This window comes from Pseudomonas sp. NPDC090203 (assembly GCF_044746765.1).
In the GTDB taxonomy this organism is placed as follows: domain Bacteria; phylum Pseudomonadota; class Gammaproteobacteria; order Pseudomonadales; family Pseudomonadaceae; genus Aquipseudomonas; species Aquipseudomonas putida_AD.
In genome coordinates this window covers 346525-460251 of the sequence record NZ_JBIVCV010000001.1, presented here as the reverse complement: position 1 = coordinate 460251, position 113727 = coordinate 346525, and the positions used below count along the sequence as shown (strand labels likewise).

Here is a 113727-nt window from a genome sequence, read left to right as displayed (position 1 = left end):
CCACGGGGCGAGAAAGGCGTCAGTTATCAACAGACCTACGACACGCCTTATATCGGGCTGGTCGGCATCTACAACTACCGGGCCTGGACCCTCGAAGGGCGGTTCAAGTACAGCCAGTGGGTCAAGGCCCGGTCATTCGATACGCACCACATGCGCAGCCTGACCGTTGCCGGGAACAACGGCAACACCGGCCAGATGCAGAGCCTGGCGCTGGGTGCGTCTTATCAGGTCAGTCCGCAGCTTGCGGTGAAGGCGGGTGTCGATTATCAGGTGCATGCCGAGGCCAAGGGCAGTACGCGGTATACAGATCTGCCGAGCGGCCAGAGCTACCACTTCGGCGGCAAGTCAGGATCACAGGCGAGCAGGACGGTGTTGTCCAGCCTGGCGGTGGATTATCGGTTCTAAGCAGCGTTCTTGAAATCGCCCCCGCCGGCAAGCCGTGCTGCTACGGGGTTGTGGGTGTATCGAGAATCACCGTTCAACACGGATCCGTAGGAGCGCGCTTGCCCGCGATGGCGGTGGGTCAGGCACCTCTGAGGCGTCTGGTCCGGCGCATTCGCGGGCAAGCGCGCTCCTACAAAGACCGGTGCGGAGCATGTGCCGGCGGGCGCGATCTGGAGGGCACCACAGCCAATAAACGAAAAACCACCCGAAGGTGGTTTTTTCAACATCACTCGCCGCGATACACGCAACCGCTGGTGCAGGTCTCGTGAATACGAATGGCCGACAATTCAGGCAACAAAGGCTTGAGCTCGTTCCAGATCCACTTCACCAGCACTTCGCTGGTCGGGTTCTCCAGGCCTGGAATGTCGTTGAGGTAGTTGTGGTCAAGACGCTCGTACAACGGCTTGAAGATGGTCTTGATTTCCGAGAAGTCGCGGATCCAGCCAGTATGCGGATCCGGCTCGCCCTGCAGGTAGATCGCTACCCGGAAGGAGTGACCATGCAGTCGGCCGCACTTGTGGCCCTCAGGAACGTGAGGAAGGCGGTGGGCGGATTCGAACGTAAATTCTTTGAAGATTTCCACGGTAGTAAGAGCCTTGAAAAGTGGCGATCGCCAGGGCGATGGATGCAGCCGACGAGTTTACCAGCAAAGGTTTGTCCAGGGGCAGGCAAAACCTGACCGCCTGGTTAGATCAGTGCGTCCATTCGCTCCGAAAGCTTGCCGCTGTCCACCAGGTCGATGAATTCATCACCCAGCCTGCGACTCTGTTCCATCGCGGTGCGCCAGTAGCGCTGGCGCTCCGGGTCCTTGCCCACGAAGCGCTTGAAGTCGCTGCGGTCTGGCAGTTTGCCGAAGGGCAGGGTCGACAGATAATCGGCAGAGGGTGCCAGCAGCACCACATCCTGCAGGCGGTCCAGGTCCCCACGGCGCCACGGCAGGGTCTTGTCGAACCAGCCAGGGATGATTTTGTCGGTGAAATGCGGGTACAGCACGATGTCGCTGCCGCTGTAGGGCAGGTCCAGGTGATAGTCCAGCAGGCCGCCGTCGCGGAAGGTCCCGGGCCCCGCACCGGGAATGTCCATCACGCCCTGCATCACCATGGGAATCGAACCCGAGGCCAGCAACGCCTGGCGCAGATTGCCGACGTCCAGAGGCAGGCAGCGCGACGGGAAGTCCGTCAGGGCCGACAGCGGTGGCGCCAGGCGGGCATCGTGCATGATCAGGCGTTCGAAGTGCCGGGACAAACGCGCACGCCCCAGCAGGTTGTTGGCGATCACCGAGCCCAGGCCCAGCCCCAGGCCGCCGCGATGATCCAGCGCCAGCAGCCCGTGGCTCTTCACGATCATGATGTTGAGCCGGTAATAGGGGTTGCTCAACACACTGGCATCGCGGCCCTCAAGCAGGTCGTCGAGCATCTTCACGCAACTGCTGCTGACCTCAGCCATGGTCACGCCCTTGGCGAAGCTCTGCTCGTTGTAGAGCTTGCCCAGCCGCTCGATGCCTTGCACAGGGTCGGGCAGGCAGGCGCTGGCAAACCGCCAGGAACCGATGGACGCACCGATCAGCGAACGCTCGCGCGGGGCCCGTGGCAGCCATTCGCCGAACAGCGCCAGGTCCAGTCCCTGAATCCCCAGTGCCTTGGGGCCGCCTGCGGCGCCGGGAATGATGGCAACGTCCGCTGGCGCGAGGCCTCGGTCGCGAATCCGCGCCATGGCGCGTTTGCCGGCCTTGATCGTCAGTGCGCGGGATTTGATCTGAATCGCGCTCATGTGTACTCCGTGGTTGAGCAGGCGTTGATTATATCCACTGGTCAGTGCTCAAGGGCGAACCAGATCCCTGATCAGGGTGATGGCAGGTGGCCAGAAAATTCAGCTTCAATTAAGTTCGGATGTTTATCGTGAATTCCGTAAACACGCTGAACCCAAAACGGAGAAACACCATGAACACCTTTACTGCCTTTTTCACTGCTGCTGCCCTCGCTGTCACCGCCGGTTACGTTCAAGCCAAGGATCTTGGCCCGGATCAGGCGCTCAAGCTGCGCGATGCAGGTACTATTCAGTCTTTCGAGAAACTCAATGCTGCGGCGCTGGCCAAACACCCCAATGCCACCATTACCGACACCGAGCTGGAAGAGCACTATGGCAAGTACGTTTATCAGGTCGACCTGCGCGACGCCCAGGGTGTCGAATGGGATGTCGAAGTTGACGCTGTCAGCGGCCAGGTACTCAAGGATCATCAGGACAAGTGATGATCGCCAGTAAGCGTCCCGCCGAGTGCCTCGTTTATTGCGTGCTCGCAAGCTGCGTGGTCCTGGCTTCGGCCGTCTGCACGGCGCGGGACCTGAATCAGGACCAGGCGCTGGAGCTTCGGCGCAAGGGCGTGATCCTGCCGCTGGAGCAGTTCATCGAACAGGCACTGGGACGCTATCCCGGCTCCAGGTTGCTGGAGGCGGAGCTGGAAGAGAAACATGATCGGCTGGTCTACGAGATCGAGCTGTTGACGGTGGATCACGTGGTTCGCGAATTGAAATTCGATGCCCGTGACAGCCGCTTGCTGGAAGACAAGGAAGATGATTGATGCGTCTGCTATTGGTTGAAGACAACGTACCCCTGGCCGATGAGCTGGTCGGCACTCTGAACCGGCAGGGGTACGCGGTTGACTGGCTCGCCGACGGCCGCGACGCGATTCACCAGGGGGCCAGCGAGCCCTATGACCTGATCGTGCTGGACCTTGGTCTGCCCGGCGTCCCGGGGCTCGAGGTGCTGCAGAAGTGGCGCGCCGGGGGCCTGTCGACGCCGGTGCTGATCCTCACCGCCCGTGGTTCCTGGGCCGAGCGCATCGAAGGCCTCAAGGCCGGTGCCGATGATTACCTGACCAAACCCTTTCACCCCGAAGAACTGCAATTGCGTATTCAGGCGTTGCTACGCCGCGCCCGAGGCCTTGCCAACCAGCCGAAGCTGGAAGCCGCCGGGCTGCATCTGGACGAGGGCCGGCAGTGCGTCAGCCGTGATGGCGAAGAGATTCAGCTCACCGCCGCCGAGTTCCGCCTGCTGCGCTACTTCATGCTGCACCCTGAACAGATCCTCTCCAAGAGCCATTTGGCCGAGCACCTGTATGACGGCGGAAACGAACGCGACTCCAACGTCATCGAAGTCCACGTCAACCATCTGCGCCGCAAGCTTGGGCGCGCCGTCGTCGAAACCCGGCGCGGCCAGGGTTACCGGTTCGGCGGGGCAGGGGGGTGAGATCCATCCAGCGGCGCCTGAGCCTGGGCCTTGTCAGCGTGCTGCTCATCATCGGCCTGGTACTGGCTCAGATCAGCCTGTGGCTGTTTGAGGTCGGCCTGCAACGCTACCTCGAATCCGGCCTGCGCAATGACAGCGAACTGCTGCTGGTGGCTATCGTTCGAGGGCCCAACGGTCTGCAACTGGACGAGCATCGCCTGTCGCCGGGCTATCAACGGCCGTATTCGGGTCACTACTTTCGCATCGACTTCGACGGCGGCCACTGGCGTTCGCGCTCGCTGTGGGATCTTGAACTGCCACAGCCCGAGCAGCCTGGCCTGCACGCCGACCTGAAGCTTGAGAAGAGCAGGCAGTCGCTGCTGGTGCTGCACAGCGAGTACCGCAAGTTCGGCCAGAAGATTTCCATTACTGTCGCTCAGGATTACTCGCCGGTGAAGGCGAGTTTTGCGCTGGTTCAGCGAATCGGCCTGGCTCTGGGCCTGGCGGGACTGATCCTCATTCTGGTGCTCCAGCGAATGACCGTGCGCCGTGCTCTGCGCCCGCTGGATACGGCCCGCGAGCAGATTCAGCAACTGCAACAGGGCCAGCGATCACAGCTCGACGAACAGGTGCCCCTTGAACTTGAGCCGCTGGTGGCGCAGATCAACCACCTGCTGGCCCACACCGAGGACAGCCTCAAGCGCTCACGCAACGCGTTGGGCAATCTGGGGCATGCCCTCAAGACACCGCTGGCCGTACTGTTGAGTCTGGCCGAAGGTCAGAAGCTTGAAGCCCACCCGCAACTGCGCGCCACGCTGCGGGAGCAACTGACACAGATTCAGCAGCGGCTGGAACGCGAACTCAACCGCGCTCGTCTTTCGGGCGATGCCTTGCCGGGGGTGCGTTTCGAGGCTGATGTCGAGTTGCCGGGTTTGTTCTCGACCTTGCGCATGGTGCACGGCGAACACCTGGAGCTGAACAATCACGTCACGCCGGGGCTGGTCCTGCCCTGGGATCGGGAAGACATTCTCGAGATGCTGGGCAACCTGCTGGACAACGCCTGCAAGTGGGCCGACAGCAGCGTCTGCCTGTGCATCACTCAGGAGGAGAACGGCTTCTGTCTGCTGATCGACGATGACGGTCCGGGTATTCCCGTCGAGCGACGCGAGGATGTGCTGGGGCGCGGCAATCGCCTGGATGAACAGGTGACCGGGCATGGCCTGGGGCTCGGCATCGTCAAGGACATCGTCGAGTCCTGGGGCGGCCGGATCCAACTGCTGGAAAGCCCGCTGGGCGGCTTGCAGGTGCGCATCGATCTGCCCGAGCGCCAGGCCCTGTCTCAATCCCCAGTCTGAAGCGCTTCCGTGGGCTGTTTCGCGCGCCTTACACAGGGCACTCCTGTCGCGGCGGGCTGACTAATCATTAGGCCGCCGATTCAGCGCGGCTCAATGACATGGAAGAGACATGAACGAAACCGCGCTACAAAACAAGACCCTGATGTTGCTGCTGATACTGGTCAGCCTGGCGTTCATCTGGATTCTGCTGCCGTTCTACGGCGCTGTGTTCTGGGCCGTGGTGCTGGGCGTGATCTTCGCGCCGCTGCAACGCCGGCTGCTGATGCGCCTGGGCTGGAAGCGCAACGTCACCTCGCTGTGCACCCTGGGGGTGTGCCTGGTGATCGCCATCCTGCCGGTGATCGTCATCAGCACGCTGATGGTTCAGGAGGGCGCGGCGCTGTACAAGAATGTCGAAAGCGGCCAACTGGACATCCCTAAATACCTGGCTGAATTCAAGGCGTTGCTTCCAGCATCGATGCAGCACTGGCTCGATCGTCTGGGCATGGGCGACTTCAAGGGCCTGCAAGACAAGATTTCCAAGGCGGCGATGCAGGGCAGCCAGTACCTGGCGACCCAGGCGTTCAGCTTCGGCCAGGGTACTTTCGATTTCGTGGTGAGTTTCTTCATCATGCTGTACCTGCTGTTTTTCTTCCTGCGTGACGGCCAGGAGCTGACCCGCCGAATCCGCATTGCCATCCCCCTCGCCGAACCACAGAAACGCCGCCTGCAACTCAAGTTCACCCGCGTGGTGCGGGCGACGGTCAAGGGCAACGTGGTAGTCGCCATCACTCAAGGCGCGCTGGGCGGGCTGATCTTCTGGGTGCTGGACATCCCGAGTTCGCTGCTATGGGCGGTGCTCATGGCATTTCTTTCGCTGTTGCCAGCGGTGGGGGCGGGGATCGTCTGGGCGCCGGTGGCGGCGTACTTCCTGCTCAGCGGGATGTATTGGCAGGGGATTGTGCTGGGGCTGTTCGGCGTATTCGTGATCGGCTTGGTGGACAACGTGCTCAGGCCCATCCTGGTGGGCAAGGACACCCGCATGCCCGATTACCTGATCCTGATCTCGACCCTGGGCGGCATGGCGATCTTCGGCCTGAACGGCTTCGTGATCGGCCCGATGATCGCGGCGTTGTTCATGTCGACGTGGGGATTGTTTACCAGCGACAAGCAGAAGGTGAATTTGCCGGGGTAGTTGAGGTTCGTTGCAGGAGCGGGCTCGCCCGCGAATGCGCCGGATCATGTGCGCTGGGGTGCCAGACCGACCGCCTTCGCGGGCAAGCCCGCTCCCACAGATAGGCGTTGTGCGGAGCTGGTCGATACAACCACCCCCCGTAGCAGCACGGCTTGCCGGCGGGAGCGATCTTAAGGGCGCCCCCGCCGGCAAGCCGTGCTGCTACGGGGGAGGTTGATACCCCAGACAATAAAAAACCCTGCTCAAGAGCAGGGTTTTTTGTACTTCATCCGACCATTACAGCCCGGCGTGTTGCACCAGGGTCAGCATCGGTTGCGGGTAGACGCCCAGGAAGAACGCCAGCAGGGTGATCGCCAGCAGCATCACACCGCCTGCACGCTGTGCCCAGTTGAACGGGGCATCGTGGCGCTGGATCTTGGAGTCCTGCAGGTACAGGGTCACCATCACACGCAGGTAGTAGAACACGCCGATGGCGCTACCGATGACCAGCGAGCCGGTCAGCCACCACAGGTGAGCCTCGACGCCGGTGGCGATGATGTAGAACTTGCCGATGAAGCCGGTGGTCAGCGGGATACCGGCCAGGGACAGCATCATCACGGTCAGTACGGCGGTCAGGTACGGACGGCGCCAGAACAGACCACGGTATTCGAACATCGCGTCGGCGTCGCGGCCGCTGTACGGCGAGGACATCAGCGTGATCACGCCGAACGCGCCCAGGCTGGTCAGCACGTAGGTCACCAGGTAAACGCTGATGGCTTCGACTGCCAGGCCTTTGCTGGCGACCATCGCGATCATCAGGTAACCGAAGTGGGCAATGGACGAGTAACCCAGCAGACGCTTGAGGTTGGTCTGGGTCAGGGCCAGCAGGTTACCGATCAGGATCGATGCCACGGCGATCACCGACATGACATCGGTCAGCACGCCGCTGGTAGCCGCAGGCGAGATCTGGAACAGGCGGACCAGCACTCCGAACACCGCGACCTTGCTGGCGGTGGCCAGGAATGCCGCCACCGGGGCAGGGGCGCCTTCGTACACGTCCGGCGTCCACAGGTGGAACGGCACCAGCGACAGCTTGAAGCCCAGGCCGATCAGCATCATGCCCAGACCCAGGCTTGCCATGCTGCTCGGCATGCCGGTGGCCGCGATGGCCTTGCCGATCTCGCTGAAGCTCAGGCTGCCTGCATCGGCGTACAGCAGCGCCATGCCGAACAGCAGGAACGCGGAACCCGCGGCCGACAGCACCATGTACTTGATACCGGCTTCCAGCGAACGCTTGTTGAAGAAGGCGTACGCCACCAGGCCGTAGACCGGCACCGAGAGCAGTTCCAGACCGATGAACAGGCCCGCCAGATGTTGCGCGGATACCAGCACCAGGCCACCGGCGGCGGCCATCAGGATCAGCAGGTACAGCTCTTCGCGGTTGCCCGGGTAGCCGGCCTTGCCTTCACCCATGTAGGCGTGAGCCAGGGTGACGCAGGCCAGGGTCGAGACCAGGATGATGCCCATGTACAGGCAGGCGAAGCTGTCGATCTGCAGCAGTGGGGTGACCACCAGTGGCGCGACCTTGTAGGCCGGGTAGATCGACAGCAGAGCCAGGTTGAGTCCTGCCACGGTCAGCAGGAACGATTGCGAGTGGTTGCGACGCCACGCGATGCCCAGCATCACCACCACGACGGTGATGCTGGTAATCAGCAGCGGCGCAAGCGCAATAAAGTGTTGAATCGTCAGGTCCATAGCGCTCTTACCGGGCCGAAGCGAGTTGAGTGAAGGCAGTGCCGAGCCATTGCTGCACGCCATGCATGGTCGCCGAGGAAGTGTCCAGCACCGGCTGCGGGTAGACACCCAGCAGAACCAGCAACACGGCCAGGCCCAGCACCATGATCAATTCCCGTCCATCCATGCCTTTGAGGATCTCTTCGGTCTTTGCAGGGCCGAAGTAGGCACGGTGGATCATGATCAGCGAGTAGACCGAACCGAACACCAGGCCAGAGGTAGCGATGGCGGTGATCCACGGTGCGCTGACGAAGGTGCCGATCAGGATCAGGAACTCGCCGACGAAGTTGCCGGTGCCTGGCAGGCCCAGCGACGCAGCCGCGAAGAACAGGCTGATGGCCGGCAGGTAAGCGATCTTGTTCCACAGGCCGCCCATTTCGCGCATGTCACGGGTGTGCAGGCGCTCGTAAAGCTGGCCGCTGAGGATAAAGAGTGCAGCGGCCGACAGACCGTGGGCCAGCATCTGTACCACGACACCTTGCAGGGCCTGCTGGCTGCCGGAGTAGATACCGATCAGCACGAAGCCCATGTGCGAGACGCTGGAGAAGGCGATCAGGCGCTTGATGTCGGTCTGGGCGAAAGCCAGGAAGGCACCGTAGAAGATACCGATCAGGCCCAGCACCATGGCGATGGGCGCAAACTCCGCCGAAGCGTTGGGGAACAGCGGCAAGGCAAAGCGCAGCAGACCATAGGCAGCGGTCTTGAGCAGGATACCTGCCAGATCCACGGAACCTGCGGTCGGCGCCTGGGCGTGAGCGTCAGGCAGCCAGGAGTGCAGCGGCACGATCGGCAGCTTCACCGCGAAGGCGATGAAGAAGCCCAGCATCAGGATGTACTCGGTGCCAGGGGCCAGCTTGGTCTTCAGCAGATCGGCGTAGCCGAAGGTGATGACGCCAGTCTGGTTGAAGTGCACCAGCACCAGGCCCAGGATCGCCACCAACATGATCAGACCGCTGGCCTGAGTGAAGATGAAGAACTTGGTCGCGGCGTAGATACGAGTCTTCTTGCCATCTGCCGAGCTGTGACCCCAGAGCGCGATGAGGAAGAACATCGGCACCAGCATCATTTCCCAGAAGAAGAAGAACATGAACAGGTCGATGGCCAGGAACACGCCAACGACACCGCCCAGGATCCACATCAGGTTCAGGTGGAAGAAGCCGACGTTACGCTGGATCTCTTTCCACGAGCAGAGTACCGACAGCACACCCAAAAGGCCGGTCAGCAGGATCATCAGCAACGACAGGCCGTCGAGTGCCAGATGCACGCTGATGCCGAAGCGCTGGATCCACTGGGCCTTGAATTCCAGGGCCCAGGTCGGGTCCGCGCCGGGAGCCGGAGCGTAGCTATAAGTACCGATGCTCCACAGCCACAGGGCAAGGGCAGTCAGCAGGGACATCGTCGCCAGCGCAATCCAGCGCGGCAGGGTAGGGCCGAAGCGCTCACCTTGCCAGCACAGAAGGCCGCCGATGAAGGGGATCAGGATTAGCCAAGGCAGAATCATGACGGGCTCAATTCCTTTCGCAAAGTCGCAAGGTTCATGTCAGATCGACTCATCAGACCAGCACAATCGCGCCAAGCACCAGTACGGCACCTGCGGCGATAGAAGCGGCATACCAGCGCAGCTGACCATTTTCAGTACGGCTCATCAGGCCGTTACCGGCTTTTGCCAGACGCGGGATCAGACCGATCGTGTGGTCGAGCGGGTCGCCACGCAGGATGCGGCTGATAGCCAGGTAAGGTTTGACGAACAGCACGTCGTAAACCCAGTCGAAGCCCCATGCCGCGAACCACCAGGCGGACAGGACGCGACCCGGACCGCTGTTGGCGATGGCCGTCACCAGACGACGCTTGCCCAGGAACAGCAGGGCTGCCAGCAGGATACCGGCCAGGGCGATGGCGCCCGAGGCGATTTCCAGGCTGTGCTTGGCTTCGCCGCCTGCGTGACCGGCACTTTCCGGCAGCACGCCGGCCAGTGGCGGATGAATCCAGGCACCGATGAAGGTCGACAGCACGATCAGCACGCTCAGCGGCAGCCAGTGGGAAATCCCGTGGCCGGCGTGAGCTTCGGTCTTGGCTTCGCCGTGGAAGGCGATGAAGATCAGGCGGAAGGTGTACAGCGAAGTCATGAAGGCACCGACCAGACCTGCGTACAGCAGGTACTGATGGCCGCTGGCGAAGGCTTCCCAGAGGATCTCGTCCTTGGAGTAGAAGCCCGCGGTGACCAGAGGCAATGCCGCCAGGGCCGCGCCGCCGACGATGAAGCTGGTGTAGGCCAGTGGCAGTTTCTTCCACAGGCCGCCCATCTTGAAGATGTTCTGCTCGTGGTGGCAGGCAACGATCACCGCACCCGAAGCAAGGAACAGCAGGGCCTTGAAGAAGGCGTGGGTCATCAGGTGGAAGATCGCGCCTTCCCATGCACCCACACCCAACGCCAGGAACATGTAGCCGATCTGGCTCATGGTCGAGTAGGCGAGGATACGCTTGATGTCGGTCTGAACCAGGGCTGCGAAACCGGCCAGCACCAGGGTCACACCGCCGACGATGCCGACCAGGTGCAGGATGTCCGGCGCCAGGGCGAACAGGCCGTGGGTACGGGCGATCAGGTAGACGCCCGCGGTCACCATGGTTGCGGCGTGGATCAGTGCCGAAACCGGGGTAGGACCGGCCATCGCGTCCGCCAGCCAGGTCTGCAGCGGCAGTTGCGCGGATTTACCGACCGCACCGCCCAGCAGCATCAGGGTCGCCAGCACGATCCAGAAATCGCCAACCTTGAAGTGCTGTGGCGCACGTACCAGCAGTTCCTGAATGTTCAGCGTGCCCAGTTGCTGGAACAGGATGAACAGGCCGATGGCCATGAATACATCGCCGATGCGGGTCACGATGAAGGCTTTGAGTGCCGCGTTACCGTTGTTGCGGTTGCTGTAGTAGAAACCGATCAACAGGTACGAGCACAGGCCCACGCCTTCCCAACCGAAGTAGATGAACAGCAGGTTGTCGCCCAGGATCAGGAACAACATGCTGGCGATGAACAGGTTGGTGTACGCGAAGAAGCGCGAATAACCGTCTTCACCGCGCATGTACCAGGACGCGAACAGGTGGATCAGGAAGCCAACGCCGACCACGACGCCGAGCATGGTGATGGACAGGCCATCGACATACAGGGCGAAGTTGGGGTCGAAGCCGTCAACCGACATCCAGCGCCACAGCACCATGGTCAGGTGACCGCCTTCGGGCGGCGAGACGTTGAATTGCCAGATCACATAGGCAGCGACGATGGCCGACAGGCCAATGGAGCCGACGCCGACCAGGGCGGACAGGTTTTCCGACCACTTGCCGCGTGAAAACGACAGCAGCAGGAAGCCGATCAGGGGGAATACGAAAGTCAGAAAGAGTAGGTTCATCCGCGCATCTCGCTGGCAGCGTCGATATCGAGAGTGTGGAAGCGGCGATACAGTTGCAGCAGGATCGCAAGGCCAATACTGGCCTCGGCTGCGGCAAGGCTGATCACCAGGATGAACATGATCTGGCCGTCAGGCTGCGCCCAGCGGCTACCCGCCACGACGAAAGCCAGTGCGGCTGCGTTCATCATCACTTCCAGGCTCATCAACACGAACAGAATGTTGCGGCGTACCAACAGGCCCGCCAGGCCGAGGCAGAACAGGATCCCGGCAACCGCCAGGCCATGTTCCAGAGGAATAGCTGAGTTCATGTGATTACTCCTTCGCCTCGTTGCGGCCGACGTGGAACGCGGTCACGGCTGCAGCGAGCAGCAGCATCGACGCGAGTTCGACAACCAGCAGGTAAGGGCCGAACAGGCTGACGCCCACGGCCTTGGCGTCCACGGTGGTGTGGCCGATGCCGGCACCGGTGGAGTCGGCGAACAGCACATACAGCAGTTCGGCCAGCAGCAGGCCGCCCAGCAGGATCGGGCCGAGCCAGATACCGGGCTTGAGCCAGGCGCGTTCCTGCTGAACCGAGGCCGGGCCCAGGTTCAGCATCATCACCACGAACACGAACAGCACCATGATGGCGCCAGCGTAGGCGATCACTTCCAGGGCACCGGCGAACGGTGCGCCGAGGCTGAAGAAGGTCATGGCCACGGCGATCAGCGAAATGATCAGGTAGAGCAGGGCGTGCACCGGGTTCGTGTTGGTGATCACCCGGAAGGTGGACACAACAGCGATGCCGGATGCGAAATAGAAAGCGAATTCCATCTTTCTTCCTTAAGGCAGCAAGCTCTTGACGTTGATCGGCTCGGCTTCGTTCTGTGCAGCGCCTTTCGGCTTGCCAGCGATGGCCATACCCGCAACGCGGTAGAAGTTGTAGTCAGGGTTCTTGCCGGGACCGGAGATCAGCAGATCTTCCTTCTCGTACACCAGATCCTGACGCTTGAACTCGGCCATCTCGAAGTCCGGCGTGAGCTGGATCGCGGTGGTCGGGCAGGCTTCTTCACAGAGACCGCAGAAGATGCAACGCGAGAAGTTGATGCGGAAGAAGTCCGGGTACCAGCGACCATCTTCGGTCTCGGCTTTCTGCAGCGAGATACAGCCGACCGGGCAGGCCACGGCGCACAGGTTGCAGGCCACGCAGCGCTCTTCGCCGTCGGGGTCGCGCGTCAGCACGATACGACCGCGGTAGCGTGGCGGCAGGTAAACCGCTTCTTCCGGATATTGCAGGGTGTCACGCTTACGGAAGCCATGGCCGAAGACCATGATCAGGCTGCGTAGCTGGGTACCCGTACCCTTAACGATGTCGCCAATATATTTGAACATGGGTCAAATCCTCACTGAGCCGCCAGGACGACCGCAGCGGTCACCAGCAAATTGATCAGGGTCAGTGGCAGGCAGAACTTCCAGCTGAAATCCATCACCTGGTCATAACGCGGACGCGGGATAGAAGCGCGCAGCAGGATGAACAGCATGATGAAGAACGCGGTTTTCAGAACGAACCACATGAACGACAGTTGCGGCAGGATGTTGAACGGACCGTGCCAGCCACCGAAGAACAGCGTTACCAGCAGCGCCGAGATCAGGATGATGCCGATGTACTCACCGACGAAGAACATGCCCCATTTCATGCCGGCGTATTCAATGTGGTAACCGTCGGCCAGTTCCTGTTCCGCTTCCGGCTGGTCGAAGGGGTGACGGTGAGTCACGGCTACGCCTGCGATGAAGAAGGTACAGAAGCCGAAGAACTGCGGAATGATGAACCACAGATGGTCAGCCTGGTACTGAACGATGTCGCCCATGTTGAACGAACCGACCTGCACGATGATGCCCATCAGGGACAGGCCCAGGAACACTTCGTACGAGACGGTCTGTGCCGAGGCACGCAAGCTGCCCAGGAGGGCGTACTTGTTGTTCGACGACCAGCCGGCGAACAGCACCGCGTAGACCGACAGACCCGCCATGGCGAAGAAGAACAGCAGGCCGATGTTCAGGTCCGCGACCACCCAGGTCTGGGTGATCGGGATGATCGAGAACGCGATCAGCAGGGCGCTCATCGCAACGACGGGCGCCAGGGTGAAGATCATCCGGTCAACGAACGGCGGGTTCCAGTCTTCCTTGAAGAACATCTTCAGCATGTCCGCTGCGATCTGGAACATGCCGAACGGGCCGACGCGGTTAGGACCGTAACGGTCCTGCCACCAGCCCAGCAGACGACGTTCGACGAAGCTGAGCAAGGCGCCGCAGACCACCACGGCGAGCAGCACCACGATGGCCTTGAGGACCGCGATGATCGAGTCGATCACTTCAGGGGTAAACCACGTCATTGTGCTGCCTCCTGCAGACCCTCAACGGTTTTCCCGGCCAGCGCCGGAGGAATGCCGGCCAGACCCGATGGCAGTGCCACCAGACCTGCGCCCAGCTCTTCGTTGATGCGCAGCGGCAGACGCAGGGTCTGGCCGGCAACGTTGAGGCTGAGCATGGCACCGTCGTTGACGCCCAGGCGGTCCGCTTCGGACTTGGCCAGTGCGACGTAGGCTTCAGGGATACGCTCCTGCACCGGCGCGGCCTTGGAGGAGTTCTCCTCGCTGCCGAACAGGTGGAAGAACGGCACGACCTGCCAAGTGCCCTGGGCAGGGGAGAAGGCGCGAGGCACGCCAGCGAACCAGCTCAGCTTGTCGCCGCTGCTTTCGATCAGGCGTACGCCCGGATCGCCAGCACGCAGGTGACCACCGACTTCGTCCTGGAACTTGTTCCACGCTTGCGGGGAGTTCCAGCCCGGCGACCAGGCGAATGGCACCTGGGAGCGCGGTTCGGCGGAACCCGAGTAGCCTTCCATCGAGAACGAGAACGCCGAGTCCTGGTCCTGGGAGGTACGCGGCTCGTGCACGCTGATGTTGGCGCGCATGGCGGTCCGGCCGCTGTAACGCAGCGGTTCGCGAGCCAGTTTCAGGCCCTTGATGCGGAAGCTGGCCGAAGGCGCAGCACCGACGATGCCGGCCAGTTGCGCGTTGCTTGCGGCGCAGGCTTCGGTGACGTGGTCCAGTTGGGTCCAGTCCACCGGCTTGTTCAGCAGGGTCGCGCGCAGGGCATGCAGCCAGCGCCAGCCTTCGTGAACCAGAATGCTGCTGTCCAGGTAGGTTGGATCGTAGACCTGGAAGAAACGCTGGGCGCGGCCTTCCTGGCTGACCAGCGTACCGTCGCCTTCAGCGAAGCTGGCGGCTGGCAGGATCAGGTCGGCGCGGTCAGTGGTGGCGGTCTTCTGATGGTCGGCGACGATCACCACTTTGGCAGCGTTCAGCGCAGCCTCGACGGTGGCGGCATCGACACGGGTGAACAGATCGTTTTCCAGTACGACGATGGCGTCGGCCTGGCCCGAGATCACCTGTTGCAGCGCGGCATCCACCGAATCGCCACCGAACAGGGTCAGGCCCATGCTGTTGGCTTCCGGCACGATCAGGCTCAGGGAGCCGTTCTTGTCGCGCAGTTTCAGGGCCTTGGCGATGTTGGCAGCTGCTTCGATCAGCGCGTTGGAGCCCAGCGAGGCACCGGAGACGATCAGCGGACGCTTGGCGGCCAGCAGGGCATCGGCGATGCGCTGAGCCAGTTCCAGGGCTTCGCTGTCCAGACCGCTAACGGCAGGCGCGCTCGGGTCGATGGCGTGGGCCACGGCGAAACCGATGCGGGCGAGATCGTCGGGAGCGGCGTGCACGCACTCTTCGGCGACGTCGTCCAGGCGGGTATCAGCCAGGCTTGCGATGAACAGCGGGTTCATCTCGTGCTGACCGATGTTTTTCACGGCAGCGTCGAGCCATGGCTGGACTTTCATCGCAGCGGCCATGTCTTCGGCTTTGTTCTTCACCAGTTGGCGCAGGCCCAGGGCCATGCGCGCGGCCGTCTGTGTGACGTCTTCGCCGAGGATGAACACGGCGTCGTGCTCTTCGATCTCGCGCAGGGTCGGAATCGGCAGCGGGCTGTCTTTCAGGACCTGGGCCACCAGGCGCAGACGCTCAAGCTCACCGGCCTCGATACCCGAGTAGAAGTGCTGGGCGCCGACCAGTTCGCGCAGGGCGAAGTTGCTTTCCAGGCTTGCGCGTGGCGAGCCGATACCGACGATATTGCGACCGCGCAGCAGGTCGGCGGCCTTGTCCAGCGCTTCGTCCAGGCTCAGCTTGACGTTGCCGTTGGCCAGCAGTGGCTGGCGCGGACGGTCCTTGCGGTTGACGTAGCCATAGCCGAAACGGCCACGGTCGCACAGGAAGTACTGGTTGACCGAACCGTTGTAGCGGTTCTCGATACGGCGGATTTCGCCATAACGCTCGCCCGGGCTGATGTTGCAGCCGCTGGAGCAGCCGTGGCAGATGCTCGGCGAGAACTGCATGTCCCATTTGCGGTTGTAGCGCTCGGAGTGCGTCTTGTCGGTGAACACACCGGTCGGGCAGACCTCGGTGAGGTTGCCGGAGAATTCGCTTTCCAGGGTGCCGCTTTCAACGCGACCGAAGTACACGTTGTCGTGGGCGCCGAACACGCCAAGGTCGGTGCCGCCGGCGTAGTCCTTATAGAAACGCACGCAACGGTAGCAGGCGATGCAGCGGTTCATCTCGTGAGCGATGAACGGCCCCAGTTCCTGGTTCTGGTGGGTGCGTTTGGTGAAGCGATAACGGCGCTCGTTGTGGCCGGTCATCACCGTCATGTCTTGCAGGTGGCAGTGACCGCCTTCCTCGCAGACCGGGCAGTCGTGCGGGTGGTTGGTCATCAGCCATTCGACGACGCTGGCGCGAAACGCCTTGGATTCTTCGTCGTCGATGGAAATCCAGGTGTTGTCAGTGGCCGGGGTCATGCAGGACATGACGATACGACCACGGGTGTCGTTCTCGTCGGTGTACTGCTTGACCGCGCACTGGCGACAGGCGCCAACACTGCCAAGGGCTGGATGCCAGCAGAAATAAGGGATGTCGAGGCCCAGCGACAGACATGCCTGTAACAGGTTGTCTGCGCCATCGACTTCGAGCGCTTTGCCGTCTACGTGGATAGTAGCCATGGTTCAAAGGTCTTCGTTGGCCCGGTGTCAGCGGGCGTGGCTAATGGAATCTCGGTGCTGCCACGGTTCAAACAGCCAGTGAGGCGCAACCGGGGCAAAGGTCGACAGGCCTTGTGGGCTTATCGACCGGTCAGTCTTTTTATGCGCCGACGATGGTCGGCGCTTTACCTGGAACCAGACCTGACGCCGCACGCTGCGGTGCGATGCCTGCCTCGAATTCCGGGCGGAAGTATTTGATCGCGCTGCCCAGAGGTTCCACGGCGCCCGGTGCGTGGGCGCAGAAGGTCTTGCCTGGGCCGAGGAAGTTGACCAACCCCAGCAGCGTCTCGATGTCGCCCGGTTGACCCTGGCCGTTTTCGAGGGCGCGCAGCATCTTCACGCTCCACGGTAGACCGTCGCGGCAAGGTGTGCAGAAACCGCACGACTCCTGGGCGAAGAACTCTTCCATGTTGCGCAGCAGGGAGACCATGTTGACCTTGTCGTCCACGGCCATCGCAAGACCGGTACCCATACGGGTGCCGACCTTGGCCACGCCACCGGCGTAGAAGGCGCAGTCCAGGTGCTCAGGCAACAGGAAACCGGTACCGGCACCGCCTGGCTGCCAGCACTTGAGCTTGAAGCCGTCGCGCATCCCGCCTGCGTAGTCTTCGAACAGCTCGCGCGCTGGCAGGCCGAATGGCAGCTCCCAGATGCCCGGGTTCTTGACCTTGCCGGAGAAGCCCATCAGCTTGGTGCCGTGGTCTTCGCTGCCTTCGCGGGCCAGCGACTTGTACCAGTCGTTGCCGTTGTTGACGATCGCCGGGACGTTGCACAGGGTTTCGACGTTGTTCACGCACGTAGGCTTGCCCCACACGCCGACAGCGGCAGGGAAGGGCGGCTTGGAGCGCGGGTTGGCGCGGCGGCCTTCCAGGGAGTTGATCAGTGCGGTTTCTTCACCGCAGATGTAACGCCCGGCACCGGTGTGCACGAACAGCTCGAAGTCGAAACCGGTGCCCAGGATGTTCTTGCCCAGCAGGCCTGCGGCCTTGGCTTCTTCCACGGCGCGGTTCAGGTGCTTGGCGGCAGTTACGTACTCGCCACGCAGGAAGATGTAGCCGCGGTAGGCTTTCAGCGCGCGGGCACTGATGAGCATGCCTTCAACCAGCAGATGGGGCAGTTGCTCCATCAGCATGCGGTCTTTCCAGGTGTTGGGTTCCATCTCGTCCGCGTTGCACAGCAGGTAGCGGATGTTCAGGGATTCGTCTTTGGGCATCAGGCCCCATTTCACGCCGGTCGGGAAGCCCGCACCGCCGCGGCCCTTGAGGCCGGAATCCTTGACCGACTGCACGATTTCGTCAGGCGATTGCTGGGCAAACGCCTTGCGGGCTGCGGCGTAGCCGTCTTTGGCGACGTATTCGTCGAACCACACAGGCTCGCCGTCGTCACGCAGGCGCCAGGTCAGGGGATGGGTTTCCGGGGTGCGGGCAATCAGGTTGGCCGGGCCGAAGGAAGTGATTTTCATACGTAGTTCTCCAGCAACTGGGCTACGCCCGCCGGCTGCAGATTGCCGAAGGTGTCGTCGTCGATCATCACCGCCGGTGCCTTGTCGCAGTTGCCCAGGCAGCAGGCCGGCAGCAGGGTGAAGCGGCCATCGGCGGTGGTCTGGCCCAGGCCGATGCCCAGCTTGCTCTGGATTTCGCCGACGATGTCTTCGTGGCCGGCGATGAAGCAGACCATGCTGTTGCAGACGCGGATGATGTGGCGGCCTACGGGCTGACGGAAGATCTGGCTGTAGAACGTGGCCACACCTTCAACGTCGCTGGCCGGGATGCCCAGCACTTCGCCGATGGCGTAGATGGCGCCGTCCGGCACCCAGCCACGCTCCTTCTGGACGATCTTCAGGGCTTCGATGGACGCCGCGCGCGGGTCCTCGTAGTGATGCATTTCGTGCTCGATGGCCGAGCGCTCGGTTTCGCTCAGGGCGAAACGGTCTGTCTGGATGAGCGTGCTGTTCATGCTTAACGGTCCACGTCGGCCATAACGAAGTCGATACTACCCAGGTACGCGATCAAGTCCGCGACCATGCTGCCTTTGATCACCGAAGGGATCTGTTGCAGGTGCGGGTAGCTTGGGGTGCGAATCCGGGTACGGTAGCTCATGGTGCCGCCGTCGCTCGTCAGGTAATAACTGTTGATGCCCTTGGTCGCTTCGATCATCTGGAAGGATTCGTTGGCCGGCATGACCGGGCCCCACGAAACTTGCAGGAAGTGCGTGATCAAGGTTTCGATGTGCTGCAGGGTGCGCTCTTTGGGCGGCGGCGTGGTCAGCGGGTGATCCGCCTTGTACGGGCCTTCCGGCATGTTGCGCAGGCACTGCTCGATGATCTTGATGCTCTGACGCATCTCTTCGACGCGGACCATGCAGCGATCATAGGCATCGCCGTTGTGCGCCAGCGGCACTTCGAATTCGAAGTTCTCGTAGCCCGAGTACGGGCGAGCCTTGCGCAGGTCGAAATCGCAACCGGTGGAACGCAGGCCGGCACCGGTGACGCCCCACTCCAGGGCTTCCTTGGTGTTGTACGCGGCGACGCCGATGGTACGACCCTTCAGGATGCTGTTCTGCAGGGCAGCCTTGGTGTATTCGTCCAGGCGCTTGGGCAGCCATTCGACGAAGTCCTTGACCAGTTTGTCCCAGCCGCGTGGCAGGTCGTGGGCGACGCCGCCGATGCGGTACCAGGCCGGGTGCAGGCGGAAACCGGTGATCGCTTCGATCACGGTGTAGGCCTTCTGGCGGTCGGTGAAGGTGAAGAATACCGGGGTCATGGCGCCCACGTCCTGGATGTAGGTACCCAGGAACAGCAGGTGGCTGGTGATCCGGAAGAACTCGGCCATCATGATGCGGATGACGTCGACCTTCTCCGGCACCTTGATGCCGGCCAGTTTTTCGACCGAGAGCACGTAAGGCAGGTTGTTCATCACCCCGCCCAGGTAATCGATACGGTCGGTGTACGGAATGAAGCTGTGCCAGGACTGACGCTCGGCCATCTTCTCGGCGCCACGGTGGTGGTAGCCGATGTCAGGCACGCAGTCGACGATCTCTTCGCCGTCCAGTTGCAGCACGATACGGAACGCACCGTGGGCCGAAGGGTGGTTCGGACCCAGGTTGAGGAACATGTAGTCCTCGTTGGTGCCGGAACGCTTCATGCCCCAGTCTTCCGGACGGAAACGCGCGGCTTCCTCTTCCAGTTGCTGTTTGGCCAGCGTCAGGGTGTAGGGGTCGAACTCGGTGGCGCGGGCAGGGTAGTCCTTGCGCAGCGGGTGACCTTCCCAGGTCGGCGGCATCATGATGCGCGACAGGTGTGGGTGGCCCGGGAAGTCGATCCCGAACATGTCCCAGACTTCACGCTCGTACCAGTTGGCGTTGGGCCAGATGGTGGTGATGGAAGGCACGCTGAGGTCGCCCTCGGACAAGGCCACCTTGATCATCACGTCACTATTACGCTCTACCGACAGCAGGTGGTAGAACACGGTGAAGTCGGCGTCCGGCAAGCCACGGCGCTTGGTGCGCAGGCGTTCGTCCACGCCGTGCAGGTCGTACAGCATCGAGTACGGCTTGGGCACGTTGCGCAGGAACGTCAGGATTTCAAACAGTTTGGCACGGGCAACCCACAGCACTGGCATGCCAGTGACGGTGGATTGGGCGGTGAACGCGTCGGCGCCAAAACGGTTGTGCAGTTCAACGACGACATCTTGGTCGTCAGCCTTGTAAGGCGGGATGTACAGAGCGGTGTCTGCAGTCATAGGTCTCGATCGCTATCGGTCAACGTACAGAATGAACCCAGGTTCAGGCTTCTTTTTGTAAAAGAAAACTGGATCAGACTTCGTCGGGGCTGCGCAGGTTTGTGACCTGGATACGCTGTTCGCGGCGCTGCTCTTTCTGCGACGGCATCTCGGCGCGATACACGCCTTGATCACCCACGACCCAGGAAAGAGGACGACGCTCCTGGCCAATGGATTCCTGCAGCAGCATCAAGCCTTGCAGGAATGCCTCTGGACGGGGCGGGCAGCCGGGCACATAGACATCCACGGGCAGGAACTTGTCCACGCCCTGAACGACAGAATAGATGTCGTACATGCCACCGGAGTTGGCGCACGAACCCATGGAGATGACCCACTTGGGTTCAAGCATTTGCTCATAGAGACGCTGGATGATCGGAGCCATCTTGACGAAGCAGGTACCGGCAATGACCATGAAATCGGCCTGACGCGGCGATGCCCGGATAACTTCGGCGCCGAAGCGCGCGATGTCGTGGGGCGCCGTGAAGGCGGTGGTCATTTCCACGTAGCAGCAGGACAGACCGAAGTTGTACGGCCAAAGGGAGTTCTTACGACCCCAATTGACAGCACCGCTCAGTACGTCCTCGAGCTTGCCCATGAAGATGTTCTTGTGTACCTGATCCTCTAACGGATCGGCTACGGTTTCCCGCTCGCCGATGGGGTACTGCTCGTTAGGAGCATCAGGGTCGATCCTGGTGAGATTGTATTGCATTGCCAAAGCCTCATTGTTTTAGCTTCGCCTGCCGGTTACGACGTCCAACGGGAGCCCAATCGAGCGCCCCTACACGCCATAGGTAGACAAGACCTGCCAACAGAATTGCTATGAAAACGAGAGCTTCGGCGAAGCCGGTCCAGCCGCTTTCGCGGACGGACACAGACCAGGCGTACAGAAAGAGGGCTTCAATATCGAAAATCACGAACAGCATCGCGACCAGATAGAATTTTGCGGAGAGCCGCAGGCGGGCGCCGCCTGTAGGCAGCATGCCGGATTCGAACGGTTCGTTCTTGCTGCGGCCCCAGGCCTTGGAGCCGAGCAGGCTGGACAGGCCGAGCATGAAGGCGCAGAGGCCAATGACGCCCAAAAGGAAAATGGCGAAGCCCCAGTTGTGGGCAATCAGACCTGTCGATTCGGGCATGCTGGCAGTCCTTAACAGAGATCAAGGGTCTCTGAGCTTGAAAAGAAAGAGAAGCAGAAGCAGTGACGAAATGTCGCAGTGCAATCAATTTCTGGGATTTTATGTGCAAAAGAAGGGCAAGTAAATTTTCTACATCAAATTTATTCAGGGGATTAATGAGCCAGGTCACGGTTTTGGTGCGCGGGGCCCCGTGGCACGGGGATTACCGGTCATTTCGTTAATTATGTTTCCTTCAGCGAGTAACGAAAGTTTACTGGGTGAAATGATAATTAATATCATTTGAAACTTGAATCCGGCCTTGTCACCGCCGAGTGACAAAGTTCTGCGTAAAACAAGGATTTATTGCCAGGCGACACTAATTAACTTTCAGGCGACGATTGGGCGCGCCTATCGTAATAGTTGAGCTGTTTTGTAGGGTATTTATCGAGGGGTAAAACAAAAGCCGCCCGTAGGCGGCTTTTGCGTGGTGCGGGTGACTCAGTGGAACTGTTCTTCTTCGGTGGAGCCTTTCAGGGCGGTCACCGAGGACTGGCCACCCTGGATCACGGTGGTCATGTCGTCGAAGTAGCCAGTGCCCACTTCCTGCTGGTGCGCCACGAAGGTGTAGCCCTTGGCCGCGTCAGCGAACTCCTGCTCCTGCAGCTTCACGTAGGCAGTCATGTCGTTGCGGGCGTAGTCGTGCGCCAGGTTGAACATGCTGTGCCACATGTTGTGGATACCCGCCAGGGTGATGAACTGGTGCTTGTAGCCCATCGCCGACAGCTCGCGCTGGAATTTGGCGATGGTCGCGTCGTCCAGGTTCTTCTTCCAGTTGAAGGAAGGCGAGCAGTTGTACGACAGCAGTTGGTCCGGGTATTCCTTCTTGATCGCTTCGGCGAAGCGACGAGCTTCGTCCAGGTCCGGCTTGGCGGTTTCGCACCAGATCAGGTCGGCATATGGCGCGTAGGCCAGGCCGCGAGCGATGGCCTGGTCCAGGCCTGCGCGCACCTTGTAGAAGCCTTCTGGCGTGCGGGTGCCGGTCACGAACGGCTTGTCGTACGGGTCGCAGTCTGAGGTCAGCAGGTCTGCCGCGTTGGCGTCGGTGCGGGCCAGAATGATGGTCGGCACGCCAGCCACGTCGGCGGCCAGGCGGGCAGCGACGAGCTTCTGCACGGCTTCTTGGGTCGGCACCAGAACCTTGCCGCCCATGTGGCCGCATTTCTTCACCGAGGCCAGTTGGTCTTCGAAATGCACGCCGGCGGCGCCTGCCTCGATCATGCTTTTCATCAGTTCGTAGGCGTTCAGCACGCCACCGAAACCGGCTTCAGCGTCAGCCACGATGGGTGCGAAGTAGTCGATGTAGCCTTCGTCGCCCGGGTTCTTGCCGGCTTTCCACTGGATCTGGTCGGCGCGGCGGAACGAATTGTTGATGCGCTTGACCACGGTCGGAACCGAATCCACCGGATACAGCGACTGGTCAGGGTACATGGACTCGGCGGAGTTGTTGTCCGCAGCCACTTGCCAGCCGGACAGGTAGATCGCCTGGATCCCGGCCTTGACCTGTTGCACAGCCTGGCCGCCGGTCAGGGCGCCCATGCAGTTGACGAAGTCCTTGTCGGGACGGAAGGACGGCTTGGCGCCCTGAGTCACCAGGTTCCAGAGCTTTTCAGCGCCCAGTTTGGCAAACGTGTGTTCTGGCTGGATCGAGCCACGCAGGCGGACGACGTCAGCAGCAGAGTAGGTGCGGGTCACGCCTTTCCAGCGTGGATTCTCGGCCCAGTCTTTCTCGATAGCTGCAATTTGTTGTTCGCGTGTCAGTGCCATGGGGTAAACCTCGTCGCTTGGTCTTGTGAGTCTTGAGGTGAAGCTCTTTGCTCTGCCAGCGCCTCAAGGTTTCTTGAAGGCGCACGTATGGGTGCTCACAGAATCGGAAAGCATTGGTTCACAGCCTGGGTTGTTTATCGCGTTCACGGTGATGAAGCGATGACGCGGCCTTTTGGGCATAAAAGACGCGAATCTGCTCAATCTGGTTGAGTTTGAGCACGATCCTGAGGCTTTCTACAAAGCCTCCGATTTGTGGGAGCGAGGCCATCATGCCTCGACGATTTTCCTTCGTCAAACACTTTGTAGTGATAATTTTGCGTCACTACATCTTTTGTCTAATACGACTCATCAGTCAGTTTCGGGCTCGGAGGTGCTGGTACGGGCAAGTCAGCGGTAGCACTGGGCGGTCACGAGGGAAGGGAGGATATGTAGTGAGTTTTCGAGCACTACATAATTGGCGGGTTCGGTGCTTTTTGCGGCCACCTGGAGGCTGGTGTTGCCCACAAAATCGCCCCGCCGGCAAGCCGTGCTGCTACGGGGGTGAGTTTGTACTCAAATCTTGCGTCCGCCGCGGCATTGTAGGAGCGCGCTTGCCCGCGAAGGCGGTGTGTCAGACGAAGCCTTCGTCACAGACAGATCGCGTCGCGGGCAAGCGCGCTCCTACAGGGTGGGGTTTGAGCTCAAATCTTGCGTCCGCCGCGGCATTGTAGGAGCGCTTGCCCGCGAAGGCGGTGTGTCAGGCGCAGCTTCCGTCACAGACAGATCGCGTCGCGGGCAAGCGCGCTCCTACGGGGTGGGGTTTGTACTCAAATCTTGCGTCCACCGCGACATCGTAGGAGCGCGCTTGCCCGCGACGGTGGTTTGTCAGGCGCATTGGTTGCCAGGCACCGCAACCCTGTAGGAGCGCGCTTGCCCGCGACGGCGGTGTGTCAGGCGCAGCGGTTGCCAGGCACCGCAAGCTCACTCCTACAGGATTTGGTTCTGCCTGCGCTTACGGAGCTCAATCCAGACTATCGACCTTCACCCGCAAGGTCATGTCGTCACGGCCCTGGGTGGAGTAACGGCGGGTGACGCCGTGTTCGTCGGCGCGGGACTGGTCGCTGACGCCCGCCAGGGTGATCCACTCGCCCAAACGGCCGCTGACCTGTGTGTCGGTGCTCTGCACCTTGATCGCATCTGCCTGCTGCTGGCTCATGCGGTCGTTGTTGGTGCTGATGTTCAGGTGCACGATGTCGCCGGTCACGCTGGCGGTCACGTAGAACCCGCGAGTGACGTTGCGATACTGGGTGTTGGTCTGCGCATAGCCGTAGGAGTCGGTCTGCACATTGGTGATCGGAATGCTCTGGCCGACCTGGATCAGCGCCGGAGTCCCTTCGTTGGCCTGGACCTGCTGCATGCCACCGTCGCGGCTGGCGGTGCCGTAGTTGATGATGCGGGTCTGTCCGTCGGCACTGACGCGGCCGTTCTGCGAGCGCACGGTGCCGTTGACCGAGTAACCGGAATCGCTCTGGGTGCTGCTGTCACTGGTGTCCACGCTGATCAGCAGGCGTCTGGCCGCCACGTCCAGTTGCGACAGCAGGTCCTTGAGTTCGTTGATCTTCCCGGGCTCGGCATTGACGATCAGCTTGTTGCCATAGGCCTGAACCGTACCCTCGTTGCCGAGCACGGATTTCACCGTGGGCATCAGGTCATCGCTGGTGCGGTAGTTGAGGGGGATGACTTCGGTGGCGGCAACTGCCGACAAGCTGCAGGCCAACAGCACAGAAGCGAGCAGGGTACGTAACGACATCGTTGTGATCTCCGCGAGGGGGCGTATCAAGGCATTATGGTTTTTTAAGGTAACGGCTTGCCAGTTTGTCGGCCCAGACAAAGGCAAATTGAATCGCAGACAGCAGAACGCCCCGGCGTCCTCGTTTCAGCATAGCTTGTCAACATAGCCAGCTGAATGAGGAAGGCGGGGCGTTCGGCTTGCGTGGTGGCCGCTCGCTTAGCGCGAGGTGCGCACCATATCGACGTGAGGCAGGCCGGCTTCGAGGAACTCTTCGCTGACCACGGTAAAGCCGAAGCGCTCGTAGAACGCTGTGGCGTGCACCTGGGCGCTGAGTTTCTGTTCCTTGAGGTCGCGGTTTTCCGCTTCGCTGATCACGGTCTTGAGCAGCGCATCGCCGACGTTCAGGCCGCGCCAGTCCTTGAGCACCGACAATCTGCCGATCTCGCCGTCCGGCAGCAGCCGTGCGGTGCCAATCGGATAATCACCTTCGAGTGCCAGAAAATGCAGTGCGCCAGCGTCTTCGGCGTCCCATTCCAGTTCGGGCGGTACCGATTGCTCGGCAATGAACACGGCTTCGCGGATACGCCGGATATCGGCGTTCTCCTTCTGCCAGTCAGCTACCCGTACGCGGATCTTATTCATCGGCAAACCCCAGACTTCCTTGTTTGACCAGCTCACAGAGCAAATGACGGCCGTCTTCGTCGGCCAGCCACTTGCCCAGATTGTCCATATGCAGTGCGTCGGCGGCGCAGATCAGCTTCAACAGCTCGCGCAGGTTACCCGGCAGCAGGCGGCTCTGACCGCTGGCGAACAGCAGCAGATCGTCATCGACTTCCGACCAGGCCAGGCGTGCGCTCGGGTTGCGGATCAGGATCGCGCCCTGTTCCAGGCTGTCGAGCAGTTCGGCGTCGTCCAGTTCGGTGCCAGCGACCATTTCCGGGTAGCGCGGCTCGGTCATGAACTGGCCGAACCAGGTCAGCAGCAGGCGCTCGTCGCCCATGTGCTCGGCCAGCAGCGCCTTGAGGCGGTCCAGTGCGTCGCGCTGGATCTGGTGCGGGTCGCTGACCGGCTGGGCATCGGCGTCGGTGTAGCGCTCTTCGTCAGACATGAACTGGCTGAGGAAGTCGGTGAAGTGGGTCAGCACTTCGGCGGCGCTTGGTGCGCGGAAGCCGACCGAGTAGGTCAGGCAGTCGTCCACGGCGACGCCCCAGTGGGCCAGGCGTGGCGGCAGGTAAAGCATGTCGCCCGGTTCCAGGGTCCATTCGTCGCTGCCCTGGAAGTCGGCGAGGATGCGCAGGTCGGCGTGCTCGATCAGCGGGCTGTCGCTGTCGCACATCTGGCCGATTTTCCAGTGGCGCTTGCCGTGGCCTTGCAGCAGGAACACGTCGTAGTTGTCGAAGTGCGGACCGACGCTGCCGCCGGGGGCTGCGTAGCTGATCATCACGTCATCGATGCGCCAGCTTGGCAGGAAGCGGAATTGCTCCAGCAACTCGGCCACTTCCGGGACGAACTGGTCGACGGCCTGCACCAGCAGGGTCCACTCGGTTTCCGGCAGCTTGCTGAACTCGTCTTCCTCGAACGGGCCGCGACGCATTTCCCACGGGCGCACGCCGTTTTCGAGGATCAGGCGCGACTCGACTTCTTCTTCCAGCGCCAGGCCAGCCAGCTCGTCCTGGTCGATCGGGCTTTCGAAATCCGGGATGGCCTGACGGATCAGCAGGGGTTTCTTCTGCCAGTAGTCACGCAGGAATTCGCGCGCCGTGATGCCGCCAAGCAGCTGAACAGGAATATCAGGATTCATGTGTAACCTATTGAAAAAACGTGTTTTTCAGACTGGAATAAAAACGCCCGGCTCAGCCGGGCGCTCAGAGCATATGCCGTTCGATCAGATGCGCTTGGCCTGTGCCACAGCGTTGCCGATGTAGTTGGCCGGCGTGAGCTTTTTCAGCTCGGCGCGGGCTTCGGCAGGCATGTCCAGGCCATCGATGAAGGTCAGCAGCGCTTCAGGGCTGATGCCTTTGCCGCGGGTCAGCTCCTTGAGCTTCTCGTACGGGTTTTCGATGTCGTAGCGGCGCATGACGGTCTGGATCGGCTCGGCCAGGACTTCCCAGCAGGCGTCCAGGTCAGCAGCGATCTTCTGCTCGTTCAGCTCCAGCTTGCCGATACCCTTCAGGCTCGCTTCGTAGGCAATCACGCTGTGAGCGAAGCCCACACCCAGGTTGCGCAGTACGGTGGAGTCGGTCAGGTCGCGCTGCCAGCGGGAGATCGGCAGCTTGCTCGCCAGGTGCTGGAACAGCGCGTTGGCGATACCCAGGTTGCCTTCGGAGTTTTCGAAGTCGATCGGGTTGACCTTGTGCGGCATGGTCGAGGAGCCGATTTCGCCCGCGACGGTCTTCTGCTTGAAGTAACCCAGGGAAATGTAGCCCCAGATATCACGGTCGAAGTCGATCAGGATGGTGTTGTAGCGCGCGATGGCGTCGAACAGCTCGGCGATGTAGTCGTGCGGCTCGATCTGCGTGGTGTACGGGTTGAAGCCCAGGCCCAGCTCGTCTTCGATGAAGGCGCGGGCGTTGGCTTCCCAGTCGATGTCCGGGTAGGCCGACAGGTGCGCGTTGTAGTTGCCCACGGCGCCGTTGATCTTGCCCAGCAGCGGAACGGCGGCGACCTGAGCGATCTGGCGCTCCAGACGGTAGACGACGTTGGCCAGTTCCTTGCCCAGGGTGGTCGGCGAAGCCGGCTGGCCGTGGGTGCGCGACAGCATCGGCACGGCGGCGAAACGGATCGCCAGCTCACGGATGGATTCGGCGATCTGGCGCATCAGCGGCAGCAGCACGGTGTCACGGCCTTCGCGCAGCATCAGGGCGTGGGACAGGTTGTTGATGTCCTCGCTGGTGCAGGCAAAGTGGATGAATTCGCTGACCTTGGCCAGTTCCGGCAGCTTGGCCGCCTGCTCCTTGAGCAGGTATTCGATCGCCTTGACGTCGTGGTTGGTGGTGCGCTCGATTTCCTTCACACGCTCGGCGTGTTCCAGGGCGAAGTCATCGGCCAGCGCATTGAGGATGGCGTTGGCTTCGGCAGAGAACGCCGGGACTTCAGGAATTTGCGGGTGGGCCGACAGGCGCTGGAGCCAGCGAACTTCGACCAGGGCGCGGAAACGGATCAGGCCGTATTCGCTGAAAATAGGGCGCAGGGCCTGGGTTTTGCCGGCGTAGCGGCCGTCTACAGGGGAAACCGCAGTGAGCGAAGAAAGCTGCATGGGGTGCTCTCGGACAGTCGGGCTTTAACAAGGGGCGCGTATCATACATGAAAATCCGCATCAGCCGAGGCTGACTGATCGCCATGGTTCGCCCCGCGAGGGATAAATGCGCGGTTGCGCGGTGCTCTACGGTCAGCCGTGGAGCAACGGATACAGTTCTTTCAATAACTTGCGACGGCTGATGACCAATTGCCAGCGGTGACCGCCCACTTGTCGCCAAAGTCGTGCGCAGCGAATCCCGGCCAGCAGCAGGGCGCGGATTTTCGAGGCGTTGTTCGGCTGCTGCAGATTGCGCATGTCGCCGTGCACCTGGATGCGTTGGCGCAGGGTGCTCAGGGTGTCCTGATACAGCGCGCCACTGGCGGCGATCACGTTCTCGTGGACGATGCCGAAGTGCTCGACCTGGGATTTGATCTGCGGCAGGCGCTTGCCGATGGTTTCGAGCATGTCATCGCGCTTGGACAGTTGACGCTCCAGGCCCAGCATCGCCAGCGCGTAACGCAGTGGCTCGCGTTGCAGGGTGCTGGGGTCGCGCTCCAGAGCACTGGCCAGGGCGCGATAGCCCTCGCGCAGGTTCAGATCGTCGCCGCCGAACACGTCCAGGGTGTCCCTGGGGTCCATGTTCAGCAGGCTGCCGATCAGGCAACCCACCGCCGCCTCGCCGGCCTGGCCGGTCTTGGCGATGCGGTCCACCAGCACGGCGGCCTGAAACACACCGCCCAGGGCGGTCAGTTGCTCTTGGGTCGGGCTCATCAACGAGCGTCCTTGCTGTGCCAGGGTTCGGCGGTTTCGATGACGCCGCCGCCCAGGCAGATTTCACCGTCGTAGAACACCACCGACTGGCCCGGCGTCACAGCGCGTTGCGGCTCGTCGAAGATGGCGCGGTAGCCGGTTTCGGTGCGCTCCAGGGTGCAGGTCTGGTCGCCCTGGCGGTAGCGAACCTTGGCGGTCAGCTTGCGCGGGGTACTCAGGTCGATTGGGTTGACCCACCAGATTTCCGAGGCCAGCAGGGCGCGGGAGAACAGCCAAGGGTGCTCGTTGCCCTGGCCGACGATCAGCTCGTTGTTCGCCAGATCCTTCTCCAGCACGTACCACGGCTCGTCGCCGGCGTCTTTAAGGCCGCCGATCCCCAGGCCCTGACGCTGGCCGATGGTGTGGTACATCAGGCCCGCGTGGCGGCCGATGCTTTCGCCTTCGGTGGTCTTGATCTCGCCGGGCTGGGCAGGCAGGTACTGCTTGAGGAAATCGGTGAAGCGGCGCTCGCCGATAAAGCAGATCCCGGTGGAATCCTTCTTCTTGGCGGTCGCCAACTGGTATTTCTCGGCAATTTCGCGCACCTGCGGTTTTTCCAGCTCGCCGACCGGGAACAGGGTCTTGGCGATCTGCTCACCGGCTACGGCGTGCAGGAAGTAGCTCTGGTCCTTGTTCGGGTCCAGGCCCTTGAGCAGCTCGGTGCGGCCGTCGATGTCGCGGCGGCGCACGTAGTGGCCGGTGGCGATCAGGTCTGCGCCCAGCATGAAGGCGTAGTCCAGGAAGGCCTTGAACTTGATTTCGCGGTTGCACAGGATGTCCGGGTTCGGCGTGCGACCGGCCTTGTACTCTTCGAGGAAGTGCTCGAAGACGTTGTCCCAGTATTCGGCGGCGAAGTTCACCGTGTGCAGCTTGATACCGATCCTGTCGCACACGGCCTGGGCGTCCGCGAGGTCGTCCATGGCGGTGCAGTATTCCGTTCCGTCGTCTTCTTCCCAGTTCTTCATGAACAGGCCTTCCACCTGATACCCCTGCTCCATGAGCAGAAGGGCGGAGACCGAAGAATCCACGCCGCCGGACATGCCGACAATGACGCGTTTCTTTTCTGGATTGGAAAAGGCTGAATCAGACATAGGGTTTCGATGGGTAGTCTGGAAAAGGACGCGATTCTAGCAGGGTGTCGGCGCCAAGGCTAAAAGCTATTCAATCGCGTACCACATCCAGGCTGTGGATCGGGCCTGCGAGGTAGTCGTCCAGGCATTGCAGCACCAGCTCGCTGCGCCAGCGTTCGGGCTGGCTGGCCAGTTCCTCGCGAGTCAGCCACAGGGCGCCATCGATGTCGGTGTCCAGCTCGCGCTCGGGGTGATGCTGGCCGGGTCTGGCCGCGAAGCACACGCGCTGGTAGGTCACGCCGTTGCTGGGTGCTGTGTACAGATAGATGCCGACCACGCCGGTCAGTTCGACGTCCCAGGCGGTTTCCTCAAGCGTCTCGCGAATCGCAGCTTCGCGCAGGGTCTCGTTGGCTTCCAGATGGCCGGCGGGCTGGTTGAGCACGCGCTTGCCGTTCTTGGTTTCCTCGACGAAGAGGAAGCGGCCGTTGTCTTCGATGACGGTAGCGACGGTGATGTGGGGTTGCCAAGTCATGAGCAGATCTCCTGTCCGCGTGATTTTTCTGTAGCAGTCCGGCTTGCCGGCGTTAGCGATCTTGAATACGCCACCGCCGGCAAGCCGTGCTGCTACAGAAGCATCAAGGCGTCTAAATAGAAAACCCCGGCACGAGGCCGGGGTTTTCATGAGCGTTCGACGGGATAACCCCGCCGATCCGGCAAGCCTTACTTCAGCGAAGCGATCGCGTCGTTCAGGGTCTTGCTAGGACGCATGGCTTTGCTGGCCAGTTCCGGGGTGGCGAAGTAGTAACCGCCGATGTCCAGAGGCTTGCCCTGTACGCCGTTCAGTTCGGCGACGATGGTCGCTTCGCTGTCGGTCAGGGTCTTGGCCAGCTGGGTGAACTTGGCTTGCAGCTCTTTATCTTCGGTCTGGGCGGCCAGGGCCTGAGCCCAATAGGTCGCCAGGTAGAAGTGGCTGCCACGGTTGTCGATACCGCCAACCTTGCGCGATGGCGACTTGTTGTTGTCCAGGAACTGGCCGGTGGCCTTGTCCAGGGCAGTGGCAAGTACCAGAGCTTTAGGGTTGTTGTAGACGTTGCCCAGGTGCTCCAGAGAAGCGGCCAGTGCCAGGAATTCGCCCAGCGAGTCCCAGCGCAGGAAGTTCTCTTCGTTGAGCTGCTGAACGTGTTTCGGAGCCGAACCGCCAGCGCCGGTTTCGAACAGACCGCCGCCATTCATCAGCGGAACGATCGACAGCATCTTGGCGCTCGTGCCCAGTTCCATGATCGGGAACAGGTCGGTCAGGTAGTCACGCAGCACGTTACCGGTGACCGAGATGGTGTCCTTGCCAGCGCGGATGCGCTCCAGGGAAACCTTCATTGCGTCAACTGGCGACTTGATGGTGATGTCCAGGCCGGTGGTGTCGTGATCCTTCAGGTACTTCTCGACCTTCTTGATCATCACCGCGTCGTGGGCGCGTTTCGGGTCCAGCCAGAAGATGGCCGGGGTATTGCTCAGGCGCGAGCGGTTGACCGCCAGCTTGACCCAATCCTGGATCGGCGCGTCCTTGGTCTGGCACATGCGCCAGATGTCGCCGGCTTCGACGTTCTGTTCCATCAGGACCTGGCCTTTGTCGTCAGTCACGCGAACGACGCCGTCGGTTTCGATCTGGAAGGTCTTGTTGTGCGAGCCGTACTCTTCGGCTTTCTGCGCCATCAGGCCAACGTTCGGTACGCTGCCCATGGTGGTCGGATCGAAGGCGCCGTGCTTCTTGCAGTCTTCGATGACAGCCTGGTAGATGGTGGCGTAGCAGCGATCCGGGATCACGGCCTTGGTGTCCTGCAGGACGCCGTCGTTGTTCCACATCTTGCCCGAGTCACGGATCATCGCCGGCATCGAGGCGTCGACGATGACGTCGCTCGGCACGTGCAGGTTGGTGATGCCCTTGTCGGAGTTGACCATCGCCAGTGCAGGGCGGGTCGCGTAGACAGCTTTGACGTCCGCTTCGATCTGCGCCTGCTGGTCGGCTGGCAGATCCTTGATGCGGGCGTACAGGTCGCCGATGCCGTTGTGCAGGTTGAAGCCGATTTCCTTCAGGACTTCAGCGTGCTTGCTCAGCGCGGCCTGGTAATACTCGGCAACGAATTCGCCGAACATGATCGGGTCGGAGACCTTCATCATGGTGGCTTTCAGGTGCACGGAGAACAGGACGCCCAGTTTCTTGGCGTCTTCGATCTCTTTGGCCACGAAAGCGCGCAGGGCTTTCTTGCTCATGACCGCGCAATCGATCACTTCACCGGCCAGTACCGACGTCTTGTCTTTCAGCACGGTGGTGCTGCCGTCTTTGGCGATCAGTTCGATCTTGACCGAGCCTGCGGCTTCGATCAGCGAGGATTTTTCGCTGCCGTAGAAGTCGCCGCTGTCCATGTGGGCAACGTGGGACTTGGAGTCCGCTGCCCAGGCGCCCATCTTGTGCGGGTGCTTGCGAGCGTAGTTCTTGACCGAAAGCGGTGCGCGGCGATCAGAGTTGCCTTCACGCAGGACCGGGTTCACGGCGCTGCCTTTTACCTTGTCATAAGCGGCACGGGCGGCCTTGTCGGCCTCGGTGACGACTTCATCCGGGTAGTCCGGGACGTCGTAGCCCTTGGCTTGCAGCTCCTTGATCGCGGCCTTCAGTTGCGGAACCGAGGCGCTGATGTTCGGCAGCTTGATGATGTTGGCTTCCGGCGTGGTTGCCAGTTCGCCCAGCTCGGCCAGGTCATCGGAAACCTTCTTGGCGCCCAGTTGCTCGGGGAAGCCGGCCAGGATGCGGGCTGCCAGAGAAATGTCGCGGGTTTCGACGGTGATGTCGGCCGAGGAGGTGAATGCTTCGATGATCGGCAGGAGTGAGTAGGTGGCGAGGGCAGGAGCTTCGTCGGTGAAGGTGTAGATGATCTTCGAGCGGTTGGACATTTTTGGGAATACTCTCTTCTTTGCTGAGCGTACACAAAATTTCGAGATGCGCAGGGTAGGCACTTTCGCCCAGATATCAATGAGCCGAAAGTCGAGAATTTCGTCGCGTGATATGGGGTGCATCAGTCGAGCGTCAAGCGGTTGAACTCCGGTAAGAGTCCAGCCTGTCGAGGGCTGAAAGTCTCGTTTCAGATGGCTCGGCCCCCAATGACCCAATGGTCACCGGCGCGAAGTATATCACCGGTCCCGGCCATTACTACGATAGTAGTGTGAAGGCTGTGCGTTGATCGCACGCACCTTTGCGCGACAAATTGGCGAGGGCAAAACCTCTGAAAAGCTGGAACCCGCGAACTACGCGCCCTGCGGCAAGCTGTCGCAGGCTGGCGGGGGCAAAAAACGGCGGGTGGTCCAGCGGTCGATTTTCGACTAAAGGAGGAGCCTTGCAGGTGGGGGAGTGCGGCTGCCGGGCCAATCTAGTGTCTTTGTCGCCCGGCAGGTGCGAAAAAAAACCGGTCAATCCTGGGTGGGATGACCGGCCTTTTCAGGTCTCGCGCATGAACGGTCCGGCTCAGGCGTGATCTTTGCTGTGTTCGTGATGCGTGTTTTGTTGATGAGCGTGCTCTTTAGTGGCCGAAGGTTGCCCGCTGATCTTGACTGCGTGCATCCCCTTGGGGCCCTGGATGATTTCGAATTGAACCGGCTGACCTGCCTTGAGGGTCTTGTATCCGTCCATTTCGATCGCCGAGTAGTGCGCAAACAGGTCCTCGGACTTGCCGTCTTCAACGATGAAGCCATACCCCTTGGCGTTGTTAAACCACTTGACCTTACCGCTTAGCATAGTCACATCCCTCTGCAAAGGACTCCGATGGGAGTATCATCACCTCTCATCCGCCGGACCTAAAAAATTTTGGTTGACTGCGCGGACCCTTTTTACCCAATGTGGGTTCTATTGTTTGTAACACCGTTTAGCCGTTAGTCAAGGTCATGTGGCGGTCCAATCGATAGCGAGCATGATCAAGACCAATCTATTTAATTTCGTCCCCAGCGATCCTTCTTTACCATGCATGCAATCAGCGAGATTCGACTAACATTCAATCAGGATGATCCGCACTCCCACGAGGATGGCGCGGAAGGTGTCGCGGTACAGGAGGCCAAGCCGACCCTGCAGGTCCCACCGATGTACAAGGTGGTTTTGTTCAACGATGACTACACCCCGATGGATTTCGTTGTCGAAGTACTGGAGGTGTTTTTCAACCTGAATCGTGAGCTGGCGACCAAGGTCATGCTGGCCGTCCATACAGAGGGACGGGCAGTGTGCGGATTGTTTACCCGCGACATCGCCGAGACCAAGGCCATGCAGGTCAACCAATACGCCAGGGAAAGCCAGCATCCGCTACTCTGTGAGATCGAGAAGGACGGTTAACGCCGGACACTTGGGTAAGAGGTGAAGCTATGTTAAACCGTGAGCTCGAAGTCACCCTCAATTTGGCTTTCAAGGAGGCTCGCTCCAAACGTCATGAATTCATGACCGTGGAGCACCTGCTGCTAGCCCTATTGGACAATGAGGCTGCCGCCACTGTTCTGCGTGCCTGCGGCGCAAACCTCGACAAACTCAAACACGACCTTCAGGAGTTCATCGACTCCACCACGCCACTGATCCCTGTCCACGACGAAGATCGCGAGACCCAGCCAACCCTGGGCTTCCAGCGTGTGCTGCAGCGTGCCGTGTTCCATGTGCAGAGCTCCGGTAAGCGTGAAGTCACTGGCGCCAACGTGCTGGTGGCGATTTTCAGCGAGCAGGAAAGTCAGGCGGTGTTTCTGCTGAAACAGCAGAGCGTTGCCCGCATCGATGTCGTCAACTATATCGCCCACGGTATCTCCAAGGTGCCGGGGCATGGCGAACACTCTGAAGGTGAGCAAGATATGCAGGACGATGAGGGCGGCGAGTCTTCTTCTTCAGGCAATCCTCTGGATGCCTATGCCAGCAACCTGAATGAACTGGCCCGTCAGGGTCGCATCGATCCTCTGGTCGGCCGCGAGCTGGAAGTCGAGCGTGTCGCTCAGATTCTCGCCCGCCGTCGCAAGAACAACCCGTTGCTGGTCGGTGAGGCCGGTGTCGGTAAAACCGCCATCGCCGAAGGCCTGGCCAAGCGCATCGTCGACAGCCAGGTGCCTGATCTGCTGGCCAACAGCGTCGTCTACTCGCTGGATCTGGGCGCGCTGCTGGCCGGTACCAAATACCGTGGCGACTTCGAGAAGCGCTTCAAGGCGCTGCTGGGCGAACTGAAAAAACGCCCGCACGCCATCCTGTTCATCGACGAAATCCACACCATCATTGGTGCCGGTGCTGCGTCGGGCGGGGTGATGGATGCCTCCAACCTGCTCAAGCCGCTGTTGTCTTCGGGTGATATCCGCTGCATCGGTTCGACCACGTTCCAGGAATTCCGCGGCATCTTCGAGAAAGACCGTGCGCTGGCCCGTCGCTTCCAGAAAGTCGACGTGTCCGAGCCTTCGGTTGAAGACACCATCGGCATTCTGCGTGGCCTGAAGGGTCGTTTCGAACAGCACCACAACATCGAATACAGCGACGAGGCCCTGCGCGCAGCGGCCGAGCTGGCTTCGCGCTACATCAATGACCGTCACATGCCGGACAAGGCCATCGACGTCATCGACGAGGCGGGCGCCTACCAGCGTCTGCAGCCGGTGGAGTCGCGGGTCAAGCGCATCGACGTGCCTCAGGTCGAAGACATTGTCGCGAAAATCGCGCGAATTCCGCCTAAACACGTCAACAGCTCCGACAAGGAACTGTTGCGTAACCTCGAGCGTGACCTGAAGCTGACCGTGTTCGGTCAGGATGCGGCGATCGATTCGCTGTCCACGGCGATCAAACTGTCCCGTGCGGGCCTGAAATCACCTGACAAGCCTGTCGGTTCGTTCCTGTTCGCAGGCCCGACCGGTGTCGGCAAGACCGAGGCGGCGCGTCAGTTGGCCAAGGCTTTGGGTATCGAGCTTGTGCGTTTCGACATGTCCGAGTACATGGAGCGTCACACCGTTTCGCGTCTGATCGGTGCGCCTCCAGGTTATGTCGGGTTCGATCAGGGCGGTCTGTTGACCGAAGCCATCACCAAGCAGCCGCACTGCGTGCTGTTGCTCGATGAGATCGAAAAGGCTCACCCGGAAGTCTTCAACCTGCTGTTGCAGGTCATGGACCACGGGACCTTGACCGACAACAACGGTCGCAAAGCGGACTTCCGCAACGTGATCGTGATCATGACCACAAACGCAGGTGCTGAAACCGCGGCGCGTGCTTCGATCGGCTTCACCCATCAGGACCACTCGTCCGATGCGATGGAAGTCATCAAGAAGAGCTTCACGCCGGAATTCCGCAACCGCCTGGACACCATCATTCAGTTTGGTCGCCTCAGCCATGAGGTCATCAAGAGCGTGGTGGACAAGTTCCTTACCGAACTTCAGGCGCAACTGGAAGACAAGCGTGTGCTGCTTGAGGTGACTGACGCCGCACGCAGCTACCTGGCTGAAGGCGGTTACGATGCCGCGATGGGTGCACGTCCGATGGCGCGTCTGATCCAGGACAAGATCAAGCGTCCGCTGGCCGAGGAAATCCTCTTCGGCGAGTTGTCCGAGCATGGCGGTGTGGTACACATCGACTACAAGGACGGCGAGATCACGTTCGAGTACGAAACCACGGTGGAAATGGCCTGACGTTTCGTTGCAACACAGCAAAAAGGCGCCGGTTGGCGCCTTTTTGCATTTATGGCCCGCTACCTCGCAATGGCGTGAACGCCACTGTCATTGTAGGAGCGCGCTTGCCCGCGAAGGCGGTCTATCCGAAATGCACCATTATCTGACACACCACCATCCCGTAGCAGCATGGCTTGCCGGCGGGTGCGGTCTTGAGATCGCCGTCGCGGGCAAGCGCGCTCCTACAGGGGTGTGGGTTCAACTATGCACAAACAAAAACGCCCGGTCATAAGCCGGGCGTTTTTGTCAGGACCTGTTAACGGGCGCGGTAGGTGATGCGCCCTTTGCTCAGGTCGTACGGCGTCAGTTCAACGCGGACCTTGTCGCCGGTCAGAATACGAATGTAGTTCTTGCGCATCTTGCCGGAGATGTGCGCGGTAACGACGTGCCCATTTTCCAACTCCACACGGAACATGGTGTTGGGCAGGGTGTCGACGACAGTGCCTTCCATTTCGAAGCTGTCTTCTTTCGACATGCAGTAAAGCCCTCGGTATCCAATGAATGGCCCGGTGCAAACGGCAGCCAGGCAAAAGCGGGCTGCATTGTGCCCGAAAAGTGCGCTTCAAGCCAAGGGATTCAGTAAAGAGTGACCCATCTTTGATTGGTGAGCAGCTCTATGGGGCGATATTGCGTCTTGTAGTTCATCTTTTTGCAGTTCTTGATCCAGTAACCCAGGTACACCGCGTGCAGTTGCATACGGGCGGCCTCGGCGATCTGCCACAGAATCGCATAGCGCCCCAGGCTGCGACGTTCCTCCGATGGCTCGTAGAACGTATAGACAGCCGACAGCCCGTTGGGCAGCAGGTCGGTCACCGCGACAGCCAGCAGGCGGCCCTCTGCGCGAAACTCGTAAAAGCGCGAAAAAGGCAGGTCACGCACCAGAAAGGTCGAAAACTGATCGCGACTGGGCGGGAACATGTCGCCGTCGGCATGGCGCTGCTCGATGTAGCGCTGATAGAGGTCGAAATATTCTTCGCTGAAGTGCGGCTTGGTGCTGGTGACCTCGATGTCGGCGTTTTTCTTGAAGATACGCTTTTGCTGACGATCGGGCGTGAAGAGTCCTACCGGAATACGAGCAGGCACGCACGCACTGCAATTCTGGCAATGCGGACGGTAAAGATGGTCGCCACTGCGACGAAACCCCATGTCTGAAAGGTCGGCGTAGACCTGCACGTCCATCGGCTGGCTGGGATCGAGGAACAGCGTGGTGGCTTGTTCTTCGGGCAGGTAGCTGCAGGAGTGGGGTTGAGTGGCATAAAACTTAAGCCGCGCCAGCTCGGTCATGATCAACCCTCGAGAAAAGCTTTAGCTAAGAGTGTATGCCAGCGCGGTCAAACTCGCCTAGGTAACCAGTCGGCCGAATTGTGTTGATCGAGGTATTTGCTGAGGTAGTCGGCGAAGGTGTGACGGGAAATCTCCCGGGCGCCCAGGCTGTGGAGGTGGTTGGTCGGCATCTGACAGTCGATCATGACAAAGCCCCACGCCTTCAGGCGCTCGACCAGCGTGGCGAAGCCGACTTTGGAGGCGTTGTCGGCCCGGCTGAACATCGATTCTCCGAAAAACAGCCGACCCATGGCAAGGCCGTACAGGCCGCCCACCAGTTTGCCGTCCTCCCAGACCTCGACGCTGTGCGCATGGCCCCGGGCGTGCAGCTCTATATAGGCTGCCTGCATGGAGCTGCTGATCCAGGTGTCGTGGACATCCTCGCGCGGCCCTGCACAGCCGCGGATGACGGCAGGGAAATCCTGGTCGAAGGTCACCTTGTAATACTGTTGGCGCATCAGCTTGGCCAGGCTGCGCGATACGTGCAGCTCCTCGGGAAACAGCACCGTGCGCGGATCGGGCGACCACCAGAGAATCGGCTGGCCCGGCATGAAGAAGGGAAAGCAGCCGTGACGGTAGGCGCTGACCAGGCGTTCGGGTGACAGGTCGCCGCCGCCGGCGAGCAATCCATTGGGATCGCGCAGGGCCTTTTCCAGAGGGGGAAACTCGAGCGTGTCGCGATTTAACCAGGTCAGCATGGCGTCCAGACTATCCGAGAGGGGAGGGGAGAGGTAAACCCGTGGTGCAACTCCGGGGAGTAAACGCGGTCACAGGCGATTGACCGGGCTTGCTTGGCAAAGGCGTCACACCGGTTTGCCGTGATTGAGAGAAGCATGGCCATTGGACACTTGCGTGCTGTAATAAAAAACAGTCATAAACCTTTGTCAGCAAAGAAAATGCATGCTCAAATCGTCTGTCACAGGCCAAGCTTGAAGATCTGCAAGGTCCACGCCAGACTAGCGTGGCGTGCAAATCCGGACAATGCCCGATATTGTTTAACCACATTTCAAATCACCTGCCGTGCGCGCGATCACATTTGTCTTCGCATCGCCAGGGGCAGGAAACGGTCTGTACTATTTCGTCAATGCAGCGGCACATAGTCAACCACGAGATGTTCGCGCTGACGCGCAGGAATTGAAGCGTTTTGAAGAAATCCACCGCAGCACCCAGCCCCGTTCCGCTCTGGCGGCAGCACTTGCACTACCGGCTCAAGGAAGGTGCGCTGATCGCATTCGGCTTCCTGTGCCTGTACCTGATCATGGCCCTGTTGACCTACGACCAGGGCGATCCGGGCTGGAGCCACACCAGCAGCTCCGCCCAGGTGCAGAACGCCGCAGGCCGCGCAGGCGCGTTCTGTGCCGACATCCTGTTCATGGTGCTGGGCTATTTCGCCTATATCTTCCCGCTGCTGCTCGGGGTCAAGGCCTGGCAGGTGTTCCGCCAGCGTCATGAACCGTGGCAATGGAGCGGCTGGCTGTTCTCGTGGCGCATGATCGGGCTGGTGTTCCTGATCCTCGCGGGCGCGGCCCTTGCGCACATCCATTTCCATTCGGCCTCGGGCCTGCCGGGCTCGGCGGGCGGCGTGCTGGGCGAGGTCCTCGGGGATCTGGCCAAGCGTGCACTGAACGTGCAGGGCAGCACCTTGCTGTTCATCGCGCTGTTCCTGTTCGGCTTGACGGTGTTCACGGACCTGTCGTGGTTCAAGGTCATGGACACCACGGGCAAGATCACCCTGGACCTGTTCGAACTCTTCCAGGGCTCGATCAACCGCTGGTGGACCGAGCGCAACGAGCGCAAGCAGATGGTGGCCCAGTTGCGGGAAGTGGACATGCGCGTCGATGAAGTCGTGGCACCGGTGGTGCCGGACCGTCGCGAGCAGGTCAAGGCCAAGGAGCGCATCATCGAGCGCGAACAGGCCCTGGCCGAGCACATGACCGCCCGCGAGAAGCACGTGCCTGCGGTGATCGCCCCGGCGCCGGCCCGTCCGCCGGAGCCGAGCCAGCGCGTACAGAAAGAGAAACAGGTGCCGCTGTTCGTCGACAGCGCCGTCGAAGGCACGCTGCCACCGATCTCGATCCTCGATCCTGCCGAAAAGAAGCAGCTCAACTATTCGCCCGAATCGCTGGCGGCCGTTGGGCATCTGCTGGAGATCAAGCTCAAGGAATTCGGCGTCGAAGTCTCGGTGGATTCGATCCATCCGGGTCCGGTCATCACCCGTTACGAAATCCAGCCGGCGGCAGGCGTCAAGGTCAGCCGCATCGCCAACCTGGCCAAGGACCTGGCCCGTTCCCTGGCGGTGACCAGCGTGCGTGTGGTCGAGGTGATTCCCGGCAAGACCACCGTCGGTATCGAGATTCCCAACGAGGATCGCCAGATCGTGCGCTTCTCCGAGGTGCTCTCGACCCCGGAATACGACAACTTCAAGTCGCCGGTCACCCTGGCCCTGGGTCACGACATCGGCGGCAAGCCGATCATCACCGACCTTGCCAAGATGCCGCACCTGCTGGTGGCGGGTACCACCGGTTCCGGTAAGTCGGTGGGCGTGAACGCGATGATCCTGTCGATCCTGTTCAAGTCCGGCCCCGAAGACGCCAAGCTCATCATGATCGACCCGAAAATGCTCGAGTTGTCGATCTACGAAGGCATCCCGCACCTGCTGTGCCCGGTGGTGACCGACATGAAGGACGCCGCCAACGCCCTGCGCTGGTCGGTGGCCGAGATGGAGCGCCGCTACAAGCTGATGGCCAAGATGGGCGTGCGTAACCTGTCGGGCTTCAACCACAAGATCAAGGAAGCCGAAGACGCCGGTACGCCGATTTCGGACCCGCTGTACCACCGCGAAAGCATCCACGACGAAGCGCCGCTGTTGACCAAGCTGCCGACCATCGTGGTGGTGGTGGACGAATTCGCCGACATGATGATGATCGTCGGCAAGAAGGTCGAAGAGCTGATCGCCCGTATCGCGCAGAAGGCCCGTGCGGCAGGTATCCACCTGATCCTCGCGACCCAGCGTCCTTCGGTTGACGTCATTACCGGTCTGATCAAGGCCAACATCCCGACCCGCATGGCGTTCCAGGTGTCGAGCAAGATCGACTCGCGGACCATCATCGACCAGGGCGGCGCCGAGCAGTTGCTGGGCCACGGTGACATGCTCTACATGCCGCCAGGCACCAGCCTGCCGATCCGGGTTCACGGCGCGTTCGTCTCCGACGACGAAGTGCACCGTGTGGTCGAAGCCTGGAAACTGCGCGGCACCCCGCAATACAACGACGACATCCTCAATGGCGTCGAGGAGGCCGGCAGCGGTTTCGAAGGCGGTGGTGGCGGCGGTGACGGCGACGACAGCGAAACCGATGCGCTTTACGACGAAGCGGTCAATTTCGTCCTGGAAAGCCGTAGGGCGTCGATCTCCGCAGTGCAGCGCAAGCTCAAGATTGGCTACAACCGCGCAGCCCGCATGATCGAATCCATGGAGATGGCCGGTGTCGTCACCCCGATGAACACCAACGGCTCGCGGGAAGTGATTGCACCAGCCCCCATGCGTGACTGACACTGCGGTTGTCACAAGTGACTGAGTGGCGCCTTAGGGCGCCATTCAGCGTTAATTGAATTCAAAGAGGACTCCCATGCGTCTTATCCGCATGTTGTTGCTATCTGCACTGGCTGTTTCCGCAATTCCCGCACACGCCGACAGCAAGGACGTGGCGCGCCTGACCCAGTTGCTGGAAAACTCCAAGACCCTGAGCGGCCGGTTTTCCCAGATTTCCCTCGACGGCAGTGGCACCCAGATGCAACAGACCGAGGGCGACATGACCCTCCAGCGTCCGGGGCTGTTCTACTGGCACACCGACGCGCCACAGGAACAGACCATGGTGTCCGACGGCAAGAAGGTCACCCTGTGGGACCCGGACCTGGAACAGGCCACCATCAAGACCCTCGACCAGCGCCTGACCCAGACCCCGGCCCTGTTGCTGTCCGGCGATGTCTCGAAGATCAGCGAGAGCTTCGACATCTCGGCCAAGGAGGCCGGTGGTGTGATCGATTTCACCCTCAAGCCCAAGTCCAAGGACACCCTGTTCGACAACATGCGCCTGTCGTTCCGCAATGGCGTGATCAACGACATGCAGCTGATCGACAGCGTGGGCCAGCGCACCAACATCCTGTTCACCGGCATCAAGGCCAACGAGCCTGTTCCGGCGAGCAAATTCCAGTTCCAGATCCCGAAAGGCGCTGACGTCATTCAGGAATAAGAGGCTGCACCGTCGTATATGGACCTGTTCAGCAGTGAGCCGATAGCCCAGCCTCTGGCCGCCCGCCTGCGGGCCACCAACCTGGATGAGTATGTCGGTCAGCAGCACTTGCTCGCCCACGGCAAGCCCCTGCGCGAGGCGCTGGAGCAGGGCGCGCTGCACTCGATGATCTTCTGGGGCCCGCCGGGGGTGGGCAAGACCACCCTGGCGCGGCTGCTGGCCAAGGTTTCCGACGCGCACTTCGAAACCGTTTCGGCGGTGCTGGCCGGGGTCAAGGAAATTCGCCAAGCCGTCGAAGTGGCCAAGCAGCAGGCGGGTCAATACGGCCGTCGCACGATTCTGTTCGTCGACGAGGTGCACCGTTTCAACAAGTCGCAGCAGGATGCGTTTCTGCCGTACGTCGAAGACGGCACGCTGATCTTCATCGGCGCGACCACTGAAAACCCGTCGTTCGAACTCAACAACGCCTTGCTTTCCCGCGCCCGCGTCTATGTGCTCAAGAGCCTCGACGAAGCAGCGCTGCGGCAACTCGTCGACCGCGCCCTCACCGAAGAGCGCGGGCTGGGCAAGCGCCACCTGAGCCTGGGCGATGAAGCGTTCAAGACCCTGCTGGCCGCAGCCGACGGCGATGGCCGGCGGATGCTCAACCTGCTGGAAAACGCTTCTGATCTGGCCGAAGACGGCAGCGAAATCGAGCCCGAGCTCCTGCAGAGCCTGCTGGGCGACAGCCGCCGTCGCTTCGACAAGGGCGGTGAGGCGTTCTACGACCAGATTTCCGCGCTGCACAAATCCATTCGCGGCTCGAATCCTGATGCGGCGCTGTACTGGTTCGCCCGGATGATCGACGGCGGCTGTGATCCGTTGTACCTGGCGCGGCGTGTGGTGCGCATGGCCAGTGAAGACATCGGCAACGCCGACCCTCGGGCGCTGCCGCTGTGCATGTCCGCCTGGGACGTGCAGGAGCGCCTGGGCAGCCCCGAAGGTGAGCTGGCAGTGGCCCAGGCCATCGTCTACCTGGCCTGCGCGCCCAAGAGCAACGCGGTGTACATGGGCTTCAAGATGGCCATGCGCGAGGCCACCGAGCACGGCTCGCTGGAAGTGCCGCTGCACCTGCGCAACGCACCGACCAAACTGATGAAACAACTGGGCTATGGCGAGGAATACCGCTATGCCCACGACGAGCCGGACGCCTACGCGGCCGGGGAAGACTACTTCCCCGACGAGCTCGAACCCCGGCAGTATTACCAGCCCGTGCCCCGTGGCCTGGAGCTGAAAATCGGCGAAAAGCTCAAACATCTGGCGGCACTTGATCGCGCCAGCCCCCGTCAGCGGAGAAAATAGTGATTCAGACGATTCTTGCGGTGTCGATTGCTGGCATCGCTGGTACATTATTGCGTTTCGCGGCGGGTACCTGGGTATCGGCCAACTGGCCCCGGCATTTCTACACGGCGACGCTGGCCGTCAACCTGGTGGGCTGCCTGATCATCGGCCTGCTGTACGGATGGTTTCTGTTGCGTCCGGAGGTGCCGATTGAAATCCGCGCCGGCCTGATCGTCGGTTTTGTCGGAGGCCTGACGACATTTTCGTCCTTTTCCCTGGACACGCTGCGCCTGCTGGAAAGCGGGCAGGCGCCACTGGCCATAGGCTATGCGGCGATCAGCGTGTTCGGCGGGCTGCTGGCGACCTGGGCAGGTCTGTCGCTGACCCGCATTTAATAGACCCGAATTCATTAGACGAGAGAACGATATGCTCGATTCCAAACTGTTACGTACCCAGCTTCAGGACGTAGCGGATCGCCTGGCTTCCCGTGGCTTCACACTGGACGTGGCCCGCATCGAAGCGCTGGAAAACCAGCGCAAGACCGTGCAGACCCGCACTGAGCAGCTTCAGGCCGAGCGTAACGCCCGTTCCAAGTCCATCGGCCAGGCCAAGCAACGCGGCGAAGACATCGCGCCGCTGATGGCTGACATCGATCGCATGGCCGAAGAGCTGAGCACCGGCAAGAAAGAGCTGGACGGCATTCAGTCCGAACTCGACGCCATGCTGCTGAGCATGCCCAACCTGCCGCACGAGTCGGTGCCGGTCGGCGCTGACGAAGAAGAAAACGTCGAAGTGCGCAAATGGGGCACGCCTGCCTCGTTCGACTTCGAAGCCAAGGACCACGTCGCCCTGGGCGAGAAGTTCGGCTGGCTGGATTTCGAAACCGCCGCCAAGCTGTCCGGCGCCCGTTTCGCCCTGCTGCGCGGCCCGATTGCCCGTCTGCACCGCGCCCTGGCGCAGTTCATGATCACCCTGCACATCAACGAGCATGGCTACGAAGAGGCGTACACGCCTTATCTGGTTCAGGCGCCTGCGCTGCAGGGCACTGGCCAGTTGCCGAAGTTCGAAGAGGATCTGTTCAAGATCGCTCGCGAAGGCGAAGCCGATCTGTACCTGATCCCGACGGCCGAAGTGTCGCTGACCAACATCGTTTCCGGCGAAATCCTCGACGCCAAACAGCTGCCGCTCAAGTTCGTCGCCCACACCCCGTGCTTCCGTTCCGAAGCCGGTGCGTCGGGTCGTGACACCCGCGGCATGATCCGTCAGCACCAGTTCGACAAGGTCGAGATGGTGCAGATTGTCGAGCCGGAAAAATCCATGGAAGCCCTGGAGAGCCTGACCGGCAACGCCGAACGCGTCCTGCAACTGCTGGAACTGCCCTATCGCGTGCTGGCCCTGTGCACCGGCGACATGGGCTTCAGCGCCGTGAAGACCTACGACCTGGAAGTGTGGATTCCAAGCCAGGACAAATACCGCGAAATCTCGTCGTGCTCCAACTGCGGCGATTTCCAGGCCCGCCGCATGCAGGCGCGCTGGCGCAACCCGGAAACCGGCAAGCCCGAGCTGGTGCACACCCTCAACGGTTCCGGCCTGGCGGTGGGTCGTACCCTGGTGGCCGTGCTGGAAAACTACCAGCAGGCCGACGGTTCGATCCGCGTGCCAGAGGTGCTGAAACCGTGGATGGGCGGCATCGAGGTCATCGGCTAAATGGAATTTCTGCCACTGTTCCACAACCTGCGGGGCGCTCGCGTGCTGGTGGTGGGCGGCGGCGAGATTGCCTTGCGCAAATCTCGCCTGCTGGCCGATGCCGGTGCGGTCCTGCGGGTGGTTGCACCCCAGATCGGAACAGAGCTGCGCGAGCTGATCGACAGCAGCGGTGGCGAACAGATTCTGCGCGGCTACAGCGAGTCGGATCTGGACGGGTGCGTGCTGATCATTGCCGCGACCGATGACGAACCGCTCAATGCTCAGGTTTCCGCCGATGCCCGCCAACGCGGCGTGCCGGTCAACGTGGTGGACGCGCCGGCCCTGTGCAGCGTGATTTTCCCCGCTATCGTCGACCGTTCGCCGCTGGTGATCGCGGTGTCCAGTGGCGGCGATGCGCCGGTACTGGCACGCCTGATCCGGGCCAAGATGGAAAGCTGGATTCCGCCAACCTATGGCCATCTGGCCGGTCTGGCGGCCCGCTTTCGTCATCAGGTGAAGAACCTCTTCCCGAACGTCCAGCAACGCCGGGCATTTTGGGAGGACGTGTTTCAGGGCCCCATCGCCGATCGGCAACTGGCCGGGCAGGGCGCTGAAGCCGAGCGTCTGTTGCAGGCGAAGATCGACGGCGAGGCGCCCAGCGCATCCGGCGAGGTGTATCTGGTGGGCGCGGGGCCGGGTGATCCGGATCTGCTGACCTTCAAGGCGCTGCGTCTGATGCAGCAAGCCGACGTGGTGCTGTATGACCGCCTGGTGGCGCCGGCGATTCTAGAACTGTGTCGCCGCGATGCCGACCGCATTTACGTCGGCAAGCAGCGCGCCGATCATGCATTGCCCCAGGATCAGATCAACCAGCAACTGGTTGCCCTGGCCAAGCAAGGCAAGCGCGTGGTGCGGCTCAAAGGGGGCGATCCGTTCATCTTTGGCCGTGGTGGCGAGGAAATCGAAGAACTGGCGGCCAACGGTATTCCGTTTCAGGTCGTGCCGGGCATCACTGCCGCCAGTGGCTGCGCAGCCTACGCCGGGATTCCGCTGACCCATCGCGATTACGCGCAATCGGTGCGTTTCGTGACCGGGCACTTGAAGAACAACACCACTGACCTGCCGTGGAAGGACCTGGTGTCACCGGCGCAGACCCTGGTGTTCTACATGGGCCTGATCGGGCTGCCGATCATCTGCAGCGAACTGGTCAGGCATGGCCGGTCTGCCGATACTCCTGCCGCGCTGATCCAGCAAGGCACCACGACCAACCAGCGCGTCTTCACCGGCACCCTGGCGAACCTGCCGCAACTGGTGGCGGAGCATGAGGTTCATGCGCCGACACTGGTGATCGTCGGAGAAGTGGTGACGTTGCGGGACAAACTTGCGTGGTTCGAAGGGGCGCAGGCTAGCGTGTAGTTGATCCCGTAGCAGCACGGCTTGCCGGCGGGGGCGTCATTAAGGTCGCCCCCGCCGGCAAGCCGTGCTGCTACGGTGCCGTCACCGATCACACGTTCTGCAAAATGCCTTTCCCGCTCATCCGCGCACGGTCATGCGCACCGCTGAAATCCTGCTCCGGCCCCTTTGGCACCACACCCGTCGGGTTGATGGTGGCGTGGCTAGCGTAGTAATGATGCTTGATATGCGTGAAGTCGACCGTCTCGGCAACCCCCGGCAGCTGATACATCTCGCGCACCCAGTTGCTCAGGTTCGGGTGGTCGGCGATGCGGCGCAGGTTGCACTTGAAGTGGCCGTGGTACACCGCGTCGAAACGAATCAGTGTGGTGAACAGGCGCACATCAGCCTCGGTCAGGTATTCACCTGCCAGGTAGCGCTTCTCGCCCAGCAGTTGTTCCAAGGCGTCGAGTTCGGCGAAGACTTCGTCGAAAGCCTCCTCGTAAGCACCTTGTGACGTGGCGAAACCCGCACGGTAAACACCGTTGTTCACCGCCGGATAGATGCGGTCGTTCAGACGATCGATTTCAGGGCGCAGGGCTTCAGGGTAAAGATCCAGGGTGTTGCCGGTCAGGCCATTGAATGCCGAGTTGAACATCCGGATGATTTCCGAGGACTCGTTACTAACGACGCGCTGCAGCTTCTTGTCCCACAGCACGGGCACGGTCACGCGGCCGGTGTAATCGGCGGTGTCGGCCAGATAGCGCTCATACATGTAGGTGTGGCCGTCGAGCGCATCGCCGGTGGAGCCGGTGCTCTTGTCGAAGGTCCAGCCGTGTTCGCGCATCAGCCAACTGACCACGGACACATCGATCAGGTCTTCCAGGCCCTTGAGCTTGCGCACGATCAGCGTGCGATGGGCCCACGGACATGCCAGGGAAACGTAGAGGTGATAGCGGCCGGCCTCGGCCTTGAAGCCACCTTCGCCGGACGGGCCAGGGCGGCCGTCTGCGGTGACCCAGTTGCGGCGCTTGGCCTGTTCGCGTTGAAACGCCCCGTCTTTGCTGCTTTCGTACCACTGGTCCTGCCAGCGTCCTTCAACGAGAAGGCCCATGTCTGACTCCAAAAGTGTGTGCACTGTTGTGCGTTGGAGATCAGTCTAAAGAGAATCGTTCGAAGAAATAGCGCAAAGACTGGGGTGTAATAATCGACTAAATCGATCTGTTCCGGTTTGCCCAATACGCCTCGGCGCGCTCGAACGCTTCTGGCCGGGGCATTCCGAGGCCGCGCAAGGCCAGGGCGATGGTGGAAATCAGCGCCAGTTGCGGATAGCTGTCTTCGGCTTCGCCTTTCCAGATCGCGACCAGCTGCTGCGGATCGAGGGTCGCCGGTTTCACATGGCGCCGCTCCGACAACGCAGGCCATTCCTCATCCCAGGCCTGGCCATCCGTTGTGCCATAGAGGTGGCTGATGGTGTCCGGGTTGATCTCGACCTCCCCACCGTCGCCCTTGATAACGATGGCGTGATCCCCCAGCAGCGTGCTGGCATCGCGGTGCACTGCCTGGTAACCAGGGTGAAAGATGCTTTGCAGCCCGCAACGGGCACCTAGCGGGTTGAGGATGCGCGCCAGGGAGTGAATCGGCGAGCGCAGGCCCAGGGTATTGCGCAGATCGATCATGCGTTGCAGTTGCGGCGCCCAGTCACCCAGCGGGATGAAGGCCAGGTTGTGCTGCGCCAGCGCATCGTCCACCGCCTGCCAGCCCCGGCACAGCGGAATGCCCAGCAGTTCCAGCAGTTGTTCGCTGTAAAGGCGGCCTGCGGTGTGTGCGCCACCGCCGTGCATCAGCACCTTCACGCCGTTTTGCGACAGGCATTTGGCGGCAAGCAGGTACCACGGCAGATGACGCTTCTTGCCGGCGTAGGTGGGCCAGTCGATGTCCACCGCCAGTTGCGGCGCATTCAGGCGTTCGCGCACCGCTTCGGTAAAACCGGCCAGCTCCTCGGCGCTTTCTTCCTTGTGCCGCAGCAGCATCAGGAAGGCGCCAAGTTGCGCGTCCTCCACCTTGCCATCGATCACCATGCCCATGGCCTGGCGGGCTTCTTCGCGGGTCATGTTGCGCGCACCGCGCTTGCCCTTGCCCAGGATGCGCACGAATTCGGCGAACGGATGCTCGGCAGGGGTTTGCAGGACGAGGGGGGCGTAGTCGGTCATAGGCAATTGGTCGGCTTTGGCAGGCCCGCCAGCTTGGCGGCAAGTTTGGCGGGAGTGCCGTTGAACAGGCGATTGAGGTGCAGGCTGTTGCCTTTTTCAGCGCCCAGCTTCAGGGCAGTGTACTTGACCAGCGGCCGAGTGGCCGGGGACAACTGGTACTCGGCATAGAACGCCCGCAGCACCTCGAGCACTTCCCAGTGTTCGGGCGTCAGGGTGATGTCCACCTCGCGCGCCAGCGCTTCGGCGACCTCGGCAGACCAGTCGTCGAGGTGTTCGAGGTTGCCGTCCTTGTCCAGGGCGATGCTGCGCCCGTTGACGTTGAGTGCGTTCATAGCCAGGTGTTGACCTTGTCATAGTGCACCGACAGTTCGACGAAACCCGGGTAATCGACAGCCTTCACCCAGTCGGGCAGTTCGATGTGGCGCGCAGTGGCGTCTTCATCGAGCACGAACAGTTTCAGGTTGTCGGCCCGGGCGTCCAGCGCCTGGCGCGCAGCCGTGGAGGCGTTCAGCGCGTAGGTCGCGTCGCCGCACAACAGAATGGCATCTTCGCCGCCCAGCACGCGCAGGCAAGTGTTCAGGCGCGAGTCGGCAAAAGGGGAGTGAGATAACACGTGCAAGGTCGACATCAGATCGTGATCACCTGGTCATAACGGTCAATGAGCGCGGCGATTTCATCATCCTGCAGGACGTTCAGCGGCTCGACATTCAGTGCCTCAGGCGACATGCCGCGTTCGGCAAGGCTGGTGCCGCAGGCGAACAGGTCTTCGACACCGAACATTTCCAGTGCTTGCAGGTTGGCGGTCAGGTCTTTCTGTTGCAAGGCCTTGGCGTTCTGCGAGGGCAGCAATTGCAACACGCCGTCATCCAGGAACAGCATGCCCAGCGGCAGATCGAACGCGCCGCCTGCCAATGCAATATCCAGGGCTTCGCGAGCGCTGGGGCCGGACCACGGGGCTTGGCGGCTGATGATGAGCAAAGACTTGGCCATCTCAAGGCCCTCCAAAGCAGATCAGGCGATCGGCGGCCTGCACCCCGTCGTGCAACTGACCCAGCCCCGACAGCTCCCAAGGCGCCGCGATACTGGCCGCCGTTCGCGAGTAGCGCCGGGCTTCTTCTTCGTTCAGTACGCCACGGCGCAGGGCCGCTGCGATGCACACCACAGCGTCAAGTTGATTGCTCGTCACGAACTCACGCCACTGGGCTGGCACATCGAGTTCGTCCTGGGGCGCGACCACCGTAGAGGACGCGCTGTGCACGCCGTCCTGGTAGAAGAACAGCCGCACAATCTGGTGTCCTGCGGCCAATGCAGCCTGGGCGAACAGCAGGGCACGGCGCGAGGAGGGCGCGTGAGCGGGCGAATACAGGGCGATGGCGAACTTCATGAGCGGCTCTGTCAGCGGAGGTTGCGAGGAACAATGGCCGCCATGATAAAGAATTCACGAACCCGAGACAGCAAAAAGCCCGCCGAAGCGGGCTTTTTGTTCAAGCTGGCAGAGTGTCAGTCCTTGCTGCTGCCCATGATGCCGAAGATCTGCAACAGGCTGATGAACAGGTTGTAGATCGATACATACAGGCTGATGGTGGCCATGATGTAGTTGCGCTCACCGCCGTGGATGATGGCGCTGGTCTGGAACAGGATGCACACCGACGAGAACAGCACGAAACCTGCGCTGATCGCCAGTTGCAGACCGCTGATCTGGAAGAACATGCTCGCCAGCACCGCCGCCAGCAGCACGAAGAAGCCTGCGGTGATAAAGCCGCCCAGGAAGCTCATGTCCTTGCGGGTAATCAGCACGTAGGCCGACAGACCACCGAACACCAGCGCCGTCATGGCGAACGCCGAGGAAACGATTTCAGCGCCGCCCTGCATGCCCAGGTAGCGGTTGAGGATCGGGCCGAGGATGAAACCCATGAAGCCGGTCAGCGCAAACGCCGACACCAGGCCCCAGGCCGAATCGCGCAGCTTGTTGGTCAGGAAGAACAGACCGTAGAAGCCGATCAGCACCACGAAGACGTTCGGGTAGCGCACGTTCATCTGCTGTGCGACGAACGCCATGATGCCGCTGAAGGCGAGGGTCAGGGCCAGAAGGCCGTATGTGTTGCGCAGGACGCGGCTAACCTCTAGCTGCTCGACCTGCACGCGGTTGTTGACTGCGTAATCCTGTTCGCGCATGGCGCTACTCCTGATGGTTTGAAATCTCACGTTGCAAAGATCATAACAGAGCCGCAGGGGCACGCGAGCCAGAGAGTTTGACAGCTTGTTTCATTACGGTATTATGGCGCCCGCAACGCAATGGAGGTGTGGCCGAGTGGTTTAAGGCAGCAGTCTTGAAAACTGCCGACTGTAACAGGTCCCTGAGTTCGAATCTCTGCGCCTCCGCCATATCTTGTACCGCAAAGCCCCGTTTTTACGGGGCTTTGTCGTTTCTGGGGTTTGTGGTCCTGAGCGGTGCCAGACTACCTGAACAGCTCCGAATGAGTGCCAAGGTCAACAAAGACCACTTCGCGTTCGGTGGCTTGGTAGATGAGGAGAAAATCCCCACCGACATGACACTCCCGCGTTCCTTCCCATTCTCCTCGAAGTTCGTGATCCCGGTATGAAGGGGGCAGTGGCTGTCCCATCCAGATCATTGTCATCACTTCGCGCATCGCCTTCATGTCACTTCGACCGGCGCGATTGTGCCGTTCCCATGACTTCCCGAATTCTGCCGTGTAGTCGACACGTCGCGGCAACGCTGCCCGTTTAGGATCAGGGGATTCGTTTTGCGCCTGCTTCGGGGGCTTCTTTGCCATCCAGATCCTCTAACAATTCGTCCATTGATTCGAAGCGGCTGCGGATTTGTCTCGCCTGGGCCAGAGCCCGGGCGGTTTTTTCCGAGGGGGCGCGTACTTCGAAGGGCAATCCCTGGGTTTCTACGACCTGAAGCAAAAAAAGCCGCATCGCTTCACTGATCGTCAGTCCGCAAGCGCTCAGCACTGCGGTCACCTGGAGCTTGAGTTCTTCGTCGATGCGGCAACGCACGTCGGTGTTCTTGAGTAATGCGGCCATGGTCTCACCTGTATTCAGAATGTAGCTACATTGTGGCTACGTAATGAGGCCAATTATTCGCTTCTGGTGCAGGTACTGCAACACAGTCAAAAAATTTTTTGTGTGAAGGACTCATTCAGGACATTTCATGAGGTGGTGCCGCGTGCAGGAGGTCGAGTCGCCAGCGCCAGTGCCTCAAGATGCCCTGAACGTCTCCCCGCAGGGATCAGCCCGCCACATCCACCAGCACGATCTCGCTGCGTCGATGGGCAAGGAATCTGAGCACCGATTCGTTCTGTACGGCCGCTCCGTCCCCAGGACCCACGGTCACACCGTTGACTTCGATCTGCCCTGACGCCACCACCAGGTAGACCTTGCGCGCGATGTCCAGCGTGTATTCGGCGTGGCCGCCTCGATCCAGCGTTGCAGCGGCCAGGCGGGCTTCGGCGCGGATGCGCAGGGCGTCGTGGTCTTCATCGAAGCCGCTGGCCAGTGTTTCGAATTTGCCCCTGGAGGGTTGCTTGGGGAAAGGCCGCACGCCCCAGCTTGGCGGCAGGCCCTTGAGGTCCGGAAAGATCCAGATCTGGAAGATTTTCGTGTCTTCGCTTTCGAAGTTGTATTCGCTGTGCTGGATGCCGGTGCCGGCGCTCATGACCTGGACGTCGCCTGCGGCGGTGCGCCCGCTGTTGCCAAGGCTGTCCTGATGGGTAATCGCGCCCTGGCGGACATAGGTGATGATTTCCATCTCCTGGTGTGAGTGAGGGGCAAAGCCTGTTTGCGGAGCGATGGTGTCATCGTTCCAGACTCTCATCCGCCCCCAGTTCATGCGCTTGGGATCCTGATAGTCGGCGAATGAGAAATGGTGTCGCGTATCCAGCCATCCGTGGTTCCCGCCACCCAACTTTCTAAACGGACGTAGTTCAATCATGTTCCGGCCTCCGAGGGTATTCGAACGAGCTCAGGCTCATCGGTCCGCTAATGAACATCGGCCCGAACTCACCGGAAAAGCCAAATAATTCGAACGAAGTTATCTAATTAATTGATCAGAAGGATCATGACTTAGTAAATGCGCGGCATTGGCGTGACGTGGCGCAAAGTGCAGGGAGGTTTGCAAAGTACAAACACCAGGTTCGCGATATTGATAGAGGACAGGTTTAACGACGCTCCCTGCATCATCCCCTGTTACATGGGACCTTTGTCGCTATGGCTAATCAGGCCGGCTGCGGTTTACCCTCATTCTTTGAGAACAATAAGATAAATCCAGGACCCTCCCATGGATCGTTTACTCAGTGTCGAAGCCTTTGTGCGGGTTGCCGAGACCGGCAATTTCGCGAAGGCTGCATTGCAATTGGGCGTGACCCGCTCGGTTATTTCACATCGCATTCAGCAGTTGGAACAGTTCATCAATGCACCGCTGTTTCATCGCAGCACGCGACATGTGCGCCTGTCCGACGTCGGGGAGACCTATTACAAGGAATGCTCGGACATGGTCGCCAACTTCAACTCACTGACCGAGCACATGCGCGAGCTGCGCGCCAAGCCCACCGGAAAGTTGCGGATCCAGATGCTTCCAGGCTTTGCCATCGGGCACTTTGGCCGGATGATGGCCGAGTTCAACCGCCTGTACCCCGATATCGAGATCGATGTGGTGGTCAATGACCGGGTGGTCGATCCCATCGAGGAAGGCTTCGATGTCGCCTTCCAGATGTTTCCGCCGCTGAGTGAAACCCTGATCGAGCGCAAGCTGTTTTCCGTTCGCCGGTTGTTCTGCATGTCCCCGCAATATGCCGCCGAATTTGGTGTGCCTCGCCATCCCGACGATTTACTGAACCACAAGATCGCGATGTACGCAGGTTACCCCTCGCGCAACCGCTGGGTGTTCACTCACGAGGGCGAACAATTGAATCTCAGCCTGCCGGGGCATATGCGTTCCAACTCGGTCCACTTGTTGCGTGATTATGCCGAGACGGGCGTGTGCATTGTTTGCCTGCCGACGCTGGTGGCCAGCGATGACCTGCTGGCGGGGCGACTTATTCCCGTACTGCCCGAGTACCACCTGTCTTCGTTCAACTTCTCCGCCGTGTTCCCGGCCACTCAGCGACGGGCCCTGAAAGTGCGCACCCTCATTGAGTTTCTGGTCGAGCATTTTGCTGATGAACCCAGTTGGGATCGACCGTTGCTGGAGCGCGGCTGGATTGTTTGAACCAGGCTCGTCGGCGAACAGTGTTCGCGTTTCGCAAACACTGTTGTCGGCCCCTGCGTAATTGTTCCCGGTCAGTCATCGCCGTACCGTGGCTTCACCTCAATAACAACAAGTGCGGTGAACGCGATGAGTACTGCTGCAATCAAGACGGTCTTCGGCTCGCTGGAAAACTACACCAAAGGGTCGGTGGAAATTATCAGTGGTGAAGCCCGCCACTATGCATTTTCGAACATCTTCGAAGTGGCTGAAAAATCCCCTCCCTACCAGAAAGTCGTGGTGGGCCTGAACCTTGGCTATGTGATCGAAACCCTGCGCGCTGAAGGTCAGTCGCCCTGGTTCACCGCCGCTCATGACGAATTCGCCATCGTGATGGACGGTGAAGTGCGCGTCGACTTCCTCAAGCTGGATACGCCTCAGGTGGACGGCGAGGGCACTCGCCTGGCGGGTGAAGTGCCGGTCGGCAAGCCCATGGGATACGTGCTGCTCAAACGCGGCCATCAGTGCCTGCTGCCTGCCGGCACCGCGTACCGCTTTGAATCCAGCCGCCCGGGTGTGCTGTTGCAGCAGACCATCAAAGGTCCGCTGTCGGTCGAGAAATGGGCAGACATCTGCCTCAAGTGATTCGTTGATCGCCACTCATCCCTACCCAGAACAAGAGGAATTTTCCATGGCCATGCTGGAAACCGCCGTTGAGGCACCATCGTTCGCTGACGACGAAGTCAGCGCAAGCGCACCCCATCCGGTCACCGGGTATCGCTCCTACCGGCTCGGTGCTTTCGAACTGTCGCGCGATGAGTATTTCGCCCGCATCACCTGGCCCGCCAAGGGCGAAACCCGTTCGCACCTGATCCCGGCCGACATCTTTCTGCGTGCGCTGATGCGTGACGTGGCCTGGGGCTTTTTCTATGGTTGGGTCAACTTCGACAACGTCATCGGTACCCGCAACTACTACGGCAGGGTCGATCTGTACGCCGGTACCTTCAACGGCGTGTTGAAAGAGGCCGGGGTCAACTACACCGAGAACTTCGAAACTCCGCTGATCATGGCGACGTTCAAGGCCATGCTGCGCGACTGGGTGAACTGCACCTTCGACCCGTTCGCCGCGCCACAGGAAACCGGCACCGCCTTCGGGCGCAAGAACGGTGAAAACCTCGAAGCCATCGAGCGTTTCCGCATCGCCACCAAACGCATGCCTGGCATGCCGGATGATTCGCCGCTGCGCAACGATCTGGACATCAACCGTCACTTCGCCGATGTCAGTCAGGATGAGCCGCAGATTCACACGGCTGAAGGTTTCGAAGGCCAGTTGCATGCCTTCAGCCTGTTCAAGTACTTGTCGCGCTCCGACGTGACCTGGAACCCTTCCGTGACTTCGGTCTGCAAGGCCAGCCTGTTCTGCCCGACCACCGAAGAATTCATGCTGCCGGTGTTCCACGGTAACGATCGGGTCGAGTGGTTCCTGCAAATGTCCGATGACATCGTCTGGGACGTCGCCGACAAGGACGAGGGCAATCCGCGTGCGCGCATCACCATGCGTCCTGGTGACATCTGCGCCATGCCGGCCGATATCCGCCACCAGGGTTACTCGACCAAACGCTCGATGTTGATGGTCTGGGAAAACGCCACGCCCAACCTGCCAGAGCGCTACGAGAGCGGTGAACTCACGCCGTACCCGATCGAGTTCTAAGCCTTGTTGGGCCTGACCGGGTCAGGCCCGTTTCCAGTCAGTTGCAAGCGCCGTGCAGGTCATGCGGCGCGAGGAATGCACCATGCACAACCAGCTGTTTATCGATGGTCGATTCGTGGACGCCGTGGACGGCGGCACGATCGATGTGGTTTCACCGCACGATGGCTCGCTCATTACCAGGATCGCCGCGGCTGAGGCGGTGGACGTTGACCTGGCGGTGGATGCCGCCAAGCGGGCGTTTCCGGCCTGGGCGGCGATGGGGGCAGCGCAGCGTGGGCGGTTGTTGCTGAAACTTGCCGACAAGATCGAAGAGTGCGCCGAAGAGCTGGCGCAACTTGAATCCCTCGACACCGGTCACCCGATCCGCGACTCGCGCGGGCTCGATGTGCCACGCACGGCTGCCTGTTTCCGTTACTTCGGCGGCATGGCCGACAAGGTCGAAGGCTCGGTCATTCCTGTCGATCCAGGCTTTCTCAACTACGTGCAGCGAAAGCCCGTGGGCGTGGTCGGGCAGATCGTGCCGTGGAACTTTCCGCTGATGTTCACCAGCTGGAAGATGGGCCCGGCACTGGCTGCCGGCAATACCGTGGTGCTCAAGCCTTCTGAAATCACCCCGTTGTCGACCCTGCGCATCGCCGAGCTGATGAAAGAAGTCGGCTTTCCAGACGGCGTGGTCAACATCGTGCCCGGTTACGGCCACACTGCCGGTCAGCGTCTGGCCGAGCATCCGGATGTCGGCAAGATCGCCTTCACCGGGTCCACTGCGACCGGTCGCCGCGTTGTCGAGGCGTCCCAAGGCAACCTCAAGCGTGTTCAACTGGAACTGGGAGGCAAGGGCGCGAACATCGTGTTCGCCGACGCCAACCTCGACGCGGCGGTCAATGGCGCGGCCTGGGCCATCTTTCACAATCAGGGCCAGGCCTGTATCGCAGGTTCGCGTCTGATCCTGCACAAGGACATCGCTGACGCGTTCCTGGAGCGTTTCATCACCCTGGCGCGGTCGATTCGCCTGGGCGACCCGATGAACCCGGACACCGAAATGGGCCCGCTGACTTCGGCCCTGCACCGTGACCGCGTGCTGGCGTACGTGGACATCTGCCGCGAGCAGGGCGGCCGTGTTCTTACCGGTGGCAAGGCGCCTGCCGATCCTGCATTGGCGAGCGGGTTTTATGTCGAACCGACCGTGGTCGAGGCGGCGCCCGGGGACCGTGTCTCCCAGGAAGAAGTGTTCGGGCCGTTCGTGACGGTGCTGCGGTTTGAAACCGACGAAGAAGCGCTGGCGATTGCCAACTCGACGGAGTACGGCCTGGGCAGCGGTCTGTGGACGCAGAACCTTGCGCGGGCCCACAAGATGGCCGATTCGATCCACGCCGGGATGTGCTGGATCAACTGCTACAAGCGCGTCAGTCCAGGCAGCCCGTTCGGCGGTGTAGGGCGGTCGGGGTATGGCCGTGAGATGGGCTTCGAAGCGATGCATGACTACACCGAGGCGCGCTCGGTGTGGGTCAACGTCGACGCCACCATTCCCGCTCATTTCAAACGCTGAGGCCGGCCATGAATCCATTTGTCTACCAAAGCCTGCCGACGCGCGTAGTGTTCGGCTGGGGCAAGCTGTCTGAACTGGCGCAGGAAATCGACCGGCTGGGTGCGCGACGTGCGTTGATTCTGACCACGCCGGAGCAACAGGACCTGGGCGAGCAGGTTGCCGCGCTGTTGGGTTCGCGCTCGGCGGGTGTCTATCCGAACGCGGTGATGCATGTGCCGATCGAAGTCGCGCAGGCGGCCCGGATCGAGGCTGTCCGGCTGGGCGCCGACTGCTGCGTCGCCGTCGGTGGAGGCTCGACCATCGGCCTGGGCAAGGCGATCGCCATGGACTCGGGCCTGCCGATTCTGGCAGTGCCGACCACCTATGCCGGCTCGGAAATGACGCCCATCTACGGGCTCACTGAAGATCGCCTGAAACGGACCGGGCGTGACATCCGCGTGCTGCCGAAAACCGTCATCTACGACCCGCAACTGACTCTGTCGCTGCCGGCGCAGGTGTCTGCGTGCTCGGGGATGAATGCCATGGCCCATGCGGTCGAGGCGCTGTACGCCCAGGACGCCAATCCCATCATCGGCTTCATGGCCGAAGAGTCGATCCGGGCACTGGCCGCCTCGTTGCCACTGATCGTCCAGGACCCTGAGCATCCCGAGGCGCGAGGCCAGGCCCTCTACGGTGCCTGGCTTGCCGGCATCTGCCTGGGCTCGGTGGGCATGGCCTTGCACCACAAGCTTTGCCATACGCTGGGCGGCACCTTCAACCTGCCCCACGCTCAGGCCCATGCAATCGTGCTGCCGCACGCGGCGCACTACAATTGCGAGGCGGCGGCGCAGCCCCTGCAACGTGCCGCCCGCGCGCTAGGTGGTGACGAGGCTAAGGACGTTGGCCAGTTGCTGTTTGCGTTGAACGAAAAGCTGGGCATTCCTCTGTCGCTGGCAGAGCTGGGCATGCCCAAGGATGGCCCCGCCGAGGCCGCCCACATCGCCTGCGCCAGCCCGTACTACAACCCCAGACCGTTTGAACAGGCGCCCATCGAGGCGCTGCTGACGCGGGCCTGGAACGGCTGGTCACCCGCTTGAAAAACGACGCCGGAGCACTCAGTGCCCCGGCGTTTTGCTTTCCCCAATCCCATCGGAATAACAACAATGACCGATCATTACAAAGCCGTGGAAGCCTTGATCTCCGAACAGGCTGTCAGCAGTTTCGAGACCAGCCCCAACCCGCGTTTCAAACAGATCATGCAAAGCCTGGTGCGCCACTTGCACGACTTCGTCAGCGAGGTCGAGCTGACCGAACAGGAGTGGTTCGAGGGCATTCGTTTTCTGACCGAGACCGGACAGAAGTGCGATGGCAAGGTGCGTCAGGAATTCATCCTGCTGTCGGACACCCTGGGGGTGTCGATGCTGGTGGATGCGATCAATCATCGGCAGAGCACCAACGCCACCGAGACAACGGTGTTCGGCCCGTTCTTCATCGAGGGCATGCCCGATCGCAGTTATGGCGAGAACATGGCGTTGACCGACGGCGTACCGGCACTGGTGCATGGCCGGGTGCTCGATGTGCTGGGCCGGCCAGTGGTCGGGGCGGTGCTCGACGTCTGGCAAACCGCAGACAACGGCATGTACTCCGGGCAAGATCCGGATCAGCCGTTCGGCAACCTGCGCGGGCGCTACCGTAGCGACAACGACGGCTGCTTCGCCATTCAGACCACAGTGCCGGTGTGCTACCCGATTCCCACCGATGGCCCCGTGGGCGAGATGCTGGATGCGGCCAATCGTCATGCCTGGCGACCTGCCCATCTGCATTTCATGATTCAGGCGCCGGGCTATCGCAAGCTGGTCACGCACCTGTTCAACAGTGATGACCCATACCTGGATTCCGATGCCGTGTTCGGCGTCAAAGGGTCGTTGCAGGTGACCTATGAAGATCGCCCGGCCCACGACGAGGATGCAGCAGGGCTGGACATGGCCTATCCGTACAAGCGCGCGTACTACGATTTTGTCCTGGAGGCCGCCTGAGTCATGGGACAGTTTTTCGCCGTTTTCGCCACTGACCACGAAGGCTCCCAGGCGCTGCGCGAGAAGTTGCGGCCCACCCACCGGGCGCATTTGCGAGCGCCAGGGATGCATCACGTGGTGGTGCGTCTGGGTGGTCCGACACTGAACGATGCGGGCGCTGCAATGAATGGCACGCTGCTGGTGATCGAGGCCGCCAGCCTGCCTGAGGTCGAAGCCTTCCTGCAGGACGATCCGTATGTCCAGGCCGGGCTGTTCTCGCGGATTGAAATTCGCCCCTGGAACTGGAGCCTGGGCAACCCGGCTCTGCGGGATTCTGTATGAACACCATCACGCTATGTCAGCTTGAAGACATTGCCGATGGCGGCGCCCTGGGGCTGCCGGATCACACCCAGCTCCATCCCTCGGGGCTGGTTGCCGTACGCCAGGCGCAATCGGTGTGGGTGTACCTGAATCGATGCCCACACTTCTCGGTGCCCCTGAACTATCGGCCGCAAACCTTCTGTACCTACCGCGGCAAAGTCCTGATGTGCGCCCATCACAGTGCCATGTTTCGTTTTGACGACGGCATGTGTGTGGAGGGCCCTTGTCAGGGCGCGCGGCTGGATTCTGTGCAGGTTCGCGTCGAGGCGGGCAGCGTGGTGATGGACGTCCAGGACTGAGCGCATTGCGTAAAACAGAGGCCTGACCCGCAAGGTTCCGTTGGGACGCCTTGCCGGTCGGGCCTCTGTCTTTTCACGGTGTGAACATCAAGCCGAAGTGCCCTGTGGGGGGGGAGGGGACAACCACTTCCCGTGAGTGAGAACGTGGTTGTCTCTGTGTGATCGATGCCCCTCGGCCTGGCGGGCACACCGCAGTGAATCAGTTGACGTTTTGCTTCAGGCGCTTGGCGATGCCCGCGACGTGCTCGCCCTGGAAGCGCGCGATCTGCAGTTCATTCTCGCTAGGCTGACGAGAACCGTCGGGGCCTGCCAGCGTCGAGGAACCGTATGGGGTACCACCGGAGATTTCGCTCATGTTGACCAGTCCTTGCTCGGAGTACGGAACGCCGACGATGACCATCCCGTGGTGCAGCAGGGTGGTGTGGAAGCTGGTGATGGTGGTTTCCTGGCCGCCGTGCTGGGAGGCGGTGCTGGTGAACACGCTGCCCACTTTGCCGATCAGTCCGCCGGACATCCACAGGCCGCCGGTCTGGTCGAGGAAGTTACGCATTTGCGAGCACATGTTGCCGAAGCGGGTCGGGGTGCCGAAGATGATGGCGTCCGCTTCTGCCAGCTTTTCCGGCGTCGCGAAAGGGATGGAGGCGAAGGCGGCGCGGTAACCCTTGATGCCGCTCTTGACCAGGACTTCTTCCGGCATCAGTTCCGGAACCTGCAGCAGTGTGACCTCAACATCCCCGATCGAACGGGCGCCAGCGGCGATGGCTTCGGCCATCTTGTAGATGTGCCCGTACGAGCTGTAGAAAACGATCTGGATTTTAGTGGTCATGTGAATTTCCTGAAGACGTCATTGTTAGAAGAAACTGCAATCAGCGAGCCATTAAACTTACCGATTGCTCAATGCAGCATGAGCAGGGCAAGAGGACAAAACAACACTAAGCAGGTTGTCGATTCGCAAACGTGGTGATTGTAAACGGCGAACGATCGCCGCCAGACATCATGGGCAGAGTTCTGAGTGTTAATAACGCGCCAGGAATGAGCTAAGTGGCTGGTTTCATGAACTATTAAGTTGGGCATCTCATGCAGGATGAAGTCGATGTCCTCTCAAAACCCGATCAGTCTGTTCGCGTTTGCCAAACGTCGCTGTATTGCCTCTCCAATGTCGGGTGATTAGTCTGAAGTCACTCGCCTGATTAATAGCTTCAAACAAGAAGGATCAGGCGCCTTCCCAGCAAATGGGCCGTGATAGGAGACACACGATGGAAACAATAGAGGGCGTGGTAGTTGTCGGCGGAGGCCCGGTCGGGCTGCTCACCGCATTGAAACTTGGCAAGGCCGGTGTGCGGGTAGTTGTCCTGGAGTCCGAATCAGGCGTTTCACCCTCGCCACGGGCAGTTGCCTATATGCCACCCACCGCTGCTGCACTGGACCGTTTCGGTTTGCTCGACGACATTCGCAAACGCGCCGTGTGGTGCCCGGACTTCGCCTACCGTCACGGTAACGGCGAACTGATCGCGAAGATGGACTGGGCCGTTCTGGCGCAGGACACCGATTACCCTTACATGCTGTTGCTGGCGCAGAACCATGTGTCCAACGTGATCGTGGAGCATCTGCGCAAGCTGACCAACGTCGAAATCCGCTGGAATCACAAGGTCGAGGAGATCGAGCAGGACGACGACTACGTGACCATGGAAACCAGCGGTCCGGCCGGCAAGGCGCGTTTGCGGGCGAAGTGGGTAGCGGCCACCGACGGCGCACGCAGCACCGTGCGCGGGAAGATCGGGCTGACGTTCGACGGGATTACCTGGGGCGAACGCCTGGTTGCCACCAACGTGTTCTACGACTTCTCCCTGCACGGGTATTCCCGGGCCAACTTCGTGCACGACCCGGTGGACTGGGCCGTGGTCGTCCAGCTCGACAAGACCGGACTGTGGCGCGTTTGCTACGGCGAAGACCCGGACATCTCCGAAGCCGAAGTCCGCCGCCGCCTGCCGGAGCGCTTCAAGCGCCTGTTGCCCGGCGCGCCGACGCCGGATCAATACCGGGTCGACTACCTCAACCCGTACCGTGTCCACCAGCGCTGCGCGGCCGAGTTCCGTCGCGGTCGGGTGATCCTGGCCGGTGATGCCGCCCATGCCACCAACCCGATGGGCGGGCTGGGGCTGTCCGGCGGTGTGCTCGATGCCGAGCATCTGGCCGAAGCATTGATTGCGGTCATCAATGAAGGCGCTTCCAGCAAAGTGCTGGATGAGTATTCTGTTGACCGGCGCAAAGTGTTCCTCGAGTTCACCTCGCCCACCGCAACCGCCAACTTCACCTGGATGAAAGAAAGCGACCCTGCGCAACGGGCTCGTGATAACGCAATGTTCGATCACGCGGGCAAGGACCTTAAAGTCATGCGCGAAATCTTGCTCGACTTCGAAAGGCTCAATGGCCGACGGGTGATCAAGCCATTGCAACATACTGCAGAGCGTGAAGCCGTGAGTGCATGACGTTCGCCCTCTGAGTGTTGTAACTCGTAATAAGCAGCAGTAATCATCGAGCGCGCAGCATGGCTGTGCGGACAGCCCTGCGTGATTGTCTGTAGGCGCGCGCTTGCCCGCGACGGCGGTGTTTGAGGCATACCGTCAATGACTGAACTATCGCAGTCGCGGGCAAGCGCGCTCCTACATAAGCGGATGCTGTTGCGCTCGATTCAAGATCAGATGGTTAAAGAATACGGTAAGGATTTTCTATAAAACGACCGCAGTACTGTCTCGTCTGAAACTTTCAGGCAGTGAGAAAGTTTCCGAGTGTCCAAACAATAAAAATTATAAGTCAGGGTTACTCTATGAACGTGAAAGCGAACATCAGCGTTGTACCCGCAAGACCCTCGTTATGTTACATGCACGTTGCCGTGGCGGCTGCTGTGTTCGGCATTCAGAGCATCCCGTCAGCGCAGGCTTTCCAGATTGATACTGGCAGTACCGATTTCTCCGTGGCGTGGGACAACACGCTCAAATACAGCGCCGCCTGGCGCGTGGAGAATCAGGACCACGCTGTTCGGCCTTCCTACAACCCGAACCTCGATGACGGCGACAACAACTTCAATCGCGGATTGATTTCTGATCGCCTGGATCTTCTCTCCGAACTGGACATGAGTTATCGGCACACCTATGGCGTGCGGCTCAGCGGGGCGGCCTGGTACGACGACGTTTATAACCGGGGCAACGACAACCACAGCGACACGGTCAACAGCTCGTCCGTGCGCAACGATCAGTTCACCCATGACACCCGGGATCTGCAGGGCCGGGACGGAGAGCTGCTCGACGCCTTCGCCTATGGCAAGTTTGCTCTTGGCGACATGTCGTTGTCGCTCAGGGGAGGGCGCTACAGCCAGGTCTACGGTGAAAGCCTGTTCTTCGGCGGCAACGGCATCGCGGTTGCGCAGTCGCCGGTCGACATCATCAAGCTGCTGTCGGTGCCCAACTCCACGTTCAAGGAAATCATCCGACCGGTCAATCAGGTGGGCGGCACGCTGCTGGTCAACCAGAACCTGACGCTCGGCGCTTATTACCAGTACCGCTGGGAGCCTGCACGCCTGCCGGGGGCCGGCAGTTACTTCAGTTACGCCGACTTTGTCGATGAAGGCGGCGAGCAGTTCTTCATCGGACCCGGGCAGGCACTGCGGCGCGGCAAGGACATCGATGCCTCCGATTCCGGACAGTATGGTTTCGAGGTCAAGATGCAGTTCGGTGACTTCGAGTACGGCCTCTACGCCGCTCGTTACCATGACAGGTTTCCGCAGTTCTACCTGCGCCCCGAGCAAGGCGATTACGAGCTTGTCTACGGCGAGGGCATCAGAACCTTCGGTGCCAGCATCAGCACCCTGGTCGGCGAGACCAACGTCGCGGCCGAAGCGTCGGTGCGGCGCAACACGCCGCTGGCCGCCACCGGCAACGTGGTGCTGGATCTCAGCGGCCGAGGCGACGGCGATCACGACCCGTTGTATCCAGTGGGCAACACCTTCCACGCGCAAATCTCGGCGATCAGCGTCGCGCCCGGAAACTCGCTCTGGGACGGCGCAACGCTGCTCGGTGAGCTGGCCTACAACCGCATCACCAGCGTCGATAAAAACCGCGACCAACTGGACCCCAACGTCACCCGCAACGCGAGCTCGCTGCGAGTGCTGTTCACACCGGAATACTTCCAGGTTCTGCCCGGCGTCGATCTGAGCGTACCCATCGGTATCGGCTACGGCATCAACGGCAACACCGCAGTGCTGGGCACCGGCTTCTCGCCCGAAGGTGGCGGGGACGTGAGCCTGGGCTTGCAGTTCGATTACCGCAAAACCTGGCGCGGCGGCATCAGCTTTACCCACTACTACGGCAGCGCGGGCGGGATCGTCGATTCATCCAACGCCCTGTCAGGCGATCAGGTTTACGCCGACCGTGATTTCGTTTCCGTGTCGTTGCAGCGCACTTTCTAAACCCGAAAGGATAAGAACAATGAACAACAAGACATTCCTTGGTTTTTCACTCGTGGCGAGCCTGGTGACAGGCGCGCCGGTCTGGGCGGCGGTCGGTGCGCAGGAAGCGGCGAGTCTGGGGGCCGCGTTGACGCCTCTGGGTGGTGAAAAAGCCGGCAACGCCGACGGCAGTATCCCGGCCTGGGACGGCGGCACCCGACAAACCCCGGCGGCCGGGAATAGCTTCATTCCCGGTGACCTGTTTGCCACTGAAAAACCGGTGCTGAAGATCACCGCAGAAAACATGGCCAAGTACAGCGATAAGCTCTCCGAGGGTACGCGTGCGCTGCTGCAGAAGTACCCGCAAAGCTTTCGCCTGGATGTCTATCCAACCCACCGCACTGCCTCTGCGCCGGACTATGTGTACAAGAACACCGCGCTCAATGCGCAGAACTGCAAGCTGACCCAAAACGGCCAGTCGGTGGAGGGCTGCTTTGGCGGCATTCCCTTCCCTGTGCCCAAGAGTGGTCTGGAGGTGATCTGGAATTTCCTGCTGCGGGTTGAGCCTGAGGCTGTGGAGTACGGCTTCAAGAACGTGGTGCTGACCAGCGACGGCGGGCAGACCCTGGCGACGCGCAACGACAACGCCTGGCAGTACCCGTACTACTACCAAAAGGGTTCGGCGCAGAACTGGTCCAAGGAATATTTCCTGCAGCGTTTCAGCACCACGGCGCCGCCGTTCAAGGCCGGTGAAACGCTGGTGATTCGCGACAGCGTCGATCCGCAACAGTCACGCCAGGCCTGGCAGTATCTGGTCGGACAGCGGCGAGTACGGCGCGCACCCACCGTGGCCTACGACACCCCTGACTTCGTGGCCTCCGGCGCCAACTACTTCGACGAAGTGCAGGGCTTCTTCGGCATGCCTGATCGCTACGACTGGAAAATCGCCGGCAAGAAAGAAATCTACGTCCCCTACAACACCAATGGCCAGGTGACCGCAGCGGCTGACAAGGCGTTTGCGCCTCACCATTTGAACCCCGATACCCTGCGTTGGGAACTGCACCGGGTGTGGGTCGTGGAAGCGACGCTGGCCAGCGGCAAACGCCATGCGGTGCCCAAGCGCACGTTCTACTTCGATGAGGACACCTGGCTGCTGACTCTGCTCGACGGCTATGACGCCGAGGGCAAGCTGTGGCGCACTTCGCAAGTGTTGCCGTTCGTGGTGCCGTCGGTGCCGGTGGTCTTGGTCAAACCGGTCGCGGTGTTCAACCTGCAGGCGGGCACGGTCAGTAACGTGCAGGCATTCAACGGCGAAAACTTCCGGGTGGTGCCGCTCAAGCCTGAGTCCTACTTCACCGGTGACGCAGTGGCTGCCGAAGGCGTGCGCTGAATCACGAAGACCGCGGCCCGGTCAGCGGGCCGCTTGCCAACCGAGCGGTGGAATCAAGCGATGACCAGTCTCAAATTTCATAATGTGCGGACGACGCTCCGACACATCGGTTTGTCGTGCGTGCTCGCCGGCGCTGTGTGCGATCTCGCGTGCAGTGCCTCGACGGACCTCTTGGACACACCGGCAGCACCCGATCAACACGCCCAACAGTCGGTTCTACTGGCCATCACCCGCGCGGATCAGCGCCTGGTGGCCGTCGGCGAGCGGGGCATCGTCCTGCTGTCCGATGACATGGCCCGCACCTGGCGTCAGGCGCGCTCGGTGCCCAGCAGCGTTGCGCTGACGGCGGTGGACTTCGTCGATGCCCATGACGGCTGGGCCGTGGGGCATGGCGGGGTGATCCTGCACAGCGCCGATGGCGGCGAGACGTGGGAGCGCCAGCTGGACGGCAACCTGGCTGCCGGGCTGGAGCAGCAGGCGGCGCAGGATCAAATTGCGCAGGGCGCCGAAGGTGCGCAGCGACACCTGGACATCGCCCGGCGGTGGGTCGCCGATGGCGCCGACAAGCCGTTTCTGGATGTGCATTTCTCCGATGCTCAGCACGGCCTGGCAGTGGGCGCCTACGGGATGGCGATGCTCACCGAGGATGCCGGGGCGCATTGGCGTTCGGTGACCAGCGAGCTGGACAATCGCGCCGGCCTGCACCTTTACCGGATCGTTCAAGGCGACCAAGACGTGACCATCGTTGGAGAGCAGGGCACTGTCCTGCGCGCGAGTGGACTAGGGGCGCCCTTCAGGCAGGTCCCGATGCCCTACCACGGCACCTGGTTCGGCGCACTTGAGCTGGGCTCCGGCCAGGCACTGGTGTTCGGGCTCAAAGGCAACCTCTATCGCAGCGCCGACGCCCTTAAATGGACCGCGGTCGCCACCCGTGAAAGCAGCAGCCTCACGGCGGGCAGGGAACTGCAGGACGGCAGCCTTGTGCTCGCCAGTGAGGCGGGGCGGCTACTGCGCAGCCTCGATCATGGCGAGCATTTTGCGCCGCTGCCGAGCCGCGACCTCGATGGGTCCCCCATCACCGACCTGGTGCAAGCCACCGATGGAGTGCTGGTGGTGACTGGCCTGCGAGGCGTCAAGCGCCTGGATACCCTCGTCATGAACAAAGAGAATGAACTATGAATGCGCACCATGAGGTCGCCGCAGACGACGTTGACGTGATGGCTCAACGAGGGTCATGGGTCGAGCGTTTGCTGTTCGGTCATCGCGGGCTCTTCCTGCTGGCCTGCGTGCTTGCGACGTGCTGGTTCGGCTACAAGTCCATGGGCCTGGAGCTCAACGCGGCGTTCGAGAAGATGCTCCCCAGCGGCCATCCCTACATCGTCAACTACCTGCAGAACCGCTCGCAACTGGCTGGCGCGGGGAACACGCTGCGGGTGGTGGTGGAGGCCAGGGAGGGGTCGATTTTCGATCCCGGCTATCTGGACACCGTGAAGAAGCTGACCGATGAACTGTTCCTGCTCCCGGCAGTGGATCGGCCGTACATGAAGTCGATCTGGACCCCGGCCGTGCGCTGGACGGCGGTGACCGAGGATGGCCTGGACGGCGGACCGGTGATGCCCGATGACTACGACGGCTCGGCGCGCAGCCTGGCCCAGGTCAGGCAGAACATCGAGCGGTCCGGGGAGATCGGCCAGCTCATCGCCGACGACTTCAAGTCCAGCATCATCCTCGTCCCGCTTCAGGAACAGCGTGCCAGCGATGCGACGCCCATCGACTATCAGGCCCTGTCCCAGCGCCTGGAAGCGCTCAGAACCCAGTACACCTCGGCCCGGATCGACATTCACATCACCGGGTTCGCCAAACTGGTGGGGGACCTGATCGAGGGCATGCGTCAGGTCATGGTATTCTTTCTGGTCGCCGCAGCGATTTGCCTGGTCATCCTGATCGGCTACACACGCTGTATTCGCAGCGCACTGGTGGTACTCAGTTGTTCGCTGGTGGCGGTGGTCTGGTTGCTGGGCGCGCTCGCCAGCCTGGGTTTTGTCCTGGACCCTTATCTGGTACTGGTGCCGTTTCTGGTGTTCGCCGTGGGCTTGAGCCACGGCGCGCAGAAGATGAACGGCATCACCCAGGACATCGGGCGCGGGATCAGCCGCCAGTTGGCCGCCAGGCTGACGTTTCGCCGGTTGTTTCTGGTGGGGCTTTCGGCGCTGGTCTGTGACGTCGTGGGCTTCGCGGTACTGATGGTGATCGACATCCCGGTGATCCAGGACCTGGCGATCTGTGCCAGCATCGGCGTCACCATCCTGATTGTCACCAATCTGATGTTGCTTCCGGTGCTGTTGTCGTTCATCGGCGTCAGTGAGACAGCCGCACAGAGAGCGGCGGCGGTGGCTTCCACCGACCTTGCCGACCTCTACCTGAGCAAGCATGCGGTCTGGGCGTTCCTGGATCATTTCACGCACCGTCGCTGGGCCGCCGTCGCGTTGCTGGCCGGCATTGCCCTGGCGCTAGTCGGTCTCGGTTATGGCAGTCAATTGAAGATCGGCGATACCAGTCCCGGTGCGCCGGAGCTGCGTGCCGATTCTCGCTATAACCAGGACAACGCCTTTGTCGTCAGCCATTACTCGGCCAGCAGCGATGTCTACGTGGTGATGGTCAAGACCCCGCAATTCGCCTGCGCGCTTTATGACACGGTGCGCGCCGTCGATCGTCTGGAATTCGAGCTGTCGCAACTGCCTGGCGTCGAGGGCACCAAGTCCCTGGCAGGCCTGGCCAAGGGCGCCGCCAGTGCGATGAACGAAGGCAGCCTGCGCTGGTACGAAATCCCGCGTAACCAGGACATGCTCAACGCCATCATCACCCGTGCGCCGCGGGAGATGTTCAACCAGAACTGCGACCTGCTGAGTGTGTACGTTTATTTGCGCGACCACAGGGCCGATACGCTGACCGATGTGGTCAATGTCGTCGACTCGTTTGCCAGGCGCAACGACTCCACAAGCTACCGCTTCCTCAATGCCGCAGGAAACGCAGGGATCGAAGCCGCGACCAATATCGTGGTCAAGGAAGCCAATCGCAAGATGCTGTGGCTGGTCTACGCCGCCGTCATCCTCATCAGTCTGGTGACGTTCCGCTCATGGCGCGCGGTGCTCTGCGCGGTCCTGCCACTGATGCTGACGTCGGTGCTTTGCGAGGCGCTGATGGTCTGGCTGAACATCGGCGTCAAGGTGGCAACCTTGCCGGTGATCGCCTTGGGGGTGGGGATCGGGGTGGACTACGCGCTGTACATCATGACGGTGATGCTGCGGTATCTGCGTGAGGGCGCCAGCCTTTCCGAGGCCTATTACCGTGCCTTGATGTTCACCGGCAAGATAGTGGTGCTGACCGGCGCGACCTTGGGTATCGCGGTTGCCACCTGGTATTTCTCGCCCATCAAGTTTCAGGCGGACATGGGGGTGCTGCTGGCGTTCATGTTCATCTGGAACATGCTCGGCGCACTGATCCTGTTGCCGGCGCTGGCGTACTTCCTGTTCCCTTCAGCCAAGTCGCAGCCGTTGCCGGCAAGGGTATCGGCGACTGCAGCGCGGTAAAGGGAGACAACGCGCGGTGGAGGGACACTGCAGGTCGATCCTGCAGTGTCGTTGCCGGGGAGGTGAGAATGGATTCAGCAACTTGCCAGGGCAGGGGTGGTTTCGGTGTCGGGCGACAGTCCCAGGCGTCTGTCCCATTCGGGCTCCATGGAGAATGTCGAGGACAGCAGGTCCAGGAACAGTTTGACCTTGGCGGTCAGGCGATGAGACGTCGGATACACGGCGGAAAAGTAGGGCGTGTCCGTCTGGTAGTCCGGCAGCACGCGGACCAGGCGCCCCTGCAGCAGGTCTTCGCAGGCCACCATGGTCGGGAGGTAAGCAATGCCCATCCCGCGACGTGCAAACTCCTGAATCAGGTGCACGCTGTTGGAGCGCAACGCCGGTGTCAGGGTCACCTCGCTCTGTTGCTGCTGCTCTTGATTGTTCAGCGACCAGCGACGCCATGGGTAGTAGCGGTAACAGGCGAAGTCATGCAGGCAAAGATCATCAGGCGTCTCGATGGGAGGCTTGCCTTGCAGATAACCGGGCGTGGCGACGAAAACACCGCGCATCAGAAACAGCCGTCGCTCGATCAGCGAGTCCGAGGCCGGGGGGAAGATCTGCAGGACGATGTCATAGCCTTCCTGTACGGGGTCGACGACCTGGTCGTTGGCGAAGACATCCAGTTGCACGTTAGGGTGGCTTTTGCGGAATGTCTCGATGACTTTCGGCAGGTGCTCCAGGGCGAAACCGTTCAGCGCCGCCACGCGCAGCGTCCCGCTGACCGAGGCGCAGGTGTCTCGCGAGCGCTGCGAGAGCGCTTGCATGTGATCGATCAGTTCCTGGCAATCGGTGTAATAGGATGCACCGACTTCGGACAGTTTCACCGCCCGGCTGGAGCGATGAAAAAGCGAGACGCCCAGGTGCTCTTCCAACTGCTGGACCCGTGTGGTGATGACCGATTTTGCAACGCCGATCTGCCGGGCGGCGTTGGCAAAGTTTCCTGCTTCCGCAGCACGCACGAATGCTTCGATACTCAAATAAATGTCCATGCTGTGCCTCTATCTTTTTTGTTTTGAGGGCCGGCGGACCGGTATCGAACATGGATACCGGAGCGGTCCGTCTGCTGGCTTGACGAGCACTTTCCTTGAAACATGGCACGTCTTGCGCTTCAGCTTGAGCAGTCCCTGGCCACAAGACAACAGCGTCGTGGTTCGTGATTCGCAAACCCTGCGATTGCCAAATCAGCACCAGATTACGTGGGAAACCGATCACCCACAAATCGCGACCGGCGTGTTTGCGAACCGCAAACCCTGCCGTGTTGCCTCGTCAAATGCCGCTGGTTAGCCTTTGTCGATGCGTCTGGTGCTTGTGCTTGTGCGTCAGATACCTGTGTGCCGCTTGCTGATGGATAAAAACAATATGGAAAGTATAGAGGGGGTGGTGGTAGTTGGAGGTGGGGCCGTTGGCCTGCTGACCGCGTTGATACTGGGCAAGGCCGGCGCCCGGGTGGTCGTGCTTGAGTCCGCGCCCAACGTTTCATCTGCATCTTGGGCTGTGGCCTACACGCCCGCCAGTGTTGCGGTGCTGGAAAGGGCCGGATTGCTGGCCGACATCAGCAAGGCCGCCATACGCTCGGACGACCTGGCCTACCGCCACGCTGACGCCAGCCTGATCGCCACGATGCAATGGAATGTGCTGAGTGAGGACAGCGAACATCCGTACATGCTCCTGCTCGCGCAACATCATGTGTGTGCGGTGATTGTCGAGCACCTGCGCAGGCTGCCCAATGTCGAGATCCGCTGGAATCACCGGCTAAAGGGGCTGGAGCACGAAGGGTCCTGGGTCACGCTGACCCACTGCACTCCGGGAGGCGACAGTGAGCTTCGGGCGCGTTGGGTGGTGGGCGCCGACGGTGCGCAAAGTACCGTACGCAAACAGCTGGGCGTAAGTTTCGATGGTGTCACCTGGCCCGAGCAGATGGTCGCGGTAAACCTGTTCTACGACTTCGCCCTCAATGGTTATTCCAGGATCAACTTCGTACAGGATGCAGTCGATGCCGCAGCGGTGATCCAGCTCGACCGAAGCGGCCTGTGGCGCGTGTGCTACGAGGAAAGTCGTGGTTTGTCCGACGCCCAGATCTCAAGGCGCGCAACCGAACGCCTGGTGCGCATGCTGCCGGGCACACCGACACCGGATCAGTTTCGCATCGAACGCATCCAGCCCTACCGGGTTCAGCAGCGCTGCGCCGGAGCGTTTCAGCGGGGGCGGGTCATTCTTGCGGGCGATGCGGCCCATGTTGCCAACCCGATGGGCGGCTTGAGCCTGTCCGGTGGTGTCACCGATGCCGAGCACGTTGCCCTGTCGCTGATGGCCCGGCTGCACGATGCGGACCCGCAGGCTGATGCGGCGCTGGAGCAGGCGATGACGGTTCATCGCGAGGACCGGCTGGCGCTGACATCACCGGGCGCCACGCCCTACTTGAGCTGGCTCAGGGATTCCGACAAGAAGCGTCGGGCACGGGACATGCTGCTTTTTGAAGTTGCCGGCCAGGATCGAGCCGTCATGCGCAACTTTCTGCTGGATTTCGAACGGATCAATGGCCGTCGCCCCTGGACCCTGACGGCATGGCTCAGGGCCTTACCCGGCCTGACGAGAGGGGCGGCCCGTGCGGCCGTGCAATGGCTGTCACAGGTCACGATCCCGGCTGCGCCCCTGGCCCGCAACGGCAACAGGGCCGACATCGGCGCCCAGTATTTCGAATAGAGGCAGGCGGGTCGGTGCCTGCAAAAGGCGGGCACCGACCTGGAACCGGGTCAGCGCATCTTTATGATCATCTTGCCGTCCGGCCGTGGCCGCTTGCCGTCGAGAATCTCGTGTATCTGCGTGGCCTGATCAAGGTCGAACACCGGTCCCACGCGGGTCGTCAGCTTCCCGGCATTCACAAGCGTTGCAATCTCGGTCAGCGCGTCGGTCGTCACGTCCACCAGAAAGAAAAAGGCCGTTACGCCATGCCGGACCGCTGCGTCCTGATCGGGGTTGGAAACGGCCGACACGAGAAAGCCGCCGGGCTTGAGCACGCTGAATGATTTGTCCTGGGCGTCGCCTCCCACGAGATCCACCACCAGGTCGATATCCTTGACGGTGGTCTCGAACGGTTCGTTCTTGTAGTCGATGACCCGGTCGGCGCCCAGCCCCCGGACATAGTCCTGATCCTTTGCCGACGCGGTCGTGATGACCTGGGCGCCGGCATTTTTGGCGAACTGAATGGCGTACGCCCCGACACCCCCGGCCCCGCCATGGATCAGCACGGTCTGGCCCGGCTTCAGGTGACCCTTGTCAAATAACGCCTGCCAGGCCGTCACGGCAATAACAGGGACAGAGGCTGCCTGCACCGCCGTCAGGGCATCGGGTTTGATCGCGATCATGCTCGCCTGGGCAAGTGCATAGTGAGCGTAGGCGCCGGTAAAGTTGGAGTTGGTCACGCCAAAGACCGCATCGCCGACTTTCAGGGTTGCCACCTCAGGCCCGACCGCGACCACGACGCCCGCAAGGTCCGAGCCCAGCGTCAAAGGTAAAGGCTGGGGCAGGGCGCTGTTGCCTGACCGGATCCAGCCATCCCACGGCCCAACCCCCGCAGCCTCTACTTGAACCAGCACCTGGCCAGGGCCCGGAGACGGGGTTGGAACCGTTTCCACACAGATGCACTCAGGGCCACCGAATTGATGCACCCGGGCGGCGAGGGTGGTTGCAGGGACTTCCATAAAGGGCTGGCCGCTGGCTGTTGCGTTGGCCTCGTTCATGGCACACCTCTGTAATGGCTGGAAAGGTCACGGGACCCGAAGATGCTCAGTGTAGCTCGCCCATTGAAGAGTGAAGTTACCAACAGCCGCTAGTGAGTTCTGGACCTGTATTAAAGTTATTGTTCTGATCAGATAGTCCAATTGAAAAGTTATCAAGGAGACCAATTCACAACAGTGCTTCATTAAGCATTATTTGCCTTGATGAGGGCCTTGGAGCTAGTTACCCTCAAGTAACGCGATAAATGGCCGAAACACTATTTGGCTTGTATGACCATTAAATAATTTATTTCGTGCAACAAACCTCTGCACAGGTCCCGACGCATTCGCGTGTCGCGGTCCGTCGTGCATCCAATTTCGAGGCGCCCGGTTTGGCGCCCCATGCCAAGGAAGCCAGGATGATCGTCAATAACGCTTCAGACACCGCCATGTCGGCTTACGCCAATGCCTCCCTGCGCAAGACCTCTTCCAGTACCGATAACGCCAGCACTGCGGCCACTCAAGCCAATCAGAGCAATCAGGCGGATGACAGCACCGGCTGGGTGAGCCTCTCCAGCAAGTCAGTGGGCTACAGCCATTCCATCGCCAACTACACGCCATACTTTCCAGCGCGCTCGGGCATGACCGCCGACGCTCTGGTACTGGGTGTATCGCAGCCGGGCGCGGTTTCGAGTTCCAAAGGGCTGTCTTTCCCGGATGTCGCCTCGGATGCGCGTACACGCATGGACAGCAAGTACGCGTTGATGAAGAGCGGCGGCAAACCGTACGACGGCAGTGACACCGATCGCAATTCGTTGATGGGCGATCTCGATCGTCGCTCGCTGTATGCCGTGGCCACCAATCAGGGCGGCCAGTTCAGCGCCGAAGAACAGGCCGCCGCCAAAGGGTTGATGCGCCAACAGGAGCGCCTGGCCACCGGTTATTACAGTGGCCCGGCCGACCAGCAGAAGAACTTCACCGACCCCTATGCCAACGACCCGGTCGGGCGTGCCAAGGCGGCACTGGCGTTTCTGGAGAACATGAGCCCGGAAGAAAAAACCGCGCCGCAATGGCTGGTACAACACCAGACCCTCAGTGACGCCCTGGCGCAAACCGGCAGCGACACCGACACCTCGGAAACCAAAAAGGACAAGGGGCATTTTCACAATCTGTCCGAGATCCTCGCCGGGATTGACACTGATGGTTCCGAGGAGGATCAGCCTGGTGTGACGGTTGATTAAGATTCAAGCGCTCCCAGATGGATAAGGCTTGATGTGCAACGATGAAAGCGTGGTGAGTGGGGCAGATTGTGGCTGAACGAGCCCTATGAAATACAGGATATGGTTCTCCCCTAAAGGTCGGGGGTTGAGTGTAGCGTTTGCCCTGGGCTGCTGTGACCGTGAGGCCATCGGTTGGGTTGCCAGCCCGGCCGGGTACAGCGGTGACGACATCCGAGGCTTGATGTTGGGAGGTCCAGAGAGGCGTTTTGGTGATCAACGAACAAGCACGCCGGCGCACTCGTAAGCGATGACGGCTCGGCCTTTATCGCCAGCAGACGCGCCTGTTCGCCTGCCGGTTCGGCTTGCAGCGGGTAACCACACCGGTGTGCAGCCCCCAGAGTCCGGGGAGTTGGTCTGCAGTTTGGCAGGGCAAGTCCAAGCTACGTGTTGCCGACCAAGAGAGATCGAGCAGTTGCTTAATCGCTGTGAGCGGCGCCCGGAGGCCTTTAACTTGGGGCTATCGTAACCCGTGCTACCCCGCTTTGAGAGCAAGCGTAAAGTCAAATATGCGCTGGCATCCGTGGATAGGATAGCGTTTAGCTACCCCGCGTTGGTAAAATTATCCCGAGCTGCAATTTGGCTGTATATGGATACAGTATTGCGAATTTTACCGGCCAGGATGGCGAAATTAGCTCTGCACTGGTCGATCTTGTTTATCCAAGATTGGAGTAGCTGTGAACGCGAAGCTAGATTTTGACGCGACGAAGCTCTACGAAGCCCTGAAGTACCAAATCCACGTAGCGATTGACTACTGTCACACGCTGGATAAGGACGATGTTCTCTGGATCGAGGTATTCGGCGACGTCACCATCGAAGGCCGAGATCAGATCGAAGTAAAGGAATACAGCGATAGCCTGACCGACAGCCACGAGAACTTCTGGAATACCCTCAATAACTGGCTAAAGCCAGAATTCGACCATTCGCAGTATGCCAACCTTATTCTGCTGACCACCCAGGCTTACGGGGAGCGAACGGCCATCAAAGGTTGGCCTCAGTGGAGCGGTGATCAGCGCCTCGCTGCATTGGAAGACATCCTGAAGGACGCTGAGACTCGCTTCGAAAAAGCGAAATCAGGCAAAGAAACTACCCGTGAAGGCACCGAACAAGGTGAAGCCGGAGGAAAGACGTCCGGCCCCTCAAAAGCGTTGACACTGCAGCGCAAGGTGATGGCAAAAGAGATGCGCCGGTCGTTGATCGATGCGCTTCCCAAAGTCAAGATCATTACCGAACAGCCAGACTTGGCCGGCTTGATTGCCAGGTACAAAAAAGCCTATCTGAAAAGCATACATGAGCATCGCACGGACGACTTCCTGAATGACCTCTTCGGGTTCATGACGAGTGCAGTCAAAGTTACTGATGGCTGGCGATTCACCACGGCGGAGTTCAACAGAAAATTCACTGAGCTGACTGCTCGCTACATGATCGGCTCGGTGCGGTTTCCCCGAGTCAACACTGACTTGATAGAGCGAGAAGCGGCGAAACTTGATGTACGTGAGCGTCTCTATGCTCAAAAGCTGGATGAGATCGGAGGGGAAGAGGATGTAATTCTTGAAGCGACTGCCGATCTGCTGCATGCCCAAGAATACATTGTCGAACTCATAAAGGACTGCACCCTCTCCCAGGAAGACGTGGACGGTTACAGCAAGAATCACATGCGCACCCACAGCGCCCACAGATCTGAACTCATGAGCGACTGCGACCAAAGCTCGCACCGCACCAAGCTTCAGCAAGCATCCTTGAAGTTTTATCATTCCCGGTGTCGTTTGGACGTTGTGAGATTTCGCAACTTCGAAGACACGCCCGTTGAGTTTCGCAACGGGATCTATCACATGCTCGCAGACGCAGCGCATGCCAACCCAGCGAAGGAGTTTTACTGGAGGCTCTGGAAATGAGCGTAAAACCTATCGAGCATCTTTTCACGCTCCAGCGCTCTCCGATCGCACTGGCGCCGGTCATCCACAATTTCTTTGCCCATTCCAAGTCTCGGGAACGCGACTTGCTGTTGAGCTATCTGGTTCTGCCCATGGTGCTGTACCCGGCCATGCAGGAGTACCTGCTAACCGTGAGGAAGACCAGCAACCTACGCACGCTATGCAAAGAACAGAAACGGCTGGTCGGGCTCACCTACAACACTCAGCAATTCAAATCGCTGACAAATGCCGCTCTGCTTGTGCTTCAGGCAGAACAGAGCATCGAGCTCACCGACGATCTGACGGTGAAATCTATCAAGGACGTTAAGGCTGGCAATGCCAACCCCAAACAGCTCGAAGCCGCCCGCCGGCTGTCCATGGTCTGCGCAGAAGCGGACGTGGTTTCCATCTACAGGACGTTAGGATTCAAGTCTCTATGAAATGCTTTCTGCGGTACATCGGCGTAGTCGACACTCAAAACAAAATTCACAAGGTGCGACTGGAGCCTGGACTCAACGTCATCACGGGCAAATCGTCCACTGGCAAAAGCGCGATCCTGGAAATCTTCGACTACTGCCTCGGTAGCACGGAGGACACCATTCCAGTGGGGACGATCACCCAACGTGCCGAGACATTCTTCATCGCTCTGCAATTCCCAAGCTATTTCGTCGTGGCCGCCCGTAAGAAAAAATCCGATCGCTGCTTTTTGCTTGAAGTGCAAGGCTCAGACCCTGACCGGCTGCTTGAGCTCATAGAGCAACCCAAAGCGTTCTTCGATCCCAAGCACTACATGCCACTGGCAGACTTCAAGAAAAGCCTCGGACGGTACTTTGCGATCACCCTGGAGAATGTCGACGAAGACCCCTACCTGAAAGCCGCCGGCCGTAACAAGTCTGCCACCCCGTCAGTACGCAGCTTTTCTTCTTTTATGCTCCAGCATCAGAACCTGGTGGCCAACAAGCACGCGATTTTCTACCGTTTCGACGAGAAGGAAAAACGTGACCAGGCAATCAACCACTTTAAGATCCTGATGGGACTTGTGGATGAGGCCTATTTCGACCTGTACCGGGATCATGAGGTTGCCAAGTACGAGCTCAAGAAAGTCCAAGCGCAGATTCCCAAGCAAGAACAGCGCAAAGAGAAAGCAATCACTCGTTACAACCGTCACCTGGTCGAGTTCAAGGCCTTGGCAGGTCTTCCATTGACCGACGCAACGGCGGAATACATCTACAGCAATCCGGTGCCCATGCTAAAGGCAATCTCAGAGCAGGCCGTCAAAATCGACGTGCTTTCCGATGAGGTCGAGAAGCGCCGAGCTGAGCTCCAGAGTCAACGAATCGCTCAGCTCATCGAGAAGCGCAAGCTGCAAGGGCAGATGAGATTGATCGGTGAGTCTCTGACCTCCGCTACTCAATTCAGCTTGAGCATGACGGCCGATACCTTGCCCGACTCCATTGAGTTATCGGAAGCACACTGCCCCTTGTGCGAGGCCGCCACCAGCACGCCTGCCATGGAGGCCAACAAGCTAATAGACGCGATTGACTGGCTGAATGATGAGCTCAAGCTGTCCGCCTATGCGCGTGAAAGCTTCGCCGCAGAACGCCGGAACATTCAAGAAGATCTCGACAAGGTAAACGCAGAGCTGCGTCGCATCCAAGCCGATATCCAGCCACTCGACGAAGAAATTGCCAAGCTCAAGACGTCCAAGTCGATCGATGAGCAGGCAATCAAGGCCAAACTACGACTTGAGATCGCCATTCAAGAGCAGTTGGACAAACCTGAATCAGAGCTGCTCATCCAAGAGAAAACCCTGCGCGCAGAAGTCGATCGTCTTGCCGCGCTCTTGGCGAAATACGACATCAAAGACAGGCTCAAAGCGCTGAGTACCGAAATCGACGCCAAGATGTGTGAAATTGGCAACCAGTTCGATTTCGAAGATACCTACAAGCCTTCGAAGCTGCGCTTTGACATCGAAACCTTCGACCTTTGGTACCAGCAGACCCCGAACACCCGGGTCTACCTGCGCTCGATGGGCAGTGGGGCGAACTGGCTGTACTCGCACCTTGCCTTGTTCATGTCGCTGCATTACCAGTTTGCCGCGCTTTCAAACAAAGGATGCAAGATCCCCCCAATCCTGTTCCTTGATCAGCCTACCCAAGTGTACTTCCCTGCGTCACTGGATGATGCGGAAGACTTTGATGCAAAGGAGCTTGCGAAACAGGCTAAACGTGAAAATGCGGTCGACGCCGACATGAGTGCCGTGACGAACATGTTCACTCAACTGGCGAAGTTCTGCGATGAGACCGGCAAGACAACCAAGGTAACCCCGCAAATCATCGTCTCTGATCACGCAGACCGACTCACCTTGGGCGAAGGCTATAAATTCCCGGACTATGTACGGGCGACCTGGAGGACACGAGGCTTCATCGCTGACGAGTAATAGCTACAAAAAGATGGACGGCGCATGCGTGTTTCCGCCATTGACCGTGGTGTTGCTGGCGCGTTTGCAGATCACTGCTGAAGCGATCCTCCCCTTTTTCAGAGTCTGTTCTGCGTACTGGAAGGCACAAGTGCTCATCTATAATCAGCGAAGTCAGCTAACAGCTCGCAGGATTGCTCCACAGAAAAGGTTGCTAACCGGCCCAGCAAAATCACGCTCGAATTGCTTTGGAAGATCTGTCATAGGAAACCGGGACGTCATGTCTTGGGAAGGATTGATGAAAAAGGAATTGATCTATGCAACGGAACGATGCTGAGAATCTCTTGAAAGTCGCCATCGGCAACCAGGCTGCGGTATTCAGAGACGGCCAATGGGAGGCGATTGACGCCTTGGTCAATCACCGCCAACAGCTGCTGGTCGTTCAGCGTACCGGCTGGGGCAAGAGCTCCGTTTACTTCATCAGTACTCGAATACTGCGCGATCGCGGGCAAGGCCCGACGATCATCATTTCTCCTCTGCTGGCCTTGATGCGTAATCAGATCGAGGCAGCTCGCCGAATCGGTGTGAACGCCGTCACCATCAATTCCACCAATACCCAGCAATGGGAACAGGCCCGCCAGGACGTGCTGGCCAACCGCGTGGACTGCTTGCTGATCTCTCCGGAGCGATTGGCAAACGACAATTTCATGGAAGACATTCTTCGGCCCATCGCAGATCGTATCGGCTTGATGGTCATCGACGAGGCACACTGTATTTCCGACTGGGGACATGATTTTCGGCCAGATTACCGACGCATAGTCAACATTCTGCGTTTCCTGCCTCCCAACACACCACTTTTGGGTACTACTGCGACGGCAAACACTCGGGTAGTGAATGATATCCGCGCCCAGTTTGGTGACATCCACATCGTTCGAGGCCCACTGACACGCGAAAGCCTGTCGTTGCAAAACCTGACCATGCCGGATCAAGCCAGCCGTCTGGCCTGGCTCGCCCAGACCATCCCAACCTTACCGGGGACGGGCATCGTTTATACCCTCACCCAGCGCGATAGTGAGCAAGTCGCGCGCTGGCTTTGTGCTAATGGGATCAATGCTGCTTCATATCACAGCGACGTAACCAACCCCGGCTTTGCTAATAGCGATGGATATCGCCAATACCTGGAAGACCAACTGCTTGCCAACGATCTCAAGGTACTGGTGGCTACCACTGCGCTGGGTATGGGCTATGACAAACCTGATCTGGGCTTCGTCATTCACTACCAAGCGCCGAGCTCAATAGTCGCGTACTACCAACAGGTTGGCCGAGCAGGACGCGCTATCGATCACTCCCTAGGCTTGCTGATGTCAGGAGAGGAAGACGAACAAATTCATGAGTTTTTCAGGCACGCAGCTTTTCCGCCGCCTAGCCAAGTTAATCATTTACTCCGTGTCTTAGCGCAGTCCAATGGACTGACCATTCGAGAGCTGGAGGAGCACAGCAATCTTTCCCACGGACAGATAGAAAAAATCCTCAAGCTTCTGAGCGTCGAGAGCCCGGCGCCGCTCATCAAGCACGAAAGCAAGTGGCTGCGGACTCCAGTTCACTATGAGTTGGATGAGAACCGAATCAGCAGGCTGACTGAGCTGCGGGAGAATGAGTGGCAACAGGTTCAGGCATATTTGAATGAACCTGGCTGTCTGATGGCGTTCCTACGACACGCGTTGGATGACCCGGAAGATGACGCTTGCGGGAAGTGCGAGCGCTGCCTGGGCAGGGAGCTGGTATCAAGTCAGGTAGACAGTCGGCTGCTGCATCGAGCGGCAACCTTCATTCACCAGGCCGAGTTTCCCATCAAGCCAAAAAAACAGATCGCCAAGGGAGGCTTTGAGCACTACGGCTTCCCGACCAACCTACCTGCCAACCTTCAAGCAACGGAAGGTCGAGTACTATCACAATGGCGTGATGGAGGGTGGGGAGATTTGGCGGCTGAAGGCAAGGAGCAAGGTCACTTTGACGATGAACTGGTTGCAGCCATGGCTGAGATGATCCAGGCTCGCTGGCAGCCCAATCCCACGCCTATTTGGTTGTGCTGCGTGCCGTCGTTGGGGCATCCAATGTTGGTACCTGACTTTGCTAGTCGCTTGGCGAACACTCTGGGAATTCCCTTCGTCAACTGTGTGACCAAGGTGAGAGAAAACGAGCCACAAAAGTGGCAGAACAATCGATTCCACCAGTGCCGTAATCTGGATGGCGTGTTCGCGGTAAATGCGGACATTCCCGCTGGCCCGGTGCTGCTGGTTGATGACATGATCGACTCAGGCTGGACGATGACCGTCATTGCTGCACTACTCAAGCAAGCGGGCAGCGACCTCGTCTATCCGCTGGCAATCTCATCTACGGCAAGCAACGCATGATAAATACCAATACTCAGTCGATCCTCCTATTGACGTCTTACTTCTCAAAATCTGTCGGTGGCGCCAAACCGCTCTCCCCAACGGAATGGGGACGATTCGCTCAATGGCTCAACGCTCATGGGAAGACGCCTGCAGAGTTGGTGACAGCTGAGCCACACGTGGTGCTTGAGGGGTGGCAGGATGACAAAATATCACTGAGCCGCATTGAGCAGTTGCTTGAGCGCGGCCATGCGCTGGCGTTGGCGCTGGAGAAGTGGAACCGGGCTGGGTTGTGGGTGCTAACTCGATCTGACGCCGACTATCCGAAAGCGCTTAAGCACCATCTACGCAATACCGCGCCGCCAGTACTCTTCGGCTGTGGAAATCCGCGACTGCTCAATCAACGCGGTATCAGCGTCGTCGGAGCACGCAAGGCGGATGACGCCGACCTTGCTTATGCCTCCTCTCTTGGTGAGCGGATAGCGATGGCCGGAATGACCGTCGTCTCAGGTGGCGCGCGGGGCGTCGATGAGGCGGCGATGCAGGGCGGATTGAAACAGGAAGGAACCGTCATCGGCATTATGGCCGATAGTCTGTTATCGGCAGCGCTATCTAGCAAATGGCGCGATGGGCTGATGAACAACAACCTAGTGCTGGTTTCACCATTTTTTCCCGAGGCAGGATTCAATGCTGGAAACGCAATGGCCCGGAACAAATACATCTACTGTATGAGTCAGGCCGCAGTGGTGGTCCGCTCCGAAACCAAAGGCGGAACTTGGAATGGTGCTATCGAAAACCTGAAAAAAGCTTGGGTACCCTTGTGGGTCAAGCAGGACGCAAATCCGGAATCTGGAAATTCCGCGTTGGTGTCGCAAGGCGCGCAATGGCTGGATTCTGCGGTGGCCCATGTCGATGTCCACGGGCTGAATGCTCAAGCCAAGTCCGAGCCTGAGCCAGACCTGGTATCCGGGTCAGTACCTGCCAACGATAGTGTTTTGAGCGTGAAGGAAGAGCCCGTCAAATCGGCGCCCGTTGAAGGCGACACGCTGCATTATCCTCCCGCCAGAGAGGGGCTGGCTAATGAAGGTTCGAGTTTGGGTACAACTCAGGCTACCGACATGGGTGAGCTGAGTTTTTACCAATTCTTTCTGCGAAAAATGGCATGCCTGGCTAGGCCAGTAGCCGCTGACGAGCTGAGCGAGCGCTGGGGCATTTCCAAGAAACAGATCGGCGAATGGCTCAAACAATCACTCGATGAGGGTCGAATTCAAAAGCTGACTAACCCGGTGCGGTTCCAGTGGCTGGAACGGGGAGAATCTGAAGCCATCATCATAGCTAGCTCGGACCAAGTGACCGATGGACAGATGGGATTCAAGCTGGATTGATCGGTCACTACACGCGCCATTCATACAGCAATCCCAAGTGCCTATAAGCGCTCGGCGACCAATATTTTAAAGCACTGTGAGGGGGCAGCGTCCTGCCTTTCATAGGGCTCGCTCAGAGTGTTTACAACCATTAACTCGATGGTTTTGCCAGTATCGAATGCGGGATTGTCCAACGCCCCATACGTCCTGTTCACATCCGTACCACCCCCGATACAACAATTCGTCACGACACATGCGCCAAACTCTCGAAAAAACGCCCTGAACGTTTACAATTGCGCCTCCCTCTTGCACCTCAGATATCCAGGCAGTACATGGCACTCGATCCCACCACGATGCTTACCCTTTCGATTGCCCTGGCCGCGGCGGCGTCGTTGTATCTGGCGATCGAGTGGAGCAATGTGCGCGAGCCTTCGCTGGTGTTCTGGAGCGCGGGGTTTGCCACCATCAGCATCGGCTGCATCCTGGCGCTGTTGCGCAACAGCGGCATCGTGGTCATCGGGGTCTGGTTCGCCAATGGTTTGCTGATCATGGCGCACTGGCTGTTCCTGGTGGGAGTGGCGCGGTTTACCGCGGCGCGGCTGTCGAGGGGGTGGTTGCTGATCATTCCGATCTGGCTGGCGATGCTTTTCCTGCCCGCCGAACCCTGGTGGTCGAAGGTGATGCTGGGGATCCAGTCGTCGATCATCACCGTGCTGACGCTGCGGGCCAGCTTCCTGCTGCGGCCGCACGGCAAGACCATCAGCGTCGGGGCGGGGCAGTTGCGGTATGTGCTGCTGATTCACGGTCTGTTCTATCTGTGCAAGGTCATCACGGCGGTGATTCCCGGTACCTTGATCGATCTGGCATCCCTGCGCGGGGAGATCATTCAGATTTCCCTGGTCGAGGGGGCGATGGCGATCATGTTGATCGCGCTGTCGATGACCGGTTCAGAGCGCTATCGTCGGGAAAAACGCATCGAACGTCTGGCCGCGCGTGATCCGTTGACGGCCTTGTACAACCGTCGCGCCCTTGAAGTCAGGGCGCCGCGCCTGCTCGAAGATGTGTCGCCCTCGCGGCCGGGCGCGTTGCTGTTGATCGATATCGATAACTTCAAGTCCGTGAACGATCTGTACGGGCACACGGCGGGGGATCGGTTGCTGATTACGTTGAGCGAGATGATCCGCTCGATTCTGCCTGACGGTTCGCTGGCGGCGCGTCTGGGCGGGGACGAGTTCGTGCTGCTGCTGAGCAATGCATCGAGCGAGCACATCCATGAACTGGGCAGCACCTTGCGCGAGCGCTTCCAGGTGGCCGCAGCCCAAGGGTTTTCTACCCCTGAAGCGGTGACGCTGAGCATCGGCGCCAGCCTGTTCGACCAGCCGCCCGCCAGCCTTGGGGCGTTGATCGAGCAGGGCGATGCAGCGCTGTATGAATCCAAGCGCGGCGGGCGCGACAGTATCCGCCTGGTCGATCGCACGCTGGCCACTGACGAACCCGTGCAAGCGCCCTGAACCGCGGTTCTTCAACCGTTCATCAGCCAGTTTTCGCGCCGCAGCCCGAGCCTGGACTTGTGGTCTGAACATTGCTGTAACTGTGGTGCAGGGGCCGCGACAACCGAAAGTTGACGCCATCCTGCGCTCATCCCCCGCAGCTATGTTCGGCATGCCACGACGCGCGTGCCATGGAGCCCACCTTGAGTACCCTCTCGGAAATTGCAGCAAACCTGTTGAAGCGTGAACGTATGGCCGAGGGTTCCAACGCAGTCACGACTGCGCAGCAGGCGGTGGGCCTTGAGCAATTGATGGCGCTGTCCCGTGAAAAAGACGTGCACAAGTGGCAGGAAGCGCTGAGTCAGTTGATCGCCGATAACCCTGGCAAACGTCGCGTCACCGTCCTGCGCGTGATCGATGGCGGCCTTTCATCCTGAATGTTGTCCGTTAGCCGCTATTCATCGGCTTTCTGGCGTTAGCCGGTCGTGTGCCAGGCGTGTATCGTTGCGATCATGTTCCTGGCACCTCCGGAAAAAATAAGATGACTCGTCCTCGTTTCTTGCCCGATAACTTCACCCTGACCCTGGTCACGGTGGTCATCATCGCCAGTTTTCTGCCAGCCAGTGGCCAGGTGGCCGTAGGCTTCAGTTGGCTGACCAACATCGCCATCGCCCTGCTGTTTTTCATGCACGGTGCCAAGCTGTCCCGTGAGTCGATCATTGCCGGTGCAGGCCACTGGCGCCTGCACCTGTTGGTGTTTGGCCTGACCTTCGTGATCTTTCCGCTGGTGGGCCTGGCGCTCAAGCCTGTGCTTTCACCGCTGATCGGCAAAGACCTGTACATGGGCATCCTGTACCTGTGCGCTTTGCCTGCGACGGTGCAGTCGGCCATTGCCTTCACGTCCCTGGCTCGCGGCAATATTCCGGCGGCCATCTGCAGTGCGGCGGCGTCGAGCCTGTTCGGGATTTTCCTGACGCCGCTGCTGGTGACCTTGCTGCTGAATGTGCACGGCGATGGCGGCTCGACCGTGGATGCCATCGTCAAGATCAGCATTCAGTTGCTGCTGCCTTTCATTGCCGGGCAGATTGCGCGCCGCTGGATTGGCGCATGGGTCGGCCGCAACAAGAACTGGCTGAAGTTCGTCGATCAGGGCTCGATCCTGCTGGTGGTGTACGGGGCGTTCAGCGAGGCGGTGAACGAGGGCATCTGGCACAAGATTCCAGCGTGGGATCTGGCGGGCCTGGTAGTAGTTTGCTGCGTGTTGCTGGGTGTGATCCTGGTGATCTCCAATGTCCTGGGCAAGATCTTCGGGTTCAACATCGAAGACCGCATCACCATTCTGTTCTGCGGCTCGAAGAAGAGCCTGGCGACCGGCGTGCCGATGGCCCAGGTGTTGTTCGCGGGCAGCACCATCGGCGTGCTGATCCTGCCGCTGATGTTATTCCACCAGATTCAACTGATGGTCTGCGCGACCCTGGCCCAGCGTTACGCCAAGCGCCAGGAGTCGGTGCCGGAGTTGATGGCCCAGGTCGATCCATAATTGCCACAACGTATAAAAAAGCCCCGATCATTCGGGGCTTTTTCATTCATGGCTTGTCACTCTTCAGCTAGTTGTTCTTCATATTCCTTCACATAACTGCCGGCAAGTTTTTCCTTCTGTGTGTCATCCAGCAACTTGCCCGCCATCTGGAAGAACTTCTGTTCTTCTTCTTTCAAGTGATGATGCACCTTCTCTGACAGCTTCTTGGCAGTGACCAGCCAAGCCGGGCTGGACATGTCGGTTTCGTCCAGCTCTTCCATCAGTTCGTCCATCTCGTGGTGTTCGGAGATGGCATGGCGACTTAGGTCTACGCCGTTATCGAACTTCATCAGCGGCATATAGAAAAAGCGCTCTTCGGCAGTTTCATGTGCCTGCAACTCGGCTTTCAACTGCTTGTAGGCCTCGACGCGGGCCTCGCTTTCGCCGTGGGTTTGGATCAGGGCATCGGCGTATCCGCGCTGGCGGTCGTGGCTTTCTCTCAGGGCTTCGAAGATGTTCACGGTGAGGTCCCTCAATTGACATGTGAGCTACTAGGGCTAGACCGTTCCCTGTGAACAGACGTTCCATCGGTGTGCGCGGCATAAGCTTAGATCTATACGTTTCTTTCATAATTTCTGACTGTTTTTATAATAAAAACGACTTTAATCATCTGCCTTCATGCCGTTTCGTCATTTCAAGGATCCCCATGCCCCTTCGCAGACTTTTCGTTGCCGCAGCGCTGATGCTGGCCACGGTCACCGCCCACGCCGAGCAGGTCATCAGCATTGGCTACCAGCGCTCTTCCACCCTCTGGCTGTTGCTCAAGAATGACGGGCAGATCGAGCAGCGGCTCAAACCCCTGGGTTTTACCGTGCAATGGCATGAGTTCAGCAGCGGACTGTTGAGTGCGATGAACGCCGGCAGCGTCGATCTGCATGCCGATGTGGCGGATGCCTTCGCGCTGTTCACCCAGGCTGCGGGTACGCCATTGACTTACTACGCGCGGGAAAACCCGTCGCCCAGTGCCCAGGCGATCATCGTTCAGGACGGCTCGCCGATTCGCAGCGTTGCCGATCTGAAAGGCAAGCGCGTGGCGGTATCCAAAGGTTCGGGCAGCAACTTTCTGTTGATCTCGGCGCTGAAGAAAGCCGGGCTGACCCTGGCCGACATTCAGCCGGTATACCTGGAAGCACCGGATGGCGTCGCCGCATTCTCCAGCGGCAACGTCGATGCGTGGGCGATCTGGGACCCGTTCCTGGCCACCCAGCAACGCGAGCATCACGTCCGCGTACTGGCCGACGGCACCGATGGCGTTGCCAACTACAACCGTTTCTACGTCGCCAACACCAGCTTCGCCAAGGCCCACCCCGAAGTGTTGCAGGTGGTGTTCGATACCCTTCACGACGCCGGCCAGTGGGTCAAGGGACACCCGCAGGAGGCGGCGAAGAACCTGGCGCCGTTGTGGGGCAACATCCCGCCCGAAACCGTGGAGCTGGCCAACAGCCGCCGCAGCTATGACATCGTTCCGGTGAAGGTCGATCAACTGGCAGAACAGCAACGCATTGCCGATTTCTATTACGAGTCGAAGCTGATTCCCAAGCCGCTGAAGATTTCCGACATCGCAGTCTGGGTTCCCCAGGGCAAATAACGCAGGAGTGCACGCATGAGTCGTCAAATTCACCTGTCTGCCTTCCTGCTCAGCGGCCCGGTTATCCACAGCCATGCCGCCTGGCGTCACCCTGAAACCCTGGGCAACTACCTCGACCCTGAGTATTACGCGCGCACGGCGCGGGTGGTGGAGGAGGGGTTGTTCGATTTTCTGTTCTTTGCCGACCGCCTGGCCGTGGGCGACCAGATGGGCGGCTCGCGGGAGGTAGCGCTACGTTACGGCGCCCAGGACGCGACGCGGCTCGATCCGCTGCCGATCCTCTCGTATCTGGTGGGGCAGACCCGCAAGCTGGGCCTTGGCGCCACGCGATCCACGACCTATTACGAGCCTGCGCACATCGCCCGGGAATTCGCCACCCTCGACCATCTGTCCAAGGGGCGGGCGGCGTGGAACATCGTCACCTCGATGAACGACAGCGAAGGCCGGCTGTTCGGCAAGGACAAGCACCTGGAGCACGATCTGCGCTACGACCGCGCCGATGAATTCGTCGAGGTCGCGCTCAAGCTCTGGAAAAGCTGGGCGCCGGACGCGCTGAAGCTGGATCGGGAAAACGGCGTGCTGGCCGATCCGTCGAAGATTACTTCGGTGGAGCACGTGGGCGAGTGGTTCAAGGTGCATGGCCCGCTCAACATCCCGCGCCCACCTCAAGGCAGGCCGGTGCTGATCCAGGCCGGCTCGTCCGGGCGTGGGCGGCGGTTCGGTGCGCGCTGGGCCGAGGCGATCTTCACCATTCATCCGCACCTCAAGGCCATGCAGGCGTTTCGTGAGGATGTGCGCGGCCAGGTGGTCCAGCAAGGGCGCCACGCCGACAGTTGCAAGGTGCTGACAGCGGTGATGCCGTTCATCGGCGGCAGCGAGGCCGAAGCGCGGGCCAAGCGCGACCGGCACAATGCGCTGGCGCGTCCGGAATTGGGGCTGGTGACGCTGGCGTCGCAGTTGAATGTCGACCTGTCGCCGTTTTCCCTGTCATCGACCCTGGCTGAGATTGCCCGCGCACCGTCAATTCATCCTGCTGCGGCCGAGAAATTGCTGATGCAGGGCGCCGACACCACACTCGAAGAGCTGGGCCGGATCTTCGCCAGCAGCGTGCGGGTGCCGCAATTGGTCGGCACCGGCGCGCAGATTGCCGATCAACTGGCTGAGCTATTCACTCAGGGCGGTTGTGATGGCTTCGTGATTTCTCCGGCGTATCTGCCGGGGTCGTTCAGCGAGTTTGCCGAAAGCGTGATCCCGCATTTGCAGCGCAAGGGGCTGTTCCGCACGGCGTATGAAGGATCGACGCTGCGTGAGCACCTGGGGTTGGCGGAGCTTGCGGAGTAGCAACCCCATCGATCCCGTAGGAGCGCGCTTGCCCGCGACGGCGATAGATCAATCACTGATGTGTGGCTGACACACCGCCATCGCGGGCAAGCGCGCTCCTACAGGGTTTTCAGCGTTCTCCTGGTCGTGGAATCTGCATGTTGTACAGCAATCCGACAGCATCCCCTGATCGATTAGCGGCTGACATCCAGGTCATGCTGGGTATGATGGGCCCGACGTTTTTATGAAAGGGCCTGTTCCCAATGATGAAGTTTTTCGCCGCGCTGCTCTGTGTCTTCACCGGGCTGGCCCATGCCGAACCCGCACTGCTCACCGACCTCGCCTTGCCTTACCTCGCTGCGGCGCCCGCAGACTCCAAAGACAAACCGCTGATTATCTTCCTGCACGGTTACGGCAGCGACGAGCGTGATCTGTTCGGCATCAAGGACGATCTGCCCAGGGACAGCACCTACCTCTCGGTGCGTGCGCCAATGGAAGTCGATGGCGGAGGTTACAAATGGTTCTCCCAGGACACCGACCAGGCCGACTACGAAGGCGTGACCAGTGACGTGGACAAGAGCACCGACCTGCTGCGTACCTTCATCGAGCAAGCCACGGAGAAATACGCGACCCAGCCTGACAAGGTGATCCTGATCGGCTTCAGCCAAGGCGCCATGATGAGTTACCAGATCGGCCTTGAGCACCCTGAACTGGTGCGGGGAATTGCGCCGTTGAGCGGCAAGATTCTCTCGGCGCTCAATGGCCGGCTCAAACCCGAGGAGCGCTTGAAGCCGCTGAAGGTGTTCATCGGCCATGGCGAGGCGGACAACCGCGTGGCCTACACCGGCGCGACCGAAGCCCGCACGGTGCTGGAGAATCTGCTGATCAGCCCGGAGTTCCATTCCTACCCCGGAGCGGGGCATACCATCACCTCGGCGGAAGTGACCGATCTCAGTCGCTGGGTGCAAGCTCAGCTTTCTCGCGGCTAACGCTTCTGCGGGGTGGGGTCACAAACCCTGGCTGGCGCGAATCAACTCGTACGCCCGCCGCGCCAGCGGGTTCACGGTGTTGGGCCTGATCCACAGGTGATAGGTCACGTCCGGCAAACGTGGCAACCCGTCCGCTTCGCCCAGTACGCGCATGTCCGGCCCGAGCATTTCCATGCTCCGCGCCGTCACCCCCAGGCCTGCGCGGGTCGCAGCCTTGATACCGATCAGGTTTGACGCAAGATAGGCCTGGCGCCAGGGGATGCTGGCCCGCTCCAGCGCCTCGATGGCGTAGCGCCTGTAGATACTGGGCTCGTCCACCAGAATCAACGGAATCGGCTCGCCCGGTACGTGCAGGTACTGCGCCGAACAGATCCACCACACCGGCGAGGTGCGCAGCGCGAAGCCCTCAAGGCCCGGGTCTTCACGGGTTGAAATCACCATGTCGACCTTGCCCCGGTGCAAGTCCTCCATCAGGAACGGACTGCGCCCCACATCGATTTCCAACCGAAGTTTCGGCGCCGAACGGGCGATGTGGCTGAGGATCGGCGGCAGGATGGTGTCCGCGATGTCGTGGGGCGAGCCGATGCGCAGCACACCGCTCATGCTGCTTTCCCGAAGCGAATTGAGCGCGTCATCGTTGAGCGAGAGCAGTTGGCGTGCGTGACGCAATAGCTGGCGTCCCGGTTCGGTCAGCTGCTTCTGCCGGCCCTGCTTCTGAAACAGGCTGACACCGATTTGCTGCTCCAGTCGTTGCATCTGCTGGGTCACCGAAGACTGCGTACGCGACAGCCGCGCGCCGGCCTCGGCGAAGCTGTGATGGTCGACGACAGCGACGAAGGTGCGCAGCAGTTCGAGGTCGAGGGTGGTGGACATGGGGGCGTACTCAGTCAGGGCCAGACACAATCCCTGTAGGAGCGCGCTTGCCCGCGACGGCGGTGTGTCAGTCAGCAGATATTTACCTGACACACCGCCGTCGCGGGCAAGCGCGCTCCTACAGAGTTACATCAGTCGGGAAGCGTAATACATTACGATTTTTTATGATTTATGGAAGGCTTTTTGTAAATCCTCCCATATGGGCCAGTAAATACAGGCTTATTCCATTTGCATCAAAAACGCATCACCAGAAAGTTATAACCATATTTGATATTTGAATTTCCGTCCGCAGCGTTCCCTCCCTAGGATGCGGGTCATCAAGTGACGATGACCATCGAGGGAAAATCCATGCCATACACGCGCTCGCCCATTACCCGTTTGCTGCCCTTGTTCGTCGGTACGCTCGCTGCGCTGGGCGCAAGTTTTGCCGTTCAGGCCGATGCCACGCTGGACAAGATCGAGCAGCGTCATCGTCTGGTCGTGGGGGTGTTGCTGTCGGGCGGGCCGTTCGGTTCCATCGACCCGGGCAACCAGAAACCCAAGGGCTTGAACGTCGATATGGCCGAAGACCTTGGCCGTCAATTGGGCGCCGAGGTGGAACTGGTTCCGGTGCTGCCTGCCAACCGCGTGCAGTTCCTGCAACAGGGCAAGGTCGATCTGTTGATCGCCAACATGGAATGGACCGCCGAGCGCGGCCAGCAACTGGGGTTCGTGCCGACGCCGTTCTACCGCGTCGGCGGCACGGCTGCGGTGCTCAAGGACAGCAAGATCACCCGCTGGGAAGACCTCAAGGGTCAGCCGGTGTGCACCTCCCAGGGCAGCAGCTACGTCAAGCCGCTGACTGAATTCGGCGCGGAATTGAAAGCCTTCAAGAGCTCGTCCGAATCGCTGTTGGCGCTGCGTGGCAACAACTGTGTGGCCGCCGTTCACGACGCGACGCTGATCAATCCGCTGGTGGCCGACAGCCCCGAGTGGCAGAACTATCGCGCCATCACCCCCGAGCTGAACCCGGCACCGTCGGTGATCTGGACCCGCCCCGGCGAAACCGACACCCAGGCGAAACTCGACACCATCGTCAAAGGCTGGCACCGCACCGGTTGGCTGATCGAGGCTGAGAAACGCCATCACATCACCCCGGCGTCCCCTGCGCTGGTGGAGTTGCATGACAAGTTCCAGGCCAGCGGTGCATGAGTCACTGGCTTGAAGTGTTCGTGCAGTGGGCGGCCAGGCTCGGTCTGAACTACAGCTTCGTGCTGGACGCCTATGCCCGGGGCTCGCTGCTCCAGGGCGCGCTGACGACGGTGTGGCTGTGCCTGTTCACCCTCGTCGGCAGCCTGCTGGCCGGTGTCGCCCTTGCCGCCATGCTGACCAGCGGCAAGCCCTGGCTGGCACGGCCTGCGCGGGTGTTCGTCGAGGTCACGCGCAACACCCCGACGCTGGTGCAGCTGTATTGCGCGTTCCTGGTCCTGAACATGTTGCTGACCCAGGCCGTGGGCACGGCCAACCCCCTGACACCGTTCGCCTGGGTGGTGATCGTCATCTCGCTGCACAAGGGCGCGTTTCACGCAGAAGCCTTGCGCGCCGGGATCGAAGCAGTGCCGGCGGTCACCCTTGAAGCGGCCAGTTCCCTGGCCTTCAGCAGCCGCCAGTTGCTGTGGAATGTGCAGATGCCCCTGGCGGTGCGTTTTGCCTTGCCCTCGTTGATCAACAACCTGATCGATCTGGTGAAGATGACGGCCGTGGCCTCGGCAATTGCCGTGGGCGACATCACCTACGCCTCGATCATGATCTGGACCCAGAGCGACAACGTGCTGGAACTGATGATTCTGCTGCTGGGGTTTTTCGGCCTGCTCAGCTTTGTCGTCAACTGCGTGGGCAGGTTTCTCGAAGCCCGATTGAGGATGCCCGGTTATGGTCATTGAAACAGTCGGCGCGCTGTGGGAGTGGTCCCCGGCCCTGGCCACAGGTTTCTGGCAGAACATTCTGATCAGCCTGCTGGCGATCGCCCTCGGCTCGCTGCTAGGTTTGCTGATCGGTGCGCTGGCGGTGTCGCCGCTGTGGATCACCCGCTTGCCGGCGCGAATCTGGGTCCAGGTGTTTCGCAACGCACCCTGGCTTGTGCTGATTTATTTCACGACCTACGTGTTCCCGTTCGAGCTTCACATCGGCGGCCACTGGGTGGCCTTCCCGGACTGGGTGAAAGTCACCATCGGTCTGGCCTTGCCGGCCAGTGCCAACGTTGCGGAAATCTTCCGTGGGGCCATCGGATCGATTCCCGGCACTCAGTGGGAAGCGTCTCGCTCCCTGGCTTTCACCCGGGGGCAGATCTTTCGCTCGATCATCCTGCCGCAGTGCTTCAAACGCATGCTGCCGCCATGGATGAACCTGTACGCGGTCATCACCATGGGCACGGCGCTGGCCTCGTTGGTGGGGGTGCACGACCTGATCGACACCGCGCAGATCGCCAGCAATACCGTCAACCGCACCGGCTTTACCGTGATGATCTATTTCAGCGTGCTGGCGTTGTTCTTCGTCTATTGCTACCCGATTTCGCGACTCACTCAACACCTGGAGCGACGTTATGCCTTCTCTTGAAACGCGCACCGAGCAGCCCCTTGTCAGCCTGCGCGACGTGCATCTGTCGTTCGGCAGCAATCCGGTGCTCAACGGCATCGACCTTGAGGTTCAGCGGGGCCAGGCGGTGTCGATCATCGGCCCGTCGGGCTCGGGCAAGTCGACGATCCTGCGTTGCATCACCGGCCTTTTGCAGCCCCAGCGCGGCACGATTCGGGTCGGCGACACGCAAGTGCACACGCTCAACGCCGAAGCCCAGCGTATCGAGTTGCGCAAGCGCGTGGGGTTCGTGTTTCAGCAGTACAACCTGTTTCCACATCTGTCTGTACTGGAAAACCTGGTGATCGCTCCGCGCAAGGTGTTGGGGCGCAGCTCTAAGGATGCGGAACAGGAAGCGCGGGCCTTGCTCGCCAAGGTGCGCATGGAGCACAAGGCCGATGCGTATCCGGGGCAGCTGTCCGGCGGGCAGCAGCAACGGGTGGCGATTGCCCGTGCCTTGGCGATGCGCCCGGAACTGATCCTGTTCGATGAAGTGACCTCGGCCCTGGATCCGGAAACCGTGGGCGAGGTGCTGGCGGTGATCCGCGAGCTGACCGAGGAGGGCATGACCTGTGTGCTGGTCACCCACGAGATGCGCTTCGCCGAGGACATCAGCGACGTGGTGTATTTCACTGAGAACGGCCTGATCGTCGAGCACGGCAGCGCCGAACAGATTTTTCAGCGCCCGACCAGCGAGCGCACCCAGGGGTTTTTGCGTCACGCGCTGGGGGACGCCGGGCGTCGTCCGGTGGCGAGTGGCGACCCGTATCTGTTGAGCAATATCGGGCGGTATAGCCTGTCGGTTTGAGCACCACACTCTGTAGGAGCGCGCTTGCCCGCGATCGCGATCTGTCTGTCACATATCGGGTCGCTGACACATCGCCGTCGCGGGCAAGCGCGCTCCTACAGAGGTGGTTTGTATTTGAATCTAATAAAAGGAGCACCTGATGAGCATTGAAACCCGCAGCCCCGTGATCGAGGCATTCCTGCAACAGATTCGCCTGATTCACCAGCGCGGCGTCGATCGTGAAGCGCTGCAGCAAATCGTCAGCCTGCTGGAAGGTCTGGCCGAGCGGCACGATCTGTTCAATTTCGACACCTTTCCCGCACCGGTGCCGGGGGAGGGTGACACGGCGTTTCGTTATCGCCTGAATGACGACGGCGACACCCCGACGCTGTACATGAATTCGCTGCTGCCGGGCAAAAGCACCCTGCCGCACAACCATGAAACCTGGGCGGTGATCGTTGCCGTCCAGGGGCAAGAGATCAACTACGTATGGGCCCGCACCGACGATGGCAGCGACCCGGCCTTCGCCCGTCTGGAACTGGAAAAAGAAGTGGTGGTGCAACCGGGCACCTCGATCAGCTTCCTGGGCGAAGACCTGCACGGCATCAAGGTCGATGGCGACACGCCGACCCTGCATTTCCACCTCTACGGTCGCCCGCTGGAGTCTCTGAACGGGCGTTACGGGGTCAATACCGAAGGCAAGGTCCTGAATTACAACGCCTCGCAAATGGCCCCGTCGATCAAGGCCTACGCTTGATATGAACCAGGCCGTGCTCTCGTAGCAGCACGGCTTGCCGGCGGGGGCGGTGTACCTGTGACGAATTCATCGTCTGACACACCGCTCCCGCCGGCAAGCCGCGCTGCTACGGGAGAGCGTACCGTCTGATTAGCACTGAGAATGCCATGACCCAGAAAGTCACCCCGCACCACCTGCAAGCCTGGCTGTTCGACGGGCAGGAGATCGCCCTGTTCGATGTCCGCGAGCACGGCCAGTATGGCGAAGCGCACCTGTTCCACGGCGTGAACCTGCCCTATAGCCGCCTTGAGCTGGAAGTGCGTCGGTTGGCCCCCAACCCTGCCGTGCGACTGGTGATTTACGATGAAACCGGCAGCGACGTTTCCATCCGTGCCGCGCAGCGATTGCAGGCGCTGGGCTATACCCAGGTGCATGTACTGGAGGGCGGCGCCCAAGGTTGGCAGGCGGCAGGGCTGCAATTGTTCGCCGGGGTGCACGTGCCGTCCAAGGCGTTCGGTGAGCGGGTCGAAGAAGCGAGCCACACGCCCCACATCAGCGCCACCGAGCTGGCGGCATGGCAGGCCAGCGGCCAGCCGCTGGTGCTGCTCGATGGTCGGCCCTTCGATGAATACCGCAAGATGACCATCCCCGGTTCCATCTGCTGCCCCAACGGCGAGCTGGGGTATCGCCTGACCGAACTGGTGCCGGATGAAACCACCCCGATCGTGGTCAATTGCGCGGGCCGGACTCGCAGCATCATCGGCGCCCAGACCCTCATCGATCTGGGGGTGAAGAACCCGGTGTACGCGCTGGAGAACGGCACGCAAGGTTGGTACCTGGCCGACCTTGCCCTGGAGCACGGCAGCACCCGACGCTACCCGGCTGTTCCGGCCAGCGCCTCGCTGACTGTGCAACAGGAGTCAGCGCAGCGTCTGGCCCGGCGCGCTGGCGTGCAGACGGTGAATGCCGAGCAAGTGAAGGCCTGGGCGCAGGACGCGGCCCGCAGCCTGTTCCTCTGCGATGTGCGCACCCCAGAAGAATTCGCCGAAGGCAGCTTGCCCGGCGCGCAACACACCCCGGGCGGGCAACTGGTTCAATCCACCGACCTGTACGTTGGCGTACGCGGGGCACGGCTGGTGCTGGTCGATAGCGACGGCGTGCGCGCACCCATCGTCGCCAGTTGGCTGCGGCAGTTGGGGCATCAGGCTTACGTACTGGAAGGTGGCCTGCAGAGTGGCTTGGCACTGCCGGTCAGCATCGCTGACGTGGCCCCGGCGCTGACGCAAATCGATGCCGCCGAACTGGCTGATCATCTCGCTGACAGCGCCGTTGTGCTGCGGGATTTGCGCGCCAGCATGGCTTATCGCAAGGGGCACATCGCCGGCTCGCGCTGGTCTATCCGCTCGCGTCTGGCCGATGATTTTCAGGATGAAACCCGCCCGCTGGTGCTGGTGGCCGATGATCCACAGGTGGCGGCCATCGCCGCGCTGGATTTGAGCCAGGCGCAGCGCCAGTCAGCCCGCTGGCTGAGCTTCGAAGCCTGGCAGGCTGCGGGTTTTCCAGTGAGCGCGAGCCCTCAGGACCCGCCGAACGAGCAGTGCATCGATTTTCTGTTTTTCACTCACGACCGCCATTCCGGCAACAAGGATGCCGCCCGCCAGTACCTGGCCTGGGAGATCGGCTTGCTGGGGCAGATGACCCAACAGGAGATCGACAGCCTCAAGCCCTTGGCAGCGAGTGCCGGGGAAAACAGGGTGCGTACCCGGCTGGTCCATGCCGCAAGGGGCGAGAAGGGCAGCGGCGTGCGCGGCGTCAATCCGCCGGTTTCGCGCATGAGCACGGTGTTGTTCGATTCCCTGAGAGACATGCGCGAGGCCCGCAAACGCCGCGACACCGAGCGCGTCCTGACCTACGGCGCCCGTGGCAATCCCACGGCCTTCGAACTGGAAGACCTGGTCACCGAGCTTGAGGGCGGCTATCGCACGCGCCTGTTCAGTACCGGGCTTGGGGCGGTGGCGCAGGTGTTCCTGAGCTACCTGCGTCCGGGCGATCACATCCTGATCACCGATGCGGTGTACTCGCCGGTGCGTCAGGTCGCCGAAGAATTCCTCAAGCCGTTCGGCATCCAGTACAGCTACTTCAATGCCGATGGCAGTGGCTTGCAGGAACGGCTGCAGGCCAACACCCGGATGGTCTACGCCGAGGTGCCGGGCTCGCTGCTGTTCGAGCTGGCCGACCTGCCGAAAATCGCCGCGCTGTGCAAGTCGCGCAACATTCTGCTGGCGGTGGACAACACCTACGGCTCGGGCTATCAGTACCGGCCGCTGACACTGGGTGCGGACATTTCCATCATGGCCCTGACCAAGTATCTGGCAGGGCACAGCGATGTGATGATGGGCAGCGTGTGCACCACCGAGGCAGTATGGCAACCGCTTGCGGTCATGACCGACACCTTCGGCAGCACGGTCAGCCCGGACGATGCCTACCTGGTATTGCGCGGCGCCCGCACCCTGGCCGCGCGGCTGGACGTGCACCAGCGCCAGTCCCTGCAGATCGCTCGCTGGCTGCAACAGCATCCCAAGGTCAGGCGCGTGTTCCACCCGGCGTTGCCCGATCATCCTCATCACGCCTTGTGGCAGCGGGACTTCAACGGCAGCAACGGCCTGCTCACCTTCGAACTGGCCGACAGCAATCCGGCGCACCTCGAACACTTCATCGACGCCCTGCAGCTGTTTGGCCTGGGCGCTTCATGGGGCGGCTTCGAAAGCCTGATCATCGTCGCCAGCGTGGGCGACCGCGATAGCCCCGCCGACAGACAGCTCAACCCGCTGCTCAGGCTGCATGTGGGGCTGGAGGATGTGAGCGCGTTGATCGAGGACCTTGAGCGAGGCTTCGCGGCAATCCAGTGACCGCCCCCGCGGGCAAGCCCGGCTGCTACGGGAATGCGTGCAACACAACACCCGTAGCAGCACGGCTTGCCGGCGGGAGGCTCAGGCGTGGACCTCTGTTCAGAACCCCGCCTTGCCCACCGAAGCCCCACCGTCGACGAACAACGTCTGTCCGGTGATGAATCCGCTCTGCTCGGACAGCAGGAACGCGATTGCCGAGGCGATTTCGTCTGGCTGTCCGAAGCGGCCCATGGGCACTCCCGCCAGATAGCGTTTTTCACCTTCGCTGCCCACCGGGTTGTTCTGGCGAAACAGTTCGGTTTCGGTCGGGCCGGGGGCGATGGCATTGACCGTAATGCCGGTCTGCGCCAGTTCCAGCGCCCAGGAGCGGGTGAAGCTGATGAGCGCGGCCTTGGCGGCGGCGTAGGCGGTGCGCTGGGTAATGCCCAGCACGGTGAGGCTGGAGATGTTGACGATGCGGCCCCAGCCCTGTTCGCGCATGGTGGGTAGCAGGGCCTGGGTCGCCAGCAGGGCAGAGTGCAGGTTGACGCTCATCACCGCGTCAAAGTCCTCGAGTTCGATCTGCCCCAGGGGCTGCGGGCGCACCAGCCCGACGTTGTTCACCAGGCCGTCGAAGCGGTAATGCTGGGCCAGTTCCGCCAGGCCGCAGCGGGTCTGGGCCTTGTCGGCCAGGTCCAGCGCGATGAGCACGCCGGGGAAGGTCGGGTCATCGGCGTTGCGGGCGATGCCCACCACCTGGTGGCCGGCTGCTGCCAAGTGTTCGGACAAGGCGCGGCCAATGCCTTTGGTGGCGCCGGTGATCAGGAAGGTACGTTGGGACATCTGAAGTCTCCATCAAAAGATAAGGTGCCTGTAGGAGCGCGCTTGCCCGCGACGGCGGTGTGTCATCAAAGAATTTCTCCCTGACACACCGCCGTCGCGGGCAAGCGCGCTCCTACGGGGTTCAGTCAGCGCGTGCCGAGTTTTTCAGGAACACCAGCAGCGCCAGCAGGGGAAACGCGCTTCCGGCGATGACGATCCAGGTCCAGCCGCCGTGGTCGTACAGGGCGCTGGCAATCACCGAGCCTGCGGCGCCGCCGATGAAAATGCTGGTCATGTACAGCGCATTCAGGCGGCTGCGGCTCTTGGCGTCCAGGGCGTAGACCGAGCGCTGACCGAGGACCATGTTCATCTGCACGCAGAAATCCAGAACGATGCCAGTCACCGCCATGCCGATCACTGCGTAGGACGGCTGCACCAGGCTTGGCAGAAAACTCAGGGCGGCGAACAACATCGCAAAACGGCTGGCGACCCGGGTATGCCCGGCATCGGCCAGGCGACCGGCGATGGGCGCGGCGATGGCACCGATGGCGCCGACCAGCGCGAAGATCGCGATCTGGCTTTGGGAAAGGCCGTGATTGCGCGCAAGCTCCAGCGGGACGGCGGTCCAGAACAGGCTGAACGTGGCGAACATGCACGCCTGGTAAAACGCCCGCTGGCGCAGCACCGGCTGCTTGCTCAGCAGCGTCCACAGGGATTTGAGCAGTTGCCCGTAGCTGGCGCTGTGGGCGGGCTGGTGCTTGGGAATGGTGGTGGCCAGTACCACGCTGATCAGCAGCATCAAGACGGCGGCAACGCCAAACACCGCGCGCCAGCCGAAATGGTCGGCAATCAGGCTGGACGCAGGTCGGGCCAACAGGATACCCAGCAACAGGCCGCCCATGATGCTGCCCACCACGCGACCGCGTGATTCTTCAGGGGCCAGGTGAGCGGCCAGTGGAATCAGGATCTGCACCGCCACCGAACTGAACCCCACCAGCAGCGAGGCCAGCAGGAATACGTTGGGCGTCTGGGCAAAGGCCGCGCTGGCCAGGCTGGCAATCGCAACCACGGTGGTCACGATCATCAACCGGCGGTTTTCCAGCAGATCCCCCAGCGGCACCAGGAAGAACAGCCCCAAGGCATAGCCGATCTGCGTCAAAGACACGATGAAGCTCGCCAGCGTGCTCGACAGGCCGATGTCCGGAGCAATCAGCCCGATGATGGGTTGGGCGTAGTAGATGTTGGCAACGATGGCGCCGCAGCAAAAGGCGAACAGCATCGCCAGGCCTTTGGTCATCGTCGCTCGGTGAGTGAGGTCAGTCATGGCTGTCATGGGATTCTCGAAGGGCATTCAAGGAAGGTGCCGTTGCGCAGGCCAGGGGCTCTGCATCGGTGCCTTTAAAGGAAGTGAGAGAAGGCTAACGCTTTTTCGTTGCGTTAAGAAGGTCGGGACTGGGGATATGTTTCATGCCTTGGAGGAATACCCCAACGGCCTGCCGCTGCACCCGTCGCGCGCTCAGAACTTTTGCCCGTCAGCCCCGGTCACTGCTGGATACACCTCAAGGAAATAAAACCATGGCTCGGGCAATCTGGAAGGGCGCGATCAGTTTCGGGCTGGTGCATATTCCTGTGGCGCTGGTGTCGGCGACGTCGCAGCAGGGGGTCGATTTCGACTGGCTCGACAAACGCAGCATGGACCCGGTGGGCTACAAGCGCATCAACAAGGTCACCGGCAAGGAGATGACCAAGGACAACATCGTCAAGGGCGTGCAGTACGAGAAGGGCCGCTACGTGGTCATCAGCGAAGAGGAGATTCGCGCTGCGCACCCGGCGTCTACCCAGACTATCGATATCTTCGGTTTTGTCGACAGCACGCAGATTCCGCTGCAAAACATCGACACGCCGTACTTCCTTACACCCGACAAGCGCGGCGAGAAGGTCTACGCTCTCTTACGGCAGACACTGGAAGACACCGCCAAGGTGGCGCTGGCCCATGTGGTGATTCGCACGCGCCAGCATCTGGCGGCGGTGATGCCGCTGGAATCGGCGATCATTCTGGTGTTGCTGCGCTGGCCCGCTGAAGTCCACGGGCTGGACAGCCTGGATCTGCCCAAGTCCGCCACGGACGTCAAGCTCAACAAGAGCGAACTGGACATGGCCAAGCGTCTGGTCAAGGACATGTCCACCGACTGGACGCCGGACGCCGAAGAGTACCGTGACACGTTCCAGGACCAGATCATGACGCTGGTCGAGACCAAGGCCCGGGAAGGCAAAATCGAGAGTGTGGAAACCGACGCCGGCCAGGCCGAGCGCAAATCTGCTGATGTCATCGATCTCACCGAATTGCTCAAACGCAGTCTGGGCAGCCGTGGCGGTTCCGCCAAGGCCCCGGGAAAGACCAAATCTGCCAGCAAGAGCAAAACCGCTGCCGCTGATGCTGCTGTTGATGGTGATGCACCACCGGCCAAACGGCGCGCCCCTGCAAGGAAGAAAACGACCAAGGCGTCCTGATGTTGTGGACGGCAACGCGCGGCGCCTGAGGCTAAGAGAAGAGTGCAGAGGTTTTAACCGATCATGGCCAAACCCGTGAGTGAGTACACCCGCAAGCGCAATTTTGACATCACCTCCGAACCTCCTGAAACCGCAGGCCGGGCCCGTGGCGGCAAGGCCCGCGCATTGAGTTTCGTGATTCACAAGCACGATGCGCGCAACCTGCATTACGACTTTCGCCTGGAGCTGGACGGCACGCTCAAGAGCTGGGCCGTGCCCAAGGGCCCGAGCCTGGACCCGAAAAACAAGCGCCTGGCGGTGCATGTCGAGGACCACCCACTGGGCTACGGCACTTTCGAAGGCAACATTCCCGAAGGCCAATATGGCGCCGGTGATGTAATCGTGTGGGATCGCGGCATCTGGCAGCCCCATGGCGATCCGCGCAAGACCTACAAGGAAGGCAAGCTCAAGTTCACCCTGGTCGGCGAGAAACTCACCGGGGACTGGGCGCTGGTGCGCACGCATCTGCAGGGCAGCGGGGACAAGGAACAGTGGCTGCTGATCAAGGAGAAGGATGATGCGGTGCGCTCGGCTGACGAGTACGACATCGTCGTCGACAAGCCTGAAAGCGTGGTCAGTGGCGCGACGGTGGGCGAGGGCCGCCCGGTCGCAAAAAGCCGCAAATCCAAGACCGCTGCTTCAGCTCCTGTTACCAAAAAGACCAGCAAGGCCAGCAAGACCTCGTCGATTCCCGACAAACTCAGCCCGCAACTGGCGACGCTGATGGATGCCCCGCCCGACGGTGAGTGGTTGTACGAAATCAAGTTCGATGGCTATCGGATCATGACCCGCATTCGTGATGGCGAAGTGCGGCTGTTTACCCGCAACGGCCACGACTGGACCGAGCGTCTGCCCTTGCAGGCCAAGGCGTTGAGCGAACTGGAAGCGCCGGACAGCTGGCTGGATGGCGAAGTGGTGGTGCTCAACGAGGACGGGCTGCCGGATTTTCAGGCGCTGCAAAACGCCTTCGAGATCGAGCGCACCAAAGACATCGTTTATTACCTGTTCGACGCGCCGTTTCTCAACGGCCAGGACATGCGCGAAAAGCCGGTGGAAGACCGCCGCGCGGCCCTGAAGAAGCTGCTCAACAAGCACAAGAATCGGCTGCTGCGTTTCTCCGATGCGTTCTCCGCCAACCATCGCGACATCATCGAAAGCGCCTGCTCGCTGTCCCTCGAAGGGGTAATCGGCAAGCGCGCGGGCAGCGTCTATCAGTCTCGCCGCAGCCCTGACTGGATCAAGCTCAAGTGCAAGCTGCGCCAGGAGTTCGTCATCGTCGGCTTCACCAAGCCCCAGGGCACCCGAAGTGGCTTTGGCGCGCTGTTGCTGGCCGTCAACGAAGAGGGCGCAGGGCTGGTCTACGCCGGCCGGGTGGGAACCGGGTTCAGCCAGAAGACGCTCGGCGAGTTGTTCGACAAGATGAAACCGCTGGAGCGCGACGCATCGCCCCTTGGCAAGAAGCTCACCAGCGCCCAGGCCCGTGGCGTGCACTGGATCGAGCCGACGCTGGTGGGCGAGGTGGAATTCGGCGAGTGGACCCGCGAAGGCATCATCCGCCACTCGTCATTCGTTGCGCTGCGCAGCGACAAGCCGGCCAGTGCGGTCGTCCACGAATTCCCGAAAACACCGAAGGACATCAAGGCGCCATTCAAACCCAAGGCCTCCAAGAAAGGGTCGTCGCAGTCCGAGGCCGCTGCCCCGAAACCTGCCAAACGCCAGGCCCGCAATGAGGAAAGGATCGAGGTGGCAGGGGTGGTCATCAGCCATCCCGAGCGGGTGATCGATAAGCAGAGCGGGTTGCACAAGGTTGATCTGGCGCATTTCTACGAGTCGATCAGCGACTGGATTCTGCCCCATCTGGATCACCGAGCGGTGGCGCTGTTGCGCTGTCCGGAAGGCGTGGAGGGCGAGCAGTTTTTCCAGAAACATTCCGAGCGCCTGGCGATTCCCAACATCAAGCAACTGGACGCCAAGCTGGACCCCGGGCACGCCCGGCTGATGGAGATCGACAGCGTGCAGGCGCTGGTGGGCGCTGCGCAAATGGGCACCATCGAGTTGCACACTTGGGGCTCGACCTACGACAAGATCGAACAGCCGGACCATTTCGTCCTCGATCTAGACCCGGACCCCGCGTTGCCCTGGCGCAGCATGATCGAGGCCACGCAGATGACCCTCGCCGTGCTCGATGAACTGGGGCTGGACGCCTTTCTCAAGACCAGCGGCGGCAAAGGCATGCACATTATTGTGCCGCTGGCGCGCAAGGCCGATTGGGATACCGTGAAAGCCTTCGCCAAGGCCCTGGCGCAGTTCATGGAGAAACAGTTGCCGGAGAGATTCACCGCAACCTCAGGGCCGAAGAACCGGGTTGGCAAGATCTTCATCGACTACCTGCGCAACGCACGGGGTGCCAGCACGGTGGCGGCTTATTCGGCGCGGGCGAGGCCGGGGTTGCCGGTGTCGGTGCCGATCACCCGGGATGAACTGGCCGGCCTCAAGTCGTCGGGGCAGTGGACCATCGCCAACCTGCAGAAACGCCTGCGCAAACTCAAGGCCGACCCCTGGGCCGGCTACAAGAACACCCAGCGCATCACCCTACCCATGTGGAAGCGGTTGGGTGCCAAGCCGCCGGCCTAGACGCCAGCGTCGAGGCTGCGGCGCAGTTGGCCGGGTGCCATGCCGTAGGTGTCCTTGAACACCTTGCTGAACGCCGCCTGAGATTGATAACCGACCTGGGCGGCGATGTCGCTCAGGCCGCTCTGTGAACGACTCAACAGCCCGTACGCCAGTTGCATGCGCACTTGGGTCAACAGCGCCCATGGGGAGCGCCCCGCCAGTTTGCTGAAGGCGCGCATGAAGGTGGCGCGGGACATGCTGGCAAGCTCGGCCAGTGCTTCGACGGTCCAGTCGTGGGCCGGGTCCTGCAGCATCGCTTGCCACGCCCGGCCCAGACGGCGGTCACTCAACAGCGCCAGGCTGCCTTCGCTCTGTGGTGATTGTTCAAGATGGGCGCGCAACACCAGGGTGAACAGCGCCGAGGTCAGGGCGTTGACCATGAACTGGCCGCCAGCGCGATTGGCTTCTGCTTCACTGCGCAACAGCGCCACCAGGGCGCGCAGCGGATCCCCCTCGTTCAAGGCCTGGCTGGGAATCAGCAGATGATCGGGCAGCGCGGAGAACAGCAGGGCGCCGGGTTGATACAGGAAGCGTCCGCAAAGCAGGTCCAGTTCGGCACCCTCGCCGAAGCGCTTGATGGGCAGCAATCCGCCATTACTGATCACCGGGAGGCCGCTGGCGACGCGCTCGCCGGGGCTTGTCACCACGTGCTCGAACCCACCGGACAGCACCACGATATCGCCTGCGGCCAGCTTCAACTGGCGACCGCCCGGCAGTTCGATCCGGCACTGGCCGTCCAGCACCACGTGGTAGGGCGCGACCCCCTCGACCTCGGGGGCATGGTCCAGCGCCCAGTCGCCTTGAAACTGGCAACGCAGGTCAAGGCTTCCGCGTACCTGGGCTAGAGTGATGAGCGTGTCGATGGCGTTCATATGCGACTTTCGGACAAAGAAATGAGCCAAACGAGCAAGTTACCCGAATGCCATTGGCGGACACTATCTGTGTTCCCGGCGCAGTCTAGTCGCCGCTCTCAGGAGATACCACCATGTTCAGCAATTGGTCCGACCTCGTTTCAACCATCAAGCAATCCTTTGGTTCGCTGTCCAAATCCAACCCGAAAATGGTCAAGGCCTACATGGCCCTTGGCGATGCGGCTGCGGAAAACAACGTGCTCGACGCCAAGACCCGCGAGCTGATTTCCATCGCCGTGGCGATCACCACTCGCTGCGACGGCTGTATCGGCGCGCACTCGGAAGCGGCCATCGCCGCCGGCGCCACCCGCGAAGAAGTCGCCGCCGCACTGGCCACCGCCATCTCGCTAAACGCGGGTGCGGCCTATATCTACTCGATGCACGCGCTGGAAGCGTATGACGCATTGAAGAAATAACGCCTTCGCCGTCTACTCACGACCGCCCCCGCCGGCAAGCCGTGCTGCTACGGGTCAAGCGTTGAGCACAAACCCTGTGCACAACACCAACCCCGTAGCAGCCGGGCTTGCCCGCGGGGGCGATCTCAAGAACGTCATCGCCCTCAAACCGTGCAACTACGCCAAACCTCAGTGCGCCGGCAACTCCGGCACCGGCCCTTGCGCCGCAAAATCCACCGCCGTGCTGATCGCTTTCCAGCGTTCGGCGGTTTCGGCGCGATCGGCTTCCACCGGCCCCAGGTAATGCAGAGCATCGCTGCCCAGCAACAGACGCAAAGGCGGTTGAGCATGTTGCGCCACCTTGAGCACCACCTGCGCTACCCGGTCGGGGTCACTGTTTTCGTTGCCGGCGATTCTGCGCAGCACGTCAAACATCATGCCGACACTCGCCCCATAGGCTGGCATCACCGGAGTGTCATGACCCCGCGCGCGTACGGCCCAGTTGGTGCGCATGCCGCCTGGCTCCAGGGTGGTCACGTGCAGGCCCAGTGGTTTGACTTCCGTGGCGAGCACGTCCGAAAACCCACCCACGGCCCATTTAGCCGACTGGTAGGCTGTCATGCCCGGGGTCGCCAGACGCCCGCCCACCGACGAAATCTGAATGATGCGTCCCGAGCCCTGCTCACGCATCACCGGCACCGCGGCGCGGCACAGGTTGACCACGCCAAAGAAGTTGGTCTCGAATTCCATGCGAAACGCGCCGTCTTCGGTTTGCTCGAAGGGCAGCATGTGCCCGAAACCGGCATTGTTGACCAGTACATCCAGGCGCCCGAACGTATCCACTGCAGCCTGTACAGCGGCCTTCGCAGCAGCAGAGTCGGTAACGTCCAGCTCGAAGGGCAGGACCTGCGACCCATAGCGTTCAACCAGATCGTCGAGGCGCTCGATATTGCGTGCCGCGGCAAGCAACCGGTCCCCCGATGCCAGGACCGCTTGCGCAATGTTGCGACCCAGACCACTGGCACTTCCGGTAATCAACCAGACTTTGGACATGATGTTTCTCCTGTCATTAAGTGTATGTGAGTAAGTAATCACTCATTTATTAGGTAAAAAAATCAGTCCCTTGCGATTGCATTCCAGTAAGCCTCAAAGCCCGCTTCGCAATAGCGCTCGGCGAGTTCAGGTTCGTTGCTCATGAAATCCATGGTGGTGTCGGCCAGTGAGCGCATGATCGCTGCGGCGAAAGCAGGGGGCTGGTCGCGCAAGGTACTGCAGGCCGAGCCTTCGTTCAGCAGGGCGCTGATGTCGTTGAAGGCCTCGCTGCCAGCGACGCGGGTGGCGTCGGTAATCCGATCGGACATCATCAGCAGTGCCATGGACTTGCGCTTCTCAGGATTTGCCGCGCCCCAGCCGACATAGGTGTGCCAGGCATGGTGCAGGCGCGACCTGACGTCTTTGTCCCGCGGGTAACCGGGGAGCATCGCGTCTCGCAGTTGGGCCTTGAGTTCCAGGTAGACCTGGTTGAGCAGGTCATCCTTGGTTTCAAAATAATTGAACAGCGTCCCCTCGGCCACGCCCGCGCCCTTGGCGATCCTGGACGTCGGCGCGCCCAGCCCCTGCTCGGCGAACACTCGCAGAGCAGAGTCGATAAGGGCGTTGCGCTTGTCTTCGCTCTTGGGGCGGGCCATGGGGGAATCGCGTAATTAGTGAGTGGTTGCTCATTTATACGCCGTATCGATAGCCACAAGCAAGTGCGGCGTTGATAAACGCTGCTGCATCACCCCATCGACGTAAATCGCCCTCCCGTCTGCGCAGGATAAAACTCCCCTTTGAGCCCCAGCGCCTGCAAGCGCTGGCGCACGTCGTTTTCGATGTCGATGACCTGGTCCGGGTCGTCGATGTCGTCGACCACCAGCCACACCCCGGACAGGTTCTGGTCATGAGTGCCTTCGCTCATCATGTCGTGGGTAAAGGCCTGGTCGGAACGCCACAGGCACAGTTCGTCTTCGTTATGGCCACTTTCAGCCAGCGCTTGCGCCGAAGTCAGCCAGACTTCCTTGTATGGCCGCAGGTCCGCTTCGGCGAGTTCTTGCAGGGTGATCACGGTTTTCATTTCGTTGCCTCCATGGTCAGTGCTTAAGTTGTGACGCACGGGGAATGCGCGGTGTTCCCGGCAACTTGCCCGGGCGGACGAAATGGTCGTTGAACCGACCACGCGCAGTGGCGGTCGATCAATCAACAGTCGCTCAGGAGAATCGCCATGGCTTGTCCCAGACGCTTGCGTGTCGATGCCTCGCTGACATGACCAGCTTTTCGCCTCTCAAGAGCCTTCAGGTCCAGTCCCATGAGCGGGCAGCCCTGTTGTTGGGTTTCGTCTTTCATTTCTGTGTGCTGGCCAGCTATTACCTGGTGCGGCCGCTGCGTGATGCGCTGGGCCTGGAGGGCGGGGCCGACAAGTTGCAATGGCTGTTCACCGCAACCTTCGTAGTGATGCTCGTTGCCGTGCCGCTGTATGGCGCGCTGGTTGCCAGATTGCCAGCGATCCGCTTCGTGCCGCTGGTGTACCGGCTGGTGGCGCTGTCGATGCTGGCCTTCGGCGTGTTGATTGCGCGCCACGATGCGCCGGTGCTGGTCGGGCGGGTGTTTTTCGTGTGGATCAGCGTCTACAACCTGTTCATCGTCACGGTGTTCTGGAGTGTGCTGGTCGATCGATTTTCCAATGAGCAGGGGCGCAGGCTGTTCGGTTTCATCGCGGCCGGTGGCACCCTGGGCACGTTCATCGGGCCTTTGCTGGCCGCGACCATGGCCACCCGATTGGGGCCGGTGGCGCTGACGATTGCCGCCGCTGTGTTGCTGGAAGTTGCCGTGCGCTGTTATCGCGCCTTGTTGAGCCGGACCCGGCCACGCAACCTGACTGAATCCGAGATCGGCGCCTATCAGCGCTTTGGCGAGGAGGGCCGCAGCATGGGCGGCGGTGTACTGGCCGGGGTGACGCTGATTCTGAAGTCCCGCTATCTGCAGGGCATGGTCCTGTTCATGCTGCTGCACACCAGCGCCGCGACGCTGCTGTATTTCGAGCAGGGCCGCATCGTTGCCGAGAGTTTCTCCAGCGTGGCCACCCGCACTCAGTTTTTCGCCTATGTGGACCTGACCGTTTCCGCCCTGACCCTGATCTTCCAGCTCCTGCTGACTGCGCCGCTGATCCGGTTGATCGGCGTCAGTGGCGCCCTGGCTGCCATGCCGATGGCGACGCTGATCGCCTTTGCCGCCATGGCGCTGGCGCCGGTGCCTGCCAGTGTGGCGCTGGCCCAGGGGCTGCGCCGGGCGGTGGAATTCGCCATCGTGCGGCCGGGGCGCGAGGTGCTGTGGACGGTGGTCAGTCGCGAAGAGAAATACAAATCCAAGAACGTTATCGAAACCCTGGTCTATCGTGGTGGCGATGCGGCCAGTGGCTGGTTGTCGGTGGGGTTGACCTCCCTGGGAGCCGGGTTTGGCCTGCTGGCGCTGCTCATCGTGCCGTTTGCCGGGCTCTGGAGCTGGTTGGCGGCGTGGATGGCCGAACGCCAGGAAGACCGGAAACGCGACGCCGAAAGGAGCCATCCATGAAGGACGCTACGCTGTTGACCCGTAGACGCTTTGTCACCCTGGCCGCCGGGGTGTCGGCGGCGCTGGTATTCGATTCTGCAGCGGCAGGCGTCACGCCCGATTCACAAGGAGATTCGAAGATGCTGACCCGCAATATTCCTTCCAGTGGCGAGGCCTTGCCGATGATCGGCGTGGGCACCTATCGCGGCTTCGATGTCACCCCTGGCAGCGACGAATACAAACTGCTGCCCCAGGTGCTCAGCGAACTGTTTCATGCGGGCGGCACGGTCATCGACAGCTCGCCCATGTACGGTCGCGCCGAGCAGACCACCGGTGAGCTGCTGTCGATTCATCAGCCGCGTTCGCCTGCGTTTCTGGCCACAAAGGTCTGGACCCGTGGCCGCGAGGCCGGCATCGCGCAGATGGAGGACTCGTTCAGACTATTGCAGACCGACCGCATCGACCTGATGCAGATCCACAACCTGCTGGACTGGCAAATCCACCTGCCGACGCTGCGCCAATGGAAGGAGCAGGGGCGCATTCGTTACATCGGCATCACCCATTACACCTCGTCTGCCTATGACGAAGTGGAGGCGGTGCTCAAGGCCGAGCCTGTGGATTTCCTGCAGATCAACTACGCGCTGGATGATCGCGCCGTGGAGTCTCGATTGCTGCCCCTGTGTCGCGAGCGCGGGGTGGCGGTGATCTGCAACCGTCCATTCGGCGGCGGTGGCTTGCTTGGCCGCCTGCGTGACAAACCGTTGCCGGGCTGGGCCGGGGAGGTCCAGGCCAGAAGCTGGGCGCAACTGGCGCTCAAGTTCCTGATCTCCCACCCGGCCGTGACCTGCGCCATTCCGGGAACGGGAAATCCGAAATACATGAAGGAAAATGCAGGGGCGGCGACAGGGCCGTTGTTGACCGATGCGCAGCGGCATCAGTTGATTGCGTTGGTGGCTCAATGAGGTCGTGCCCTGTAGGAGCGCGCTTGCTCTGGGCCGCATCCGGACGATGGAGTCGTGCCAGACGACGTGGTGTGTCAGACACACCGCCGTCGCGGGCAAGCGCGCTCCTACAGGTTTTTCAACGGTTCACCAGTTTCGCCGGTAACGCCACCACCAACAGGCTGCTGAGCACCAGGCAACCGGCGAAGAACCACAGCGCGCCCGCGCTGCTGCCCGTCACGTCAATCGCGATACCCATCATCGAGTTGCTCACCAACCCCGCGATGTTGGCCAGCGAACAGGCCAGGGCAAAGCCGGTGGCGGCGGCGCGGCCCTTGAGGAAGGTGGCGGGCAGGCTGAAGAACACCGGCACCGCGCCGATGATCGCCGCCGAGGCCACGGCGAACAGCGCTACAGTCGCCACCACGTTATGGGTGAAGAAGGGGCTTGCGGCCATGGCCACGGCACCGATCCAGAACGGCACGATGATGTGCCAACGGCGTTCGCGACGACGGTCCGAGCTGGCGCCGATCATCAACATGCCGATCAGCGCGGCGACACTGGGCAAGGCGGTCAGCACGCCGATGTGGAAGGTGTCGGTGACGCCGGCATTCTTGATGAAGGTCGGCATCCAGAAGCCCATGGCGTAGGCGCTGAGCAGAATCGAAAAGTCGATGCCGCCGAGCATCCACACTTTCAGGTTGAAGAACCCGTCGCGGAAGCTGTGCTTGCTGTCCTTGCCCTCGGCATCGTCCAGCCGCAGCTCGCCTTCGAGCAGGGTCTGTTCACTGGCGTTCAGCCACTTGGCTTCCTTGGGGTTGTTCGGCAGGGCCCAGAATGTCAGCACGCCCAGCATCACGCTTGGAATGCCTTCGATCAGGAACAGCCACTGCCAGCCGCGCAGCCCGGCGGCCTGGTCGAAATGCCCCATGATCCAGCCCGACAGCGGCCCGCCAATCACGCTGGACAGCGGCAGGCCGATCATGAACAGCGCGATGATGCGCCCGCGGCGGTAGGTCGGGAACCAGGTGGTCAGGTAGAACAGCACGCCCGGCAGGAAACCGGCTTCGGCCGCACCCAGAAAGAAGCGCAGGACATAGAACTGCATCGGCGTGGTGACGAACAGGGTGCAGACCGACAGCGCGCCCCAGGTAATCATGATCCGGGCGATCCAGATCTTCGCGCCGACCTTCTCCAGCACCAGGTTGCTGGGCACTTCAAACAGGATGTAACCAACGAAAAACAGCCCGGCGCCCAGGCCGAACGCGGTTTCGCTGAAGTGCAGCTGGTCGAGCATCTGCAGCTTGGCGAAGCCGATGTTGATGCGGTCCAGGTAGGCAGCCAGGTAGCAGAAACACAGGAACGGAATAAGCTTCCAGGTGATCTTGTGGTACAGCGCTTTGATCGGGTCCGCGGCGTCTGACGCGGCGGTTTCTACATTCGCAGAGGGCATGGGTGTCTCCTGGCGGTTCTTCGGCCGTTGAGTGCCGACGCGGCGGATAGTGCCTGCGTTTTCGGCGATCTCAAACGGCCTGTCGTGGTTTTTGTTTGCCGCACATCCAGTACTTTGGCAAGCACCGGATGGCGGCTTCCAAAGGCAGTGTCAGAAGACTGGGCGTTGTCGGGCGTCCAGTTGTGTGCGCATTCATCCTGCGCGACCAGTGCTCTGTGGCCTGGTTCTAAAAAGCGACGCGACGGTGTTCATGTTTCGAATTGCTTTATCGCCTCCTGCTTGCTCACCACGTCGCCGTACTTGCTGTCGATGTCGAACAGGTTGGCTTCGTGGGGATCGGGGTGGCGGTCGCCGACGCATTCGCGCACTACGATGGTCCGAAAGCCATGCTGCACGGCATCCACGGCGGTGGCGCGAACGCAGCCGCTGGTGGAGCATCCGGCCAGCACCACGGTGTCGATGCCCTGAGCGTGCAGCATCGATGCCAACGAGGTGCCGAAGAACGAGCTGGCGTATTGTTTGCTGATGACCACTTCTTCAGGCAGCGGCAACACTTCCTCACAGAACGCTGCCAGCGGATTGCCCTCGACCATGTCCTTCATGACCGGCGCCTTTTTCACCCACATGCCGCCGTCGGCGAAATGCCCGGCGTGGTAGCGGATGTTGGTGTGCACCACCGGGATGCCCCGCGCGCGGGCCGAGGCCAGCAGTGCGACGCTTTCGGCCACTGCACTGACCACCCCGGGTGCGAACAGCGGCGCACCTGGCTGGGTGTAGCCTTGCATGAAGTCGATCATCAGCAGGGCAGGTTTCTTGCCGAAGCCGATGCGATTGCCCCAGACGCCCTGGTAGTTGGCGTCGGCGCTTTGGTGTTCAGTCATTGCGTTCTCCTTTGGAAGCACGGCTTGGCATCTGGTCTGAAATCTGGTGGACATCTGTAGGAGCGCGCTTGCCCGCGATGGCTATCTACCTGACACCTCTGTGCTGGCTGTCACGGCCCTGTCGCGGGCAAGCGCGCTCCTACAAAGCATTTCGATATGGCACTAATTCAGTGGCGAACCGAGAAAATCCCCAAACGCCGCAAAGAACCCCGGCAGGTCGTCCCACGGAATCATGTGCCCGGCGTTTTCCACGCGGGCGATCAGAATCTGCGGTTGCAACTGTCGGATTTCGGCTTCGTCTTCTGCCTGAATCACGCCACCGCGACCAGCGACGATCAGCAGGGCAGGGACCGGCAGTTTCGGCAGGTCCTGATGGAAATCCACTTCATGGAAATCGCTGAAGGCGCGCACGATGGCTGGCTCGTAACAGGTGTGCAGCCATTCGGCGCGCAATTGCAGTTGCTCGTCGGTCCAGGTCGGGCAGAACGCACGCATGTCGTCGGCGCTCATGCCTTGTTGCGCCTGGCGAATCGAATCGACGTACCACGGCAGCTTCGACGGGTAGTCGCGGCGGCCCGGGCCTGACACCGGTGGGTCGATCAGCACCAGGCTTTTCAGGCCTTTGGCATTACGCACCGAGGTTCGCGCGGCGAAACGCGCCCCCATGGAATGCCCCACCAGGTGATAGCTCTCGATGCCCATGGCGGCAGCAAGGGCGCTGATGTCATCGGCGCAGGCATCGACGCTGTAGTCCAGGTCCGGCCCCGTGGAAGACAGGCCGCGCCCCCGTGCATCCAGCACGTAGGTGTCGAAATGCTGCCCCAGATGCTCGGCGACAAAGCCCCAGGTGATCGCCGGGCTGGTGATGCCGGGGATCAGGATCAGTGCCGGTTTGTCAGCGTGACGGGCACCGCCGTAGCGCAGGTAATGCTGGCGAATGCCGTTGGCCGCCACGTTGCCGCCGTGGATGAAAGTGCTCACGCCGCCACCCCCGTTTTCAGTTCCTGGCCGTAAAGGTCGTAGCCGTAGACCCAGGCCGGGTCTTCCTGGGTGCGCAGCCAGGTGTTGGCGTTGGACACAGCCTGCACGCGGGAGGCTCGCTCCTTGCGGTTGGCTTCGTAGAGTTCGAAGGCGGTGCGGTAATCGCTGGTGCCGGTTTCCTGCAGGCAGCGGGTCAGCATGGCGGCGTCTTCGATGGCCATGCCGGCGCCCTGGGCCATGTGCGGCTTCATCGGGTGGCAGGCGTCCCCCAGCAGCACCAGACGACCACGACTCCACAGCGGCAGCGGGTTACGGTTGAGCAACGGCCACTTGGTCACGCTCTCGGTGGATTCGATCAGCGCCTGCACCGTGGGGTGATACCCGGCGAAGGCCTCATACATTTCTTCCTGACTGCTATCGACGAAGTTGCCCTGGAAGTCCCACGCCGCATGAGGCACGCCGGTGACGTAGTAGTACTCATCGCGCTTGCCGGTGGTGTGGTAGACCATCATGTGACGGTCCTCGCTCCACCATTTAACGCAGTTCTCGAAATCCAGGTTGTACTTGGTCAGCACTTCGCTGCGGATCAGTGCGCGGTGGGCGACCCAGCCGCTGTACAGCGGTTTTTCGAAACCGAGCAGTTCTTCGCGAATCTTCGAGTTGATGCCATCGGCGCCGATCACGATGTCGGCGTCGGCGTGGGTGCCGTCGGCGAAATTCAGGCGCACGCCGTTATCGCGTTCCTCAAGGGTGGTCAGGCACTTGCTGAAGTGCACGCTGCCTGGCGCCAGGGTCGACATCTGCAGTGCGTGCAGGTCGCCACGGTGAACGGTGATGTAGGCCGCCCCGTATTCCTTGCGTGAGAACTCGCCCAGTGCAATGCGCGACATGTAGTCACCGGTGGCGCCATCGCGGCTGAACCAGAAGTCGGGGTGCGAGCCCATGTCGCTCAGGCGCTGCTCGATGCCCATGCGGCGGAAGATCTTCATGA

At 60.9% G+C, this 113727-nt stretch carries 104 protein-coding genes and 1 tRNA gene (2 of these 105 cut by a window edge); 52 read left to right on the top strand and 53 right to left on the bottom strand.

Annotated elements, in window-relative coordinates; genetic code table 11:
* Positions 1-405: the end of an omptin family outer membrane protease gene (locus tag ACIPO9_RS02065; protein ID WP_400778590.1), read on the top strand. 552 nt of this gene lie to the left of the window's left edge; the window shows 405 of its 957 coding nt (coding positions 553-957); the start codon falls outside the window, past its left edge; its stop codon occupies positions 403-405.
* A 265-nt stretch (positions 406-670) separates the two neighbouring features.
* Here the strand turns inward: ACIPO9_RS02065 and queD are convergent, their stop codons facing one another.
* A complete protein-coding gene (gene queD / locus ACIPO9_RS02060; protein ID WP_274136153.1) occupies positions 671-1027 on the bottom strand; it encodes a 6-carboxytetrahydropterin synthase QueD in 357 nt (118 codons plus the stop codon).
* 104 nt (positions 1028-1131) lie between these two features.
* A complete protein-coding gene (locus ACIPO9_RS02055) occupies positions 1132-2214 on the bottom strand; it encodes a patatin-like phospholipase family protein (protein WP_400778588.1) in 1083 nt (360 codons plus the stop codon).
* Positions 2215-2384: 170 nt separating this feature from the next.
* Between ACIPO9_RS02055 and ACIPO9_RS02050 the strand changes: the two genes are divergently transcribed.
* The 5 genes from ACIPO9_RS02050 to ACIPO9_RS02030 all read left to right on the top strand — a co-directional run bounded on the left by ACIPO9_RS02050 (position 2385) and on the right by ACIPO9_RS02030 (position 6198).
* On the top strand, positions 2385-2693 hold the full coding sequence (locus ACIPO9_RS02050) for a PepSY domain-containing protein (protein WP_274136157.1): 309 nt from the start codon (positions 2385-2387) through the stop codon (positions 2691-2693).
* Positions 2693-3022, top strand: a complete 330-nt coding sequence (locus ACIPO9_RS02045) for a PepSY domain-containing protein (RefSeq protein WP_274136159.1) — start codon at positions 2693-2695, stop codon at positions 3020-3022. The genes ACIPO9_RS02050 and ACIPO9_RS02045 overlap by 1 nt, the downstream gene beginning before the upstream one ends.
* Positions 3022-3690: a response regulator transcription factor gene (locus ACIPO9_RS02040; protein ID WP_400778586.1), complete on the top strand. Its 669-nt coding sequence runs from the start codon at positions 3022-3024 to the stop codon at positions 3688-3690. Before ACIPO9_RS02045 ends, ACIPO9_RS02040 begins: the two co-directional genes overlap by 1 nt.
* Positions 3687-5024, top strand: coding sequence for a sensor histidine kinase (locus ACIPO9_RS02035; RefSeq protein ID WP_400778583.1), 1338 nt, complete (start codon positions 3687-3689; stop codon positions 5022-5024). The genes ACIPO9_RS02040 and ACIPO9_RS02035 overlap by 4 nt, the downstream gene beginning before the upstream one ends.
* A gap of 109 nt (positions 5025-5133) precedes the next feature.
* Complete coding sequence (locus ACIPO9_RS02030) at positions 5134-6198, top strand: AI-2E family transporter (protein WP_400778581.1); 1065 nt, start codon at positions 5134-5136, stop codon at positions 6196-6198.
* A gap of 276 nt (positions 6199-6474) precedes the next feature.
* Here the strand turns inward: ACIPO9_RS02030 and nuoN are convergent, their stop codons facing one another.
* The 23 genes from nuoN to cspD all read right to left on the bottom strand — a co-directional run bounded on the left by nuoN (position 6475) and on the right by cspD (position 33885).
* Positions 6475-7932 (bottom strand): NADH-quinone oxidoreductase subunit NuoN, encoded by a 1458-nt coding sequence (gene nuoN, locus ACIPO9_RS02025; protein WP_400778579.1) that lies wholly within the window; start codon positions 7930-7932, stop codon positions 6475-6477.
* A 7-nt stretch (positions 7933-7939) separates the two neighbouring features.
* On the bottom strand, positions 7940-9472 hold the full coding sequence (gene nuoM, locus ACIPO9_RS02020) for an NADH-quinone oxidoreductase subunit M (RefSeq protein WP_274135654.1): 1533 nt from the start codon (positions 9470-9472) through the stop codon (positions 7940-7942).
* A 52-nt stretch (positions 9473-9524) separates the two neighbouring features.
* The gene (gene nuoL, locus ACIPO9_RS02015) at positions 9525-11372 is read right to left on the bottom strand and encodes an NADH-quinone oxidoreductase subunit L (protein WP_400778577.1); all 1848 of its coding nucleotides are present in this window, start codon (positions 11370-11372) and stop codon (positions 9525-9527) included.
* Positions 11369-11680: an NADH-quinone oxidoreductase subunit NuoK gene (gene nuoK, locus ACIPO9_RS02010; RefSeq protein WP_037008802.1), complete on the bottom strand. Its 312-nt coding sequence runs from the start codon at positions 11678-11680 to the stop codon at positions 11369-11371. Before nuoK ends, nuoL begins: the two co-directional genes overlap by 4 nt.
* A gap of 4 nt (positions 11681-11684) precedes the next feature.
* Positions 11685-12185 (bottom strand): NADH-quinone oxidoreductase subunit J, encoded by a 501-nt coding sequence (nuoJ, locus tag ACIPO9_RS02005; RefSeq protein ID WP_274135652.1) that lies wholly within the window; start codon positions 12183-12185, stop codon positions 11685-11687.
* A gap of 9 nt (positions 12186-12194) precedes the next feature.
* Entirely contained in the window at positions 12195-12743 is a 549-nt protein-coding gene (gene nuoI, locus ACIPO9_RS02000; protein WP_062380730.1) for an NADH-quinone oxidoreductase subunit NuoI, read from the bottom strand.
* 11 nt (positions 12744-12754) lie between these two features.
* The gene (gene nuoH, locus ACIPO9_RS01995; RefSeq protein WP_274135651.1) at positions 12755-13744 is read right to left on the bottom strand and encodes an NADH-quinone oxidoreductase subunit NuoH; all 990 of its coding nucleotides are present in this window, start codon (positions 13742-13744) and stop codon (positions 12755-12757) included.
* Complete coding sequence (gene nuoG / locus ACIPO9_RS01990) at positions 13741-16458, bottom strand: NADH-quinone oxidoreductase subunit NuoG (protein WP_400778574.1); 2718 nt, start codon at positions 16456-16458, stop codon at positions 13741-13743. Before nuoG ends, nuoH begins: the two co-directional genes overlap by 4 nt.
* Before the next feature lie 139 nt (positions 16459-16597).
* The gene (gene nuoF, locus ACIPO9_RS01985; RefSeq protein ID WP_400603962.1) at positions 16598-17959 is read right to left on the bottom strand and encodes an NADH-quinone oxidoreductase subunit NuoF; all 1362 of its coding nucleotides are present in this window, start codon (positions 17957-17959) and stop codon (positions 16598-16600) included.
* Positions 17956-18453 carry an NADH-quinone oxidoreductase subunit NuoE gene (gene nuoE, locus ACIPO9_RS01980; protein ID WP_274135645.1) on the bottom strand — a complete coding sequence of 166 codons (498 nt, stop codon included), beginning with the start codon at positions 18451-18453 and terminating at the stop codon, positions 17956-17958. Before nuoE ends, nuoF begins: the two co-directional genes overlap by 4 nt.
* A 2-nt stretch (positions 18454-18455) precedes the next feature.
* Positions 18456-20237, bottom strand: coding sequence for an NADH-quinone oxidoreductase subunit C/D (gene nuoC / locus ACIPO9_RS01975; RefSeq protein ID WP_400778571.1), 1782 nt, complete (start codon positions 20235-20237; stop codon positions 18456-18458).
* Between the two features lie 73 nt (positions 20238-20310).
* The gene (locus tag ACIPO9_RS01970; protein ID WP_274135641.1) at positions 20311-20985 is read right to left on the bottom strand and encodes an NADH-quinone oxidoreductase subunit B family protein; all 675 of its coding nucleotides are present in this window, start codon (positions 20983-20985) and stop codon (positions 20311-20313) included.
* A 10-nt stretch (positions 20986-20995) separates the two neighbouring features.
* Positions 20996-21409 (bottom strand): NADH-quinone oxidoreductase subunit A, encoded by a 414-nt coding sequence (locus ACIPO9_RS01965; protein ID WP_062380742.1) that lies wholly within the window; start codon positions 21407-21409, stop codon positions 20996-20998.
* A gap of 477 nt (positions 21410-21886) precedes the next feature.
* A complete protein-coding gene (gene aceA / locus ACIPO9_RS01960) occupies positions 21887-23212 on the bottom strand; it encodes an isocitrate lyase (RefSeq protein WP_274135636.1) in 1326 nt (441 codons plus the stop codon).
* A gap of 1000 nt (positions 23213-24212) precedes the next feature.
* Positions 24213-25001 (bottom strand): secretin N-terminal domain-containing protein, encoded by a 789-nt coding sequence (locus ACIPO9_RS01955; protein WP_400778567.1) that lies wholly within the window; start codon positions 24999-25001, stop codon positions 24213-24215.
* 198 nt (positions 25002-25199) lie between these two features.
* A complete protein-coding gene (locus ACIPO9_RS01950; protein WP_274135630.1) occupies positions 25200-25625 on the bottom strand; it encodes a GNAT family N-acetyltransferase in 426 nt (141 codons plus the stop codon).
* On the bottom strand, positions 25618-26784 hold the full coding sequence (locus tag ACIPO9_RS01945; RefSeq protein ID WP_274135629.1) for a cupin domain-containing protein: 1167 nt from the start codon (positions 26782-26784) through the stop codon (positions 25618-25620). Before ACIPO9_RS01945 ends, ACIPO9_RS01950 begins: the two co-directional genes overlap by 8 nt.
* An 84-nt stretch (positions 26785-26868) precedes the next feature.
* Positions 26869-28239 carry an adenylosuccinate lyase gene (gene purB / locus ACIPO9_RS01940; RefSeq protein WP_274135628.1) on the bottom strand — a complete coding sequence of 457 codons (1371 nt, stop codon included), beginning with the start codon at positions 28237-28239 and terminating at the stop codon, positions 26869-26871.
* Between the two features lie 132 nt (positions 28240-28371).
* Positions 28372-28992: a high frequency lysogenization protein HflD gene (hflD, locus tag ACIPO9_RS01935; protein ID WP_274135626.1), complete on the bottom strand. Its 621-nt coding sequence runs from the start codon at positions 28990-28992 to the stop codon at positions 28372-28374.
* The gene (mnmA, locus tag ACIPO9_RS01930) at positions 28992-30122 is read right to left on the bottom strand and encodes a tRNA 2-thiouridine(34) synthase MnmA (protein WP_274135624.1); all 1131 of its coding nucleotides are present in this window, start codon (positions 30120-30122) and stop codon (positions 28992-28994) included. Before mnmA ends, hflD begins: the two co-directional genes overlap by 1 nt.
* A gap of 70 nt (positions 30123-30192) precedes the next feature.
* Positions 30193-30633 carry an NUDIX hydrolase gene (locus tag ACIPO9_RS01925; protein WP_400778564.1) on the bottom strand — a complete coding sequence of 147 codons (441 nt, stop codon included), beginning with the start codon at positions 30631-30633 and terminating at the stop codon, positions 30193-30195.
* Positions 30634-30821: 188 nt separating this feature from the next.
* Positions 30822-33047 carry an NADP-dependent isocitrate dehydrogenase gene (locus ACIPO9_RS01920; RefSeq protein ID WP_274135622.1) on the bottom strand — a complete coding sequence of 742 codons (2226 nt, stop codon included), beginning with the start codon at positions 33045-33047 and terminating at the stop codon, positions 30822-30824.
* Positions 33048-33615: 568 nt separating this feature from the next.
* The gene (gene cspD, locus ACIPO9_RS01915) at positions 33616-33885 is read right to left on the bottom strand and encodes a cold shock domain-containing protein CspD (protein WP_274135621.1); all 270 of its coding nucleotides are present in this window, start codon (positions 33883-33885) and stop codon (positions 33616-33618) included.
* Positions 33886-34107: 222 nt separating this feature from the next.
* Between cspD and clpS the strand changes: the two genes are divergently transcribed.
* Together clpS and clpA are read left to right on the top strand one after the other, a co-directional pair.
* A complete protein-coding gene (gene clpS / locus ACIPO9_RS01910; protein ID WP_274135619.1) occupies positions 34108-34470 on the top strand; it encodes an ATP-dependent Clp protease adapter ClpS in 363 nt (120 codons plus the stop codon).
* A gap of 29 nt (positions 34471-34499) precedes the next feature.
* Positions 34500-36770, top strand: coding sequence for an ATP-dependent Clp protease ATP-binding subunit ClpA (gene clpA / locus ACIPO9_RS01905; protein ID WP_400603941.1), 2271 nt, complete (start codon positions 34500-34502; stop codon positions 36768-36770).
* Between the two features lie 295 nt (positions 36771-37065).
* On the opposite strand, the gene infA is transcribed toward clpA, so the two are convergent.
* The 3 genes from infA to aat form a co-directional block, all read right to left on the bottom strand.
* Positions 37066-37284: a translation initiation factor IF-1 gene (gene infA / locus ACIPO9_RS01900; protein WP_002553999.1), complete on the bottom strand. Its 219-nt coding sequence runs from the start codon at positions 37282-37284 to the stop codon at positions 37066-37068.
* Between the two features lie 101 nt (positions 37285-37385).
* Complete coding sequence (locus ACIPO9_RS01895) at positions 37386-38093, bottom strand: arginyltransferase (RefSeq protein WP_274135615.1); 708 nt, start codon at positions 38091-38093, stop codon at positions 37386-37388.
* 47 nt (positions 38094-38140) lie between these two features.
* Complete coding sequence (gene aat / locus ACIPO9_RS01890; RefSeq protein WP_400778561.1) at positions 38141-38830, bottom strand: leucyl/phenylalanyl-tRNA--protein transferase; 690 nt, start codon at positions 38828-38830, stop codon at positions 38141-38143.
* Between the two features lie 446 nt (positions 38831-39276).
* Here aat and ACIPO9_RS01885 point away from each other — a divergent pair, with 446 nt between their 5' ends.
* The 6 genes from ACIPO9_RS01885 (at position 39277) to cysG (ending at position 46804) form a co-directional block, all read left to right on the top strand.
* Positions 39277-41682 carry a DNA translocase FtsK gene (locus ACIPO9_RS01885; RefSeq protein ID WP_274135611.1) on the top strand — a complete coding sequence of 802 codons (2406 nt, stop codon included), beginning with the start codon at positions 39277-39279 and terminating at the stop codon, positions 41680-41682.
* Positions 41683-41758: 76 nt separating this feature from the next.
* Positions 41759-42382: an outer membrane lipoprotein chaperone LolA gene (gene lolA, locus ACIPO9_RS01880; protein WP_274135609.1), complete on the top strand. Its 624-nt coding sequence runs from the start codon at positions 41759-41761 to the stop codon at positions 42380-42382.
* Between the two features lie 18 nt (positions 42383-42400).
* The gene (locus ACIPO9_RS01875; RefSeq protein ID WP_400778557.1) at positions 42401-43723 is read left to right on the top strand and encodes a replication-associated recombination protein A; all 1323 of its coding nucleotides are present in this window, start codon (positions 42401-42403) and stop codon (positions 43721-43723) included.
* Positions 43723-44097 carry a fluoride efflux transporter CrcB gene (gene crcB, locus ACIPO9_RS01870; RefSeq protein WP_400603933.1) on the top strand — a complete coding sequence of 125 codons (375 nt, stop codon included), beginning with the start codon at positions 43723-43725 and terminating at the stop codon, positions 44095-44097. The genes ACIPO9_RS01875 and crcB overlap by 1 nt, the downstream gene beginning before the upstream one ends.
* 31 nt (positions 44098-44128) lie before the next feature.
* The gene (gene serS, locus ACIPO9_RS01865; protein ID WP_274135603.1) at positions 44129-45409 is read left to right on the top strand and encodes a serine--tRNA ligase; all 1281 of its coding nucleotides are present in this window, start codon (positions 44129-44131) and stop codon (positions 45407-45409) included.
* On the top strand, positions 45410-46804 hold the full coding sequence (gene cysG, locus ACIPO9_RS01860; protein ID WP_400603931.1) for a siroheme synthase CysG: 1395 nt from the start codon (positions 45410-45412) through the stop codon (positions 46802-46804).
* 88 nt (positions 46805-46892) lie between these two features.
* Here the strand turns inward: cysG and ACIPO9_RS01855 are convergent, their stop codons facing one another.
* The 7 genes from ACIPO9_RS01855 to ACIPO9_RS01825 form a co-directional block, all read right to left on the bottom strand.
* Positions 46893-47894 (bottom strand): glutathione S-transferase family protein, encoded by a 1002-nt coding sequence (locus tag ACIPO9_RS01855; protein ID WP_400778554.1) that lies wholly within the window; start codon positions 47892-47894, stop codon positions 46893-46895.
* Positions 47895-47991: 97 nt separating this feature from the next.
* On the bottom strand, positions 47992-48993 hold the full coding sequence (locus ACIPO9_RS01850) for a glycosyl transferase family protein (RefSeq protein WP_400778551.1): 1002 nt from the start codon (positions 48991-48993) through the stop codon (positions 47992-47994).
* Complete coding sequence (locus ACIPO9_RS01845; protein ID WP_274132637.1) at positions 48990-49325, bottom strand: TusE/DsrC/DsvC family sulfur relay protein; 336 nt, start codon at positions 49323-49325, stop codon at positions 48990-48992. The genes ACIPO9_RS01850 and ACIPO9_RS01845 overlap by 4 nt, the downstream gene beginning before the upstream one ends.
* Complete coding sequence (gene tusB / locus ACIPO9_RS01840; RefSeq protein ID WP_400778548.1) at positions 49322-49621, bottom strand: sulfurtransferase complex subunit TusB; 300 nt, start codon at positions 49619-49621, stop codon at positions 49322-49324. Before tusB ends, ACIPO9_RS01845 begins: the two co-directional genes overlap by 4 nt.
* A complete protein-coding gene (tusC, locus tag ACIPO9_RS01835) occupies positions 49621-49983 on the bottom strand; it encodes a sulfurtransferase complex subunit TusC (RefSeq protein WP_274132635.1) in 363 nt (120 codons plus the stop codon). The genes tusB and tusC overlap by 1 nt, the downstream gene beginning before the upstream one ends.
* Position 49984: 1 nt before the next feature.
* Positions 49985-50377 carry a sulfurtransferase complex subunit TusD gene (gene tusD, locus ACIPO9_RS01830; RefSeq protein ID WP_400778546.1) on the bottom strand — a complete coding sequence of 131 codons (393 nt, stop codon included), beginning with the start codon at positions 50375-50377 and terminating at the stop codon, positions 49985-49987.
* A gap of 116 nt (positions 50378-50493) precedes the next feature.
* A complete protein-coding gene (locus tag ACIPO9_RS01825; RefSeq protein WP_166594835.1) occupies positions 50494-51168 on the bottom strand; it encodes a Bax inhibitor-1/YccA family protein in 675 nt (224 codons plus the stop codon).
* A 122-nt stretch (positions 51169-51290) separates the two neighbouring features.
* On the opposite strand from ACIPO9_RS01825, the gene ACIPO9_RS01820 reads away from it, so the two are divergent.
* Positions 51291-51378: transfer RNA gene (locus ACIPO9_RS01820), tRNA-Ser, on the top strand.
* Between the two features lie 74 nt (positions 51379-51452).
* Here ACIPO9_RS01820 and ACIPO9_RS01815 read toward each other — a convergent pair.
* From ACIPO9_RS01815 to ACIPO9_RS01805, 3 genes are all read right to left on the bottom strand, one after another.
* Positions 51453-51788: a type II toxin-antitoxin system YafQ family toxin gene (locus ACIPO9_RS01815; protein ID WP_274132594.1), complete on the bottom strand. Its 336-nt coding sequence runs from the start codon at positions 51786-51788 to the stop codon at positions 51453-51455.
* The gene (locus ACIPO9_RS01810; protein WP_274132593.1) at positions 51745-52044 is read right to left on the bottom strand and encodes a type II toxin-antitoxin system RelB/DinJ family antitoxin; all 300 of its coding nucleotides are present in this window, start codon (positions 52042-52044) and stop codon (positions 51745-51747) included. The genes ACIPO9_RS01815 and ACIPO9_RS01810 overlap by 44 nt, the downstream gene beginning before the upstream one ends.
* Positions 52045-52249: 205 nt before the next feature.
* The gene (locus tag ACIPO9_RS01805; RefSeq protein WP_274132592.1) at positions 52250-52951 is read right to left on the bottom strand and encodes a pirin family protein; all 702 of its coding nucleotides are present in this window, start codon (positions 52949-52951) and stop codon (positions 52250-52252) included.
* Between the two features lie 345 nt (positions 52952-53296).
* Between ACIPO9_RS01805 and ACIPO9_RS01800 the strand changes: the two genes are divergently transcribed.
* From ACIPO9_RS01800 to ACIPO9_RS01765, 8 genes are all read left to right on the top strand, one after another.
* The gene (locus tag ACIPO9_RS01800; RefSeq protein ID WP_274132591.1) at positions 53297-54226 is read left to right on the top strand and encodes a LysR family transcriptional regulator; all 930 of its coding nucleotides are present in this window, start codon (positions 53297-53299) and stop codon (positions 54224-54226) included.
* Positions 54227-54352: 126 nt separating this feature from the next.
* On the top strand, positions 54353-54847 hold the full coding sequence (locus tag ACIPO9_RS01795) for a hydroxyquinol 1,2-dioxygenase (protein WP_274132590.1): 495 nt from the start codon (positions 54353-54355) through the stop codon (positions 54845-54847).
* A 46-nt stretch (positions 54848-54893) separates the two neighbouring features.
* Positions 54894-55913, top strand: coding sequence for a hydroxyquinol 1,2-dioxygenase (locus ACIPO9_RS01790; RefSeq protein WP_274132589.1), 1020 nt, complete (start codon positions 54894-54896; stop codon positions 55911-55913).
* 82 nt (positions 55914-55995) lie between these two features.
* Positions 55996-57459 carry an aldehyde dehydrogenase family protein gene (locus ACIPO9_RS01785; RefSeq protein ID WP_274132588.1) on the top strand — a complete coding sequence of 488 codons (1464 nt, stop codon included), beginning with the start codon at positions 55996-55998 and terminating at the stop codon, positions 57457-57459.
* A gap of 8 nt (positions 57460-57467) precedes the next feature.
* The gene (locus ACIPO9_RS01780; protein WP_274132587.1) at positions 57468-58535 is read left to right on the top strand and encodes a maleylacetate reductase; all 1068 of its coding nucleotides are present in this window, start codon (positions 57468-57470) and stop codon (positions 58533-58535) included.
* 66 nt (positions 58536-58601) lie between these two features.
* On the top strand, positions 58602-59474 hold the full coding sequence (locus ACIPO9_RS01775) for an intradiol ring-cleavage dioxygenase (protein WP_400778539.1): 873 nt from the start codon (positions 58602-58604) through the stop codon (positions 59472-59474).
* A 3-nt stretch (positions 59475-59477) separates the two neighbouring features.
* Complete coding sequence (locus ACIPO9_RS01770; RefSeq protein ID WP_274132585.1) at positions 59478-59795, top strand: YciI family protein; 318 nt, start codon at positions 59478-59480, stop codon at positions 59793-59795.
* The gene (locus ACIPO9_RS01765) at positions 59792-60133 is read left to right on the top strand and encodes a Rieske (2Fe-2S) protein (RefSeq protein WP_400778536.1); all 342 of its coding nucleotides are present in this window, start codon (positions 59792-59794) and stop codon (positions 60131-60133) included. Before ACIPO9_RS01770 ends, ACIPO9_RS01765 begins: the two co-directional genes overlap by 4 nt.
* A 199-nt stretch (positions 60134-60332) precedes the next feature.
* On the opposite strand, the gene wrbA is transcribed toward ACIPO9_RS01765, so the two are convergent.
* A complete protein-coding gene (wrbA, locus tag ACIPO9_RS01760) occupies positions 60333-60959 on the bottom strand; it encodes an NAD(P)H:quinone oxidoreductase (RefSeq protein ID WP_400778533.1) in 627 nt (208 codons plus the stop codon).
* Between the two features lie 430 nt (positions 60960-61389).
* Between wrbA and ACIPO9_RS01755 the strand changes: the two genes are divergently transcribed.
* From ACIPO9_RS01755 to ACIPO9_RS01735, 5 genes are all read left to right on the top strand, one after another.
* A complete protein-coding gene (locus ACIPO9_RS01755; protein ID WP_274132582.1) occupies positions 61390-62622 on the top strand; it encodes an NAD(P)/FAD-dependent oxidoreductase in 1233 nt (410 codons plus the stop codon).
* 338 nt (positions 62623-62960) lie between these two features.
* Entirely contained in the window at positions 62961-64598 is a 1638-nt protein-coding gene (locus tag ACIPO9_RS01750) for a DUF1302 domain-containing protein (RefSeq protein ID WP_400778530.1), read from the top strand.
* Positions 64599-64617: 19 nt separating this feature from the next.
* Positions 64618-65967 (top strand): DUF1329 domain-containing protein, encoded by a 1350-nt coding sequence (locus ACIPO9_RS01745; RefSeq protein ID WP_400778527.1) that lies wholly within the window; start codon positions 64618-64620, stop codon positions 65965-65967.
* 171 nt (positions 65968-66138) lie between these two features.
* Positions 66139-67146, top strand: coding sequence for a WD40/YVTN/BNR-like repeat-containing protein (locus ACIPO9_RS01740; protein ID WP_400778524.1), 1008 nt, complete (start codon positions 66139-66141; stop codon positions 67144-67146).
* Positions 67143-69557, top strand: coding sequence for an RND family transporter (locus ACIPO9_RS01735; protein ID WP_400778521.1), 2415 nt, complete (start codon positions 67143-67145; stop codon positions 69555-69557). The genes ACIPO9_RS01740 and ACIPO9_RS01735 overlap by 4 nt, the downstream gene beginning before the upstream one ends.
* A gap of 74 nt (positions 69558-69631) precedes the next feature.
* Here the strand turns inward: ACIPO9_RS01735 and ACIPO9_RS01730 are convergent, their stop codons facing one another.
* Entirely contained in the window at positions 69632-70588 is a 957-nt protein-coding gene (locus ACIPO9_RS01730) for a LysR family transcriptional regulator (protein WP_274132577.1), read from the bottom strand.
* A gap of 370 nt (positions 70589-70958) precedes the next feature.
* Between ACIPO9_RS01730 and ACIPO9_RS01725 the strand changes: the two genes are divergently transcribed.
* Entirely contained in the window at positions 70959-72302 is a 1344-nt protein-coding gene (locus ACIPO9_RS01725) for an FAD-dependent oxidoreductase (RefSeq protein WP_400778518.1), read from the top strand.
* Positions 72303-72352: 50 nt separating this feature from the next.
* On the opposite strand, the gene ACIPO9_RS01720 is transcribed toward ACIPO9_RS01725, so the two are convergent.
* On the bottom strand, positions 72353-73339 hold the full coding sequence (locus ACIPO9_RS01720) for an NADP-dependent oxidoreductase (RefSeq protein WP_400778515.1): 987 nt from the start codon (positions 73337-73339) through the stop codon (positions 72353-72355).
* A gap of 395 nt (positions 73340-73734) precedes the next feature.
* Between ACIPO9_RS01720 and ACIPO9_RS01715 the strand changes: the two genes are divergently transcribed.
* From ACIPO9_RS01715 to ACIPO9_RS01675, 9 genes are all read left to right on the top strand, one after another.
* Positions 73735-74556 carry a hypothetical protein gene (locus tag ACIPO9_RS01715; RefSeq protein WP_400778512.1) on the top strand — a complete coding sequence of 274 codons (822 nt, stop codon included), beginning with the start codon at positions 73735-73737 and terminating at the stop codon, positions 74554-74556.
* Positions 74557-75269: 713 nt separating this feature from the next.
* Entirely contained in the window at positions 75270-76487 is a 1218-nt protein-coding gene (locus ACIPO9_RS01710; protein WP_400778510.1) for a hypothetical protein, read from the top strand.
* A complete protein-coding gene (locus ACIPO9_RS01705; RefSeq protein ID WP_400778507.1) occupies positions 76484-76945 on the top strand; it encodes a three component ABC system middle component in 462 nt (153 codons plus the stop codon). Before ACIPO9_RS01710 ends, ACIPO9_RS01705 begins: the two co-directional genes overlap by 4 nt.
* Positions 76942-78945: a DUF3732 domain-containing protein gene (locus ACIPO9_RS01700; RefSeq protein WP_400778505.1), complete on the top strand. Its 2004-nt coding sequence runs from the start codon at positions 76942-76944 to the stop codon at positions 78943-78945. Before ACIPO9_RS01705 ends, ACIPO9_RS01700 begins: the two co-directional genes overlap by 4 nt.
* Positions 78946-79241: 296 nt before the next feature.
* Entirely contained in the window at positions 79242-81338 is a 2097-nt protein-coding gene (locus tag ACIPO9_RS01695) for a RecQ family ATP-dependent DNA helicase (protein ID WP_400778502.1), read from the top strand.
* The gene (locus ACIPO9_RS01690) at positions 81335-82702 is read left to right on the top strand and encodes a DNA-processing protein DprA (protein WP_400778501.1); all 1368 of its coding nucleotides are present in this window, start codon (positions 81335-81337) and stop codon (positions 82700-82702) included. Before ACIPO9_RS01695 ends, ACIPO9_RS01690 begins: the two co-directional genes overlap by 4 nt.
* Before the next feature lie 311 nt (positions 82703-83013).
* Positions 83014-84192, top strand: coding sequence for a GGDEF domain-containing protein (locus ACIPO9_RS01685; RefSeq protein WP_400778498.1), 1179 nt, complete (start codon positions 83014-83016; stop codon positions 84190-84192).
* 182 nt (positions 84193-84374) lie between these two features.
* Positions 84375-84608, top strand: a complete 234-nt coding sequence (locus tag ACIPO9_RS01680; protein WP_400778495.1) for a hypothetical protein — start codon at positions 84375-84377, stop codon at positions 84606-84608.
* Between the two features lie 104 nt (positions 84609-84712).
* A complete protein-coding gene (locus ACIPO9_RS01675; RefSeq protein WP_400778493.1) occupies positions 84713-85711 on the top strand; it encodes a bile acid:sodium symporter family protein in 999 nt (332 codons plus the stop codon).
* 56 nt (positions 85712-85767) lie between these two features.
* Here ACIPO9_RS01675 and ACIPO9_RS01670 read toward each other — a convergent pair whose 3' ends face one another.
* A complete protein-coding gene (locus ACIPO9_RS01670) occupies positions 85768-86211 on the bottom strand; it encodes a hemerythrin domain-containing protein (protein WP_400603884.1) in 444 nt (147 codons plus the stop codon).
* A 185-nt stretch (positions 86212-86396) separates the two neighbouring features.
* Between ACIPO9_RS01670 and ACIPO9_RS01665 the strand changes: the two genes are divergently transcribed.
* From ACIPO9_RS01665 to ACIPO9_RS01655, 3 genes are all read left to right on the top strand, one after another.
* Positions 86397-87338, top strand: coding sequence for an aliphatic sulfonate ABC transporter substrate-binding protein (locus ACIPO9_RS01665; protein ID WP_400603882.1), 942 nt, complete (start codon positions 86397-86399; stop codon positions 87336-87338).
* A 15-nt stretch (positions 87339-87353) separates the two neighbouring features.
* Positions 87354-88679 (top strand): LLM class flavin-dependent oxidoreductase, encoded by a 1326-nt coding sequence (locus tag ACIPO9_RS01660; RefSeq protein ID WP_400603880.1) that lies wholly within the window; start codon positions 87354-87356, stop codon positions 88677-88679.
* 242 nt (positions 88680-88921) lie between these two features.
* On the top strand, positions 88922-89647 hold the full coding sequence (locus ACIPO9_RS01655; RefSeq protein WP_400778490.1) for an alpha/beta hydrolase: 726 nt from the start codon (positions 88922-88924) through the stop codon (positions 89645-89647).
* 18 nt (positions 89648-89665) lie between these two features.
* Here ACIPO9_RS01655 and ACIPO9_RS01650 read toward each other — a convergent pair whose 3' ends face one another.
* The gene (locus ACIPO9_RS01650; RefSeq protein WP_400778488.1) at positions 89666-90520 is read right to left on the bottom strand and encodes a LysR substrate-binding domain-containing protein; all 855 of its coding nucleotides are present in this window, start codon (positions 90518-90520) and stop codon (positions 89666-89668) included.
* Positions 90521-90868: 348 nt separating this feature from the next.
* On the opposite strand from ACIPO9_RS01650, the gene ACIPO9_RS01645 reads away from it, so the two are divergent.
* From ACIPO9_RS01645 to metC, 6 genes are all read left to right on the top strand, one after another.
* Entirely contained in the window at positions 90869-91711 is an 843-nt protein-coding gene (locus tag ACIPO9_RS01645) for a transporter substrate-binding domain-containing protein (protein WP_274132559.1), read from the top strand.
* Positions 91708-92442 (top strand): amino acid ABC transporter permease, encoded by a 735-nt coding sequence (locus tag ACIPO9_RS01640; RefSeq protein ID WP_400778485.1) that lies wholly within the window; start codon positions 91708-91710, stop codon positions 92440-92442. Before ACIPO9_RS01645 ends, ACIPO9_RS01640 begins: the two co-directional genes overlap by 4 nt.
* Positions 92432-93115 (top strand): amino acid ABC transporter permease, encoded by a 684-nt coding sequence (locus ACIPO9_RS01635; RefSeq protein WP_400778482.1) that lies wholly within the window; start codon positions 92432-92434, stop codon positions 93113-93115. Before ACIPO9_RS01640 ends, ACIPO9_RS01635 begins: the two co-directional genes overlap by 11 nt.
* Positions 93102-93941: an amino acid ABC transporter ATP-binding protein gene (locus ACIPO9_RS01630; RefSeq protein ID WP_400778481.1), complete on the top strand. Its 840-nt coding sequence runs from the start codon at positions 93102-93104 to the stop codon at positions 93939-93941. The genes ACIPO9_RS01635 and ACIPO9_RS01630 overlap by 14 nt, the downstream gene beginning before the upstream one ends.
* A 139-nt stretch (positions 93942-94080) precedes the next feature.
* The gene (locus tag ACIPO9_RS01625; protein WP_400778479.1) at positions 94081-94677 is read left to right on the top strand and encodes a cysteine dioxygenase; all 597 of its coding nucleotides are present in this window, start codon (positions 94081-94083) and stop codon (positions 94675-94677) included.
* A 146-nt stretch (positions 94678-94823) separates the two neighbouring features.
* The gene (gene metC, locus ACIPO9_RS01620) at positions 94824-97565 is read left to right on the top strand and encodes a cystathionine beta-lyase (RefSeq protein WP_400778477.1); all 2742 of its coding nucleotides are present in this window, start codon (positions 94824-94826) and stop codon (positions 97563-97565) included.
* Between the two features lie 99 nt (positions 97566-97664).
* Here metC and ACIPO9_RS01615 read toward each other — a convergent pair whose 3' ends face one another.
* The gene (locus ACIPO9_RS01615) at positions 97665-98387 is read right to left on the bottom strand and encodes an SDR family oxidoreductase (RefSeq protein WP_274132553.1); all 723 of its coding nucleotides are present in this window, start codon (positions 98385-98387) and stop codon (positions 97665-97667) included.
* Positions 98388-98508: 121 nt separating this feature from the next.
* Complete coding sequence (locus ACIPO9_RS01610) at positions 98509-99690, bottom strand: MFS transporter (RefSeq protein WP_400605150.1); 1182 nt, start codon at positions 99688-99690, stop codon at positions 98509-98511.
* A gap of 251 nt (positions 99691-99941) precedes the next feature.
* Between ACIPO9_RS01610 and ACIPO9_RS01605 the strand changes: the two genes are divergently transcribed.
* The gene (locus ACIPO9_RS01605) at positions 99942-100877 is read left to right on the top strand and encodes a Ku protein (RefSeq protein WP_274132551.1); all 936 of its coding nucleotides are present in this window, start codon (positions 99942-99944) and stop codon (positions 100875-100877) included.
* 63 nt (positions 100878-100940) lie between these two features.
* The gene (ligD, locus tag ACIPO9_RS01600; protein ID WP_400778474.1) at positions 100941-103550 is read left to right on the top strand and encodes a DNA ligase D; all 2610 of its coding nucleotides are present in this window, start codon (positions 100941-100943) and stop codon (positions 103548-103550) included.
* On the opposite strand, the gene ACIPO9_RS01595 is transcribed toward ligD, so the two are convergent.
* Positions 103547-104461, bottom strand: coding sequence for an AraC family transcriptional regulator (locus ACIPO9_RS01595; protein ID WP_400778471.1), 915 nt, complete (start codon positions 104459-104461; stop codon positions 103547-103549). The genes ligD and ACIPO9_RS01595 overlap by 4 nt on opposite strands.
* 113 nt (positions 104462-104574) lie before the next feature.
* Here ACIPO9_RS01595 and ACIPO9_RS01590 point away from each other — a divergent pair, with 113 nt between their 5' ends.
* Positions 104575-104916, top strand: a complete 342-nt coding sequence (locus tag ACIPO9_RS01590) for a carboxymuconolactone decarboxylase family protein (RefSeq protein WP_274132548.1) — start codon at positions 104575-104577, stop codon at positions 104914-104916.
* A 168-nt stretch (positions 104917-105084) separates the two neighbouring features.
* Here the strand turns inward: ACIPO9_RS01590 and ACIPO9_RS01585 are convergent, their stop codons facing one another.
* The 3 genes from ACIPO9_RS01585 to ACIPO9_RS01575 form a co-directional block, all read right to left on the bottom strand.
* A complete protein-coding gene (locus ACIPO9_RS01585; RefSeq protein WP_400778468.1) occupies positions 105085-105948 on the bottom strand; it encodes an SDR family NAD(P)-dependent oxidoreductase in 864 nt (287 codons plus the stop codon).
* A 62-nt stretch (positions 105949-106010) separates the two neighbouring features.
* A complete protein-coding gene (locus ACIPO9_RS01580; protein WP_400603855.1) occupies positions 106011-106583 on the bottom strand; it encodes a TetR/AcrR family transcriptional regulator in 573 nt (190 codons plus the stop codon).
* Positions 106584-106672: 89 nt separating this feature from the next.
* Positions 106673-107008, bottom strand: a complete 336-nt coding sequence (locus tag ACIPO9_RS01575) for a hypothetical protein (protein WP_274132545.1) — start codon at positions 107006-107008, stop codon at positions 106673-106675.
* 188 nt (positions 107009-107196) lie between these two features.
* Here ACIPO9_RS01575 and ACIPO9_RS01570 point away from each other — a divergent pair, with 188 nt between their 5' ends.
* Positions 107197-108501, top strand: a complete 1305-nt coding sequence (locus ACIPO9_RS01570) for an NTP/NDP exchange transporter (protein WP_400778466.1) — start codon at positions 107197-107199, stop codon at positions 108499-108501.
* Positions 108498-109442: an aldo/keto reductase gene (locus ACIPO9_RS01565; protein ID WP_400778464.1), complete on the top strand. Its 945-nt coding sequence runs from the start codon at positions 108498-108500 to the stop codon at positions 109440-109442. The genes ACIPO9_RS01570 and ACIPO9_RS01565 overlap by 4 nt, the downstream gene beginning before the upstream one ends.
* A 118-nt stretch (positions 109443-109560) precedes the next feature.
* Here the strand turns inward: ACIPO9_RS01565 and ACIPO9_RS01560 are convergent, their stop codons facing one another.
* The 4 genes from ACIPO9_RS01560 to ACIPO9_RS01545 all read right to left on the bottom strand — a co-directional run.
* The gene (locus ACIPO9_RS01560) at positions 109561-110874 is read right to left on the bottom strand and encodes an MFS transporter (RefSeq protein ID WP_400778462.1); all 1314 of its coding nucleotides are present in this window, start codon (positions 110872-110874) and stop codon (positions 109561-109563) included.
* 248 nt (positions 110875-111122) lie between these two features.
* Positions 111123-111755 (bottom strand): N-carbamoylsarcosine amidohydrolase, encoded by a 633-nt coding sequence (locus ACIPO9_RS01555; protein WP_400778460.1) that lies wholly within the window; start codon positions 111753-111755, stop codon positions 111123-111125.
* Between the two features lie 162 nt (positions 111756-111917).
* Positions 111918-112736 carry an alpha/beta fold hydrolase gene (locus ACIPO9_RS01550; RefSeq protein ID WP_400778458.1) on the bottom strand — a complete coding sequence of 273 codons (819 nt, stop codon included), beginning with the start codon at positions 112734-112736 and terminating at the stop codon, positions 111918-111920.
* Positions 112733-113727, bottom strand: partial view of an FAD-dependent monooxygenase gene (locus ACIPO9_RS01545; RefSeq protein ID WP_400778455.1) — the 3' portion only. Its footprint extends 154 nt past the window's final position; 995 of the gene's 1149 nt are visible here — the last part of the coding sequence; its start codon lies off the right edge, out of view; the stop codon is at positions 112733-112735. The genes ACIPO9_RS01550 and ACIPO9_RS01545 overlap by 4 nt, the downstream gene beginning before the upstream one ends.

What these genes read in the sequence shown, in the direction of transcription:
- serS (WP_274135603.1), top strand. Translation starts at nt 44,129, where the DNA reads ATGCTCGATTCCAAACTGTTACGTACCCAGCTTCAGGACGTAGCGGAT.
- ACIPO9_RS01730 (WP_274132577.1), bottom strand. Translation starts at nt 70,588, where the DNA reads ATGGACATTTATTTGAGTATCGAAGCATTCGTGCGTGCTGCGGAAGCA.
- ACIPO9_RS01965 (WP_062380742.1), bottom strand. Translation starts at nt 21,409, where the DNA reads ATGCCCGAATCGACAGGTCTGATTGCCCACAACTGGGGCTTCGCCATT.
- clpS (WP_274135619.1), top strand. Translation starts at nt 34,108, where the DNA reads ATGCATGCAATCAGCGAGATTCGACTAACATTCAATCAGGATGATCCG.
- wrbA (WP_400778533.1), bottom strand. Translation starts at nt 60,959, where the DNA reads ATGACCACTAAAATCCAGATCGTTTTCTACAGCTCGTACGGGCACATC.
- ACIPO9_RS01800 (WP_274132591.1), top strand. Translation starts at nt 53,297, where the DNA reads ATGGATCGTTTACTCAGTGTCGAAGCCTTTGTGCGGGTTGCCGAGACC.
- ACIPO9_RS01605 (WP_274132551.1), top strand. Translation starts at nt 99,942, where the DNA reads ATGGCTCGGGCAATCTGGAAGGGCGCGATCAGTTTCGGGCTGGTGCAT.
- ACIPO9_RS01655 (WP_400778490.1), top strand. Translation starts at nt 88,922, where the DNA reads ATGATGAAGTTTTTCGCCGCGCTGCTCTGTGTCTTCACCGGGCTGGCC.
- nuoM (WP_274135654.1), bottom strand. Translation starts at nt 9,472, where the DNA reads ATGATTCTGCCTTGGCTAATCCTGATCCCCTTCATCGGCGGCCTTCTG.
- ACIPO9_RS01795 (WP_274132590.1), top strand. Translation starts at nt 54,353, where the DNA reads ATGAGTACTGCTGCAATCAAGACGGTCTTCGGCTCGCTGGAAAACTAC.
- metC (WP_400778477.1), top strand. Translation starts at nt 94,824, where the DNA reads ATGACCCAGAAAGTCACCCCGCACCACCTGCAAGCCTGGCTGTTCGAC.
- ACIPO9_RS01850 (WP_400778551.1), bottom strand. Translation starts at nt 48,993, where the DNA reads ATGACCGACTACGCCCCCCTCGTCCTGCAAACCCCTGCCGAGCATCCG.
- ACIPO9_RS01705 (WP_400778507.1), top strand. Translation starts at nt 76,484, where the DNA reads ATGAGCGTAAAACCTATCGAGCATCTTTTCACGCTCCAGCGCTCTCCG.
- ACIPO9_RS01855 (WP_400778554.1), bottom strand. Translation starts at nt 47,894, where the DNA reads ATGGGCCTTCTCGTTGAAGGACGCTGGCAGGACCAGTGGTACGAAAGC.
- ACIPO9_RS02050 (WP_274136157.1), top strand. Translation starts at nt 2,385, where the DNA reads ATGAACACCTTTACTGCCTTTTTCACTGCTGCTGCCCTCGCTGTCACC.
- nuoE (WP_274135645.1), bottom strand. Translation starts at nt 18,453, where the DNA reads ATGAACAGCACGCTCATCCAGACAGACCGTTTCGCCCTGAGCGAAACC.
- ACIPO9_RS01950 (WP_274135630.1), bottom strand. Translation starts at nt 25,625, where the DNA reads ATGAATAAGATCCGCGTACGGGTAGCTGACTGGCAGAAGGAGAACGCC.
- ACIPO9_RS01790 (WP_274132589.1), top strand. Translation starts at nt 54,894, where the DNA reads ATGGCCATGCTGGAAACCGCCGTTGAGGCACCATCGTTCGCTGACGAC.
- cysG (WP_400603931.1), top strand. Translation starts at nt 45,410, where the DNA reads ATGGAATTTCTGCCACTGTTCCACAACCTGCGGGGCGCTCGCGTGCTG.
- tusD (WP_400778546.1), bottom strand. Translation starts at nt 50,377, where the DNA reads ATGAAGTTCGCCATCGCCCTGTATTCGCCCGCTCACGCGCCCTCCTCG.
- ACIPO9_RS01955 (WP_400778567.1), bottom strand. Translation starts at nt 25,001, where the DNA reads ATGTCGTTACGTACCCTGCTCGCTTCTGTGCTGTTGGCCTGCAGCTTG.
- ACIPO9_RS01945 (WP_274135629.1), bottom strand. Translation starts at nt 26,784, where the DNA reads ATGAATCCTGATATTCCTGTTCAGCTGCTTGGCGGCATCACGGCGCGC.
- ACIPO9_RS01825 (WP_166594835.1), bottom strand. Translation starts at nt 51,168, where the DNA reads ATGCGCGAACAGGATTACGCAGTCAACAACCGCGTGCAGGTCGAGCAG.
- ACIPO9_RS01970 (WP_274135641.1), bottom strand. Translation starts at nt 20,985, where the DNA reads ATGCAATACAATCTCACCAGGATCGACCCTGATGCTCCTAACGAGCAG.
- mnmA (WP_274135624.1), bottom strand. Translation starts at nt 30,122, where the DNA reads ATGTCTGATTCAGCCTTTTCCAATCCAGAAAAGAAACGCGTCATTGTC.
- ACIPO9_RS02030 (WP_400778581.1), top strand. Translation starts at nt 5,134, where the DNA reads ATGAACGAAACCGCGCTACAAAACAAGACCCTGATGTTGCTGCTGATA.
- ACIPO9_RS01700 (WP_400778505.1), top strand. Translation starts at nt 76,942, where the DNA reads ATGAAATGCTTTCTGCGGTACATCGGCGTAGTCGACACTCAAAACAAA.
- cspD (WP_274135621.1), bottom strand. Translation starts at nt 33,885, where the DNA reads ATGCTAAGCGGTAAGGTCAAGTGGTTTAACAACGCCAAGGGGTATGGC.
- nuoF (WP_400603962.1), bottom strand. Translation starts at nt 17,959, where the DNA reads ATGAAAATCACTTCCTTCGGCCCGGCCAACCTGATTGCCCGCACCCCG.
- ACIPO9_RS02055 (WP_400778588.1), bottom strand. Translation starts at nt 2,214, where the DNA reads ATGAGCGCGATTCAGATCAAATCCCGCGCACTGACGATCAAGGCCGGC.
- tusB (WP_400778548.1), bottom strand. Translation starts at nt 49,621, where the DNA reads ATGTCGACCTTGCACGTGTTATCTCACTCCCCTTTTGCCGACTCGCGC.
- ACIPO9_RS01660 (WP_400603880.1), top strand. Translation starts at nt 87,354, where the DNA reads ATGAGTCGTCAAATTCACCTGTCTGCCTTCCTGCTCAGCGGCCCGGTT.
- ACIPO9_RS01560 (WP_400778462.1), bottom strand. Translation starts at nt 110,874, where the DNA reads ATGCCCTCTGCGAATGTAGAAACCGCCGCGTCAGACGCCGCGGACCCG.
- ACIPO9_RS01645 (WP_274132559.1), top strand. Translation starts at nt 90,869, where the DNA reads ATGCCATACACGCGCTCGCCCATTACCCGTTTGCTGCCCTTGTTCGTC.
- ACIPO9_RS01755 (WP_274132582.1), top strand. Translation starts at nt 61,390, where the DNA reads ATGGAAACAATAGAGGGCGTGGTAGTTGTCGGCGGAGGCCCGGTCGGG.
- aceA (WP_274135636.1), bottom strand. Translation starts at nt 23,212, where the DNA reads ATGGCACTGACACGCGAACAACAAATTGCAGCTATCGAGAAAGACTGG.
- ACIPO9_RS01570 (WP_400778466.1), top strand. Translation starts at nt 107,197, where the DNA reads ATGACCAGCTTTTCGCCTCTCAAGAGCCTTCAGGTCCAGTCCCATGAG.
- ACIPO9_RS01695 (WP_400778502.1), top strand. Translation starts at nt 79,242, where the DNA reads ATGCAACGGAACGATGCTGAGAATCTCTTGAAAGTCGCCATCGGCAAC.
- ACIPO9_RS02040 (WP_400778586.1), top strand. Translation starts at nt 3,022, where the DNA reads ATGCGTCTGCTATTGGTTGAAGACAACGTACCCCTGGCCGATGAGCTG.
- ACIPO9_RS01920 (WP_274135622.1), bottom strand. Translation starts at nt 33,047, where the DNA reads ATGTCCAACCGCTCGAAGATCATCTACACCTTCACCGACGAAGCTCCT.
- ACIPO9_RS01770 (WP_274132585.1), top strand. Translation starts at nt 59,478, where the DNA reads ATGGGACAGTTTTTCGCCGTTTTCGCCACTGACCACGAAGGCTCCCAG.
- ACIPO9_RS01735 (WP_400778521.1), top strand. Translation starts at nt 67,143, where the DNA reads ATGAATGCGCACCATGAGGTCGCCGCAGACGACGTTGACGTGATGGCT.
- ACIPO9_RS01630 (WP_400778481.1), top strand. Translation starts at nt 93,102, where the DNA reads ATGCCTTCTCTTGAAACGCGCACCGAGCAGCCCCTTGTCAGCCTGCGC.
- nuoK (WP_037008802.1), bottom strand. Translation starts at nt 11,680, where the DNA reads ATGAACTCAGCTATTCCTCTGGAACATGGCCTGGCGGTTGCCGGGATC.
- ACIPO9_RS01615 (WP_274132553.1), bottom strand. Translation starts at nt 98,387, where the DNA reads ATGTCCCAACGTACCTTCCTGATCACCGGCGCCACCAAAGGCATTGGC.
- nuoJ (WP_274135652.1), bottom strand. Translation starts at nt 12,185, where the DNA reads ATGGAATTCGCTTTCTATTTCGCATCCGGCATCGCTGTTGTGTCCACC.
- ACIPO9_RS01715 (WP_400778512.1), top strand. Translation starts at nt 73,735, where the DNA reads ATGATCGTCAATAACGCTTCAGACACCGCCATGTCGGCTTACGCCAAT.
- ACIPO9_RS01925 (WP_400778564.1), bottom strand. Translation starts at nt 30,633, where the DNA reads ATGACTTGGCAACCCCACATCACCGTCGCTACCGTCATCGAAGACAAC.
- ACIPO9_RS01765 (WP_400778536.1), top strand. Translation starts at nt 59,792, where the DNA reads ATGAACACCATCACGCTATGTCAGCTTGAAGACATTGCCGATGGCGGC.
- nuoH (WP_274135651.1), bottom strand. Translation starts at nt 13,744, where the DNA reads ATGACGTGGTTTACCCCTGAAGTGATCGACTCGATCATCGCGGTCCTC.
- ACIPO9_RS01580 (WP_400603855.1), bottom strand. Translation starts at nt 106,583, where the DNA reads ATGGCCCGCCCCAAGAGCGAAGACAAGCGCAACGCCCTTATCGACTCT.
- ACIPO9_RS01785 (WP_274132588.1), top strand. Translation starts at nt 55,996, where the DNA reads ATGCACAACCAGCTGTTTATCGATGGTCGATTCGTGGACGCCGTGGAC.
- ACIPO9_RS01665 (WP_400603882.1), top strand. Translation starts at nt 86,397, where the DNA reads ATGCCCCTTCGCAGACTTTTCGTTGCCGCAGCGCTGATGCTGGCCACG.
- aat (WP_400778561.1), bottom strand. Translation starts at nt 38,830, where the DNA reads ATGCTGACCTGGTTAAATCGCGACACGCTCGAGTTTCCCCCTCTGGAA.
- ACIPO9_RS01805 (WP_274132592.1), bottom strand. Translation starts at nt 52,951, where the DNA reads ATGATTGAACTACGTCCGTTTAGAAAGTTGGGTGGCGGGAACCACGGA.
- ACIPO9_RS01690 (WP_400778501.1), top strand. Translation starts at nt 81,335, where the DNA reads ATGATAAATACCAATACTCAGTCGATCCTCCTATTGACGTCTTACTTC.
- purB (WP_274135628.1), bottom strand. Translation starts at nt 28,239, where the DNA reads ATGCAGCTTTCTTCGCTCACTGCGGTTTCCCCTGTAGACGGCCGCTAC.
- ACIPO9_RS01590 (WP_274132548.1), top strand. Translation starts at nt 104,575, where the DNA reads ATGTTCAGCAATTGGTCCGACCTCGTTTCAACCATCAAGCAATCCTTT.
- nuoG (WP_400778574.1), bottom strand. Translation starts at nt 16,458, where the DNA reads ATGGCTACTATCCACGTAGACGGCAAAGCGCTCGAAGTCGATGGCGCA.
- lolA (WP_274135609.1), top strand. Translation starts at nt 41,759, where the DNA reads ATGCGTCTTATCCGCATGTTGTTGCTATCTGCACTGGCTGTTTCCGCA.
- infA (WP_002553999.1), bottom strand. Translation starts at nt 37,284, where the DNA reads ATGTCGAAAGAAGACAGCTTCGAAATGGAAGGCACTGTCGTCGACACC.
- nuoI (WP_062380730.1), bottom strand. Translation starts at nt 12,743, where the DNA reads ATGTTCAAATATATTGGCGACATCGTTAAGGGTACGGGTACCCAGCTA.
- clpA (WP_400603941.1), top strand. Translation starts at nt 34,500, where the DNA reads ATGTTAAACCGTGAGCTCGAAGTCACCCTCAATTTGGCTTTCAAGGAG.
- ACIPO9_RS01610 (WP_400605150.1), bottom strand. Translation starts at nt 99,690, where the DNA reads ATGACTGACCTCACTCACCGAGCGACGATGACCAAAGGCCTGGCGATG.
- ACIPO9_RS02045 (WP_274136159.1), top strand. Translation starts at nt 2,693, where the DNA reads ATGATCGCCAGTAAGCGTCCCGCCGAGTGCCTCGTTTATTGCGTGCTC.
- ACIPO9_RS01685 (WP_400778498.1), top strand. Translation starts at nt 83,014, where the DNA reads ATGGCACTCGATCCCACCACGATGCTTACCCTTTCGATTGCCCTGGCC.
- ACIPO9_RS01595 (WP_400778471.1), bottom strand. Translation starts at nt 104,461, where the DNA reads ATGAACGCCATCGACACGCTCATCACTCTAGCCCAGGTACGCGGAAGC.
- nuoL (WP_400778577.1), bottom strand. Translation starts at nt 11,372, where the DNA reads ATGAACCTACTCTTTCTGACTTTCGTATTCCCCCTGATCGGCTTCCTG.
- ACIPO9_RS01625 (WP_400778479.1), top strand. Translation starts at nt 94,081, where the DNA reads ATGAGCATTGAAACCCGCAGCCCCGTGATCGAGGCATTCCTGCAACAG.
- ACIPO9_RS01720 (WP_400778515.1), bottom strand. Translation starts at nt 73,339, where the DNA reads ATGAACGAGGCCAACGCAACAGCCAGCGGCCAGCCCTTTATGGAAGTC.
- ACIPO9_RS01565 (WP_400778464.1), top strand. Translation starts at nt 108,498, where the DNA reads ATGAAGGACGCTACGCTGTTGACCCGTAGACGCTTTGTCACCCTGGCC.
- nuoN (WP_400778579.1), bottom strand. Translation starts at nt 7,932, where the DNA reads ATGGACCTGACGATTCAACACTTTATTGCGCTTGCGCCGCTGCTGATT.
- ligD (WP_400778474.1), top strand. Translation starts at nt 100,941, where the DNA reads ATGGCCAAACCCGTGAGTGAGTACACCCGCAAGCGCAATTTTGACATC.
- ACIPO9_RS01650 (WP_400778488.1), bottom strand. Translation starts at nt 90,520, where the DNA reads ATGTCCACCACCCTCGACCTCGAACTGCTGCGCACCTTCGTCGCTGTC.
- ACIPO9_RS01895 (WP_274135615.1), bottom strand. Translation starts at nt 38,093, where the DNA reads ATGACCGAGCTGGCGCGGCTTAAGTTTTATGCCACTCAACCCCACTCC.
- ACIPO9_RS01640 (WP_400778485.1), top strand. Translation starts at nt 91,708, where the DNA reads ATGAGTCACTGGCTTGAAGTGTTCGTGCAGTGGGCGGCCAGGCTCGGT.
- ACIPO9_RS01775 (WP_400778539.1), top strand. Translation starts at nt 58,602, where the DNA reads ATGACCGATCATTACAAAGCCGTGGAAGCCTTGATCTCCGAACAGGCT.
- ACIPO9_RS01575 (WP_274132545.1), bottom strand. Translation starts at nt 107,008, where the DNA reads ATGAAAACCGTGATCACCCTGCAAGAACTCGCCGAAGCGGACCTGCGG.
- ACIPO9_RS01815 (WP_274132594.1), bottom strand. Translation starts at nt 51,788, where the DNA reads ATGGCAAAGAAGCCCCCGAAGCAGGCGCAAAACGAATCCCCTGATCCT.
- tusC (WP_274132635.1), bottom strand. Translation starts at nt 49,983, where the DNA reads ATGGCCAAGTCTTTGCTCATCATCAGCCGCCAAGCCCCGTGGTCCGGC.
- ACIPO9_RS01725 (WP_400778518.1), top strand. Translation starts at nt 70,959, where the DNA reads ATGGAAAGTATAGAGGGGGTGGTGGTAGTTGGAGGTGGGGCCGTTGGC.
- ACIPO9_RS01675 (WP_400778493.1), top strand. Translation starts at nt 84,713, where the DNA reads ATGACTCGTCCTCGTTTCTTGCCCGATAACTTCACCCTGACCCTGGTC.
- ACIPO9_RS01780 (WP_274132587.1), top strand. Translation starts at nt 57,468, where the DNA reads ATGAATCCATTTGTCTACCAAAGCCTGCCGACGCGCGTAGTGTTCGGC.
- ACIPO9_RS01555 (WP_400778460.1), bottom strand. Translation starts at nt 111,755, where the DNA reads ATGACTGAACACCAAAGCGCCGACGCCAACTACCAGGGCGTCTGGGGC.
- ACIPO9_RS01750 (WP_400778530.1), top strand. Translation starts at nt 62,961, where the DNA reads ATGAACGTGAAAGCGAACATCAGCGTTGTACCCGCAAGACCCTCGTTA.
- ACIPO9_RS01875 (WP_400778557.1), top strand. Translation starts at nt 42,401, where the DNA reads ATGGACCTGTTCAGCAGTGAGCCGATAGCCCAGCCTCTGGCCGCCCGC.
- ACIPO9_RS01845 (WP_274132637.1), bottom strand. Translation starts at nt 49,325, where the DNA reads ATGAACGCACTCAACGTCAACGGGCGCAGCATCGCCCTGGACAAGGAC.
- hflD (WP_274135626.1), bottom strand. Translation starts at nt 28,992, where the DNA reads ATGAGCCCGACCCAAGAGCAACTGACCGCCCTGGGCGGTGTGTTTCAG.
- ACIPO9_RS01635 (WP_400778482.1), top strand. Translation starts at nt 92,432, where the DNA reads ATGGTCATTGAAACAGTCGGCGCGCTGTGGGAGTGGTCCCCGGCCCTG.
- ACIPO9_RS01810 (WP_274132593.1), bottom strand. Translation starts at nt 52,044, where the DNA reads ATGGCCGCATTACTCAAGAACACCGACGTGCGTTGCCGCATCGACGAA.
- nuoC (WP_400778571.1), bottom strand. Translation starts at nt 20,237, where the DNA reads ATGACTGCAGACACCGCTCTGTACATCCCGCCTTACAAGGCTGACGAC.
- ACIPO9_RS01585 (WP_400778468.1), bottom strand. Translation starts at nt 105,948, where the DNA reads ATGTCCAAAGTCTGGTTGATTACCGGAAGTGCCAGTGGTCTGGGTCGC.
- ACIPO9_RS01745 (WP_400778527.1), top strand. Translation starts at nt 64,618, where the DNA reads ATGAACAACAAGACATTCCTTGGTTTTTCACTCGTGGCGAGCCTGGTG.